The organism is Gilliamella apicola (assembly GCF_003202915.1).
GTDB classification, from domain to species: Bacteria; Pseudomonadota; Gammaproteobacteria; order Enterobacterales; family Orbaceae; genus Gilliamella; species Gilliamella apicola_Q.
The window spans coordinates 634,388-749,730 of the sequence record NZ_QGLP01000004.1 but is presented as its reverse complement, the minus strand read 5'-3'; the positions used below and the strand labels follow the sequence as shown (position 1 = coordinate 749,730).

General features: G+C 35.0%; 106 protein-coding genes (1 of these 106 cut by a window edge). 40 read left to right on the top strand and 66 right to left on the bottom strand.

Translation table 11 applies throughout. The annotated features are described in order from the left end of the window. Window positions 1–639: 639 nt before the first annotated feature. The 8 genes from DKK79_RS04990 to rnm all read right to left on the bottom strand — a co-directional run bounded on the left by DKK79_RS04990 (window position 640) and on the right by rnm (window position 8,854). Complete coding sequence (locus tag DKK79_RS04990; RefSeq protein ID WP_110423096.1) at window positions 640–1,350, bottom strand: hypothetical protein; 711 nt, start codon at window positions 1,348–1,350, stop codon at window positions 640–642. Between the two features lie 11 nt (window positions 1,351–1,361). Further along, window positions 1,362–2,756, bottom strand: coding sequence for a hypothetical protein (locus tag DKK79_RS04985; protein ID WP_146211983.1), 1,395 nt, complete (start codon window positions 2,754–2,756; stop codon window positions 1,362–1,364). 25 nt (window positions 2,757–2,781) lie between these two features. Next, window positions 2,782–3,948: a hypothetical protein gene (locus DKK79_RS04980; RefSeq protein WP_146211982.1), complete on the bottom strand. Its 1,167-nt coding sequence runs from the start codon at window positions 3,946–3,948 to the stop codon at window positions 2,782–2,784. Window positions 3,949–3,973: 25 nt separating this feature from the next. After that, window positions 3,974–5,359: a hypothetical protein gene (locus DKK79_RS04975; protein WP_110423093.1), complete on the bottom strand. Its 1,386-nt coding sequence runs from the start codon at window positions 5,357–5,359 to the stop codon at window positions 3,974–3,976. A gap of 294 nt (window positions 5,360–5,653) precedes the next feature. Further along, window positions 5,654–6,535: a 23S rRNA pseudouridine(2605) synthase RluB gene (gene rluB / locus DKK79_RS04970; protein WP_110423092.1), complete on the bottom strand. Its 882-nt coding sequence runs from the start codon at window positions 6,533–6,535 to the stop codon at window positions 5,654–5,656. 42 nt (window positions 6,536–6,577) lie between these two features. Further along, complete coding sequence (locus DKK79_RS04965) at window positions 6,578–7,282, bottom strand: DUF3592 domain-containing protein (RefSeq protein WP_110423091.1); 705 nt, start codon at window positions 7,280–7,282, stop codon at window positions 6,578–6,580. Window positions 7,283–7,315: 33 nt separating this feature from the next. Beyond that, a complete protein-coding gene (locus DKK79_RS04960; protein ID WP_110423090.1) occupies window positions 7,316–7,936 on the bottom strand; it encodes an L-threonylcarbamoyladenylate synthase in 621 nt (206 codons plus the stop codon). Window positions 7,937–8,023: 87 nt separating this feature from the next. Beyond that, window positions 8,024–8,854 carry an RNase RNM gene (gene rnm / locus DKK79_RS04955; protein WP_220019005.1) on the bottom strand — a complete coding sequence of 277 codons (831 nt, stop codon included), beginning with the start codon at window positions 8,852–8,854 and terminating at the stop codon, window positions 8,024–8,026. 70 nt (window positions 8,855–8,924) lie between these two features. Here rnm and rraB point away from each other — a divergent pair, with 70 nt between their 5' ends. Further along, complete coding sequence (gene rraB / locus DKK79_RS04950) at window positions 8,925–9,317, top strand: ribonuclease E inhibitor RraB (RefSeq protein ID WP_110423089.1); 393 nt, start codon at window positions 8,925–8,927, stop codon at window positions 9,315–9,317. Between the two features lie 67 nt (window positions 9,318–9,384). Here the strand turns inward: rraB and DKK79_RS04945 are convergent, their stop codons facing one another. The 5 genes from DKK79_RS04945 to prfA form a co-directional block, all read right to left on the bottom strand. Next, window positions 9,385–12,051, bottom strand: coding sequence for a beta-N-acetylhexosaminidase (locus DKK79_RS04945; RefSeq protein WP_110423088.1), 2,667 nt, complete (start codon window positions 12,049–12,051; stop codon window positions 9,385–9,387). A gap of 9 nt (window positions 12,052–12,060) precedes the next feature. Next, window positions 12,061–13,470: an OprD family outer membrane porin gene (locus DKK79_RS04940; protein ID WP_110423087.1), complete on the bottom strand. Its 1,410-nt coding sequence runs from the start codon at window positions 13,468–13,470 to the stop codon at window positions 12,061–12,063. A 447-nt stretch (window positions 13,471–13,917) separates the two neighbouring features. Next, entirely contained in the window at window positions 13,918–14,772 is an 855-nt protein-coding gene (kdsA, locus tag DKK79_RS04935) for a 3-deoxy-8-phosphooctulonate synthase (protein ID WP_110423308.1), read from the bottom strand. A gap of 17 nt (window positions 14,773–14,789) precedes the next feature. After that, window positions 14,790–15,626 (bottom strand): peptide chain release factor N(5)-glutamine methyltransferase, encoded by an 837-nt coding sequence (prmC, locus tag DKK79_RS04930; RefSeq protein WP_110423086.1) that lies wholly within the window; start codon window positions 15,624–15,626, stop codon window positions 14,790–14,792. Next, on the bottom strand, window positions 15,623–16,708 hold the full coding sequence (gene prfA, locus DKK79_RS04925) for a peptide chain release factor 1 (protein WP_110423085.1): 1,086 nt from the start codon (window positions 16,706–16,708) through the stop codon (window positions 15,623–15,625). The genes prmC and prfA overlap by 4 nt, the downstream gene beginning before the upstream one ends. A gap of 344 nt (window positions 16,709–17,052) precedes the next feature. Between prfA and DKK79_RS04920 the strand changes: the two genes are divergently transcribed. From DKK79_RS04920 to DKK79_RS04910, 3 genes are all read left to right on the top strand, one after another. Next, window positions 17,053–18,237 (top strand): carbohydrate porin, encoded by a 1,185-nt coding sequence (locus DKK79_RS04920; protein ID WP_110423084.1) that lies wholly within the window; start codon window positions 17,053–17,055, stop codon window positions 18,235–18,237. A 147-nt stretch (window positions 18,238–18,384) separates the two neighbouring features. Continuing rightward, window positions 18,385–19,572 carry a mannose-6-phosphate isomerase, class I gene (gene manA, locus DKK79_RS04915; RefSeq protein WP_110423083.1) on the top strand — a complete coding sequence of 396 codons (1,188 nt, stop codon included), beginning with the start codon at window positions 18,385–18,387 and terminating at the stop codon, window positions 19,570–19,572. A gap of 112 nt (window positions 19,573–19,684) precedes the next feature. Further along, window positions 19,685–20,413, top strand: a complete 729-nt coding sequence (locus DKK79_RS04910; protein ID WP_110423082.1) for a GntR family transcriptional regulator — start codon at window positions 19,685–19,687, stop codon at window positions 20,411–20,413. A 45-nt stretch (window positions 20,414–20,458) separates the two neighbouring features. Here DKK79_RS04910 and deoC read toward each other — a convergent pair whose 3' ends face one another. After that, entirely contained in the window at window positions 20,459–21,169 is a 711-nt protein-coding gene (gene deoC / locus DKK79_RS04905; protein WP_110423081.1) for a deoxyribose-phosphate aldolase, read from the bottom strand. Between the two features lie 182 nt (window positions 21,170–21,351). On the opposite strand from deoC, the gene DKK79_RS04900 reads away from it, so the two are divergent. Genes DKK79_RS04900 through DKK79_RS04885 form a run of 4 tightly spaced genes read left to right on the top strand, consistent with a single transcriptional unit; the run spans window position 21,352 to window position 23,980 of the window. Continuing rightward, window positions 21,352–21,771 (top strand): PTS sugar transporter subunit IIA, encoded by a 420-nt coding sequence (locus DKK79_RS04900; RefSeq protein ID WP_110423080.1) that lies wholly within the window; start codon window positions 21,352–21,354, stop codon window positions 21,769–21,771. 23 nt (window positions 21,772–21,794) lie between these two features. Next, window positions 21,795–22,286 (top strand): PTS system mannose/fructose/N-acetylgalactosamine-transporter subunit IIB, encoded by a 492-nt coding sequence (locus tag DKK79_RS04895; RefSeq protein WP_110423079.1) that lies wholly within the window; start codon window positions 21,795–21,797, stop codon window positions 22,284–22,286. Between the two features lie 24 nt (window positions 22,287–22,310). Next, window positions 22,311–23,141, top strand: a complete 831-nt coding sequence (locus DKK79_RS04890; RefSeq protein WP_110423078.1) for a PTS mannose/fructose/sorbose/N-acetylgalactosamine transporter subunit IIC — start codon at window positions 22,311–22,313, stop codon at window positions 23,139–23,141. A 14-nt stretch (window positions 23,142–23,155) separates the two neighbouring features. Next, complete coding sequence (locus tag DKK79_RS04885; protein ID WP_110423077.1) at window positions 23,156–23,980, top strand: PTS system mannose/fructose/sorbose family transporter subunit IID; 825 nt, start codon at window positions 23,156–23,158, stop codon at window positions 23,978–23,980. 250 nt (window positions 23,981–24,230) lie between these two features. On the opposite strand, the gene DKK79_RS04880 is transcribed toward DKK79_RS04885, so the two are convergent. From DKK79_RS04880 to DKK79_RS04865, 4 genes are all read right to left on the bottom strand, one after another. Beyond that, the gene (locus DKK79_RS04880; protein ID WP_110423076.1) at window positions 24,231–24,989 is read right to left on the bottom strand and encodes a GntR family transcriptional regulator; all 759 of its coding nucleotides are present in this window, start codon (window positions 24,987–24,989) and stop codon (window positions 24,231–24,233) included. 61 nt (window positions 24,990–25,050) lie between these two features. Beyond that, complete coding sequence (locus tag DKK79_RS04875; RefSeq protein ID WP_034885120.1) at window positions 25,051–25,371, bottom strand: PTS sugar transporter subunit IIB; 321 nt, start codon at window positions 25,369–25,371, stop codon at window positions 25,051–25,053. A 10-nt stretch (window positions 25,372–25,381) separates the two neighbouring features. Beyond that, a complete protein-coding gene (locus tag DKK79_RS04870) occupies window positions 25,382–26,809 on the bottom strand; it encodes a glycoside hydrolase family 1 protein (RefSeq protein WP_110423075.1) in 1,428 nt (475 codons plus the stop codon). A gap of 28 nt (window positions 26,810–26,837) precedes the next feature. Next, on the bottom strand, window positions 26,838–28,139 hold the full coding sequence (locus DKK79_RS04865; RefSeq protein ID WP_110423074.1) for a PTS sugar transporter subunit IIC: 1,302 nt from the start codon (window positions 28,137–28,139) through the stop codon (window positions 26,838–26,840). Between the two features lie 440 nt (window positions 28,140–28,579). Here DKK79_RS04865 and DKK79_RS04860 point away from each other — a divergent pair, with 440 nt between their 5' ends. Beyond that, on the top strand, window positions 28,580–28,813 hold the full coding sequence (locus DKK79_RS04860; RefSeq protein ID WP_110423073.1) for a hypothetical protein: 234 nt from the start codon (window positions 28,580–28,582) through the stop codon (window positions 28,811–28,813). Between the two features lie 104 nt (window positions 28,814–28,917). On the opposite strand, the gene lpdA is transcribed toward DKK79_RS04860, so the two are convergent. Genes lpdA through aceE form a run of 3 tightly spaced genes read right to left on the bottom strand, consistent with a single transcriptional unit; the run spans window position 28,918 to window position 34,649 of the window. Continuing rightward, window positions 28,918–30,342 carry a dihydrolipoyl dehydrogenase gene (lpdA, locus tag DKK79_RS04855; protein ID WP_110423072.1) on the bottom strand — a complete coding sequence of 475 codons (1,425 nt, stop codon included), beginning with the start codon at window positions 30,340–30,342 and terminating at the stop codon, window positions 28,918–28,920. Window positions 30,343–30,356: 14 nt separating this feature from the next. Beyond that, window positions 30,357–31,970 carry a pyruvate dehydrogenase complex dihydrolipoyllysine-residue acetyltransferase gene (gene aceF, locus DKK79_RS04850; protein WP_110423071.1) on the bottom strand — a complete coding sequence of 538 codons (1,614 nt, stop codon included), beginning with the start codon at window positions 31,968–31,970 and terminating at the stop codon, window positions 30,357–30,359. Window positions 31,971–31,982: 12 nt separating this feature from the next. Continuing rightward, window positions 31,983–34,649 carry a pyruvate dehydrogenase (acetyl-transferring), homodimeric type gene (gene aceE, locus DKK79_RS04845; protein ID WP_110423070.1) on the bottom strand — a complete coding sequence of 889 codons (2,667 nt, stop codon included), beginning with the start codon at window positions 34,647–34,649 and terminating at the stop codon, window positions 31,983–31,985. A 376-nt stretch (window positions 34,650–35,025) separates the two neighbouring features. Between aceE and lipB the strand changes: the two genes are divergently transcribed. Both lipB and lipA read left to right on the top strand, forming a co-directional pair. After that, complete coding sequence (gene lipB / locus DKK79_RS04840) at window positions 35,026–35,646, top strand: lipoyl(octanoyl) transferase LipB (RefSeq protein WP_110423069.1); 621 nt, start codon at window positions 35,026–35,028, stop codon at window positions 35,644–35,646. A gap of 10 nt (window positions 35,647–35,656) precedes the next feature. Then, a complete protein-coding gene (lipA, locus tag DKK79_RS04835) occupies window positions 35,657–36,616 on the top strand; it encodes a lipoyl synthase (RefSeq protein ID WP_110423068.1) in 960 nt (319 codons plus the stop codon). Between the two features lie 26 nt (window positions 36,617–36,642). Here lipA and DKK79_RS04830 read toward each other — a convergent pair whose 3' ends face one another. Beyond that, window positions 36,643–38,415: a DUF3413 domain-containing protein gene (locus DKK79_RS04830; RefSeq protein WP_110423067.1), complete on the bottom strand. Its 1,773-nt coding sequence runs from the start codon at window positions 38,413–38,415 to the stop codon at window positions 36,643–36,645. A 192-nt stretch (window positions 38,416–38,607) separates the two neighbouring features. Here DKK79_RS04830 and DKK79_RS04825 point away from each other — a divergent pair, with 192 nt between their 5' ends. From DKK79_RS04825 to DKK79_RS04815, 3 genes are all read left to right on the top strand, one after another. Further along, complete coding sequence (locus DKK79_RS04825) at window positions 38,608–40,383, top strand: AAA family ATPase (protein WP_220019003.1); 1,776 nt, start codon at window positions 38,608–38,610, stop codon at window positions 40,381–40,383. Window positions 40,384–40,521: 138 nt separating this feature from the next. Further along, window positions 40,522–41,046: a bifunctional 3-hydroxydecanoyl-ACP dehydratase/trans-2-decenoyl-ACP isomerase gene (fabA, locus tag DKK79_RS04820; protein WP_110423066.1), complete on the top strand. Its 525-nt coding sequence runs from the start codon at window positions 40,522–40,524 to the stop codon at window positions 41,044–41,046. Window positions 41,047–41,139: 93 nt separating this feature from the next. Then, window positions 41,140–41,625 carry a thermonuclease family protein gene (locus DKK79_RS04815; protein WP_110423065.1) on the top strand — a complete coding sequence of 162 codons (486 nt, stop codon included), beginning with the start codon at window positions 41,140–41,142 and terminating at the stop codon, window positions 41,623–41,625. Between the two features lie 28 nt (window positions 41,626–41,653). On the opposite strand, the gene DKK79_RS04810 is transcribed toward DKK79_RS04815, so the two are convergent. From DKK79_RS04810 to DKK79_RS04795, 4 genes are all read right to left on the bottom strand, one after another. Continuing rightward, entirely contained in the window at window positions 41,654–41,938 is a 285-nt protein-coding gene (locus DKK79_RS04810) for a DUF5339 domain-containing protein (RefSeq protein WP_110423064.1), read from the bottom strand. A 156-nt stretch (window positions 41,939–42,094) separates the two neighbouring features. After that, window positions 42,095–42,304, bottom strand: a complete 210-nt coding sequence (gene cspE, locus DKK79_RS04805) for a transcription antiterminator/RNA stability regulator CspE (RefSeq protein WP_110423063.1) — start codon at window positions 42,302–42,304, stop codon at window positions 42,095–42,097. Window positions 42,305–42,598: 294 nt separating this feature from the next. After that, window positions 42,599–43,408, bottom strand: a complete 810-nt coding sequence (gene proC / locus DKK79_RS04800; RefSeq protein WP_110423062.1) for a pyrroline-5-carboxylate reductase — start codon at window positions 43,406–43,408, stop codon at window positions 42,599–42,601. 106 nt (window positions 43,409–43,514) lie between these two features. After that, on the bottom strand, window positions 43,515–44,459 hold the full coding sequence (locus DKK79_RS04795; RefSeq protein WP_220019002.1) for a type IV pilus twitching motility protein PilT: 945 nt from the start codon (window positions 44,457–44,459) through the stop codon (window positions 43,515–43,517). Between the two features lie 36 nt (window positions 44,460–44,495). Here DKK79_RS04795 and DKK79_RS04790 point away from each other — a divergent pair, with 36 nt between their 5' ends. Both DKK79_RS04790 and DKK79_RS04785 read left to right on the top strand, forming a co-directional pair. Beyond that, window positions 44,496–45,197, top strand: coding sequence for a YggS family pyridoxal phosphate-dependent enzyme (locus tag DKK79_RS04790; protein ID WP_110423061.1), 702 nt, complete (start codon window positions 44,496–44,498; stop codon window positions 45,195–45,197). A 36-nt stretch (window positions 45,198–45,233) separates the two neighbouring features. Then, entirely contained in the window at window positions 45,234–45,791 is a 558-nt protein-coding gene (locus DKK79_RS04785; RefSeq protein WP_110423060.1) for a YggT family protein, read from the top strand. Window positions 45,792–45,818: 27 nt separating this feature from the next. Here the strand turns inward: DKK79_RS04785 and DKK79_RS04780 are convergent, their stop codons facing one another. The 4 genes from DKK79_RS04780 to corA form a co-directional block, all read right to left on the bottom strand. Continuing rightward, window positions 45,819–46,241 (bottom strand): YcgN family cysteine cluster protein, encoded by a 423-nt coding sequence (locus tag DKK79_RS04780; RefSeq protein ID WP_110423059.1) that lies wholly within the window; start codon window positions 46,239–46,241, stop codon window positions 45,819–45,821. Then, complete coding sequence (locus DKK79_RS04775; protein ID WP_110423058.1) at window positions 46,238–46,486, bottom strand: YcgL domain-containing protein; 249 nt, start codon at window positions 46,484–46,486, stop codon at window positions 46,238–46,240. Before DKK79_RS04775 ends, DKK79_RS04780 begins: the two co-directional genes overlap by 4 nt. 22 nt (window positions 46,487–46,508) lie before the next feature. Beyond that, window positions 46,509–47,468 carry a glucokinase gene (locus DKK79_RS04770; protein WP_110423057.1) on the bottom strand — a complete coding sequence of 320 codons (960 nt, stop codon included), beginning with the start codon at window positions 47,466–47,468 and terminating at the stop codon, window positions 46,509–46,511. 197 nt (window positions 47,469–47,665) lie between these two features. Next, on the bottom strand, window positions 47,666–48,607 hold the full coding sequence (gene corA, locus DKK79_RS04765) for a magnesium/cobalt transporter CorA (RefSeq protein WP_110423306.1): 942 nt from the start codon (window positions 48,605–48,607) through the stop codon (window positions 47,666–47,668). 215 nt (window positions 48,608–48,822) lie between these two features. Between corA and DKK79_RS04760 the strand changes: the two genes are divergently transcribed. Beyond that, entirely contained in the window at window positions 48,823–49,350 is a 528-nt protein-coding gene (locus DKK79_RS04760) for a single-stranded DNA-binding protein (protein WP_110423056.1), read from the top strand. 101 nt (window positions 49,351–49,451) lie between these two features. On the opposite strand, the gene DKK79_RS04755 is transcribed toward DKK79_RS04760, so the two are convergent. Beyond that, complete coding sequence (locus DKK79_RS04755) at window positions 49,452–50,237, bottom strand: helix-turn-helix domain-containing protein (protein WP_110423055.1); 786 nt, start codon at window positions 50,235–50,237, stop codon at window positions 49,452–49,454. 126 nt (window positions 50,238–50,363) lie between these two features. Here DKK79_RS04755 and DKK79_RS04750 point away from each other — a divergent pair, with 126 nt between their 5' ends. Beyond that, window positions 50,364–51,260 carry a DMT family transporter gene (locus DKK79_RS04750; RefSeq protein ID WP_110423054.1) on the top strand — a complete coding sequence of 299 codons (897 nt, stop codon included), beginning with the start codon at window positions 50,364–50,366 and terminating at the stop codon, window positions 51,258–51,260. Between the two features lie 113 nt (window positions 51,261–51,373). Further along, the gene (locus DKK79_RS04745; RefSeq protein WP_110433091.1) at window positions 51,374–52,036 is read left to right on the top strand and encodes a MarC family NAAT transporter; all 663 of its coding nucleotides are present in this window, start codon (window positions 51,374–51,376) and stop codon (window positions 52,034–52,036) included. 64 nt (window positions 52,037–52,100) lie between these two features. Here DKK79_RS04745 and DKK79_RS04740 read toward each other — a convergent pair whose 3' ends face one another. From DKK79_RS04740 to prfC, 12 genes are all read right to left on the bottom strand, one after another. Next, complete coding sequence (locus tag DKK79_RS04740; RefSeq protein ID WP_110423052.1) at window positions 52,101–52,796, bottom strand: DUF2461 domain-containing protein; 696 nt, start codon at window positions 52,794–52,796, stop codon at window positions 52,101–52,103. Next, window positions 52,797–53,561 (bottom strand): 3-deoxy-manno-octulosonate cytidylyltransferase, encoded by a 765-nt coding sequence (gene kdsB / locus DKK79_RS04735; protein ID WP_110423051.1) that lies wholly within the window; start codon window positions 53,559–53,561, stop codon window positions 52,797–52,799. A gap of 29 nt (window positions 53,562–53,590) precedes the next feature. Next, window positions 53,591–53,770, bottom strand: coding sequence for a Trm112 family protein (locus DKK79_RS04730; RefSeq protein ID WP_110423050.1), 180 nt, complete (start codon window positions 53,768–53,770; stop codon window positions 53,591–53,593). Further along, complete coding sequence (gene lpxK, locus DKK79_RS04725; RefSeq protein ID WP_110423049.1) at window positions 53,767–54,780, bottom strand: tetraacyldisaccharide 4'-kinase; 1,014 nt, start codon at window positions 54,778–54,780, stop codon at window positions 53,767–53,769. Before lpxK ends, DKK79_RS04730 begins: the two co-directional genes overlap by 4 nt. A gap of 63 nt (window positions 54,781–54,843) precedes the next feature. After that, window positions 54,844–57,126, bottom strand: coding sequence for a DNA internalization-related competence protein ComEC/Rec2 (locus tag DKK79_RS04720; RefSeq protein ID WP_181415229.1), 2,283 nt, complete (start codon window positions 57,124–57,126; stop codon window positions 54,844–54,846). 232 nt (window positions 57,127–57,358) lie between these two features. After that, window positions 57,359–57,649: an integration host factor subunit beta gene (gene ihfB, locus DKK79_RS04715; RefSeq protein WP_086359459.1), complete on the bottom strand. Its 291-nt coding sequence runs from the start codon at window positions 57,647–57,649 to the stop codon at window positions 57,359–57,361. A 99-nt stretch (window positions 57,650–57,748) separates the two neighbouring features. Next, the gene (rpsA, locus tag DKK79_RS04710; RefSeq protein WP_110423047.1) at window positions 57,749–59,431 is read right to left on the bottom strand and encodes a 30S ribosomal protein S1; all 1,683 of its coding nucleotides are present in this window, start codon (window positions 59,429–59,431) and stop codon (window positions 57,749–57,751) included. A gap of 121 nt (window positions 59,432–59,552) precedes the next feature. Then, a complete protein-coding gene (gene cmk / locus DKK79_RS04705; RefSeq protein WP_110423046.1) occupies window positions 59,553–60,233 on the bottom strand; it encodes a (d)CMP kinase in 681 nt (226 codons plus the stop codon). Between the two features lies 1 nt (window position 60,234). After that, the gene (gene aroA / locus DKK79_RS04700; RefSeq protein ID WP_110423045.1) at window positions 60,235–61,515 is read right to left on the bottom strand and encodes a 3-phosphoshikimate 1-carboxyvinyltransferase; all 1,281 of its coding nucleotides are present in this window, start codon (window positions 61,513–61,515) and stop codon (window positions 60,235–60,237) included. A 30-nt stretch (window positions 61,516–61,545) separates the two neighbouring features. After that, window positions 61,546–62,418, bottom strand: coding sequence for a helix-turn-helix domain-containing protein (locus DKK79_RS04695; protein ID WP_110423044.1), 873 nt, complete (start codon window positions 62,416–62,418; stop codon window positions 61,546–61,548). Between the two features lie 100 nt (window positions 62,419–62,518). Then, the gene (ptrA, locus tag DKK79_RS04690) at window positions 62,519–65,398 is read right to left on the bottom strand and encodes a pitrilysin (protein WP_110423043.1); all 2,880 of its coding nucleotides are present in this window, start codon (window positions 65,396–65,398) and stop codon (window positions 62,519–62,521) included. Window positions 65,399–65,738: 340 nt separating this feature from the next. After that, entirely contained in the window at window positions 65,739–67,331 is a 1,593-nt protein-coding gene (gene prfC, locus DKK79_RS04685; RefSeq protein WP_110423042.1) for a peptide chain release factor 3, read from the bottom strand. A gap of 187 nt (window positions 67,332–67,518) precedes the next feature. On the opposite strand from prfC, the gene ilvY reads away from it, so the two are divergent. Then, on the top strand, window positions 67,519–68,418 hold the full coding sequence (ilvY, locus tag DKK79_RS04680; RefSeq protein ID WP_034882992.1) for an HTH-type transcriptional activator IlvY: 900 nt from the start codon (window positions 67,519–67,521) through the stop codon (window positions 68,416–68,418). Window positions 68,419–68,488: 70 nt separating this feature from the next. Then, window positions 68,489–70,579: a 3-hydroxybutyrate oligomer hydrolase family protein gene (locus tag DKK79_RS04675; RefSeq protein WP_110423041.1), complete on the top strand. Its 2,091-nt coding sequence runs from the start codon at window positions 68,489–68,491 to the stop codon at window positions 70,577–70,579. A 67-nt stretch (window positions 70,580–70,646) separates the two neighbouring features. On the opposite strand, the gene DKK79_RS04670 is transcribed toward DKK79_RS04675, so the two are convergent. The 7 genes from DKK79_RS04670 to DKK79_RS04640 all read right to left on the bottom strand — a co-directional run bounded on the left by DKK79_RS04670 (window position 70,647) and on the right by DKK79_RS04640 (window position 77,599). Next, a complete protein-coding gene (locus DKK79_RS04670) occupies window positions 70,647–71,234 on the bottom strand; it encodes an acyl carrier protein phosphodiesterase (protein ID WP_034882990.1) in 588 nt (195 codons plus the stop codon). Between the two features lie 16 nt (window positions 71,235–71,250). Then, the gene (locus tag DKK79_RS04665; protein ID WP_110423040.1) at window positions 71,251–72,027 is read right to left on the bottom strand and encodes a siderophore-interacting protein; all 777 of its coding nucleotides are present in this window, start codon (window positions 72,025–72,027) and stop codon (window positions 71,251–71,253) included. 144 nt (window positions 72,028–72,171) lie between these two features. Then, a complete protein-coding gene (gene fsa / locus DKK79_RS04660) occupies window positions 72,172–72,834 on the bottom strand; it encodes a fructose-6-phosphate aldolase (protein ID WP_110423039.1) in 663 nt (220 codons plus the stop codon). A 66-nt stretch (window positions 72,835–72,900) separates the two neighbouring features. Beyond that, a complete protein-coding gene (locus tag DKK79_RS04655) occupies window positions 72,901–73,833 on the bottom strand; it encodes a [formate-C-acetyltransferase]-activating enzyme (protein ID WP_110423038.1) in 933 nt (310 codons plus the stop codon). Further along, window positions 73,799–76,096 carry a formate C-acetyltransferase gene (locus DKK79_RS04650; RefSeq protein ID WP_110423037.1) on the bottom strand — a complete coding sequence of 766 codons (2,298 nt, stop codon included), beginning with the start codon at window positions 76,094–76,096 and terminating at the stop codon, window positions 73,799–73,801. The genes DKK79_RS04655 and DKK79_RS04650 overlap by 35 nt, the downstream gene beginning before the upstream one ends. A gap of 75 nt (window positions 76,097–76,171) precedes the next feature. Beyond that, the gene (locus DKK79_RS04645; protein ID WP_110423036.1) at window positions 76,172–76,486 is read right to left on the bottom strand and encodes a PTS fructose-like transporter subunit IIB; all 315 of its coding nucleotides are present in this window, start codon (window positions 76,484–76,486) and stop codon (window positions 76,172–76,174) included. A gap of 27 nt (window positions 76,487–76,513) precedes the next feature. Next, window positions 76,514–77,599: a PTS fructose transporter subunit EIIC gene (locus DKK79_RS04640; RefSeq protein WP_110423035.1), complete on the bottom strand. Its 1,086-nt coding sequence runs from the start codon at window positions 77,597–77,599 to the stop codon at window positions 76,514–76,516. A 321-nt stretch (window positions 77,600–77,920) separates the two neighbouring features. Between DKK79_RS04640 and ptsP the strand changes: the two genes are divergently transcribed. After that, window positions 77,921–80,425, top strand: a complete 2,505-nt coding sequence (ptsP, locus tag DKK79_RS04635) for a phosphoenolpyruvate--protein phosphotransferase (RefSeq protein ID WP_110423034.1) — start codon at window positions 77,921–77,923, stop codon at window positions 80,423–80,425. 51 nt (window positions 80,426–80,476) lie between these two features. Here the strand turns inward: ptsP and DKK79_RS04630 are convergent, their stop codons facing one another. Beyond that, entirely contained in the window at window positions 80,477–80,821 is a 345-nt protein-coding gene (locus DKK79_RS04630; RefSeq protein WP_110423033.1) for a fructose PTS transporter subunit IIB, read from the bottom strand. Window positions 80,822–81,005: 184 nt separating this feature from the next. On the opposite strand from DKK79_RS04630, the gene DKK79_RS04625 reads away from it, so the two are divergent. Beyond that, a complete protein-coding gene (locus DKK79_RS04625; protein WP_110423032.1) occupies window positions 81,006–81,866 on the top strand; it encodes a helix-turn-helix domain-containing protein in 861 nt (286 codons plus the stop codon). 360 nt (window positions 81,867–82,226) lie between these two features. Here the strand turns inward: DKK79_RS04625 and rlmF are convergent, their stop codons facing one another. Further along, window positions 82,227–83,189, bottom strand: coding sequence for a 23S rRNA (adenine(1618)-N(6))-methyltransferase RlmF (gene rlmF, locus DKK79_RS04620; RefSeq protein ID WP_110423031.1), 963 nt, complete (start codon window positions 83,187–83,189; stop codon window positions 82,227–82,229). Between the two features lie 190 nt (window positions 83,190–83,379). Here rlmF and DKK79_RS04615 point away from each other — a divergent pair, with 190 nt between their 5' ends. After that, window positions 83,380–84,798 (top strand): sodium:proton antiporter, encoded by a 1,419-nt coding sequence (locus DKK79_RS04615; RefSeq protein WP_110423030.1) that lies wholly within the window; start codon window positions 83,380–83,382, stop codon window positions 84,796–84,798. A gap of 81 nt (window positions 84,799–84,879) precedes the next feature. On the opposite strand, the gene DKK79_RS14870 is transcribed toward DKK79_RS04615, so the two are convergent. Both DKK79_RS14870 and DKK79_RS14585 read right to left on the bottom strand, forming a co-directional pair. Beyond that, window positions 84,880–84,999, bottom strand: a complete 120-nt coding sequence (locus tag DKK79_RS14870) for a carbohydrate porin (protein ID WP_375537971.1) — start codon at window positions 84,997–84,999, stop codon at window positions 84,880–84,882. Next, window positions 84,992–85,213, bottom strand: a complete 222-nt coding sequence (locus DKK79_RS14585; RefSeq protein WP_220018999.1) for a carbohydrate porin — start codon at window positions 85,211–85,213, stop codon at window positions 84,992–84,994. The genes DKK79_RS14870 and DKK79_RS14585 overlap by 8 nt, the downstream gene beginning before the upstream one ends. A 31-nt stretch (window positions 85,214–85,244) precedes the next feature. Here DKK79_RS14585 and DKK79_RS04605 point away from each other — a divergent pair, with 31 nt between their 5' ends. The 9 genes from DKK79_RS04605 to DKK79_RS04565 all read left to right on the top strand — a co-directional run bounded on the left by DKK79_RS04605 (window position 85,245) and on the right by DKK79_RS04565 (window position 93,592). Next, the gene (locus DKK79_RS04605; RefSeq protein WP_110423029.1) at window positions 85,245–86,405 is read left to right on the top strand and encodes a hypothetical protein; all 1,161 of its coding nucleotides are present in this window, start codon (window positions 85,245–85,247) and stop codon (window positions 86,403–86,405) included. Between the two features lie 434 nt (window positions 86,406–86,839). Further along, on the top strand, window positions 86,840–87,721 hold the full coding sequence (locus tag DKK79_RS04600; protein ID WP_110423028.1) for a hypothetical protein: 882 nt from the start codon (window positions 86,840–86,842) through the stop codon (window positions 87,719–87,721). A 114-nt stretch (window positions 87,722–87,835) separates the two neighbouring features. Further along, window positions 87,836–88,945 carry a hypothetical protein gene (locus DKK79_RS04595; protein ID WP_110423027.1) on the top strand — a complete coding sequence of 370 codons (1,110 nt, stop codon included), beginning with the start codon at window positions 87,836–87,838 and terminating at the stop codon, window positions 88,943–88,945. 422 nt (window positions 88,946–89,367) lie between these two features. After that, window positions 89,368–89,673, top strand: a complete 306-nt coding sequence (locus DKK79_RS04590; protein WP_110423026.1) for a hypothetical protein — start codon at window positions 89,368–89,370, stop codon at window positions 89,671–89,673. Between the two features lie 3 nt (window positions 89,674–89,676). Further along, window positions 89,677–89,964: a hypothetical protein gene (locus DKK79_RS04585; RefSeq protein WP_110423025.1), complete on the top strand. Its 288-nt coding sequence runs from the start codon at window positions 89,677–89,679 to the stop codon at window positions 89,962–89,964. 134 nt (window positions 89,965–90,098) lie between these two features. Next, window positions 90,099–90,626, top strand: coding sequence for a hypothetical protein (locus DKK79_RS04580; protein ID WP_110423024.1), 528 nt, complete (start codon window positions 90,099–90,101; stop codon window positions 90,624–90,626). A gap of 595 nt (window positions 90,627–91,221) precedes the next feature. Continuing rightward, window positions 91,222–91,347 (top strand): integrase core domain-containing protein, encoded by a 126-nt coding sequence (locus tag DKK79_RS14865; protein ID WP_375537970.1) that lies wholly within the window; start codon window positions 91,222–91,224, stop codon window positions 91,345–91,347. Between the two features lie 560 nt (window positions 91,348–91,907). Then, on the top strand, window positions 91,908–92,726 hold the full coding sequence (gene rhaS, locus DKK79_RS04570) for an HTH-type transcriptional activator RhaS (RefSeq protein WP_110423022.1): 819 nt from the start codon (window positions 91,908–91,910) through the stop codon (window positions 92,724–92,726). Between the two features lie 17 nt (window positions 92,727–92,743). Beyond that, window positions 92,744–93,592: a helix-turn-helix domain-containing protein gene (locus DKK79_RS04565; RefSeq protein ID WP_110423021.1), complete on the top strand. Its 849-nt coding sequence runs from the start codon at window positions 92,744–92,746 to the stop codon at window positions 93,590–93,592. 68 nt (window positions 93,593–93,660) lie between these two features. Here the strand turns inward: DKK79_RS04565 and rhaM are convergent, their stop codons facing one another. From rhaM to rhaB, 6 genes are all read right to left on the bottom strand, one after another. Further along, entirely contained in the window at window positions 93,661–93,975 is a 315-nt protein-coding gene (rhaM, locus tag DKK79_RS04560) for an L-rhamnose mutarotase (protein WP_034882977.1), read from the bottom strand. Between the two features lie 65 nt (window positions 93,976–94,040). Further along, window positions 94,041–95,195, bottom strand: coding sequence for a lactaldehyde reductase (fucO, locus tag DKK79_RS04555; protein WP_034882976.1), 1,155 nt, complete (start codon window positions 95,193–95,195; stop codon window positions 94,041–94,043). 12 nt (window positions 95,196–95,207) lie between these two features. Next, window positions 95,208–96,242 (bottom strand): L-rhamnose/proton symporter RhaT, encoded by a 1,035-nt coding sequence (gene rhaT, locus DKK79_RS04550; RefSeq protein ID WP_110423020.1) that lies wholly within the window; start codon window positions 96,240–96,242, stop codon window positions 95,208–95,210. A gap of 54 nt (window positions 96,243–96,296) precedes the next feature. After that, a complete protein-coding gene (gene rhaD, locus DKK79_RS04545; RefSeq protein WP_110423019.1) occupies window positions 96,297–97,121 on the bottom strand; it encodes a rhamnulose-1-phosphate aldolase in 825 nt (274 codons plus the stop codon). A 10-nt stretch (window positions 97,122–97,131) separates the two neighbouring features. Beyond that, window positions 97,132–98,385 (bottom strand): L-rhamnose isomerase, encoded by a 1,254-nt coding sequence (locus DKK79_RS04540; protein WP_110423018.1) that lies wholly within the window; start codon window positions 98,383–98,385, stop codon window positions 97,132–97,134. A gap of 42 nt (window positions 98,386–98,427) precedes the next feature. Beyond that, entirely contained in the window at window positions 98,428–99,834 is a 1,407-nt protein-coding gene (gene rhaB, locus DKK79_RS04535; RefSeq protein ID WP_110423017.1) for a rhamnulokinase, read from the bottom strand. 210 nt (window positions 99,835–100,044) lie between these two features. Between rhaB and asd the strand changes: the two genes are divergently transcribed. Next, on the top strand, window positions 100,045–100,893 hold the full coding sequence (asd, locus tag DKK79_RS04530; protein WP_034882971.1) for an archaetidylserine decarboxylase: 849 nt from the start codon (window positions 100,045–100,047) through the stop codon (window positions 100,891–100,893). 4 nt (window positions 100,894–100,897) lie between these two features. Beyond that, a complete protein-coding gene (gene mscM / locus DKK79_RS04525) occupies window positions 100,898–103,516 on the top strand; it encodes a miniconductance mechanosensitive channel MscM (RefSeq protein ID WP_110423016.1) in 2,619 nt (872 codons plus the stop codon). On the opposite strand, the gene DKK79_RS04520 is transcribed toward mscM, so the two are convergent. Next, on the bottom strand, window positions 103,513–104,043 hold the full coding sequence (locus DKK79_RS04520; protein WP_034882970.1) for a DedA family protein: 531 nt from the start codon (window positions 104,041–104,043) through the stop codon (window positions 103,513–103,515). The two genes, mscM and DKK79_RS04520, sit on opposite strands and share 4 nt — an antisense overlap. A gap of 186 nt (window positions 104,044–104,229) precedes the next feature. On the opposite strand from DKK79_RS04520, the gene fdhD reads away from it, so the two are divergent. The 4 genes from fdhD to DKK79_RS04500 all read left to right on the top strand — a co-directional run bounded on the left by fdhD (window position 104,230) and on the right by DKK79_RS04500 (window position 108,461). Continuing rightward, complete coding sequence (gene fdhD / locus DKK79_RS04515) at window positions 104,230–105,039, top strand: formate dehydrogenase accessory sulfurtransferase FdhD (protein ID WP_110423015.1); 810 nt, start codon at window positions 104,230–104,232, stop codon at window positions 105,037–105,039. 252 nt (window positions 105,040–105,291) lie between these two features. Then, on the top strand, window positions 105,292–106,110 hold the full coding sequence (locus DKK79_RS04510; protein WP_110423014.1) for a purine-nucleoside phosphorylase: 819 nt from the start codon (window positions 105,292–105,294) through the stop codon (window positions 106,108–106,110). A gap of 54 nt (window positions 106,111–106,164) precedes the next feature. Continuing rightward, the gene (locus DKK79_RS04505; protein ID WP_034882968.1) at window positions 106,165–107,391 is read left to right on the top strand and encodes a nucleoside permease; all 1,227 of its coding nucleotides are present in this window, start codon (window positions 106,165–106,167) and stop codon (window positions 107,389–107,391) included. A 170-nt stretch (window positions 107,392–107,561) separates the two neighbouring features. Further along, on the top strand, window positions 107,562–108,461 hold the full coding sequence (locus tag DKK79_RS04500) for an EamA family transporter (protein ID WP_034882996.1): 900 nt from the start codon (window positions 107,562–107,564) through the stop codon (window positions 108,459–108,461). Between the two features lie 53 nt (window positions 108,462–108,514). On the opposite strand, the gene dsdC is transcribed toward DKK79_RS04500, so the two are convergent. Then, entirely contained in the window at window positions 108,515–109,459 is a 945-nt protein-coding gene (dsdC, locus tag DKK79_RS04495; RefSeq protein ID WP_110423013.1) for a DNA-binding transcriptional regulator DsdC, read from the bottom strand. 1,095 nt (window positions 109,460–110,554) lie between these two features. On the opposite strand from dsdC, the gene DKK79_RS04490 reads away from it, so the two are divergent. Further along, window positions 110,555–111,031 (top strand): hypothetical protein, encoded by a 477-nt coding sequence (locus DKK79_RS04490; RefSeq protein ID WP_034882966.1) that lies wholly within the window; start codon window positions 110,555–110,557, stop codon window positions 111,029–111,031. Between the two features lie 108 nt (window positions 111,032–111,139). Here the strand turns inward: DKK79_RS04490 and amtB are convergent, their stop codons facing one another. From amtB to purK, 4 genes are all read right to left on the bottom strand, one after another. After that, complete coding sequence (amtB, locus tag DKK79_RS04485) at window positions 111,140–112,420, bottom strand: ammonium transporter AmtB (RefSeq protein ID WP_110423012.1); 1,281 nt, start codon at window positions 112,418–112,420, stop codon at window positions 111,140–111,142. Window positions 112,421–112,440: 20 nt separating this feature from the next. Beyond that, on the bottom strand, window positions 112,441–112,779 hold the full coding sequence (gene glnK, locus DKK79_RS04480; RefSeq protein WP_034882964.1) for a P-II family nitrogen regulator: 339 nt from the start codon (window positions 112,777–112,779) through the stop codon (window positions 112,441–112,443). A 223-nt stretch (window positions 112,780–113,002) separates the two neighbouring features. After that, window positions 113,003–114,481 carry a dGTPase gene (gene dgt / locus DKK79_RS04475; RefSeq protein ID WP_110423011.1) on the bottom strand — a complete coding sequence of 493 codons (1,479 nt, stop codon included), beginning with the start codon at window positions 114,479–114,481 and terminating at the stop codon, window positions 113,003–113,005. Between the two features lie 24 nt (window positions 114,482–114,505). Continuing rightward, on the bottom strand, window positions 114,506–115,343 hold the 3' portion of the coding sequence (gene purK / locus DKK79_RS04470) for a 5-(carboxyamino)imidazole ribonucleotide synthase (protein ID WP_110423305.1). 221 nt of this gene lie beyond the right edge of the window; 838 of the gene's 1,059 nt are visible here — the last part of the coding sequence; the start codon falls outside the window, past its right edge; the stop codon is at window positions 114,506–114,508.

Here is a 115,343-nt window from a genome sequence, read left to right as displayed (position 1 = left end):
TATATTTATTGATTATTATCTATAATTGATGAATTGCTGAAGAAAGCCTAGAAAGGTAATTGCTAAAACTTGATTTTATATCATCTTCTGCTTTTTGTCTTAATTCACTACAAGAATAGTAATTACCGTCTGTACTATCAAATTCGTAACTAGGCTTATCTCCAGTGTATGTATACTTAACTTGTCTTGAACTTTTTTCAGCTGAAAACCTCTCAGAATAACCGTTTAATTCAAAAATATATACGCTAAGGTTTAAACTATAATTATTTACCAATGTTTCAGTTTGTAAATTATATTCTTTTTCACCATTCTTTTTAGTGTCATTTGTTACTCACCACCATCATCCGAATATCTCTCTTTTTCGCTAAGATTAATAGTAATGTCACTATTTCTGCTGTTGTTAACTAATATAATAGCATCATCATTTTTGAAATAATCTTCAACAAAATTAGAAAATTAATTTGTATTACCTGTCACCTATAGTCTTATTTTACCTTGGCCAGCATAGCTTATTGCTTTTTGTTGCGAATCTCGATAATTTCCATACTTTGCATAAATATTTGTTGCTGCCTGTCGATATTAATAATGTCGTATCGCATCTTTAGCTATATTTTCACCTTGTGAATATCAATTATAAGCTTAACGTTTGATCATTTTTTTTTCATAGTAATTAGTTAATTCTTTAGTGTCTTTGTAATGACCTAAAGGCTTATAAATATCGATAATCGTTCTAAAACAAGTTACCGCTGTACTATAATCTCCTAATTGTATTTGTTGTTTGGCAAGTTTGTATAATACTTCTGCCTCAAGTTGCCGGTATCTAGTATCAGAGTAAATATAAGCTTTTTCGATATCTTTATCATAATACCAATCTAATGATTTTTTATATAAAATTGCTCTTTTCTCATAATCTCCAGGATATATAGCGGGGATAGCGTTTGCTTGTTCAATATAAATATTAGCTAATTTTTGTTTTAAACCTTCACTTGAATATTTATCCAAAAAGAAGGCTAATTGCGGACTATAATAATGATTAGTCAAACGCAGGGACATCTCTAATAATTTTTGATAGATTTCAATGCGGTTTTCATAATCAGATTTAATGGCATTCGCTAATTCAGTCTCATATTTATTCATCATTTCAACCACTAACTCACGCAGTTTTTCTACATCAGTTTGCTTAAAATTTCCTTCACTCTTTTCTTCTATTGTTCCCGCTAATAGATTGATGCTTTGCACAAAGTTTCCTTCTTCATAAGCATCTTGATATGTGCGTTGGTGGGCACAAGCAACTAATAGAAATATTGATAAAGAGGCCAAAATAATTTTCATTAATTTTTTAATTTTCATAAAGTTGTCCTTTATAGGTATGAAAGATCTTTAACAATACTTTCAATTATTGATCTTAATTGACCGCTTTGTTCGCTTTTAGCTCTTTGTTCTAATTCATATGGAGATTCTAAAACACCTTCGTTATAGTCATGTACATGTGAAGGTACATCTCCACCCCAATAATAAACCTCATATTTTTCTGAAGATTTTTCTATAGTAAATGAGCTACTTGAACTAATAAGTCCTCTAACGCTTACTTCAGTCGATAATGTTAAGCTATTGCGATAAGTTCTGGTTGACTCGTTGTAAGACACTTCTTTAAAAGTTTCGACCTGAGTTGTATGCCCTTGATCATCGGTCTGTTCTACATATTTATCAAATACTTTTTCGCGTTTTATTTCCATGTTATACGATTGTTGAGGGGAGTAATAACGGCTATTACAAGTCACACTAATTATGACATCTGCACTAGATGAAGAACTGACAAAGGGGAGATAATCAGCAGAAAAAGCTGAGCCTACATCAGAACAGAGATCGTCAGAATGAAAATAAACCGATATTAAACCTTTATTATGATACTTTTCAGCTAAAGAAGCTGCATCTTTATAACGTCCAAAACGACTATATACGTCTGCGGCTTGCCTATAATATTCGCCAACTGAACGAAAAGTTGAGCGTCTGTCAGCGCCTTTTGCCAGTTTTTTACCTTTTTGATAAGCCTCTTCGGCCATTAAAGTAGCGTGTTTTTTAGCATTATCATAAGCGCGTTTATCACTGTCTTTATATTTACCTAGTGGTTGATATACTGATGATGCTTGACTAAATGCCTCAGACGCAGCGTTATAATCTTTCTGTTTTTCGAAATTTCTACCTTGATCATAGAAATCTTTAGCGGCAATCTGCATATATTTGGTATTAGCATTTTTATATAAAGTAGCAATATTTTTATAACTGTAGTAAGACAAACCACTTTTATATAACTCAGCTTTTGTATGATAACTGTCAGAATCAGTACCAGTGATTGAATTACCATAGTCATAGAAATCTTTAGCAATGATTTGCCTCAAGTCTTCATCAGAATATTTATCAAAAAAGAACACCAATTCAGCACTGTAAAAACGGTTACTTAAGCGTTGGTTAATCTCTAATAACTTTTCATAAACATCAATGCGTTTTTTATAATCAATCTTATTGGTTCTAGTTAATTCATCCTCATATTTGTTCATCACATCAGTTACTAACTTACTGAGTTTTTCGGCATCAGTTTGCTTAAAGTTTTCTTCACTTTTTTCCTCTATTTTTGCCGCTAGTAGATTGATGCTTTCAACATAGTTTCCCTCAGCATAAGCATCTTGAGATGTGCGTTCGTAAGTACAACTCACTAATAAAAACATTAATAAACCGGCAATAATAATTCTCATCATGTTTTTCCTTATTAAAAATTGTCCATTAAAGGGAAGAAAGTTTTTGAGCAATACTTTCTAGCAATGATCTTAATTTAGTGATCTGTTCTCTTTTTGCTACTGGTAGTAAATCATCATCATTTTCATAATAGCTTGAAGTTATTGCATACATAGTGTCAGAAAAGTCAATAAGTCCTTTCATCATTACTACAGTCTTTAGGCTTAAAATATTGTTAGTAGTATCCAATTTCGTATAGTAAGTTTCATCTTTTAACGTTGGGATTTGAATGCTATTGCCTTGAGCATCGATATGTTCTATGTATTTATCAAATACTTTTCGGGTGTTTGGCATGTCAATCTGTGTGTTTGTTACTTTATATTCTTTATCAGAAGTTATTTTAATTTTGAGATCAGCGTCAATAGGAGAAGTAACAAAAGTGATATAATCTTTATTTAGAGCCAATTTTATGTCAGAAAAGTATTCAGAACCATAGCCATAAACTTTTATTATTCCTTTGCGTTTATAAGTGTTAGCTAAAGAAGCCGCATCTTTATAATGTCCATAATGACGATAAGCATTTACGGCTTGCTCATAATATTTGGCGACTTGACGATATTCTAGGCGTAGGGTTGCGTTTTTCGAAAGCATTTTTGCTTGCTGATAAGCCTCTTCGGCCATTAAAGTAGCGTGTTTTTTAGCATTATCATAAGCGCGTTTATCACTGTCTTTATATTTACTTAGTGGTTGATATATTGATGATGCTTGACTAAATGCCTCAGCTGCAGCTTTATAGTCGTTTTGGGTTTCGAAATTTACCCCTTGGTCATAGAAATCTTTAGCAATGTTCTGTCGCAAATTTTCATCAGGATATTTATCGAAAAAGTTCACTAATTCCGCACTGTAAAAACGATTACTTAAACGCTTGTTCATCTCTAACAGTTTTTGATAGATTTCAATGCGCTTTTTATAATCTGTGTTATTGGTGCTGTCTAATTCATCTTCATATTTGTTCATTACATCAGTCACTAACTGACGCAGCTGTGCGGCATCAGTTTTATTAAAGTTTGCTTCACTTTTTCCTTCTATTGTAGTAGCTAACAAATTGATGCTTTCAAGATAATTTCTTTCCGCATAAACATCTCGATATGTCCGTTGATGTGTACAACCAATTAATAAAAACATCATTAAAAAAATGGTAATAATTCTCATCATATTTTTCCTTATTAAAAATTGTCCATTATAGATATGAAAGATCTTTGGCAATATCGTCTAATCTTGAGTTTAGCTCGGATAATAAATCTCTTTTGGCTTGAGTGTATAAATCATCTTTCGATTTTAAGTGACCATCACTGTGATTATGAAATTTGGCAGGTACATTACCACTATAAATATAGTCATGTTTAACTGAGGATTCTTGAATTTTAAATGATTTGCTATAACTATAGATACCGTGAACCTCAATGCTAGCCGTTAAGGTTAATTTGTTACTATGAGTTACTGTTTGTAAGTTATATCGTTGATCTTTGTAAGTTTTGATTTGAGTTGTATTACCGTTTTTATCTTTTGCTTCAATATATTTATCAAAGACTTGCTCAATCTTAGTTTCATTAGTTACTGATTTATCTAGATCGACAAAATCACTTTTAAAGTCAATTCGAATATCTATCTCTGCACTACTCGAGTAATTGGCAAATTGAATATAATTTGCACTTAATTTATCTCTTATTTCATCGGTGAAACTTGAACCATAGTAATAAACTTTAATTATGCCTTTTTTAGCATAAGTTTCAGCTAATGAACTGGCGTCAAAATATTGTCCATATGGCCGATATATGGATGCTGCTTGCGCATAATACTTGGCAACTTCTCGATATTCATAACGCTTTGTCGCATTCATTGCCAGTTGTTTAGCTTGTTGATAAGCCTCTTGAGCCTGCTGGGTAGCATATTTTTTGTCATTATCTTTCGCAAGTTTGTCACTATCTTTATATTTACCTAGTGGTTTGTATATCGATGAAGCCTGACTAAAAGCTTGAGCAGCAGCTTTATAATTTCCCTGTTGTTCGAATTGTTTACCTTGGTCATAGTAATTTTTGGCTGCCATCTGCATATATTTAGTATTGGCATTTTTATATAAAGTGGCGGCATTTTTATAATTGTCGTATGACAAACTATTTTTAAATAATTCGGCTTTTGTTCGATAACTTTCACTGTCAGTGCCAGTAATGTAATTACCATAATCATAATACTCTTTAGCAAGAGTTTGCTTTAATTGCCTAGTGTCATATTTATCATTGAAAAAACTGATGTGATCAGAATAAAAGCGATGACTTAATATCTCTTTCATAGTTAATAAATGCTTATATGCATCTATTTTTTGAGGATAATCATATTGATGGAAGTAATTAAGGTCTTTTTCGTAAAACTGCATTACATTACTAACAATAGTTTGTAGGCGCTGTGCATCTGCTTGATCAAACTTTGCTGGCCCTTTTTCATCCAAACTGGCAGCTAAAAGATTGATACTTTCTATATAGCGACCTTCCTTAAATGCATCTTCAGCGGTTCGCGTATGGCATGCCGTTAATAAAAATATACAAAAGATAGCAATAATCTTGCGCATAAACTTCCTTTATTTACTTCTTTTTTACTAATAGTTATTTCAAGTATTTCATATCCATTTTTGATATGTTTATATAAAAATGGAGATTTTTATCAGTTTATTAAAAAACTGTTGGTTGAGTTTATGCTAAACTTTTAGCTAATTATTAACTTTTATTGCTACTTTTTTTACATTTTGTTATTAATTATTAACAATAAATGCTATTAGTGGTTTTGGTAAATGTTTAAAATTAATTGGCGGGATGATGTTACCCTTAAATAAAATAGTCATTTTTATTTAAGGGTTAGCAAGATTTTACATTCGTGTCGGTTTTTTATTCACTTTTTGACGAGTAGATCTGCTTGTCTTATTAAGTTTCGGTCGTTTCGGTTTGGCTATGCGTTTGTCGGAAGATGACTTAGTGGTAAAGCTTTTGACTTCAGCAGGTAAGCCGACTAATTGGCGTAAATAATTAACTGAATCAATACCCAGTTCCATCCATGTACCTCGCGATAAACCTTTTGGTAACGTGATATTACCATAGCGAATACGAAGTAAGCGACTAACTTGAACATCAATGGCTTCCCACATGCGGCGAACTTCTCGATTACGACCTTCGGTAATAACCACATTAAACCACTGATTTAGTCCATCACCGCCTTGTGGTTTGATGGAGTTAAATGCAGCAGGACCATCTTCTAACTGAACGCCTTTGCGAAGTTGATTAAGTTGTTGGTCAGTAATATTACCAAATACGCGAACAGCGTATTCGCGTTCAATTTCATGCCTTGGATGCATAAGGCGATTAGCTAGTTCACCATCTGTTGTGAATAGCAATAAACCCGATGTATTTATATCAAGTCGACCAATATTGATCCAACGAGCATTTTTTAAGCGTGGTAATCGCTCAAATACGTTGGCACGACCTTGCGGATCATGGCGAGAGCAGATCTCGCCTTCTGGCTTGTAATAAGCGAGTACTCGACAGACCTCTTTTTCTTTACTTCTTAATTGCACCAAGTGGCCATTAATACGAATTTTAGGGTTGGCATTAACATCGACCCGGTCACCTAATGTTGCAATTTTACCGTCAACACTAATTTTGCCCGCAACGATCATCGCTTCAATTTCACGACGTGAGCCATTGCCTAAATTGGCTAACACTTTTTGTAATTTTTCAGAATTCAATTTTTTCATTTTGCCTCGCTACCTTCACAGGTATCTCTATTTAAGGATGATTTATTTTACCTTAGGTAAAAAACTAATATCGACATAATAGCGTTTTGCATTTGCTACATCAATATAGACGGTTATGGTCTCTCTATTAATGAAAGGAGTCGGATCAAACCAAATATTTTCACTTTTAAAAATATATATATCATCAGGGGTTAATTTATCTTGCCACTGACTGTAAATGACATAAGGGGAGCGACCTTGAATAACTATGCCAGTATTAAGTTCAATCGAAGTTATTTTTGCTTCAACTTGTTGACCATTGGTTAGCATTTTACGCTTAAGTCGGTTTTTTCTGACATTAAAATAAAAATAACTTCCACTAATTAAAAATAGGACAATTGCCAATATCCCAATAATAATTTCAGTAAACCACAAGGTGAAAAGGTTATTAATTTTTGCATGGTCAGGATTTTCAGGATTATAGATAATCTCAACCACCTCTCCTTTATGATAAATGGTCGGATTACTACCGACATCGGATTGAAGCTTTCTTACTCGTTGATGGTTATCTACAAATAAGAAGATAGGATGATAAGATAATGATCGTGTGCCATCAGAGTTTCTTATATAGGAGACTTCTAAGTCAACCACAGTGCCGGTAGTTATTAGTGATGAATTAATAAAATTTATCTGTTTGATAGAGAAAAATCCTAAAAATAACATTAATCCAATACTAAGCACTAAAATAACCGACATTATTTTCTTCATTTTATTTTTTCTTGTTAATTGCTTAATTTTATTTTATTCAAAAGGTGTTATATCACCGCTACCTTTTCGAATAATATCTGGATAATCATTGGTCAAATCAATAACCGTGGTTGGTTGTTCGCTAATGTAACCGCCATGAACGATAGCATCGAGTTGGTGACCGATTTTATCTTCGATTTCTTCAGGATCGGATTGGGCTTCATTTTCATCGGGTAAAATGAGAGTGGTGGTCATTAAAGGTTGCCCTAACAATTCAAGAAGCGCTAAATCGATCTTATTATCCGGAATACGCAATCCTATTGTTTTGCGTTTTTCGTTCATTAATCGTCGAGGTACTTCTTTGCTGGCTTGCAAAATAAAGACATATTTACCTGGCGTGTTATTTTTCAATAACCGAAAGGTGGTGTTATCGACATATGCATAAGATGAGAGTTCCGATAGATCGCGACACATTAATGTGAAGTTATGGTGCTTATCCAGATTTCGGATTTGACAAATACGATCTACGCCATATTTGTTATCGAGTAAACAGCCTAGTGAGTAACCTGAATCAGTAGGAAATGCTATAACTCCACCGTCATTTAATATTTTGACAACTTGATCCAATAATCTGGTTTGTGGATTATCCGGGTGTATATAAAAGGTCTGGCTCATAATAATCTTCTTTCATAATTGCTGATTAAAAAATGTAGGGAACGAGTTTTTTGTCATGGCTTAACAAATTAAATGCGTGATCTAACATCAGCGCCAATCAGACCAAATTGGCGTAACGCTACCCGGTAATGACGCTGTTTTACCTAAATCAAGATAATTTACCAAATCATGAAAATCCGAACCTTGTGAGGCCAACAATTCAAATTCATTAGCCAATTTGGCTAGTTGCTGTAGATCTTCTTGAGTTTGTCGACTTTGTGAAACTTCAATGGCATCACCACCATAGGTTTTAAATTCATTAATTAATAATTTTAATTTAGTCAAGGTTAAATCATAACGAGATGGGTGAGCTAAAACCGCTTGTCCACCAGCGGCATGGATCACTTTAACCGCATCGGCAATGCTACAACAGTTTGCCGGAACATATGCATAACCACTTTTGCCTAAATATTTTTTAAACGCTTGTTTGATATCTTTCACATAACCACTCGCCACTAAAAAACGTGCAAAATGGGAGCGCGAAACAATATCGCCTTTGGAGAATTGTTGAGCTTGCTCATAGGCATCATGGATGCTCACTTTAGCCAATTTTTCACTAATGCTAATTGCCCTATTAATTCTCCCTTGCTCTTGAGCTAATAACAGTTCAAGCAACTGCGAATTTTCAATATCGACATTCAAGCCAACAATATGAATTTCGTTATTTTTCCATATGGTTGAAACTTCTACGCCATAAATTAATTTTACTGCTAGGTTTTCACGCATGATGGTCTCTTTTGCTTCTGGCAAACCTTTGACCGTATCGTGATCAGTAATTGCTAACATGCTGATTTGATTATCAGCAGCTCTTCTAACTAGTTCACTTGGGGTTAAAATACCATCTGATGCAGTAGTGTGCGAATGTAAGTCGACGATCACTTTTTTCTCGAAAATTATTTTTAAAAGTGTAATATACCACACAATTTGCACGACCACTAAAAGGTATATTATGAAAGATCAAATTCAACTTGCTCAGCAAGACACGCTAGCTATTATTCAAGAACTTTTAGAAGACGGTAGTGATCCTCATGCGCTGTATATTATTGAACATCATATATCATCACAAAACTTTGATAAGTTAGAAAAAGTGGCGGTCGAGGCTTATAAATTAGGCTACGAGGCAACTGATCCGGATGAAGATGTTGATGATACAGGTAATTTTGTTATTGGTTTTGACATTATTACTGAAAGTCCATTAGATGCTGAGTTAATAAATGCGCAAATTGCCGAAATCATTACACTGGCAAACCAATTTAACGTTAATTATGACGGTTGGGGAACCTATTTCGAAGATGGTAATGATGACGAATTTGATGATGAAGCTAATGAAACCATTCATTAATGAATAATAGCTTTTTAATTAAGACTATTCCTATCCGCCAGTAAACGGATAGAAATAGTTAAAATGCTTATTTCAGTTGTTCAACACGACTTGTTCTTTTATTATCAGCCGAGACACTGCGGATCGAAACGGCGCCATTTACCGCTACCGGACCGTTGTAAGCCTGCCAATTTTCGCCTTTATCGGTTGAATATTCGATAGTTAAGCCAGGAAAAACAACATTAGCAACTAATTTGCCATCTTCAATCTTCGCTCCAGGAACAGGAAGACGATAGTTAATTGAAGCATGATCTAATTTAGCTAATTCTCGTTGACCAATTAAGTTAGCAAAATGATTCCAATCGTTGCTTAGTTGTTGCTGATCAACATATTGCGTTTTGCCTTGTTGGTATTCGCGATCTTTTTGATAGTCGGTTTCCCATTCAGCTTTATGCCATGCCCGCTCGGCAACACTCAATAGTCGAGGATAAGCCATGTAGGCCAATTTATCGTCGGTGCGAATGTTTTCCGTCCAGATTTGTGCTGATAAGCCATAGGCGCCTGGCCAATTCATGGTACCTTTAGCGGCAAATCCATCACCATTTCGATCGAATGAGGTTTCCGCATTTTGTGGTAAATTATCCGGTGCAAAACTAAAAATCTTACGTTCATCATTAAAGCGCGAAGCCCAATAGTAACCACTTTCTTTTGGATTAACTTCATAAGGCATATCTAAATAAACATAATCAGGGTTAGATACGATGACTTTATAGCCTTTATTGGCAAACTCATTGACTGAGTCATACCCGCCCCAGTATAAGTTATCCCAAAAATTGACCACCACTTCATCGGTAGCAAAAGCTTTGGCGTTAGTGGCAAATTTTACGCCATCTTGCCAAGCCTGCATGCGATTAATTCCATTATTTTTTATGATTTTACTCACTTCAACCGCAAAATAACTTGGTAAATGTTCAATATTTTTTACTATGCCTTGCTTGACGAAGGTTTGGCATGCTGGTGATTTTGCCCATGGATGATCTTCGACACTTTGATCGATTAAACCTTTACCAGCCTCTTTTTGCGCGGCATGAATATCTTGGTAACCGTTGCCGAAGTGAATGTTTTTAGCCTCATCACCACCAAAATGCCATGTTGAAATCGGTTGTCCAGCTTCAACGTGCATTTTGGCTATTTCGCTAATTACTTTATCAGCAAATTTTTTCGAAGAGTCTAAACATGGGTTTAGGTAACTCTGCCGATTATAGAATTGTACTGTGGTGGTATTGGAGGTATCACTTGGGTCAAGTAATCGATATTCATTAGCCTCATTTGGTTTTCCTTGATCCATAAGGCGTTGATATCTCACTTCCATTGACATGATAGCAGCTCTGGCATGAGCTGGCATGTCGATTTCTGGAATAACTTCAATAAATCGCGCATTGGCATATTTAACGATTTCGATATAATCTGCGCGAGTAAAGTAGCCACTGCCATTATTATCACTGTTTGGCCCAGATCCAAGTTGTGGTAATAAACATTGTTTTTCAGTTAAATCATGACAACGTTTACTACCAAAATCAGTGAGTTCTGGTAGGCCAGGAATCTCAATTCGCCACCCTTCATCATCACTTAAATGGAAGTGGAATTTATTCATCTTATATTTTGACATCATATCAAGTAACTGTAATACCGCTTTTTTACTTTTGAAATTTCGACCGGTATCAAGCATCATTCCACGATATTCAAAACGAGGCGCATCTTCAACTGAAAGTGTATTAATGATTGACGATTTGCCAATTGACGAGAGAATCGATTCTACAGCATAAAAAATACCACTTTCATCAAAGGCGACAATAGTAGCGCCCTCTGAGGTTATATCAAGCTTATAACTGCCATTAACACCTTTTTCAAAGGCAGTTTTGTCAATCGATGCTTTGACATTAAAACCTTGTTTTGTCACCGCAATATTTAATTGTTTAAAATGACTTTCTAACACTGATTGGCTAGATTGTGCTAAGCCATTAAGCATTAAATTAACACCGTTTTGATTGAGGGTAATGGTCTCTTTGCCAACCGTAAGTTTAACTGGGGTTGGTAAAATTTGGCCTTGCAATAAATCTGCTGCAATTTTTTTAATGTCACTATTACGTTGGTAACGGCTTTCAGGGGTCATTAAAATATTATGGTCATTAGGTGATATCTTCCATTGTTCACCTAGTGGTGCCACAAATGCCGACAAATTATCAGAATCAGTATTGGTGTTGGCAATTATTTTGGGGTTAGCATCCGTTGAAGTTACATACCAGCGAGGCATCACATCACTTTCACTTATTTGCCAATATTCACCAATAATTGGAATAGTTACCTGTGAGTTAGCAAGAATATTGGTAAATTTTTCTGTCGGTTCTAATTTATGTAAATCACCGGTTACGTGGGTAATTTTATACTGATCATTATTAACCGCTAAAATCATGCGAATATTATGGAAGTAGATAGCCCAATCTTTACTGGTTATTGCTGGCCCTGTATTTTTAAGCGTTAAGGTCACTTTGTTACAAGAAGCCCAATCTGCACCCAATGCAGCACAATCTACCCCTGCGTTTACGGCGTTGTTATCGACTATTTGATAATTTAAGCGGAGCTGTGAACTCATCGTATCAACTATTTGTTGTGACGCATTAACCGATTGACTGGCTCCTAGAGTTAATAATGATGTGATCAAAGTAGCAAGTATAGCTGATTTAAACTTTTTCATATCGGTTACCTATTTTTGTTTAGCATTGAAAATGGTGAAAGGGAAAGTAACAATAAATTTGATATCGCGTTCATCTTGGAAAATATTGCCATATCCATGATCCCAACTATTTATATGATTTTCATGGTTGTTATATTTGGTGTAGTGTAATTGGAATGAAGTATCTTTTGCCCAAGTATCTTGAATGGTATACCCCAAATCGAAATTATAAGCTGATTCTACTAAGCGATTCTTGCGTTTATCTGATGTCGAATTTGGTTTGGCATCCCAACCATAAGCATAAGATGCACCGGTTTTCCAACCCGTTAAGTAATGGTTTAAGTGACCTAAATCATAGGTGACTTCAAAAAATGCGGCTTTTTCGCCATTGGCATTAAAGTCAGAACGAGAATTCCACCAAACATCTAATCGTCCATTAGATGATGCATAATCAGGCGTCATACGTTGTAAGAAGAACCCTTGCTCCCCTTCTGCTTTTACCGAAACCCCTTCAAGTCGGAATCCAACTGGACCAACTTGATAACCTAAAGTCGCTGCTTGCAACCACGCTAGACCATCATAAACATTAGTACCTTTATGAGATTGATCTTTAGCGCCATAAAATTGGTAGCTCATGGTTAATGGATTATCTAACACATCTGTTTTATAAGAAGCTTTCGCAAAAAATTGATTCATGTAATTTTGTGCTTGGCCAAATGCGCTTTCGAGTACAAGATCATTCTTAAAATCATATTTCATGCCGACTGAGTGTAAAAAATCGATTTTTTTACCCTTTTGCCAACGTTTGAATTCATAGAGGCGTTTATACCAAGGCGCTTTGTATTTATCTGTCCACATATAGGACATGGATAAAGCACCAGCAGCATCAAAATCAAGTACGGTACCAACTTCTGCTCCACGATAAGTACCAGGTAATAAACTCCAATGCGGTGCAAATAAAGTTTGTCCAGAAGGTTGAATATAACCGGCCTTGATCCAAAACAGTTCATCAAGTTTAAAATTAAGTTGCGCTTTATAAAAACTTAAGCCACTAACATCTTTTTTCCAATCTTCATTCCAACGAGTATTAGCACCACTAAAACCAATCTCATTCGGATGCCCGTTACCACCATTACTGACTTCCCATGCGCCATAACCGCCCAATTCAATAGCTAGCCGATCAGCAATATAGCCTGACCTAAAATCTAAATTGGTATTAAATGATGAATGTCTAAGATTTTTTTGGTATTTATGTACATCAAGATTTTTTCTTTCCCGATCACGATTCCAGAAAAATACATTACCTGTTAGTGAAGCATCATCGACAAAATCGCTAGCATACTCAGCTTGCACTGGATATATACTGGTTAACACGGTGATAGATAAAATAAGTTTAGTAAAAAGATTTAAACGACACGGTAATAATTCATTGTTATTCATAGTTGCTTCCCTAAAATTAGGCTGAGTAAACGAGCATTAAAATTGCCAACTTTTAATTAGTTTTTTACAACTTAAACTAAATTTTCAACTACTTTGATTTGTTTTTTAGACAATATTTACTGAACATATTTAAAGTGGAGATAAGGTAAATATGCATTTTTATAATACATAAACATATTTTAGTCCGCGAATTAAATGATTCAAATTCGTGATCTAAATCACCAAAAAAATAGAAATTTGGCTTTTTTTTGTGAAATTATCCACACTTTTTTTACCAGATAAATTAATTGATTATTTTTTATAACTTTTGGGGTGAAGACATGGCGATGACATTAAGAAAGGAAATAGCAAAGAGTAATAATTAAAAACAAGTCGCTGATAAGAATAGGCAATAAAAAGGAGAAATGCATAGCATTTCTCTTAATAATTAATCATTTTAAACTTAAATTAGTTTTCAGTATCAAGCTCTGCAAAGCTTTTAACGAGTTCATCAATGGCTTTCATCTGTTGTAAGAATGGTTCAAGTTTGGCTAATGGCAATGCTGATGGACCATCACATTTTGCATGGCTTGGATCAGGATGTGATTCTAAAAATAATCCCGCAATCCCCACTGCCATACCGGAACGAGCTAATTCAGTAACTTGACCGCGACGACCGCCTGAAGCTGCCCCCATTGGATCCCTGCATTGTAATGCATGAGTTACATCAAAAATCACAGGTGATCCATGGCTGACTTTCTTCATGACATTAAAGCCAAGCATATCAACCACTAAGTTATCATAACCAAAGCAGCTACCACGATCACAAAGAATTACTTGATCATTACCAGCTTCTTCAAATTTTTCGACAATGTTGCCCATTTGACCTGGGCTAACAAACTGTGGTTTTTTAACATTAATTACGGCACCCGTTTTCGCCATTGCTACAACTAAATCGGTTTGTCTTGCTAAAAAGGCAGGTAATTGAATAACGTCAACCACATCAGCGACTGGTTGACACTGCTCTTCAGTGTGCACATCAGTAATAATTTTTACGCCGAATTGTTGTTTTAATTCCTGAAAGATTTTCATTCCTTCTTCTAACCCCGGTCCACGATAAGAGTGAACCGATGAGCGATTAGCTTTGTCAAAAGACGCTTTGAAAATATAAGGAATATTGAGTTTGTCGGTTACCGTGACATAATGTTCACAAATTTTCATTGCTAAATCACGTGATTCAAGCACATTCATGCCACCAAATAAGACAAATGGTAAATCATTGGCGACCGTGATATTACCGACTTTTACTTTTTTTTGTTTAATCATAAACTTATTCCTACTTAAGGTTTAAACCAACGACCAAGGGTAACTCTATCATTGCCACTGTAGTCAGTGATGGTTTCGACTAATTGAAATCCGTGTTGTTTAAAAATTGTTTGGACTGCTGAGCCTTGTTTCCAACCATGTTCGATAAGCAACCAACCATATTGGTTTAAATGTTTGGTTGCACCTTGGACAATAACTTTAATATCGGCAAGGCCATTATCTTCAGCCACTAAAGCGCTGCGCGGTTCATAGCGAACGTCGCCTTGTGATAGATGAATATCCGTTGGATCAATATAAGGCGGGTTACTGGTAATCATTGAAAATTTGCGATTTTTAATCGGTTTATACCAATCACCTTGTAAAAAGTAAACATTGTTGACACCAATTTGATTGGCATTTTGTTGAGCTAATATTAAAGCATCTTTATTTTTTTCAATTGCCGTAAATAAGCAGTCAGGACGTTCAGTAGCCATGGCAATCGCAATCGCCCCAGTACCAGTGCCCAAATCTAATACTTCACAAGGTACTTTGGGTAAATAATCTAAACCAAGCTCGACCAGCTTTTCGGTATCAGGTCGAGGTATTAAAGTCGAATTAGAAACATTAAATTTTAATGACCAAAATTCTTTTTCACCGGTGATATACGCTATTGGCTCACCGTCTTGACGCCGTTTTAAATTACCATCTAAAGCAATAAGTTCATCATCAGTTAATAAGGTTTCACCAAATGCCATTAAAAAGGTGCGCGTCCTATGCGTGACAAAACTTAATAAAATTTCAGCATCACGCTTTGGGCTCTCACTTTCGGTCAAGGTTTGCGATGCAAATTTAAGCCATTCTAAATAGGTCATTCATCCTGTTCCGATAACGCTGCAAGCTGATCTGCTTGGTATTCTTGAACAATTGGTTCGATTAACATATCCAATTTACCTTCCATTACTTCATCCAAACGATAAATGGTAAGGTTGATACGATGATCTGTCACGCGTCCTTGAGGATAGTTATAAGTTCGAATACGGTCTGAACGATCACCAGAACCTAATAAGTTACGTCGGGTTGATGCTTCCTCTTGTTGGCGTTTGCGCATTTCAGCATCTTGAATACGCGCGGCTAACACTGACATGGCTTTCGCTTTATTTTTGTGTTGAGAACGTTCGTCTTGACATTCAACCACAATCCCGGTTGGAAGATGGGTAATACGAATTGCCGAATCCGTGGTATTAACATGTTGACCACCTGCACCTGATGAACGATAGGTGTCAATTTTTAAATCAGCAGGATTAATCTCTGGCATTTCTGCTTCAGGAATCTCAGGTAAAACCGCCACAGTACAAGCTGAAGTATGAATACGCCCTTGTGATTCGGTTTCAGGTACGCGTTGAACACGATGTCCACCTGACTCAAATTTTAAGTGCCCATAAACACCATCTCCACTTACTAACAAGATCACTTCTTTATAACCGCCATGTTCACCATCATTAAAACTCATGATTTCAACACGCCAATTGCGAGATTCGGCATAGCGAGTGTACATTCTGGCTAAATCACCAGCAAAGATAGCCGCTTCATCGCCGCCAGTACCAGCTCGAACTTCGACAAAACAGTTATAGTCATCATTTGGATCTTTCGGTAATAAAAGTACTTGCAACTGCTTTTCTTGCTGTTCAACTTGACTTAATGCTTGGTTTAACTCTTCTTGAGCCATTTCACTCATTTCAGGATCGGCAAGCATCATTTTAGCTGTTTCAATATCTTCTTGTGTTTGCTGCCAATTAGCAAAACACTTAACCACATCGGTTAATTGTGCATATTCTTTCGAAAGGGTTCGAAATCGGTTTTGATCGGCAATAACCGTTGCATCGGATAGTAATGCTTGAACCTCTTCATAACGCTCTTGCAACGTTTCCAATTTACTGATAATTGAAGGTTTCATAACTCTATATAATTGATAATGATTAAATGAATTTGCTCGGCATTATATACTCAATTGCCTTTAAAATACAGTTTCTGCTTGCTTATAGTAAAGTTAAATAACATTGTTAATTACATCATATTAATAATAAATAATTAATCGATTCACCTAAAAATGTTACCTGTGTCACAAATTTTGATTTTGCTCATTTTAAAACATCGTCACTGGATATAACATTTTATGTAAACGATATCATCACGAATCCAAAAGCATTTCTATAAATTTTCACCACCATTATTTGTTAAATATTGTTATCGTATACATAAGTATTGTTAAATATTGTAACTATTCAAGGAGTTAATTTTATGAAGAAGATGTTTATATGTAGTCTAATTGGATTAAGTTCAATGGCAAATGCGACTATTGAGTGGGATACGCCACAAGGACAGTTAAAGTTATATGGAGACGTCGAATTTAATGTCGATGCCGCTAGTAGTAAACAGCAACTTAGTTCTTTAAAAGAGACTGCGGATAAAAAAAATAAACCGGCAGATAAGGATCGTTGGGATATCAATGGACGTATATTAATCGGTTTAGATGGCTATCGTGAAATTAACGACAAGAATTTTGCTGGTTTCGTAGTGCAGCCATTAGCGGATTTAAGTGGTGATATGAATCTAGATGATGCAGCATTTTATTTTGGTCAGAAACAAGAGTGGAATATTAAAATTGGACGTTATGAAGCTTATGATATGTTTCCTCTTGGACAAGACACCTTTATCGAATATTCAGGCAATACCGCCAATGATTTATATGAAGACGGCTTTGGTTATATTTATATGATGAAAGAAGGTCGTGGTCGGAGTAAAAATGGTGGTAGTATTCAATTAAATAAACCGCTATTTAATCATATGAATTTCGAATTAAATGCCTTAATCAATAATGGCGAAAAAATGTTTAATAAATCGACTTATCATGGTTATCAAATTGATAAAAAGAAAAATGTGGTCTATCTACGTCCGGTACTATCTTGGAAAAATGACAGTTTTTCAACTGCCATTGCAGCCGAAACCAATGTGGTTAAAAACGCTTACGGTTATTATGATGATAACGGTAAATTTCGCGATCAGTCAAAAAGAACTGGATATGGCGCAACTTTTTCATGGAATAGCGAAGATGATTGGGACGCTGCCAACAAAGGTTTTAAAATCAATACCAGCTTTGCCTATATGGATGCTAAAGATGAAAAAGATATGACTATTGGTACCGATATTGTGTGGGAAAAAATCGGTTTAGGATACTACTTTGCAAATAACGATATTAAAAAATTTAATCCAGATAATCGGATTAAAGATGGTCATATCAATAATAAAGGAAAATATAAAATTCATACAGTTAATACATCTTATTTAATTGATAATGTTTTAGATATGGATAATTTTAATATCTATTTAGGTGCTTATTGGTCGTTACTTGATAGAAATAAATCACACGGTGATAACACCGATGATCGTTATGGTGCTCGAGTAAGATTTAAATACTTTTATTAATTAACCTGACTAAATAGTCAACTAAGCCAGTTTAATCTCTAAGTTAAACTGGCTTTTTTATCATTTATTGCAGATAATTATGGTAGTAGTATATTTATCACATAACTTATCGATATTGATGAGTCAAATAGTTTAAAGGATGTAAATATGAGTCAAACTATATGGAAACTTGAAAATACCACCAAGCATTATGATTGGGGCAGTATTGATGGGATAACCAATTTCTTTGGTATTGCAAATCCAACGTCACAACCAATGGCGGAAATCTGGATGGGGGCTCATCCACTGGGGTGTTCTTTAGTTTTTGACGCTAAGCAAGGAAAAATCAGGCTAGATAAATTAATTCAAGAGAACCCAGAGCAAATGTTAGGCGCTAAAACTTATCAAAATTTTGCCTCACTTCCTTTCTTATTTAAAATTCTTTCCGCTAACAAAGCTTTATCTATTCAAGTTCATCCAACTCTTGAAAATGCAAAACTTGGTTTTGCTAAAGAGAACCAACTAGGTATTGCACTTGACGCAGCAAATCGAAATTATAAAGATCCTAATCATAAACCTGAACTTATATATGCATTAACACCATATAAAGCTATGCGTTCCTTCCGTCAAATTGAAGAGATTGTCTCGCTTTTTGAAACAGTAGCGATACCTGATTTAATTGAACCAATATCACAATTAGCAAGCAACCCGCATCCAGATCAATTAAAACATTTTTTTGCCTACCTATTAAACCTCTCTGAGTCGGTAAAAAACTCGTTGATTGAACAGCTATTATTGAAAATTAGCTCATTTGAAGAAGAACCATATTTGACCATTAAAACCTTAGCTAACGATTATCCTAACGATATTGGTTTATTTATGCCGTTGCTGTTAAATGTCATCGAACTTCAGCCGGGACAAGCAATGTTTTTATCTGCCAAAACCCCACATGCTTACCTGTCTGGTACTGGGCTGGAAATTATGGCTAATTCAGATAATGTACTTAGAGCAGGTTTAACACACAAATATATAGATAGTTCAGAGCTTATTAATAATACTGATTTTACTAGCCTAGCACTAAATCAATTGTTAACTAAACCTATCGTGAAGGACAATAAAATTGATTTCCCTGTACCTGTCAATGATTTTAAGTTTGAAATTATCCAAAGTGATGAAAACATACGTAATGAAAAAGTCGATAGTGCACAGATTTTGTTGTGTCTTGATGGTAAAGTCACATTATCGACCGACACTGAATCACTAACATTGCAGAAAGGTGAATCAGCGTTTATTGCTTATCAAACTGGTCTTTACAGTTATACCGGAGTAGGCGTTTTAGCTAAAGCGTTTGATTAATTTTTTGTAATAGGGTAAAAATTATTATTTTTTAATAGGTTAAATACGTCCGTTTTACACAATAAAACGAATATATTAATATGTTAAAACATAATAATTAACAATTGTCATCATGGTTTCAGATAATAAAATTCCACGTCATTTGTTTATTCAGCAAGATTTATTAAAAAAAATCCAATCGGGGGAGTATGCTCAAGGGCAACTAATCCCTAAAGAGTCTGAATTAACTGATATCTATCAAGTCAGTCGCCCTACCGTCCGTCAAGCTATTCAGTTTTTGGTTAATGATGGATTCCTTGAGCGTCGAAAACGTCGTGGAACGATAGTTAAACAACAAAAAATTAATCAAGAATTTACCCATATAATTGAAAGTTATGATTCAGAAATGAATCGTAAAGGACTTCATCCAACCACTAAAGTTTTAACTTTCAAAGTGGATAAAGCAACCAGTGAAATTGCAAACAACTTAGCTATTAATGAATTGGATGCTATATATAAATTAGTTCGACTACGTTATGCGGAAAACAAACCAATAGTGCTCGTGACCACTTATTTACCGGTAAAATTATTACCTAATTTTTTACATAATGATTTTAAACACCAAAAGCTTTATTCAGTTTTAGAAAAGATGAATTTGCCTATTGTCCAAATACGGCGAAAATTAGATGTTTTAAAAGCTGACGAAACCACCAGTGATTTATTAGATATTGAAGAAGGTGATCCTATTTTTTATTTCCACTCTGTTGGCTATAGTCACGATCGAACGCCAATTGAATATTCAATATCAAAATATCGTGGTGATATTAATTCATTTGTGTTTGAGCTAAATCATTCTAGCTAATTTTGAAAAAATATACCCACTCATAGTGGGTATATAATTAATTGCTTAAATTTCGATTGTCTGTTTTTGTTTTGCTTGTAAATCTTTTTTAAGTTCTTCAATAATTGCGATGCCGGCACTGGTTCCAATACGCTCTGCCCCTGCAGCAATCATCTTTATAAATGTATCAGCATTACGAATACCACCAGCTGCTTTAACTTTTACTGCATCGCCTACCTGTGCCTTCATTAATTTAACATCTTCAAGTGTTGCCCCTGATGGGCCAAAACCGGTCGAGGTTTTGATAAAGTCTGGCTTAACTTTAACTGCAATTTTGCAAAGTGCTATTTTTTCTTCATCAGTTAAATAACAATTTTCAAAAATCACCTTTGAAATAACATTATGTTGGCGGCAAATTTTAACAATTTCAGACATTTCCTGCTCAATATATTTTAAATTTCCCGCCTTTAATTCAGAAATGTTAATCACATAATCAATTTCCGTCGCACCAATTTCAATGGCATTTTTAGTTTCAAAGCATTTGGCTTCAATTGTTGTTTGACCTAAAGGAAATGCAATAGCTGCGCCGATATCGACATCGGTACCTTTTAATAGTTCAGCGCACAATTTTGATTGCACCTGATTGATTGCGACCATCTTGAATTGATAGTCACTCGCTTCCTTACATAGTTTTTCCATCATAGCAACGGTTGCATCTGGTTTTAAATTGGTGTGATCGATAAGTCGACTTAAATCACCTAAAGAATAGTTTTTCATGTTTCTTCCTTAATACAATATGTAAATACATATATTAAAAATAATTAACTTTTTGTCAATAAAAAGCCTGATAAAAATGTGATAAACCTCTCAGTTCATGAAAAATAACTCATAATATATTTTTTTAAAAAAATAAATATGTAAATATATATTTAAATAATGTTCAAAGGAGGTTGGTCGAAATGAAAATCGTGGTTACGTCACATGGTGATTTGTGCGAAGGCATTTTATCTAGTTACCAAATGATTGCCGGTGATATATCGCCATTTATCGCTGTCAAACTTGATGATAAAGGAATTAGTGACTTTTCATCACGCTTAACAGCAGTTTTAGATGAACAAATTATAAAAAATGGTGTGGTGATTGTCATAAGTGACATTACTGGAGGGACACCTTACAACGAAACTTTCCGTTATATGTTAGCTCATCCGAATAAGGTCTATTTATTAGCAGGGCTAAATTTACCTATGTTGATCCAAGCTGGAGCATTGATAGACCAAGATGATATTCATGAAACGCTTGATTCAATTTTAGAAGCAGGACAAACCTCGGTATCAATGGCACCAATTAGCGAAAATAACAATCAAGATATAGATTTTTAATTGAACGATAGGAGTGAACAATTATGGCAATTACATTAACCAGAGTCGACGACCGTGTGATTCATGGTCAAATCATGACTCGTTGGACCAAAGTCAGACCTGTCGATGGCATTCTAGTCGTGGGTGACAATATCGCGTCAGACGATTTGCGTAAACGGGTATTAAAAGCAGCAGCAGGAACATTAAAAATTGGCATTTACACCGTACAACAAGGGGTCGAAAAAATAAAACAAGGAATGGAATCAAGTAAAAATTTTTTCTTAATCAGTGATTCACCACAGACATTTGAAAAATTATTACAGGCAGGTGCTAAATTACCGCCAACATTAAATATCGGTTGTATGAATACTCGGGCAGGAGCAAAAGTATTAGGACGCACAGTTGCCATTGATGAAAACGATTATAAAGCATTTGATTACATTGAAAGCCAAGGAATCAAGATCGAATTTCAATTACTACCTGATGATGAAGCTAAAAGTTGGGATGTAATGAAAAAGAAATACGACACTTTATAACTTGCATATTTTGAGGGAAAAATTATGGAAACAACGCTTTTTATTCCCGCTCTATTAACAGGGATATTTTGTTATTTAGGCGCGATTGAATCACCATGGCTGTTTGGTATGTCAGGTGGATTTTATATAATGGGTAGGCCATTAGTTGCGGGTTTATTAGTTGGTTTAGCCTTTGGCGATGTACAAGCTGGGGTATTGTGCGGCTTAGCCGTTCAAGCAGTTTTTATTGCCAATTTATCAACTGGTGGAGCAACCAATAGTGAAATCACTTATGCAGATTATGGTGGCATTGGCTTAGCCCTTGCTACCACCAAAGAACCTGCGGTAGCCGTCACACTTTCCGTTTTATTAGGTCAGACTTTCGGCTTGATATTCTATAATACTCGAATGGCATTATACTCATTTTGGAATAATAAAGCACAGCATGCAGCTGAAACTAATAATACCCGGGGTATCGTGTTAAATCACCTATTTTATCCACAAATCACCACCTTTTTATTACGCGCCGTTCCAGTCTTTTTAGCTATCTATTATGGTTCTGGTTTGGTGGAGTGGTTATTAGCTAATGTCCCAGAAGTTATTACTAAAATCATCTCAGTATTAGGCGGTGTATTGCCGGCATTAGGTATCGCAATGCTTATGAATATTGTGATTAAATCAAAAATTCAGTTAATCTTTTTCTTCGCTGGTTTCGTGTTATTAGCTTTTGCTGGCTTAAGCATGATTGCTCTAGTATTCATCTCCGCTTTAGTTGCTTACTTATATTTTATTGCAAGCAATAAATCGGCAGCAACACCAATTAAAGAGACAAATTCATCAAATTCAGATGTGTTTGAAGATGAAGATTTGTTCTAAAAAGGAGAATAAAAATGGATAAATTAATTGAAGAACAACGTTTAACCAAACGAGAGCTACGTCAAATTTGGTATCGATGGGGTTTTACCCACCTATCCTCAATGAGTTACGAAAAATTACAAGCACATGCTTGGGCTTTTTCCTATATTCCTTTTGCAGAAAAGTATTATAAAAATGATCCCGAAGCAAAACGTCGTTTATTAGTCAGACACTCCATGTTTTATAATACCGAACCGCAAACTGGTCAAATCATCAACGGTATTGTTGCGTCAATGGAAGAGGAGATCGCTTTAGGTAAAAATGTACCGGAAGAATTACCAGTAAACATCAAAGCCACCTTAATGGGTCCTTTAGCTGGGATTGGAGACTCACTCATTCAAGGGATTATCGTACCAATTTTATTATCAATAGCCATGGGGATGGCTGCCGGTGGTAATGCTATCGGACCGATTTTCTATATTTTAGCTTATGGTATTTTAGGACCTTTGATCTCTTATCTCAGCTTCCATTATGGCTATAAATTGGGGGTTAATGCGATTGATAATATTATTGGTGATAACGTCAAACGTATTACTGATGCGTTTAACATACTTGGTATCATGGTAGTTGGTGGCTTAGCCGCAGGTAATATTGTGCTTAATTCAACTTTAGAAATTCCAATGGGCGAAAGCATCCGCTCATTACAAAGTGTACTTGATGGCATATTCCCAAAAATACTACCATTATCTATGGTGCTATTGGCGTGGTGGTTGGTCTCAGCAAAACAGATGACTGCAACCAAAGTTATATTAATTTTGACTGCTATTACAACGGTTGGTGTAGTGATCGGCGTATTTTAATTTAAGCAATTTTATGTATTAAAGGTTTAATAGCGATCTTAATTGAACTGACTAAGTATAAAGTTAAGGGAATTTTTATTAATTCCCTTAACCACTATTTGAATCCCTCCAGAATTGCCGCTTTTTAAGTTAGTTGCTAATCAACAATTAGAAAAGTCTTTAATATTTTCAAAGGAGAATGGCAATACCATAGGGGGTAATATAATTGGATTAGCAATTTTGCCGTACTAATAACGAGTTTAAATGTAGTTTAAGTAAAATTTTCTAATAAATTAATCGATGAAAAAATATAACCATCAAAATCAATGGAAGTTTTATCCGACAAGTTCATCAAAATATTTTTTTCGTTTTCAATATGTTGCCACATCGCTTTATAAGCCCCTACGCTGTCACGACGACATAAAGCGGCTAAAATTTGTTGATGGTCAGCATGCCACTGTAATCGATAACCTTTGGTATTGGTATGCTCTACCAGCTGCTGCCAATTAAATGACTTTTGTTTATGTTCCCATAAATTTTTTAATGAATTGACTAACATCTGATTTTGCGTTGCTTGGGCAATATTGAGATGAAAGTTAAAATCATTGTTGTTATCAAACTCATTATTCATGGTGGCATGCAATTCTTGTTCTAAGATTTTTTTTAAACTTTCAATATTAGCAATTGTTATCATTTGCGAAGCAAACGAAGCAATGTTAGTTTCAATAAGTTGACTGGCTTGTAATAGTTCAAATGGTCCAAGAATTCGACAATAATTTGCATCCGGTTTATTAATCACATAAATACCCGAACTTTGCTTAATTGAAACAAAACCTTTTACTTCCAAAGCGATTAACGCTTCACGTACAATCGTTCGACTAACACCATAGGCATCGGCAATAGTCCTTTCCGGCGGTAATTTAGAACCTAAGGGATATTCGTTCTGGTTAATTTTTTCCAGCAAAATTTCGGCAATTTCTTGATATTGTTTTTTAGAATATTGAGTTGATAAATTATTGTCAGTTAACATTCACCGGTTCCTGCTAAAATACCAACCTTAGCATTAACTTTGCTAAGATTGGTATTAATTATTATGCTTTGATCATTTGCAAAATTTGATCTAATACTTTACTTGCGTTCATTGTACCATAAGCAACAGGATCAATAATGTCAATCGGTATACCAAATTTTTCCGTTTGCTTTTTACTTTCATCGAGAGCAAATCTCATCTGAGGACCTAACAATACCGCGACAATATTATCACTATCACTATTAAGATGCTGATACAACAGTTGCTCGCTTATAGCGATAAAATCAAAGTCTAGCGATCGTTCGAGTGCTTCTTTTCTAATTTTATTGACTAATAATGAGGTTGACATGCCACCTGCACAGGCAAAAATAACTTGTTTCATCTTTTGCTCCTTATTTGTCTTCGTCATCTAAATTTACCGTTAGTTGACGTGTTTTAATTAAATTTTCAAACCATAATGCAGATTTTTTCAATCTTCTGTTGCGGTTTTGCTCAAGATCTATTTCTATCAATCCATAACGATTTTTAAATGCATTCATTGGTGAAACATTATCAGTAAATGCCCATAACATATAACCACCACAATTAGCGCCATCCTCAATGGCTTTAAGAGTCCAATAAAGATGCTGCGAAATAAAATCAATTCGATAATCGTCTTGAATCATTCCTTGATTATTTTTAAATCGTTTTTCATCTTCAATTCCCATGCCATTTTCACAGATAAACCACGATTGATTGTTATATTCTTGTTTCACTCGCATGGCAAAATCGTAAACAATTTTAGGGTAAATTTCCCAACCTCTCGATTTGTTCATTTTTCTTCCAGGCAACTCGAAGGATTCATAATAAAAAGCCGGATGAAATGCGGCATCCTTGTGCCATTGTTTGGTTGGTGCTTTAACTCGATGAGGAAAATATAAATTAATTGCGACTTCATCGACACGAAATTGTTTAATGATTTCAAGTTCTTGTTCATTATAGTCCCACTGAACTTGGTGTTTAGCCAATAAATCAATAAGTTCTTGAGGATATTCACCGTTAAATGCGGGATCAAGAAACACTCGATTATAAAAAAGATCATACATTTTAGCGGCTTGTAGATCGTCTTTAGATGAAGAGCGAGGATAGGTAACCTCCGGATTTAATATTGTGCCAACACTACCTTCATAATTTTTTTGACGAAATAGCTGAACAACTTTGGCAGTAGCTAAATTTTTATGGTGATTCCACTGCATCCACTTATTGGTATTTTGTTCATAAGGCCAACGTTCAGCATCTAAATACACTCTGGTTTGAATGACGATGGGTTCATTGAAAACAAACCACCGTTTTACCACATGGTGGTAACGTTCAAAGACTTTTTCGGCAAATTTAACAAAAAGTTCGACGACATGTTTCGAATTCCAGCCACCATATTGATTAAATAATTCAGCAGGAACTTCATAATGTTCTAAACAGAGCATTGGAACAATGCCATTTTCAACAATTTGGTTGAGGAAATTATCATAGTATTTGGCATAGTCTTCATCGACAATGGCATTCTCATAGTCAGTCAAGAAACGCGACCAGTTGATTGAAGTTCGATAGTGAGTGATCCCTATTTGCTTCATTAATTCAACTTCTTCTTGATAACGATTGATTAAATCGGTGGCAACGGCAGGACCATACCCATCATGCCAAACGTTACGATCATTTTTATACCAAATATCTAAATATGAATCCTGATTCTCTCTCTTTCCACACCAGCCTTCAGTTTGCCATGCAGAAGTTGAAGCACCTAAAATAAAATTTTTCGGGATATCCATCGTTAATTTACTCATGATTGTACTCCTTGAATATTTATCCTAATTAGGATTGAAGTTTAGACCGTTTTGCCGCTATTTTTAGGAAAGGTAGATAGATCAAAATAGCGATAAGAATGCAGAATAATTGTGTCACCACCGCACCTAGCGATCCAGCGGTTGACAGATAAGCACTGATAATTGGCGGTGTAGTCCAAGGAACCATCACCACAGCTTTACCTGCAAAACCGATACTGGTTGCGATATAGCCAATTGTGCCGGTAACTAGTGGAGTAATAATAAAAGGAATGGCCAAAATCGGATTTAACATTATTGGTAAACCAAAAATAACGGGCTCATTAATATTAAAAATGCCAGGGCCAAGCGATAATTTAGCGATTTCTCTCATCTCTTTGCGTTTTATAGCAATAAAAATAGCGATAAGTAACCCAAAGGTACAACCTGATCCACCAATGCTCATATAAACATCCCAAAACGGCATGGTAATAATATTCGTGGGTTCAATTCCCTGTTCAAAATCGCTCATGTTAACCATAATTGCACCGAGTAATAACGGTTCTCGAATCGGTTTTATCATTTGATTACCATGAATCCCTATCACCCAAAATATTTGTGCTACAAACATTAATAACAATAGTCCCGGCAAACTTTGCATGACTGACTCTAGCGGTTGTTGAACAACTTTATAAATGGCGTCATATAGGAACATGCCAGTTAATTTGTAAAAAACAAAACCGAAAGCAGCGACCAATGAAGTCGTCAATATTGCGGGAATGAGTGCAGAAAATGAAGCTGAAACATTAGATGGCACACTATCGGGCATTTTTACTCTTAATTTATCTACTTTTAATAATTTCGAGTATATTTCTACAGAGATAATAGCGATAAACATACCAAGAAAAAGACTTTTGGTATCGGTAAACTGCCGAGCTAACACATTAGTGACTTGAAATTTTTGCCCTTCAACAACTACTTCTGTGAATGTTGGTTGCACAGAAATAAAACAAATTATTGCCAGCAACCCAGGAAATAAAGTTTTATTACCATTTATCCGCCCTAATTCGATGGCTATCAAAAATACTGCCCCAATGGTTAGAAAATTTAACGTTGCATAATTTAAATTACTAGCTATAGGTTTGAGTATCGCTAAAAAAGATAAGCAGTCAAAATAAGCTAATCCGTTTTGTCTATCAAATACAATATTGGACATCAATACTGCAAATGCACCAACAATAATCACTGGCATTAAGGTAATAAATGCAGCTTTAATTGCCATTATATATCTTAAACTATTAAATTTATTAGCAAATTTCCCTAGCTTATCAATAACTTCATTTACTCTAGACATATTTACAATCTCCAATTTGAGGGATGGATGAGATTCACTGACAAGCAAAAAATAATACTTATAAGTGAGTGAATCTGTGATCACTCTCACAACACATCAAATTGGAATCCCACTAATTTTTAAAAATGTGACAAATATCATTTATTGGCATACCAAATTTAAAAAATAAATGGCTAAAACGACGATTAATTATTTTTAATAGAGGGAAATTATTAAATTTTGGTATGACAATATATTCAATCTTTTGAATTTGATAGCTTAATAGCGGAATAATCGTTAATATAAGGTTATTTTTTTATATTTATCTTAAAATTAGTCGATTATTTTTATTTAAAAACTCCCCTTTCTCACATTTTTCTATTAAGATTAAATGAGTTTTTGAATCAACCATAAACGATAATTTTATGAATAATTAAAGAATAAGTTAGCGCTTTAGCAAGATGATTATTGAAATTGAAAGTTATTACGGTAATACACTTATTTCTGTTAAAGTTAGAAATATTGGCCAACTAAAAAATCGCATGATGAAGATTATTAATGAGTTTGGTGCCGATAATTTCGTAGATTTCTTTTGTATTCAATTTGGCTTCAATGTTTATCCCTATGATGAACATATTATAGTTGATTATGTTATTGATTTAGACACCTATCAAGTTTATAAACCAATATATTAATTTCAATGAACATTTTAAATTGTTGAATATTTTGATTAGCAAAATAAAATGCCGTTAGCAAAATAACGGCATTATTGCATTAAAAACAATAAAATAAATAGTCTCTATTTTTTAACTGCTTTCGCATTCGGCAAATCAGTTACCGATCCTTCATAAATTTCTGACGCGAGGCCAATTGATTCATGTAAGGTTGGATGTGCATGAATGGTGAGTGCAATATCTTCTGCATCACAACCCATTTCAACGGCCAGAGTAATTTCCCCAAGTAGTTCTCCACCATTGGCTCCCACTACTGCCCCACCTAGAAGACGATTATCCGCTTTATTGAAAATTAGTTTAGTCATCCCCTGTGAACAATCAGATGCAATCGCTCGCCCTGATGCCGCCCATGGAAATATAGCTACCTCATAATCGATACCTTTTGCCTTGGCTTCTTTTTCGGTTAACCCTACCCATGCAACTTCTGGTTCGGTATAAGCAATTGATGGTATGGTTTTCGGATCGAAGAAATGGTTTTTACCCGCTATGACTTCGGCTGCAACATGACCTTCATGAACACCTTTATGAGCCAGCATTGGTTGCCCGACAATATCGCCAATGGCGTAAATATGAGGTACATTAGTTCGCATTTGCTTATCTACTTCAATAAAACCGCGGTCGGTCACATTAACCCCCGCTTTTTCAGCGCTGATAAGTTTGCCATTTGGCGCACGACCTATTGCCACCAGTACTGCATCGTAAGTATGCGTTTCGATGGTTCCATCTTTCTTCTCCATGGTGACGTAGATAGCATCATGTTTAGCTTCAACAGTACTTACTTTAGTTTCTAAACGTAAAGTGAACTTTTGTTGGATTTGTTTGCTAAAGACTTTCACCACATCTTTATCCGCAGCGGGGATCACTTGATCTAGCATTTCAACAACATCTACTTCTGAACCCAATGCATGATAAACCGTTCCCATTTCGAGACCGATAATCCCACCACCCATTAAGAGTAATTTTTTAGGGATGGTGGTTAATGCTAGCGCATCTGTTGAATCCCATATACGCGGATCGTCATGAGGAATAAATGGTAAGGTTATTGGCCTTGAACCAGCAGCAATAATCGCATTGTCAAAGGTAATTTTGGTGATGCCTTTTGCCGATGTCACCTCCATTGTGTGACTATCAGTAAATTGTGCTTCACCCTGTATAACATTGACTTTACGCATTTTGGCCATGCCAGCAAGTCCGTTGGTCAGCTGGTTGATAACCTTTTCTTTCCAATCACGAACTTTGTCGAGTTCCAGTTTTGGTGTACCAAAATGAATTCCATGCTCAGTGAGAGATTTTGCTTCATCCATCACTTTAGCAACATGAAGTAATGCTTTAGAGGGAATGCACCCCACATTGAGACAAACACCACCTAAAGTAGAATAACGTTCGACCAATGTTACTTCCAATCCAAGATCAGCAGCACGGAAGGCAGCGGAGTAACCGGCTGGCCCGGCACCTAATACAACGAGTTGTGTTTTAACGTCTTGACTCATATCGATTTCCTCCACTACATCACTAGTCGACGTAAGTCGGATAAAACATTAACAATATGGCTTAAGAAGCGAGCACCATCTGCCCCATCAATCACACGATGATCAAAGGATAATGATAAAGGTAACATTAGGCGTGCTGTAAATTCTTTACCATTCCAAACAGGTTTCATAGTTGAACGAGATACACCGAGAATACCCACTTCTGGCGCATTAACAATTGGGGTAAATGCGGTCGTTCCGATGCCACCAAGGCTGGAAATAGTGAAACAGCCACCTTGCATATCACTACCGGTGAGTTTACCGTCACGTGCTTTCTTGGAGATTTCCGCAAGCTCTTTCGAGAGTTCCACAATACCTTTTTTGTTCACATCTTTAAATACTGGCACAACTAAGCCATTTGGCGTGTCAACTGCTACGCCAATGTTGATATATTTTTTGACGATAAGGGTTTGTGTATCTTCTGATAGCGAGCTATTAAAACGCGGATAAGCAGTTAACGCACTGGCTACAGCTTTCATGATAAACACTAATGGGGTAATTTTGAGATCGAGTTTTTTCTTTTCTGCCTCAGCATTTTGCTGCTTACGGAAAGCTTCTAGTTCAGTGATGTCAGTTTCATCAAACTCAGTAACATGTGGAATCATTACCCAGTTACGATGTAAGTTGGCACCTGATACTTTTTGGATCTTGGTTAATGGTAAGGATTCAACTTCACCAAACTTACTAAAATCAACTTTCGGCCAAGGTAATAAACCTGGTAATGCTCCACCAGTTCCGCCATTTTCGGATTGTTTTACCGCATTTTTTACGTAATTTTGAATATCTTCACGTAATACACGATGTTTAGGGCCAGTTGGTTGTACTTTGGCAAGATTAATACCAAACTCGCGCGCTAATCGGCGGATTGAAGGTGTGGCATGGGCATAAGCATCATTTTCTACAAATTCATTGCTAGCTGACACGGGTGCCGAAGCATTATTGCTACTGTTGTTACTACTGTTATTATTGGCTATCGAAGCTGAAGCAACCGGTTTTTCAGCCACTACAGGAGCTGAATCGGCTTTCGCCGGCGCACTACTAGCCGCTGTTTCAAACTCCATTATTTTAGATCCAGTTTTGACTTTGTCGCCAATTTTTACAACGATATTTTTTACCGTACCCGCTATTGTTGCCGGTACTTCCATCGAGGCTTTGTCACCTTCCACCGTAATTAGTGAATCATCAACCGAAACTGAATCACCAACTTTAACTAAAATTTCGGTCACTTCGACTTCATCACCACCTATGTCTGGGACATTAACATCAACAATTTGTCCACTGCTCGACGCGGATGCTAGAGCTGTCGTTGAAGTAGCTGTTGAAACAGTTGGTGTTGGATCTGTTGACGCACTCGAACCGATTTCGTCAAATTGCATAATACTCACACCGGTTGTCACTTTGTCGCCAACTTTTACGATGATCGACTTTACAATCCCGGCTTGTGGTGCCGGTATTTCCATCGATGCTTTATCACCTTCGACGGTCAATAACGATTGATCTACATCCACTTTGTCGCCGACTTTAACCAGAATTTCAGTTACTTCAACTTCATCACTTCCGATATCGGGTAATTTTATTTCAATACTCATTATTTTTACCTCTTATGCAATACGTGGATTGAGTTTGTCTGCATTGATTTCGAACTTTTTAATCGCGTCTTCAACAATACTTGCTTGAATATCACCACGTTTAGCTAGTTCTCCTAATGCGGCAATCACCACATAAGATGCATCGACTTCAAAATGATGACGTAAATTTTCCCGACTATCACTACGACCGAATCCATCGGTGCCTAGTACCCGGTAGCTTTCTGCTGGTACAAATCCACGAATTTGTTCGGCATAAAGTTTCATATAATCAGTTGAAACAACAGCAGGGTTGTTATTCATTATTTGAGCAACATAAGGCACTTTGGCTGGTTCGCTTGGATGTAACATGTTGTAACGCTCACAATCTTGACCATCACGAGCCAGTAGCGTAAATGAAGTGACACTGTAAACGTCTGAGCTAACACCATAGTTTTTAGCCAAAATATCCGCCGCTTCACGAACATGTCGCAGCATTGACCCCGAGCCTAATAATTGTACAGTTGGTTTCCCTTGTTGCCCTTCTACGGTATCGAGTTTGTAGATACCACGACAAATCCCCTCTTGCGCACCTTCAGGCATTGCCGGTTGGACATAGTTTTCATTAAGGGTGGTAATGTAATAGTAAACATTTTCCTGTTCACCATACATACGACGTAAGCCATCTTGCATAATAACTGCCACTTCATAAGCATAGGCTGGATCGTATGATAAACAGTTCGGAATGGTTAATGCTTGGATATGACTATGACCATCTTGGTGTTGTAAACCTTCACCGTTTAATGTTGTCCGACCTGAAGTCCCACCAATCATAAAGCCACGCGCTTGTTGATCGCCTGCTGCCCACATTAAGTCACCAACACGTTGGAAACCAAACATCGAGTAATAAATGTAGAAAGGAATCATCGGGAAATCATTATTACTGTAGGATGTCGCCGCCGCTAGCCATGATGCTGTTGCACCACACTCATTGATACCTTCTTGCAGAATTTGTCCCTTCTCGTCTTCACGATAGTAAGCAACCTGCTCTTTATCTTGTGGGGTATACTGTTGACCATGTGGGTTATAAATACCAATTTGGCGGAATAGACCTTCCATACCAAAAGTACGTGCTTCATCAGCCAGAATTGGCACTAATCGCGGTGCTAAATCCTTATCTTTTAGCATGATGTTAAGCGCCCGCACAAAAGCGATAGTGGTTGAAATTTCTTTGGATTGAGCTTCAAGTAACGGAGCAAATTCGCTTAATGGAGGAATCGAAACTGTTCCTGAGAATTTAGTTAATCTTGAAGGTACATAACCATGTAATGCTTGACGACGTTCATGAATATATTTGTATTCTGGAGTATGTTCTTCAAATTTGATGTAAGGTAATTTTTCAAGTGCTTCATCAGTTACCGGAATATTAAAGAAGTCACGAACATGACGAACACCATCCATATTCATTTTTTTGACTTGGTGGGCAATGTTTTTCGCTTCTGCGGCTTCGCCCATACCATATCCTTTAATAGTGTGAGCTAAAATTACAGTTGGTCGACCTTTAGTCTCTTTTGCTCTGGCAAAGGCGGCAAACATTTTTTCTGGATCTTGACCACCACGGTTAAGTCTAAAGATTTCGGCGTCAGACATATCTTTGACTAATTCAGCGGTTTCCGGATATTTACCAAAGAAATGTTCACGCACATAAGCACCATCTTTGGATTTGAAAGTTTGATAATCGCCATCGAGGGTTTCATTCATTAAACGAATTAATTTACCTGATTTATCTTTTTGCAATAATTTATCCCAGCGATCACCCCAAAGTACTTTAATCACGTTCCAACCTGCACCGGCAAATACCCCTTCAAGTTCATTAACTATTTTGCCATTACCGGTTACTGGGCCATCAAGGCGTTGTAAATTACAGTTGATAACAAAGACTAAATTATCGAGTTTTTCACGTGTTGCAACGGTAATGGCACCTTTTGCTTCTGGCTCATCCATTTCACCATCACCTAAGAAGGCATAAACGGTTTGTTCGGTGGTATCTTTTAAACCACGATGGTTTAAATATTTTAAAAAGCGAGCTTGGAAGATAGCGCTGATAGGACCTAATCCCATTGAAACGGTTGGGAATTGCCAGAACTCCGGCATTAATTTTGGATGAGGATAAGATGATAAGCCTTTTCCATGAACTTCCTGTCTGAAATTATCAAGTTGCTCTTCTGTTAAACGACCTTCAATAAAAGCACGCGAGTAGATACCCGGTGAAATATGACCTTGGAAGTAGATTAAATCACCGCCGTCTTTTGCATTACGCGCACGAAAAAAATGGTTAAAACAGACTTCATAAAATGTCGCTGCCGATTGGAATGATGCCATATGACCGCCAAGCTCTAAATCTTTTTTAGAAGCGCGTAGCACCATCATAATAGCGTTCCAACGAACAATAGAACGGATGCGTCTTTCAATCTCCCAGTCACCGGGATAAGCCGGCTGATCTTCTACCGGGATAGTGTTTATATAATTACTGGTTGAAGAACCAAAGAGTAAAGGAACGCCTCCATCTCTAGCTTTATTGACAATTTGCTCAATAATATATTGGGCTCGTTCGACGCCTTCTTCACGAATAATAGAATCTAAACTTTCCAGCCAATCTTTTGTTTCAACTGGATCGATATCATTCATTTGCATGTCCGACATATAAAAACCTCTTTTTTGTTTTAAAAAATGCAGTTTTTGCTATCCTTAGCTATAACAGACGCCATAACTAAAATTACAAGCTCCAACTTTCGCATTACGGATGCTTTAATGATATCAGTCTGCCATTTTCCATTAAAAAGTAAAGCAAACCACCGTCTAGAAAAGAATGTTAATTCCTATTAAAACAATCAACTATTTCAATCATTAATTTAGATAAATAGATAATTATTTGATATAAGTCAATTTAAATCATGAGATTGGAAAGAATATTACCCTGTGAGTTATACCTTGAATACTTAGCGGTTGTCAAGTTATAGTAAAATCTGTTATATAGTTGTTAATTTATTGATAAATGAAGACTGAATAAACGTAAACTATGCCAAATAACAACGTGATAATTAAACAGTTGGGTACAGTGCCCTATTTGTCAACTTATCAAGCTATGCATGATTTTACCCAGCAGCGTGATAAACAAACGCTAGACGAAATTTGGCTAGTTGAACACCCAGCCGTTTTTACCCAAGGAAAAGTTGGTAAACCTGAACATCTGCTCACCCTAACGCCTATCCCCGTTGTGCAAACTGATCGAGGTGGACAAATTACTTATCATGGTCCCGGACAGCAAATTATGTATATCTTACTTGATTTAAAAAGGCGTAAAATAGGTATTCGTGATGTCGTCAATTATCTAGAAAATAGTGTTATTCAAACATTAAAACACTATGGCATTACCGCCTATTCAAAGCAGGACGCCCCTGGCGTTTATATCAATCAACAGAAGATCTGTTCTCTTGGATTACATATACAGCATGGCTGCACGCTACATGGATTAGCGCTTAATATCGATATGGATCTGACACCGTTTAATTATATTAATCCATGTGGCTATGCTGGATTAGAAATGACACAAATGAAGCAGCATATTGCTGAGATAGACCGCCATGAAATTAATCATTTATTAACTGAACATTTTATTGAGCAGTTACCAAACTGTTAAGAAGTGAATTATGCAAACTAATGAAAACTTAATCCGCAGTTCAAAATATCGTGATGCCGATAAAACTCGTCTTATTCCCTCTATCACTTTAGAGGAGGTTGCCCCTTTAAAAAAACCAGAGTGGATGAGAATTAAATTATCGGCAAATACTGATAATATTGCACATATCAAAAATACTATGCGTAAACATGGTTTACATTCGGTTTGTGAGGAAGCATCGTGCCCTAACTTGGCGGAGTGTTTTAATCATGGTACCGCTACTTTTATGATCTTAGGTGATATTTGTACACGTCGATGTCCTTTCTGTGATGTGGCCCATGGTCGTCCTTTACCACCCGACCGAGAAGAGCCAAGTAAACTCGCACAAACCATTCAAGAGATGAAATTACGTTATGTGGTGATCACCTCTGTTGATCGTGATGATTTGAAAGATGGTGGAGCCAGTCATTTTGCCTCTTGTACCCAAGAGATTCGTTCTTTAAGTCCAACTATCAAAGTTGAAACTTTAACCCCCGATTTTCGTGGGTGCATTGATGAAGCCGTTGCAGTTTTAAGTGAAAATCCACCAGATGTATTTAATCACAATCTGGAAAATATTCCTCGTTTGTATAAAAAGATACGCCCTGGTGCGAATTATGAAGGGTCATTGAAATTACTTGAAGCATTTAAACACCAGCATCCAGAAATTCCAACAAAGTCGGGACTAATGGTGGGATTAGGTGAAACCAATGAAGAACTTATTCAGGTTTTGAAAGATTTACGTAGCCATGGTGTAACCATGTTAACTTTAGGTCAATATTTACAGCCAAGTAAGTATCATTTGCCGGTAGAACGATATGTTTCACCAGAAGAATTTAATGAGTTAAAACAGACAGCTCTGGCAATGGGCTTTACCCACGCAGCTTGTGGGCCATTTGTGCGTTCGTCTTACCATGCTGATCTGCAAGCTATGGGAAAAGAGGTGAAATAAATTTCACCTCTTTATGCTGTCATTTCTTAATTATCCACCACAATAAAACGACGATTTTCGGTAACAATTTGTAAAAACGTCGGTAAGCTAATTTTTTCATTTTTCAATAGTTTGCCGTTTAGATCGTAAATTTTGGAACGTCCATATGCATCAATCACCACGGTTTTATCATCATAAAGCGCGGCAACTTGATTTTCACTACCCGCTACAATCCATTGACGAGCTCGTTGGTCAAATAAATTTTGTCCTTGGCTATATTGTTGTGCTGGAGTAGTAACATTGAATGCATCTTGCATTAATGTTCTTAAAATATCTGTTTCTGAAGTTATATTACTAACTTCTTTTGCTTCTTTTCCTGGCCATGAAATTATTAATGGTACTTTTAAGGCGTCTCGCTTAAAGCTTATTTCACCACTACGTAAGGCAACTTTTTTGGCTTCATCAATTTTTAGGTTATTAGAACCAGTAATAATGATTATGCTATTTTCATAAGCATTAGATAATCTTAAATAAGCAATTAATGACTCTAAATATTGGTCAAGTTTTTTCGCTTCTGTCTCTAATTCGGCTATTGGGATTTTTTTGCTTTTTACTCCAAGTGAATATTGAACAACCGAAAATAATGGGGCATGGTTTTCCAATTTATTTTGTTCATCATGCCACACCATCCAATTATCTGTTGTTTGCTTATTGGAGATTTTTTTACCATCAGGGGTGGTGAAATTAGACAATAACGCATAACGATAAAGTGGTTCAGAAAAACCATTAGCTGAAAATAGACCAACGTTATAATGTTGTTTAGTAACAGTTTCCAATAATACTGATGGTTTATGACCTGCGAGAATACTATTGTAATAATTAGGATCGAGCCCATAAAATAATGAAAAATTGTTTAAATAGGCTTGATTACTCGAACCATAATGATTGGTAAACTGTATATTTTGACCAGCAAATTCTTTAAGCCAAGGCATGTTGTTAGCTAATAGTTGGTTATTCCAACCATTAATGTCAATTATCAAAATATTAGGTTTATCTTGTTTTTCATTAAAAGTAATTCGATCGAGTGGATATTCAATGGCAATCGCAAATGGGTTACCTTCTTGAATTGCTCGATTACGGTAACCATTCTCTTCAATAAATCCATAACGTTCAAGAAAATGACGCGCTGTTAGTGGATACGAAAGCGGTAAACTTGAGCGTTGCATAGTGATTGGACGATAAAAATTAGCATCCGCCCATATATGAATTAAGTGAGATGAAATAAAACATAGGATAAAACCAATTACTACCGGTCTTGCAAAACGTTTACGTTTACTTAAGCTACGTAATTTTTTCCAACTCCAAATAGAGAATAATATCTCAATCAAAAGGATAAATGGAATTGAGATAAACGCCCTATTTAGAAAAGACGTTTTATCTGAGGTAAAGAGTTGCCAGATAGATAAATTGAGATGCATTCTGAAATGCGAAAAAACCTCAACATCAATCAGCAATAAGCTGATTCCTAGTGTTGCAATAATCGTTGCTATAGTTCGTTGCCAGCGCGAAGAGTGAATAAAAAAACTTAGCGGAAATAGCAGTATTAAATAAACAATGAATGCAAGAAAGCTAAAATGACCTATCGCACTAATGATTGCGTAAAAGCGCCCCATAAACGTTCGAGGCCAATCGGCAATAAGTAAATATTGGCCACCGAGTACAATAACGACTAAAATATTAAATAGTGTAAACCAATGCCCCCAACTGACTATCTGCGAGGTTTTATCGTCTTTAATATGATTATTTTTGAGTTTGAGCATATTTAATTGTTGTTAGTCGTAATAACCTAAGAAAATTAACTAGAATTTACCTTACAGTTTAACTGATTTTTAAAAATCTTTCTGTAATTTTTTTATTTGTTAGCACTCAGATCTAGGTTATTTGTTGGCGTTGTAATCGATACTTGTTATAATTTGAGTCAATAATATAGCTAATAAAAAAAGACATTAACTTTGGCAATCAAACAACTCAACTCTCAACAAGTCCAACCTGACGTAAATTACATTATTAATAATAGTGATATTCAAACAAATTTATACAGTGATGGATTAACCAATTTACTATCGTGGCAACCTCGTGTTGCTGCTGCTGTGTCATTATTATGCAAAAATAGTAATGCACATTATCGTTCTCGCTTTATGCTGTTAAAAGCATCAGAAAGTGAGCTTTTTTTTGATTTATTGAAGCAATCTGTAAAGACCAATCTCGCAATTTCCGATTTAGGTTATAGCTACCATTTTAGTGATAATAAAATCATCTTAACCAAAGCTAAAAGTAAACAAGATAATTTTGCTGTTCAAGATAGTTGTTTATCGGCAACCATAGTTGATATGGAAAAACTTTTTGGTTGTGTAAGGCAACCTGAAAATAACCCGATTAAATTACAAGCCGGCTTAGTTCATCATGCTAATGGTGGAGTTTTAATTTTAGGTTTACGTTCACTGCTTGCTCAACCTGTTGTTTGGACCAAATTAAAGCAGATGGTGGTATCGCAAATCTTTGAATGGTTTTCAGCTGATGATTCACATCCTTTACCATTATCCATTCCGACTATGCCATTAGATTTGCGCATTATTTTAGTTGGTGACAGGTTATCTTTAGCTGAATTACAGGAATTTGAACCTGAATTTTATTCATCATCTATTTATGCTGAATTTGAAAGTGAACTGTCTATAACTGATTCTCAGCAATTTAATGCTTGGATGAATTATTTACAATTTATCAGTCACCAACTAGCCTTACCGAAAATTGCAAAATCTGCTTTTGCTACAATTTATAAGCAGGCAACAAGATATACCGGTGATCAATATTATTTACCACTTAGCATAGAGTGGATTCAATCGTTACTGTTAAATTCCTCTTATTTTATCGAAAATGGGGAAATTGACGCATCAGCTGTCTGCAAAGCGTTTGAACAAAAAACATGGCGTGAAAATTATTTAACTGAACGTTTTCATGATGAATTTTTCACTAATCAAATTGTGATTGATACTAAGACACAAGTAGTTGGCCAGATCAATGGATTGTCGGTTATTGAATACCCTGGTTATCCAAAGGCAATTGGCGAGCCAACACGCTTAAGCTGTCTGGTCCATTTTGGTGATGGTGAATTGATTGATATTGAACGAAAAACCGACCTTGCTGGTAATATTCATTCGAAAGGAATGATGATTATGCAAGCATTTATTATGTCGGAATTTGCGATTAATCATCAATTACCATTTTCCACCTCTTTAGTATTTGAACAATCTTATAATGAAATTGATGGCGATAGTGCGTCACTGGCCGGTATGTGTGCACTCATTAGTGCTTTATCCAATCAACCTATCGATCAACAATTAGCTGTCACAGGTTCGGTTGACCAATTTGGTCATGTTCAATCTATTGGTGGCGTTAATGAGAAAATTGAAGGATTTTTTGCGGTTTGCCAGCACCAAGGTTTAACCGGTCAGCAAGGTGTCATTATTCCTGCTAGCAATCAACGCCATTTGAGTTTGAGCGATGAGGTTATTGATGCAATTAGTAGTTATAAATTTTCAATTTGGACCGTTGAACATGTCGCTGACGCACTCTATTTATTAACCGGCATTCCTTATAAAGATGAAAACAATATCAGTCTTTATAAATTGATTCATGCCCGTATGCAATCAATATTAATGCAAGATAGAAAGCATGAAGGTTGGCTCAGTCGCTGGAAAAAAATTGCAAAAAGTACAAATACACAATAAACTTGAGGCTAACATTTCATTGAGATGATTGATGAAATAATTTGGCAATATTTTATAGTTTAGAATGATTGGTTGTTTTGTATTAAATAGTGATTTTATAAGCAATCAAATAATGACAACGAAATAAAAGGTTTTTTTATGACATTTGAACGTAAATCTTCGTATGATAAAGCAGATCTAATTAAATCTGGTAATAGTGAATTATTTGGTCATGATGGACCACCGTTACCGTCAGATTTGATGCTAATGATGGATCGCGTTATCGAAATGAATGAAGACGGTGGTAGTTTCGGTAAAGGCTATGTTGAAGCCGAGTTAGATATTAATCCTGATTTATGGTTTTTTAAATGTCATTTCAAAAATGATCCAGTAATGCCTGGTTGCCTTGGTCTTGATGCGTTATGGCAATTAGTCGGTTTTTATTTAGGTTGGATTGGCGGCAAAGGTAAAGGTCGTGCGCTGGGTGTTGGTGAGTTAAAATTAAAAGGCCAAATATTACCAAATAATAAAAAAGTTACTTATAAAATTAATTTCAAACGCGTTATTAATCGTAAGTTAATCATGGGAATTGGCGACGGTGAAGTTTACGTAGATGGTAAATTAATTTATGAAGCAACTGATCTTAAAGTTGGTTTATTCAAAGACACTTCACAATTTAATTAATATAGCTTGATACTCCTTGCCCACTATTAGTTGATCACTGATAATTAGCAAGGAGTTTTTATATTCACCCTACTATCTTAAGAATTATCTACAATGCATTTTTTTAGAACATTTTTCCTTTCAATTGCCCTCTTCTTTATTGTAATTAACCAAGTACACGCTGACTTTAATGGTAAGGTTGTCAAAGTCATTGATGGCGATACTGTTGATATTTTAACGCCGAAAAAACAAAAAATTCGGGTTCGTTTGTTAGATATTGATGCTCCAGAAAGTCGACAAGCATATGGTAATGCTTCAAAAAAATACTTAGCGTCATTAATCGCCGGTAAAAGTGTTTTTGTCAAAGAAAATAAAAAAGATATCTATCAACGTACATTAGGCACAATTTTTCTAAATAAAATCAATGTTAATGCTAAAATGGTGGAGAGTGGCTATGCTTGGGCCTACCGCGTTAAAGGTGTTGCAAATAATAAAAACATGGTCAAGCTTGAATCAAAAGCTAAACAGAAGCAAAAAGGGCTATGGAAAGATAAACATCCTATAGCCCCTTGGGATTTTCGCAATCGTAACAAAAAATAACGATTAAACTAATCGTTATTTTTAGTCGTTATTTTTTATTAGATGGTAGGATAGATTCGAATTGCTTTAAACCTATAGTTGCTTGTTTACAGCCTTCTTCTTGGCTCTCTTTAGACATGGCAGATATTTGTTTTTTAGTTAATTCTAAATTTTGTTTGATCATTTCTGCTTGTTGTTTAGTCGCAACATCGTCAGGAATGTTTCTAACAAAACTATCAACTTGTTCAAAATAAATTTTACAAGATGCCGATAAATCCGCCATCGCGACAGAAGATAAACCCAATAGAATGACAGACAAGGCCAATTTTTTCATTATTGCTTTCCTTAAAATTATAAATTTTGGTAATTTAATAACAGTCTATAACTTAGACATTAAAAGAAATGATATAAAATTGGAAGTGAAAAGTCTATAAATAAGGGGGGAAAAATCTTATCAGCAATTAAATACTGATAAGATAATAGTAATCATTTAGATGATTGCAACTTCAACCGCAGCTGGACCACGAGGACTATCTTGAATAGAGAATTCAACTTGTTGACCTTCGCCTAGAGTTTTAAAGCCATTGCCAGTGATTGCTGAGAAATGAACAAACACATCTTTACTTCCATCAGCTGGTGAAATAAAACCAAAACCTTTGCTCTCATTGAACCATTTAACTTGACCAGTTTTTTTAGACATAATAATCTTCCTATAAATAAATTAATCTTCGCCAGCAAGGGCGATACTATAGAACATAAAACCTAGACTACTTATTAACAAAGAGAAGAGAAGACTGAAGAAAACTAATACAAATGTGAAAAAAGTAAACTACAAACTGCATGAATCTAAATGTTACAAAATATATCTGCATGTAATATGCTGGCGACTATTAACTCATAAATGGCTGATAAACACAAGCAATGTTTTTACTTAATTTTGAAATTAAATTCAGATGAACAATAACTAATTGTTATTGTTCATATTTAATAATCATTATTTTTCTGATAAATCTTTAGATTTTTTTATTGCCGCCTCTACCGCATCAAGAATAGCGGCCCGAAATCCTTTTTCCTCAAGCATTTGCACACCTTCAATTGTTGTACCTGCCGGTGAACAGACCATATCTTTTAATTCAGCTGGGTGTTTACCTGTCTCCAGCAATAATTTAGCTGACCCTAACACGGCTTGAGCAGCAAATTTGTAAGCTTGTTTTCTAGCTAAACCACCTTTTACTGCACCATCAGCCAGTGCTTCAATAAACATAAATACAAATGCAGGAGAAGAACCACTTGCACCAACTACAGCATCAATTAAATACTCTGGTACAATCTCTGTTGCACCAATACAATTTAATAAGCTTTCAACAATAGTTAACTCTTCGTCAGTAACTTCAGTATTAGGTGTTATTGAGCACATAGCGGCATTAACTAATGCGGGGGTATTTGGCATGACTCTGACTATCTTTTGTTCATAACCTACACATTTAGCAATAGTTTTAATGGTTACACCTGCCGCAATCGAGATAACTATTGTATTCTTTTTTAACTCTTTTTGAATATCGTTTAATACATCTACAATAATGTTTGGCTTAACAGCGATAAAAACAATATCTGATTCTCGAGCAACATCTCTTGCCGAGTCTAGATTATTTATGGAATAAGATTGATTGAGTGCTTGGCCTTTGTCAAGTTGAGGATCATAAACGTAAATTTGCGTTCCAGGCACAATATTACTTGCCAAAATACCTTGTAATATGGCATTTCCCATATTACCTATACCGATAAAACCTATACGCTGTTCCATTTGTTTATCCCTTTATAAATAAAATTCTATAAAGATTATAGAATAAATTTTAAAATAAAACTTAAAAATTTATTTAGGATAGCAAGAACCTTTTTTCACAATAACTTTATAAATTTCTAGTCATCAATTGCATTCCATATTGTTGTCCTGTCTGCATTAAGGATAATATTTGCTTGGTTTTGCCTTCATTAATTAAATTACTGACTGCAGGAGTATTGATAAGAACTTCATATATCGCTTTACGACTTTCATTATAAGGAACCAATTTTTGACAGATGATGGCTTTTAAACTATTTGATAGTTGGCTACGAATTAAGCCGCGCGATCCGTCATCAAATACATCAACAATACGATTAATAGTTTGTATGGCTGAACTGGTATGCAATGTAGCAAGAACTAAATGCCCAGTTTCAGCAATCGTTAATGCAGCTTGGATGGTATGTCGGTTACGTAATTCACCAAGTAGAATGATATCTGGATCTTGTCTTAATATGCTGTCAATTGCATTACCAAAGTAGTTAAGTTCTCGTTGTTGGATAAGTGATTTATCGTTCTGATAAATGAACTCTATAGGGTCTTCTAAGGTGATAATGTGTTTAGCCTGAGTCTGATTGATATATTGAATTAAAGCAGCTAAAGTTGTCGATTTGCCGCTACCTGTTGCACCAGTCACTAAAATCATGCCTGATTCTGCTTTTGCTAGTTCATTTATTACTTTGGGTGCATCAATCTCACTCAAACTTGGTATTTGTTGTTTAATAATTCTAAATACTGCTGAGATACCGCGTTGTTGATAAAAAATATTTACTCGAAAACGACCAACATCCTCAACATGATAAACAAAATCAATATGTTGATGTTGTTGCAGAATTGCTTTTTGCTCAACATTTAATATATTAAGTAAATCAATTTTAAGTTTCTGTGGTAATAATTTATCCTCGGAAAGGCGTTTTAGGTCACCATTAACGCGAATACAAGGTTTTTCACCACTAGAAAGATGCAAATCAGAAGCTTTTTGCGTTACACTAAAAGCCAACAATGAATTTAACATTTTAGGTCACTATCCATTTTTTTATTGGGAATTAATATGAATACAGTACAAGACAATTTAATTACGATTAAAAATGAAATACACAAAATTGCTTTAGATTGCGATCGGGATCCCAATACAATTGAACTTATTGCAGTTAGTAAAACCAAACCAGTAACCTCAATCGCTCAGGCAATTGAAGCTGGTCAATTATCTTTTGGTGAAAATTATGTTCAAGAAGGTGTTGAGAAGATTACCTACTTTAAACAAAATATGCCTGACACCCTGATTACTTGGCATTTTATCGGCCCATTACAGTCAAACAAAAGCAGATTAGTGGCAGAAAATTTTGATTGGATGCATACCATTGACCGTTTTAAAATTGCCCAACGTCTGAATGCACAGCGCCCAGCGAATATGGGTAAATTAAATGTGCTTATTCAGGTAAATATTAGCAATGAAGAAAGTAAATCGGGAGTTCAGGCAGATGAAGTCGCTGATTTGATAAATCAGATTATTACATTACCCAATTTACGACTACGCGGCTTAATGGCTATCCCTGAGATAGAAAATGATTTTGCCAAACAGCTTGAAGTATTTAAGCAGATGTCTCAACTATTAGCATCGTTGAAAACAGATTATCCTTTTTTAGATACACTTTCAATGGGCATGTCAGGCGATATGCCAGCAGCTATTGTTGCAGGTAGTACAATGGTTCGTATTGGTAGCGCGATCTTTGGTGCTCGGCAATATGTGTGATATATTGCCAAGCATATTATATTTTAGGAGTATTAAATGATTTCGTTAATCTTCTTAGGAAGAGCTATTTTTACTATTAGCTTGTACGTACTGATTCTACGTTTATGGATGCAGCTTGCGAGAGTAAATTTTCATAATCCTTTTACCCAATTTATTGTACGTATTACCCAACCGATTATTGGTCCAATGCGAAGAGCAATTCCGTCTATTAGGCGTATCGATACCGCAACTTGGCTCCTTTTTTATGGGGTTGCTTTACTTAAAATTATTTTTATTTTCCGTTTTCAGCTACTTGATGCCCCCCTGTTTACTCCTTATTACCTGCTATTCGCTTTAGCTGCAATGGTGCATGCCTTTGGGCATTTAATATTTTGGTTATTATTATTTAGAGCGATTTTAAGTTGGGTTAGCCGTGGTCAATCAATTACTGATGAATTACTTGCTCAATTAACTGAGCCGCTTATTGCGCCGATTCGTCGTATCATACCGCCAATAGGTGTGATTGATATTTCATTTATGATTTTTGTTTTTATATTGATGTTTCTAAATTTATTAGCTATCGATTTGCTTGGCAATTTGTGGTTAATGCTATAAGACATAAAAGAGAGTCTAGGCTCTCTTTTAAATAATATGATCTTCCCAACAAATGACATCTTTTTCATAAACAATTCGATTTTTAACCGATATTTTTAATTTATGCATTAATTTTTTATTACCCACAATTAATGGGTGCCATTCTGGTAATTGTCCTGTATCTGAAAAATAACGATAAGTACAAGTCAATGGTAACCATTCAATTGTCAGTAAATTTTCACGGGTTAACTTGATACAGTCAGGCTCATAATCAAAGCGATTATGGTAATGTCGGCATTGGCAGGTATTTGAATCAAGTAAATTACATGCCACGTTGGTATAGAGGATTTCGTCAGTATCTTCATCCATTAATTTATTTAAGCAACATTGACCGCAACCATCACAGAGTTGTTCCCACTCGTCATCGCTCATTTGATCTAAAGATTTATATTCCCAAAATGGTTCAATCATACTTTAAAATCATCTTCTTTTAACATTTGTAAGAAAAATCCATCCGTTTTTATCTTCTCTTCTATTTCCTGTGAGGTTCCGACAACAATACGCCGTTTACCGTCAAGTAATACTTTCATCACAAAAGCTGGTGTACCAAAAATTGCCATGATTTTTTCCGGAATATGAGAGAAATCATTCTCCTGCTCCATGTAAAGATAACAATTTTCTTTTTTGGTACTTCTATAAATATAACACCACATCATAAAATTAAATTTTACTCCTCAATTATTTCAGGCTATTTTGTAAATAAACACCCGCACCAAATAACCCCGGATCTTTATGAATAATCACATAAACAGGAATTTTTTTAACTAAAAATGACATACGACCTTTATATTCAAATGCTTCTCTAAATGGTGATGATTTAAAGAATTCAATAAATCTAGGTACAATGCCACCAGCAATATACACACCACCTTGAGTATTAAGCGTCAACGCTAAATTGCCACCAAATCGCCCCATAAAAGTACAAAAATGCGTTAAAGTTGCTAAACAGATCGGACAGCTATTTGATAATGCTTTATTGACAATAATATCTGGCGTGATCTCTTCAATTGGTTGATTATTGATCTGTAATAATGCTTGATAGATATTAACAATACCATTACCCGATAAAAAACGTTCGCAAGAGACTCGACCAAATTTTTTTCGTAATTGGGCTAAAATTCGATCTTCTTCTTCATTAACCATAGGCAATTCGGTATGGCCGCCTTCACCGGATAAGCTGATCCAATTTTTGTTGACTTTAACTAAATGAGAAACCCCTAAACCGGTTCCGGCACCATAAATTGCAATTGGATAATTGAGATTAGGTTCTTCACCACCAATTTTAATGACATCGTTCGCTGATAGTCGAGGGATAGATGTTGAAACTGCCGTAAAGTCATTAATGACTTCTAATTTTGTTAACTTGAGTTCTTTAATAAGTTCTGAGCGAGAAAATGATAAATTATTATTGGTCATTTCAATCAGATCACCCTCATCGATTGGGCAAGCTATAGCAATGCAAGCCATATCAACAGTTACTGATTGTGAGTTTAAATAGGATTTAATTAATTCAAGCAATACATCATCTTTTGATATGAGAATTTTAGTTATTGCAGATAATTCATTAGTAGATAAATCATAAAGAGCAAAACGGGCATTGGTTCCACCAATGTCGGTAACTAGTGCATATTGACTCATGTTATTCCCTTTTTTAAAAGTAAAATCTTTCTATATGAACTTTAGTTCAATAAATATTAAAAAACATTAGTAATATTATGGACTATTTGAAATGATTTAACTAGGTTGCTTTAAATGAATTTACTCGCCGAATTACCGCTAACTAAAAGTTAGCGGATAATAGATAATATTTGAAGTGTTAAACGGCAAACAATCAACTATAACCATTTTTTAAGTTTAAAGTAAATATAAGGAGCAACACCAGCTAGTAACATCAACAATAAAGATAAAGGATAACCATATTCCCATTTCAACTCAGGCATGTGTTCAAAGTTCATACCATACGCAGATGCCACCACAGTCGGCGGTAAAAATACCACTGAAACAACCGAGAAAATCTTAATGATTCTGCTTTGCTCTATATTGATAAAACTAGTAGCCGCTTGCATTAAAAAGTTAACTTTTTGGAATAGTGACTCATTGTGTGGCACCAATGACTCAATATCTCGAATAACTTCACGCGCCTGTTCTAATTGTTCAACCGGCATCTTAGCACGACGAACTAAATAGTTGACCGCACGTTGACTATCCATTAAACAAAGACGCACTTTCCAAGCCGTATCTTCAAGTTCAGCTAAAGAAGTAATCGCTTCATCATAATGTTCTTGAGCAGAGCGATCCATAATTATCAAACTTAATTCTTCAAGCTCACTATAAATATTTTCGATTTGATCAGCTAACTGTTCGACTTTGACTTCAAATAAATCTAATAAAACTTCATAGGGATTTCCATCGTTCATCCCCTGATAACGAGAGCGCATTCTGTATAGACGAAATGCCGGTAAATCGCGTTCACGCAGAGTAAATAAACGCCCATTGTGCACAGTAAAAGCGACAGTTGAGTTACCTGCTCTGTCTTCAGCATCTTCATAAAAAAAGAAGGAGTGAACGTGTAGTCCTTCATTATCTTCAAAAAAACGAGCGGATGCCTCAATATCATCTAATTCAATACTTGTTGCTAAATTTTGACCCAAATTTGTCAGAATGAATTCACGATCCGCTTCTTCTGGTTCAATCAAGTCAATCCAGGTCGCATTCTTAATATCGCCTTCATTAATTTTCACTAATTGTTTGTTCTTCAGTCCAAACGCATTAATCATAAGGCCTCCAGCAGGAAAAATGTTTAAGATGTAACATCTACAAATGGCTGGCATTATACTCGTTATAGGCAAAAATTCCTATGTCTAAGCCAATCTTTCTCTATTTTAAAAATTTGGATACAAAGTTCCAATTTTGGATTAAATTCGATGATGTTATTGCTGTCTCATGTTACAATGGCGCAATTATATATCTATGCAATTATTAGGAGTCTATAATGGCAAACCGAGGAATTAATAAAGTCATTTTAGTTGGTAATTTAGGTCAAGATCCAGAAATACGTTACATGCCAAATGGTAACGCTGTTGCAAATTTTAGTGTTGCAACATCAGAAAGTTGGAAAGATAAACAAACTGGAGAAAACCGCGATAAAACAGAATGGCATCGAATTGTCGCATTTGGTAAATTAGCTGAAATTACAGGTGAATACATTAAAAAAGGAACGCTTGTTTACATCGAAGGACAATTACAAACTCGTAAATGGCAAGATCAATCAGGCCAAGATCGTTATACGACTGAAGTTGTTATCAACCCTATTGGTGGTGTATTACAAATTTTAGGAAGCCGCTCAGGTGGTGACGCTTATAATGAAGATTCAAAAGGTTGGGGACAAAGTGCGAATAATACCTCCTCTGCACCTGCTATGCCGGCGGCTCCACGTGCTTCATCACCTAATAAAACACCAGCAAGTCAACCAACTATGTCAGAACCACCTATGGATTTCGATGACGATATTCCATTTTAATGGTTATTTATTCAATTCTATATTATATAGGCGTATAAATTACGCCTTTCCTCAATGTATATCCTACAAGACTTTTCTCAAATAATGACAACTTATTATGTTTAACTTTTCTTAGAGCTAGTGTTAGAACGGTAAAGATCTGGTGTAACCCCTGAGATATTTTTAAACATAGTAATAAAAGCGGATACTGAACTATAACCAACCGAAAATGCGATATCTTGAATCGATTTATCTTGTTCTAAAAGCGAGATGCTATATAAAAATCGTAACCGCTGGCGCCACATTCTAAATGACATGCCTAATTCTTGTTGGCAACGTCGTGCAAGAGTTCGTTCAGTGGTAAATACTGTTTGAGCCCACTGTTCTAAGGTCCTATTATTAGCCGGGTTTAATTCTAACTCTTTTAAAATAGGGGCTAAATATTTATCGTTAGAACTTGGCAAATAGAGTGTGAGGTTAGATTCCATTAGGAGCTGATCGATTAACACTTGTCCTAAACGAAGATATTGTTCACTCTCTGGCTCCAGAATATTTCGCTCAAAGAAAGAATCAATAATAGCATGACTTATTTTATTTAAACCAAACAAACAGATGTAATTAGGCATAACTTGACAATCAGTAATATTAATTGTCCGAAACCTAGTTAATTGTTGGTTGTAACATGCGTGTTCGGTATATGGCGGGATCCATAATGCAAATCCTGAAGGAGCCAAATATCTTTGTCCTTGAACGTTTAAGACAAAAATACCTGATTTGACGCAGATAATTTGCCCCCAATTATGCTGATGAGAAGAATATTCAGTATCTGCATTAAATGCTTCATCATGAAGGAACATAAATCTTTTAGATTGCTTATCATTTAAATTCGTTTGAAATTTTAAATTCATGGTAATTAGATAGTATTAAGATTGTCTTATAATAGCTCTTTTTGTCTGATTCTAGTGATGTTTATAAATTAAGACAAGTTAAACTACAGCGAATTATTTATTACTATTGTTTACATAAGAAAATATATGGCTTATTTATACCCATTGATGGCAGTATTAATTTGGGCTGGCAATCAAGTTGTCAATAAATTATCGGTCGGTGCAATTGAACCTGAGGTTATCTCTTTTTACCGTTGGCTTTTGGCACTTATTTTATTAACCCCATTTTTTTTAAAAGGAATTATTAAGGATTTACAGCAAATCTATCCTCAAGTTCTAAAATTGATGGTGCTTAGCTTACTTGGTATGGCTTTATATCAATGCCTTGCTTATTATGCCGCAGCAACAATTAGTGTGTTAACGATGGGGATTATTATGTCTTTTATTCCTTTGTTAACTATCCTATTAAGTATATTCATTTTAAAAACACCACCCACTCAAGGAGTGCTAATTGGCAGTATTTTATCTTTTATTGGTTTAATCTGGCTGATAAGTGGTGGTGAGCCAACTAGACTGCTCGAACTTGGAATTGGTAAAGGTGAGATTTTAATGTTACTGGCAGCCTTGTCTTATGCGCTTTATGGGGTATTAACCAAAAAATGGACAATGAAAATCACAAATTGGCACTCAGTCTATGTTCAAATTTTATTTGGTACATTAATGTTATTGCCCGGCTTTTTAATGAGTAATGATTTAACTATAAATTCTGACAATGTTTGGCAGGTACTTTATGCGGGTATTCCGGCTTCAATCATTGCGCCATTTGTTTGGATAATAGCGATAAAAAAATTGGGTGCCAATAAAACCGCCCTTTTCTTAAATTTAACCCCGGTTATCACTGCTATAATCTCAATACTATTTTTGCATGAAACATTGTGTAGTTACCATTTAATTGGCGGTGGAATGTCATTTATCGGCGTAATATTGGCACAAAACTTAAAAACACCGTTGTTTAAAATGAAAGCTTCAGATAAAGATGCATAACTAACCACTATTGCGCTAATATTTATTTAGTTTTAACCTAACAGTTAATGTATCTTTTTTATATATTTCATATATACTTAATTAAAACTACTGTGATAATTTAGATTCGATATATGTTAGAACTTATACAAACTGTCGGGTTTGGTTTAATCTTGTTTATACCATTAACTAATCCTTTGACTACGGTTGTACTGTTATTAGGTCTATCAGGCGATATGACCAATGAAGAACGTAATTACCAGTCAAAAATGACCTGTATTTATGTTTTTATCATTATGATTGTCTCATTTTATTGCGGACAGTTAGTCATGAGTACCTTCGGTATTTCGATTCCTGGATTACGTATCGCTGGCGGAATGATTGTCGGCACTATCGGTTTTAGAATGCTATTTCCACAACAACCTTCACACAAAACCTTAGAAGCGGATGAGAAAAAGAAAGAAATATCAAATAATATCGCGTTTGTGCCACTCGCTATGCCAAGCACTGCCGGCCCCGGTACCATTGCGATGATTATCAGTATGGCTTCAACAGTAAAAAGTGGTGGATATAACGTATCAACTTGGGTGGTTTATACTTCATCAATTCTTGTCCCATTATTATTATGTATTATTTTATGGTTCTGTATGCGTAGTGCTGGTAGTATTATGCGGTTTATGGGAAAAAGTGGCATTGAAGCCACTTCTAGAATTATGGGTTTTTTATTGGTTTGCGTAGGCACTCAGTTTGTGATAAATGGCGTTAAAGAGTTAGTTTTAAACTTTCCAAATATTTAAGAAAACTTTTTTAAACTAAGCTTTTTAATATATCTTTTACCCATGATTTTTAACTCTATTATCGTTACAATTTGGGAATATTTTTTATCATTTCGACCCGCATTAAATAATCATATAGTGGTACCAATTGTTTAAAACCTTTAGCAAGTATATCCGGTAAATCACCGGTTAAGACATCTTCAATATGCTGATTGGTTACCATAACAGCAAGATTTTTTCGATTGTACCATGTCGATATTTTTTCATCTTGTTCTTTGATTAATGGTCTTTTATAACTCTCGCCAACTAATTCAAATGGTTTTTTCACACAACGAATTACTTTCAGGAATTTCTCGCTATCGTTTAATATTTCTTCTCGAAAGATATCCATAGTCTGTTTAGAGGCACAATAATACCCCAATCCATAGCAATAGCTGTCAGGACTAATTTCAAAAAAATAAGCTGGTGCTTCTTGCCAATCACGATTAGGACGTTTGAAAGTTAACCACAAGCGACTACGATACAATGATTTATCTTTCGAAAATCGGGTGTCACGATGAATGCGCGATATAGTTTTACCAATTGCTGGACGTGTCTCTAACCACTCATCAATTTTAAGCATAGCTGGTGTTAACTGCTCGACTAACAACCTAAAAGGTTTGATCAAATCATTATCATAAATAGCTCGATGTTCATCAAACCAAACTTTACTATTATTAATCCAGGCATCTTGTAAAAAATTTAAGCCTGCTTGGGTAAAACCAGTAAAATTTGCCATCATCTACTCCTTAAATAATGCTCTTACTTTTTGTAAATCTTCTTGGGTATCAACACCAATTGCTGGAGGTTCTTTGGCCACCGCGACATGAATTTTTTCGCCATACCATAGCACACGCAATTGTTCTAACATCTCAATTTGCTCTAAAGCTGAAGGTTTCCATTGTATATATTGACGAATGAAACCAGCTCGATATGCATAAATCCCTATATGACGTAAATAGAATTCACCAATTTCATCTATTTTGCCCTGATCATTTAATTTCGCAAAACGATCACGTTCCCAAGGAATAGTCGCCCTTGAAAAGTATAGTGCATACCCATCTTTATCCATTACTACTTTTACAGCTCCGGTGTTAAACGCCTCTTCAATGCTATTAATTGGTACCGCTAAAGTTGCCATGCCTGTTTTATAATTTACTAAATTCTCAGCAACTTGATCGATGATAATTGGCGGAATTAATGGCTCATCACCTTGAACATTAACGATCACTTCATCATCTGCAAATTTATAAGTATTAATGACTTCTGCCAATCGTTCTGTACCTGAATTATGCTTATCGCTAGTGAGTATTACCTCTCCACCGTAGCTTTTCACGATATCAAAAACTTGTTGATGATCGGTTGCAATAATTACTCGATTAGCCGACGACTTTTGTGCTTGTTCCATAACCCGAATTATCATTGGTTTTCCGTGAATATCAGCAAGTGGTTTTCCTGGTAAACGACTTGAAGCATATCTTGCAGGAATAATTACCGTAAAACTCATAAAATTACCTCTAAACTTTGTTTATTCTTTTAATCACTATGAGATTGATTTAATGGCTTTGCCTCACTGGCTAATAACACCGGAATACAATCTTTAATCGGGTAAGCCAACTGATCTTTTTGGCAATATAATTGTTGATATTGATTATCATATTCCAATTGACCATGACATTTAGGACAGGCAATAGCAGTTAATATAAGCTGTTTCATTTTTTATCTCTTTGTGATTTTTTTTCTTTTAATAGGGAGTAAATCTTCTCAATGGCTTGATCTGGTATTGTCGCATCAATTGGTAAATACCACCAGTTAGCTAACGCAAATTCCCGACATTTTACTGCATCTTTTTCAGTCATTAAGAGAGTTTGATTATTGCCAACCACTTTCTCTAATAATAGCAAACTAAAATTTTGATGATCAGCAAAAGATTCGGTATGCAGCAAATCTGCTTTCATTGCAATTAACATATCGAAGAAACGCTTTGGATTACTGATACCAGCAATAGCACAAATATGATGTAAGGCCGATAATTCACATTGCTGATTGGTAGTAAGGTTGACTACATGACCTGGGGTTAATTGCATGGTGTAAGTTTTATCTGGATATTGATTGACTAAATCCCGCGAACTGTCACCATTGATAATAATTAAATCAACCGATTTTAAACGACTACTTCTTTCTCGCATTGGTCCAGCGGGTATCCACCAACCATTGCCAAATTGGCGCTTACCATCGACTACCACAATTTCAATATCACGCGCCAAAGCATAATGTTGCAGACCATCATCGGTTAAGATTACATCTAATTGATGTGACTCTAATAATGCTTTAACTGCATCAACACGTTTTGGTGCAACAGCAACCGGGACATGTGTTCGTTGATAAATTAACACGGGTTCATCACCGGCTTGCTTGGTGCTAGTATTTTCATCTAAGAGCAACGGATAATGATCAGCCTTTCCGCCATAACCGCGTGAAACAAGTCCGACTCTTAACCCTTTAGCCTTTAACGCTTCAATTAGGCTAATCGCCAGTGGTGTTTTACCATTACCACCTGCCGATAAATTTCCAATGACAATAATCGGTACTGGAGATTGCCATGATTTAAAAATACCTAATTTATATAGCAGACGACGGAAAAATGTAATCAATCCATATAACAATGAAAATGGTAACAGCAACCAAAATGATCTATTCTTACCATACCATAGTTTTTCAATCATAATCTCGCTCGTTAATCTCTATCATTTTATACCTATGTATAATCGCACTGTTGTTGGGGTATTTTACTCATAAAACGGTAAACTACCAAACCAATCATGATACCATCTTGGATAAAGATCGTAGCGCATGGTTTTTTGTTGCCATGATGTAGGGTAAAAAAATAGACTTATCTGCCCTTCTTTTGCCGTAACATAGTAATTAATATCTAGCTCTTTATAGCGATCAGTGATTTTATTGGCAGGAAGGTGCCACGGGTTATAGCGTGAAGTTGAAGTCAAGGTATTAACTGGATTAACGTAGGTTAAAAATGGATAACTCGATGAAGTATTACTACCATGATGCGGAGTCTGTAATATAGTTGAGGATAGTGCTTGCTTATGTTGTAACACTAAATCATACTCTTGTTTGCGTTCCAAATCGCCAGTTAACAATACAGAAAATCGACCATCAGTAATCTGAATTACACATGAATCGGCATTATCGGGGTTATTAACTAATTTTGTCGGCCATAACACTTTAAATTGCAAATTTTTCCAATAATAATGACGATTGGCTAGACAATCATAATTATTCTGCAAATTTGAAGATGAGCTCATAAGCCAAGCATTGGGATAACGTTGTTGTAAATAGGATAATCCACCAATATGATCATTGTGGCTATGGCTGATAATAATGCCTTCAACTTGCAGATTATGCCATAGCAGGTAAGGTATAATCACTTGTTCTGCCGCTGAGCTATTTACCCATTTAGCCCCGGTATCGTATAAAACAGCTGATTCGCCATTGTGAATCACAATGGCCAGACCATGCCCCACATCCAACATATCCATACGCCATAAATATTCAGATTGTTTATAAAATGGTGAAAGAGCAATAACAAAAATAATCAGAAGAGTAAAACTAAAGCGGCGCCAAACAGCTGTTCTTATTACTATTAAGGTTAACCAGCCAAATAAACTGAGAAAGTAAAAATCCATTGAGATATTTAGCCACATAAGATTTAAATAATCTAAGCAATAAAACAACCATTCAAGTGAAGTTTGAGCAATGAACCACAACCACAAGGCAATATAAAAACAGTCGATTAAACTAAATAGTAGAGCTAATAAAATTGATGGAAAAGTAATTAAACAGATAATGGGAATAGCAATTAAGTTACTAACTAATGAAACAGCACTGAAGCCATGAAAGACATATAATTGGATAGGTAGTAATAATAGCGTCAAACCAAATTGTAAATGTAATAACCGAAATAGATACCAACGTTTTTTACTTTTTATTGTCTTGGGTAGTGGTAGCCAATCAAACAAAAAAATTAAACTAATAACCGCATAACAAGACAACCAAAAGCTTTCTGACAATATCATTAACGGATCAACAATTAACAATAAAGCGATGATACGATTGATTTTTTGCCAAGCACTTATCTGATTATTTTTATAACGTAAATATATCCACATTGATAAAGCCAAAATGGCTCGAAGCGCTGGTGGATTAAATCCGGTTAACCAAGTGTAACTTAGACTAACTAACCATCCTATAATAATGGGTAGAAAAAAGTAGTTAAAGCGCTGCGGTAAGAAAAAAACAAACCATTTGGTTAATATATAGCTAATAGAGAAGACTAATAAAATATGCATTCCGGAAATCGCCATTAAATGAGCAACCCCTGTTTGCATCATGGTTATTCGATGGTGAATTTCCATTTGCGAACGATCACCAAAACCTAGCGCTAATAAAATATCGCGATAACTGAATAAATCTATATAAAATAGACATTTATCGACTATAATTTGTCGAAGATCTGGCTTATCAGTGAGTAGAACTGATTTGCTGACTTTAGCTTTTAATATTGATTTATTTGCTATGGCAAAACGTTGATTATCAAATCCGCCTTCATTTAAATAACTATGCACAGCTTTAGTTTTTATGGTTAATTGCCAAATTTGGCCGGCTTTAATTAAATTCGGTTGTTCCCAATAGATAGCCACCGATATTGGTGATGACAAAGGTTGATCTGCAATACTGATAATTGAAAATTTGACATAATGGGGATTGATGAGTTTGGTTTGGAATTGCGAAGAAATTTGCGTATTAATACTTTCAACTTTCGCGGTTACCTCTAATGTTTGATCAATATAAGGCTCAATTGAGCTAAGATAATGCTTTGCTGCCGCTGTCGACCAAAGAAAGCTTAGTCCAAACACAGCAACCACAGTAAAATACCGCTTAAGTTTTACGGCGAAAATAATTGCAATCGACGCTAAAATAAACCAACATATATCACTCGGTAACCATGGCAAAAACATTAATGGCAAACATCCTAATGAAACTGCTATTGCCATTAAATCTATTGAACAACCGTGCCGCATAAACGTCTGCATCTACCATGGACTATATGGTCAATTTAGCATATCTTGACTTTCCACAAGTTAATTTAGCGCTAACTTTAGATCTCTATTCCAATTTATAAAATATCCTTTCATTTTTATTTGAAAAAATTGATTTATAAAATCATCACCAACAAAAAAGCCTTTGAATTTACTCAAAGGCTTTTTTAGGTTAACTAAATTTAAATTAAGCTTTAGCCGCATTATTTACGCGCTCACGTAGCTCTTTCCCTGGTTTGAAGTGAGGAATATATTTGTGTTTAACTTCAACATTCCCACCTGTTCTAGGGTTTCTTGCTTTACGTGGCGCACGATAATTTAAGCTGAAACTACCAAATCCGCGAATTTCAACACGATCGTTACTTTCCATCGCTAACGCGATTTGCTCAATAATATCTCTAACAGCATCATCTACTAGTTGCACCGGAAGGTGTGCCCGCCAGTTGACTATTTTTTCTGCTAAATCGGATCTGTTCATGGTCACTCCTAATTTAATTTACGTAGTATATAATTTATTCATTTTATACCACAAAAGAAAAAGAGGGCAAGCCCTCTTTACTCTTTCAATAAATATTTTTTACTCAGTTTTTGATGCAGCTTTGAATGCTTCTGCCATTGCGTTAGTAAATGATGCATCTTCTGGAGTTGCAGTGTTATTTACAGCAGCAAGTGCTTCTTTCTCATCAGCTTCATCTTTAGCACGTACAGATAAAGAAATTGCACGAGTTTTACGATCGATATTAACAATCTTCGCTTCTACTTCATCACCAACGTTTAATGCTGTAGTTGCATCTTCAATACGTTCACGAGCAATATCTTGTGCTTTTAAGTAACCTTCGATACCTTCAGCAATTTCGATTGTTGCACCTTTAGCATCAACGGCAGTAACTTTACCTTTAACAATTGAGCCTTTTTTGAAGTTAGATGCAAAGCTGCTAAATGGATCATCTTCAAGTTGTTTGATACCTAATGAGATACGCTCACGTTCTGCATCAACTTGTAAAACAACAGCTTCGATATCATCACCTTTCTTATAAGCTTTAACAGCTTCTTCGCCTGGCATATTCCAAGAGATATCAGAAAGATGAACTAATCCATCAATACCACCATCTAAGCCAATGAAGATACCAAAGTCAGTGATTGATTTGATCTTACCGCTAACTTTATCACCTTTATTGTGTGATTCAGCAAATTGTAACCATGGATTAGGTTTACATTGTTTAAGACCTAGAGAGATACGACGACGTTCTTCATCAATTTCAAGAACAACAACTTCAACTTCATCACCTAAGCTAACCACTTTAGATGGGTGAATATTTTTGTTAGTCCAATCCATTTCAGAAACGTGAACTAAACCTTCAACGCCAGTTTCGATTTCAACGAAACAACCGTAATCAGTTAAGTTAGTTACTTTACCAGTTACTTTAGTACCTTCTGGGTAACGTTTAGCGATTGAAACCCATGGATCTTCGCCTAATTGTTTTAAGCCAAGAGAAACACGTGAACGGTCTTTATCGAATTTAAGTACTTTAACAAGTAATTCTTGACCAACTTCAACCACTTCGCTTGGGTGTTTAACACGTTTCCAAGCCATATCAGTGATATGTAGTAAACCATCAACCCCACCAAGATCAACGAATGCACCGTAATCAGTAAGATTTTTGATAATACCTTTAACTTCAGAACCTTCTTGTAGATTTTCAAGAAGTTGTTCTCTTTCTGCGCTATTTTCAGATTCAATTACTGCACGACGTGAAACCACTACGTTGTTACGTTTTTGATCTAATTTAATAACTTTTAATTCGATTTCTCTATTTTCAATATGAGAAGTATCGCGTAATGGACGAACATCAACAAGCGAACCTGGTAGGAACGCACGAACGCCATTAAGATCAACCGTAAAGCCACCTTTAACTTTACCATTGATTACACCTAAAACTGTTGCAGCATCTTCAACTGCTTTTTCTAATGTTAGCCACGCTTCATGACGTTTAGCTTTTTCACGAGATAAGATTGTTTCACCAAAGCCATCTTCAATTGAGTCAAGCACAACGTCAACAACGTCGCCAACTTGAACTTCTAATTCGCCTTGGGCATTTTTAAACTGCTCTACTGGAATTGCTGATTCAGATTTCAAACCAGCATCAACTAAAACAACATCTTTGTCGATTGCAACGACAGTACCATGGATCATATTACCAGAACGAGTGTCTAGTTGATTTAAAGACTCTTCAAAGAGTTGAGCAAAAGATTCAGTCATATTTTTATTTACTTAAGTTAAATTTAACGTCCACATTACATCCTGTCCTGTGGGGTTGTTTATAATACTCCACTCATCCTTGCAATGGAGCTTGGTTCACGTAGCAAGTTTTAATAGAAACTTACAACGCAAGTTTTTCTTTTATATGCATAATAGATTGATTAAAAACATCTTGAATTGAAAGTGATGTGGTATCAATTATTAGTGCATCAGCCGCAGGTTTTAATGGCGCAACGGCACGATTACGATCGCGTTCATCACGGGCAGTTATCTCCTGCAAAATTTCGCCGAATTTAGCATGAATTTGCTTATCTTGCAACTGTTTCATTCTTCTTTCTGCTCTAGATTGGGCACTGGCATCAAGAAATATTTTAACGGGGGCGTCAGTAAACACCACTGTACCCATATCTCGACCATCAGCAACCAGTCCCGGCAACTGTCTAAAGTCGCGTTGTCGCTGCAACAAAGCTACTCTTACTTCATTGATTGACGCAACTTTTGAAGCGGCTCCTCCAGCCTCCTCGGTACGTATTTCACGTGATACATCCACACCATCTAATAATACTTTCACATCATCACTATTGCTATCAAACATAAGTGGCAGGCTTAGCGCCAATGTTGCTAACTGTTTTGTATCATCTAAAGCAATATTTTTTTGCAAAGCAGAAAGTGCCAGTACACGATAAATCGCACCTGAATCCAGAAGGTGCCAATTAAAATGATTAGCTAACGCTTGACACAAAGTACCCTTACCAACACCACTTGGTCCATCAACAGCAATAACTGGAATATTATTTGTCATGTTATATTTCGCTTAATCGTTTAAATTGTTCAAAATAGTCAGGGAATGTTTTCATCGTACATTTCGGATCCAAAATGGAAACTGGCGTATCAGAAAGCGCAACTAATGAAAAACACATTGCCATACGATGATCATTATAAGTTTTAATATCAGCATGGTCGAGTATAGCAGGAGGAATAATGGTGATATAGTCCTCACCTTCATCAACTGTGGCCCCAACTTTACGTAACTCAGTTGCCATAGCTGATAAGCGATCAGTCTCTTTAACTCGCCAATTGTAAATATTGCGAATAGTGGTAGAGCCTTTAGCAAATAACGCTGTAGTTGCAATTGTCATTGCCGCATCAGGAATATGATTCATATCCATATCAATGCCATTCAATTCGCCACGCGTACATTCAATATAATCATCGGCCCAAGTAATTTTGGCTCCCATTTTTTCCAGCACATGAGCAAATTGAGTATCGCCTTGCAGACTCTTTTTACCTATTCCGGTAACACGCACTGTTCCGCCTTTAATTGCCGCTGCCGCTAAAAAATACGAGGCAGAAGAGGCGTCACCTTCAACCAAATAGTGCCCCGGAGATTGATAAGTTTGATTAGCTTTGATGATAAATTTTTGATACTGATCATTGGTAACTGACACACCAAACATTGCCATCATCTTAATTGTGATATCAATATAAGGTTTAGACACCAGATCACCAATAATGGTAATTTCAGTATCATTAACAGCTAACGGGGCTGCCATTAAAAGTGCGGTTAAGAATTGGCTTGATACTGAACCATTAACTGCAATCTTACCACCAGTAAAACCACCATGAATATGCAATGGGGGGTAGCCGTCATTTTCAAGATAATCAATCTTAGCGCCCCCTTGACGCAACGCATCGACCAAATGACCAATTGGGCGCTCTTTCATACGAGGTTCGCCAGTTAACACAATATTGTTATCAGCTAAACAGAGTGCAGCAGCTAACGGACGCATCGCCGTTCCTGCATTACCTAAAAATAGCTCCAACGGATGAGCAAAATGTAATTTGCCACCTACTCCTTCAATGTCACAAATTGTTCGATCGCTTGATAGTTGATATTTGACATCCAACGCTTTCAAAGCATCGAGCATATAGCGCACATCGTCACTATCAAGTAAATTAGTTAATCGAGTTTTACCCTGACTAAGTGCAGACAAAAGTAATGCACGATTTGAAACACTTTTCGAACCAGGTAAATTAATCGTACCAGAAAATTTTTTTATCGGTTGTAATGTTAAAGATAACATAGTGACTCTCTTTAGTAATTTCAATATTCTTTAGAGTTTATCTAAGGTGGCTTTTAATAAATCTATCGCTTGCTGATCTTTAGCACTATCTTGCCACAACTTATCAAATAAGTGACGATAACGCTTAATCGCATCTTCTGATGATGTAATTGAAGCGATACCCGTGGTCACATTAGGTAATTCACCTAATCTAAACGGACTCATAGCCAATGCTAACCCATTATCATGTTGGTAAAATATTTGGAAAGCAATAGATGGAATAGCTTGTTGCGTTATTGCAATTGTTGGCGCATAGGCTTGATCTTCAATTAATTTGATTAAATGATAGACCTCTTTTCGAGCCAGCACCATTCTTTCTGACTTTCTGCCCGGCGAAATAGTTAGATTACCTACCAAACCGATGTGCAAAAAACGTTCAACATTACGTAAGCTAATTAAATTGATAACTTTGGGGATAGATTGATAAAATTGGGTTTTACGTTCATTTAAAATAGATAAAGAAGTCGCATATTTGTGAGCTTCAATGTTTTCGCTCGATTCGTTTAACATCATCCCCAAATGAGACAAATAATCGGGGGAAGTTAACAAAAAAGAAAAAGGATCAAAATGCGAATAAATATGGGTGGACTGTTCTTCCAGTTGACGCATTCGCTCAAAAAAACCATCACCACTTGAATAATATTCCGTATCAATGCCAAGTAAACTAGCAAATGATGTATCCAATAAAGAAGCTAATCGTTCAAGCGTTTCAATTTTGACGATCTCGCCTTTTTCTAAACGGTAAACCGCAGCTCTTGAGATCCTAAGACTTTCAGCAACTTCTTCAGCTCTAAGAGAGGCAGCGATGCGATAAGCTCGCAATCGCTGTCCGATAGCACAATAATCAATCGATCCAGTAATCATAATATACTCAAACTAATGGGATTTTGGCAGTGTACCATATGGTGAGTACAATGCCAATTTAATGTAATGATATTTCAGGTTGAATCTATGTTTGAGTATCTTATTTCAACAATTCATCTTGTAATGATGAGGCATTATTGAATTCATTAAAATCAGTAATCGCTTCAGGCTGTTTTTTACCTTCCTCAGGTTGGCCTAAAACTTGCGATGCGATTACCAAACCTTTTTGATCAATAACCGAACTTTTATAAAAATCGACTAAATCCTCTTTAGTAAGCTGCTTAAGTTGCGCTATTTTCTTATCACGCGAATCGAATTGGAAACGGGATAAACGATAGTCTGATATTAAACGTTCAAACTCTTCATCTAACGATTGTGGCGGCATAGTCTGCTCTTCGATAATGCTTCTTTTATACTGCTCAATATCATCATTAGATAGTGCTTCTAATTTAGTTAACATCGTTGGAAAATATGCTTGATAACGTTTTAATAGATAGTCTGGATCATACTGATTGCTCTGAACGGCAAAGCCTAATCCTACTGATTCACTGATATAAAATGGAAAAACACCAACGATATAACCTAATTGCTCATTACTACGCAGTTGATCAAAAAACCAAGGTGACATAATGTTAGCTAAAGTATAGCCAACCATTTGACCTTTAATTGGATCATAATTAGTTGGAAAATAGCTCATCAATAAGGCATTATCGGTACTTTTTGCTTGTTGGGTTATTCTCGCACTAAATGTAGTTTTAAGTTTGATATCATCAAACGGCGTAAACTCGACATCACGTCTTAAGGTCTTTTGAACCGCATGGTAAAGATCCAATGAATCTTCATTTGAAATATTACCCAAACTAATCATATAAGGAATTGATTGAGTCATCAAATTATCGCGATAAGCTTGAACATCACTTACCGTGATATTATGAGTAATTTGTCGTCTGTCATCCCGTTCGAAATAATGTGGCATCTTGGATAATGCAAGCACTGGTTCTGTTGCTAAACGTATACTTTCAAAATGGTCTGCCCCATCAAGTCGTTGCAAATACCATGATTTAGCTAATTCTAAATTTTGTTCATCGATAGTCACTTGGCGATAACTATTAAGTATGGCTAAAACCATTTCAGGTAAATGTTGATTAAAACCATTTGCGGTAATCATCAAACCATTATCACGACCGGTTGATAACGACATTCCCGCATTACCCGCTTGGAATTGTAACTGGGTTAAATCACGACTTACAATATAATCAAGTAACTCAAAAGCCACTGATGTTTTTGCATCTTTAAACGCCTGATTATTACGTAACGAAACAGCAATCACTGCCTTAGGGTCATGACTAAAATGACGACTAACAAAATGAATATGATTACCTCGTTTACTAAATGTCGCAGGTTGAGTCTGATCATTGTTTTGTTTAACAATATTAAAATTATCAGGTATATACGGATTCAACTCTGGCAAACTAAATGAAAAGGTTTTACCTAAATCTGTCCAAGTTGTTTTTAATTCATCGGTGATATTAGCAACTTTATAAGGTGCATTAAGAAAATAAGCAATTTTATCAGTGGTTTGATTTGGTGCAATCAACCAAATTCGAGCATTTTCCGGAGTAAAACTCTGAATACGCTTGATAATAGCTTCTTTATTCAAATGATCAGCAACATAATCTGCATCTAAAACATTTTTAACTGGATAAAGTAACATCTGATCAGATAACCACTCTACATAAGACATATCACGATTAACGTCTTTATACTTAAAGGATAAAGCAAAAATTTTCTTTATTTCGTCATAATAGGCATCTGAAACACCCTGTTTTTCAATTAATTGTAAATAATTAAATATAGCGGCTATCACCATATCTTTTTTCGCTAAGCCATCATCAGTTAAAATGACATTAATATTAAATGTGCCGCTATTACCATAATATTGACTATCACTCGTTGCTTGGATAGCTTCAACCAAACCTTGTTTTTGTAACTGATCAGCTAACGTATTTTTACTATTATTACTAAGTAAATAGATCAAGTACTCATTGGTCTTATCTGAAAATTTATTGATATCATTTTCGATCGGAAATTTTAAAGACAACATCTTCCTCGGTTGGGCTGGTACTATCGTAATTTCTTTTCCAGTATATTCCTGAGTAATAGCCGGTTGAGTAATTGGCGTAACAACTATATTTTTATTCGGAATTTTACCATAAGTAGCTTCCGCCAACTTTTGTAAATTCTTCATAGATTGATTACTATAAATAACTCCAACCATTATGTTAGCTGAATAATATTTATCATGAAAATTGACTAGTTCATCTTGCAGTTTACTATTATCTTTATCACGTAATGTTTCTAAATTGCCACCAGAAAATTGTGATGAAGGGTGGTTAGGATTAATCGTTTCAGAATCAATTTGTTGAATTCGAAAACCATCACTAGAGCGATACAACGTCATCTCTGCATTAACCGCATTACGCTCTTTATCAGCAAATTGAGGGTCAAAAATTGGCTCGGCAATCGCATCTGCTAAATAATCTAACGCAGTATTAATTACCCCATTTTCAACTTCAAAGAAAAATGCGGTGCGATTCCCGCTAGTAGACGCGTTATAGTTACCAGCATGTCGAGCTAGAAATTCAGTGAAACTTGATGGTTGAGGATACTTTTTCGATCCCATAAGCACCATATGTTCAGTATAATGTGCTAAGCCTTGCTGCAGAGCAGGATCATATAACGAACCAATTGGCAAGGCGATAGAACCGAGTGATTTAGTTGCTTTGGGATCAGAAACCAATAAAACGCGCATTTTGTTATCAAGTTCAATCACTTCATATTGACGATCATCTCGTTCGCTTTGGTGAACTTTATCCAATAAAACGGCATGTTCATTATTGTTTTCAATAGCTAATGAAGTATTGATAGTAAAAAAGGTTAATGCGGTAAAAAATAGTGTTCTTGTTTTCATATTATTCATAGAATTCTCGCCTAATTTGAAAGACAGTATAATATAAATATGATGTAAAAAGAATAAGTTATTATTTTGAATACAAAATTATAGTCAAAATCTAAGAATATAAAGGTATGTTGAAGAATGATTATTAACTGCTTTATTAATTGAAGAGATTATTACTGCAAGAACCGATTTTAAGTTAAAATCAGCCATCAAAAAGATACGATTAAACTAACATTATCGGATCAAAAATACAACTATTTAATAAAATAAAAAAAGAGCTATTAAAATAACTCTTTTTTATAATCACTTAGTTGATAGTGCTTAGATTGTTAAAGATGAATATTGATTAACCAACGATTAATTAATGCTCACGTGTCTTTCTAAACTCAATATCAGGATAACGTTCTTGGGTTAAATTAAGATTAACCATACTCGGTGCGATATAAGATAGATTATCACCTCCATCTAAAGCCAAGTTTTGTTCACATTTTCGCTTAAAGTCTTCAAGTTTCTTAGCGTCACTACATTCGACCCAACGCGCAGTGGTTACATTTACCGGCTCATAAATGGCTTCAACGTTGTATTCTGATTTCAAGCGAGCAACGACCACGTCAAACTGTAATACCCCTACTGCACCAACGATTAAATCATTATTGGCAATAGGACGAAATACTTGTACCGCCCCCTCTTCTGAAAGCTGAACTAACCCTTTTAATAATTGCTTCTGTTTAAGTGGATCTTTTAAACGAATACGACGAAAGAGTTCTGGCGCAAAATTAGGAATACCGGTAAATTTAAGCTCTTCACCTTGGGTAAAAGTATCACCAATTTGAATAGTACCATGATTGTGTAAGCCAATAATATCGCCGGCATAAGCTTGCTCAACATGATCCCGATCGCCGGCCATAAAGGTTAACGCATCGGAAATATTCACATCTTTAGCTATACGAACATGACGCAATTTCATGCTTTTTTCGTATTTACCCGAAACAATACGCATAAATGCAACTCGGTCACGATGTTTAGGATCCATGTTGGCTTGGATCTTAAATACAAAACCAGAGAATTTTTCTTCGTTTGCTTCAACTTCACGTTTATCAGTTTGTCTAGGTTGAGGAGGCGGTGCCCAAGCAGTTAAACCATCAAGCATATGATCAACACCAAAGTTACCAAGAGCTGTACCAAAAAATACTGGCGTTAAATCACCGGCTAAAAACGCCTCTAAGTCAAACTCATTTGAGGCACCTTGGACTAATTCAAGTTCATCACGAAGTTGCTGAGCTAAATCATCACCTATGGTGCTATCTAACTCTGGATTATCTAAACCTTTGATGATACGAACTTCTTGAATGGTATGCCCTTTACCTGTTTGATATAGATAGGTTTCATCTTTGGCTAAATGATAGACGCCTTTAAATAACTTACCGCAACCAATTGGCCAAGTAATAGGAGCGCACATAATATTGAGTTCGTTTTCAACTTCATCAAGCAACTCTAGCGGATCTCGGATGTCACGATCAAGTTTATTCATAAAAGTTAAAATTGGTGTATTACGTAAACGTGTGACTTCCATCAATTTACGGGTTCTATCTTCAACACCTTTTGCCGCATCAATTACCATCAAACAGCTATCAACAGCCGTTAATGTTCGATAAGTATCTTCCGAAAAATCTTCATGGCCTGGGGTGTCGAGTAAGTTGACTAAGCAATCATTATAAGGAAATTGCATAACCGACGTCGTAATCGAAATACCTCGTTGCTTTTCCATCTCCATCCAGTCTGATTTAGCATGTTGCGCATTGGCACCTCGCCCTTTCACGGTTCCAGCGGTTTGAATAGCTTGTCCAAATAACAATACCTTTTCGGTAATCGTTGTTTTACCCGCATCGGGGTGAGAGATGATTGCAAAAGTACGACGAGCATTCACTTCGTCTAAATAAGCTTGTTGTGTCATAAAATTAATTAATTTAGCTGAGCCAAAAATGATGGCGTATTCTAGCAGGTCTATTGTTATATTGCCATTGATGAACGTTATTTTGCTATTTGTCTGATATCTATACATAATAGCGGAAAATTATATCGAAGATGATATAATCAACCCTTGATAAGGGGAGCAAAGTAAAATATCTCAAGAAATAAATATGAATATTCGTGACTTAAAATTATTTTTACATCTATGTGATACCTGTCATTTTGGAATGAGTGCAGATGCTATGCATGTAAGCCCTTCCACGCTATCAAGACAGATACAACGTCTTGAAGAACAATTTGGTCACCCGTTATTTATTCGAGACAATCGGCAAGTGCAAATTACCTATGAAGGTGAAAAAGTAAAACGCTTTGCTCAACAAGTGGTCAATTTACATCAACAATTAAAACATGAACTAGACCAAGCTGATCAACAATTAGTGGGTGAATTAACCTTATTTTGCTCAGTCACGGCAGCTTATAGCCATTTACCAGAAATACTCGATCGCTTCCGCATCCACTATCCGCTAGTAGAAATTAAACTTTCGACCGGAGATGCCGCCGATGCAGTTGAAAAAATTCAATCACATCAAGCTGATCTAGCGATTGCCGGTAAACCCAAACAACTACCATCTGGGGTTGAATTTATTAAGTTAGGTGAGATTGAAATGGTATTACTCATACCTAAACTCAATAGTTCATTCAGTGACAAATTGCATCAAAAAACACCAGATTGGCATAATATTCCGTTTATCTTGCCTGAACACGGTCCTAGCCGACAACGAATAGATTTATGGTTTAAACAACAAAAAATTACTAATCCGAAAATTTATGCAACCGTTGCCGGACACGAAGCAATAGTGTCCATGGTTGCTTTAGGTTGTGGGGTGGCTTTGTTACCTAAAGTAGTTATGGAAAACAGCCCTGAAAGAGTAAGAGAACGTATCACCGAATGGTCAACAAACTTGATGGAACCTTTTGATATTGGTATATGCGTGCAAAAAAGACGATTATCCGAAAAAATTATTTCGGCATTTTGGGCACTGGGTAACCAAAATTTACCTATTGAATAATATATTATATAATTAATTTATTGATAATAATTCGAAAGTATTAGCTAACTGAATGTAGGGAATAATTGTAATGTCCATAAAAATGAAAAATATCAGCCGATCAGTATCTTTACTCCTTTTAACACTACTTGCAACCCCTACCATTAGTCACGCCGAATTAGATGAGCAGGCAAAAACCAATCCATTAAATTATAAACCACATTGGTTAGCTATTCACAGTATCAACTATTATGATGGTGACAGTGATGATCTGGTTACTGCGGGTGTTGGGTTTACTCCATTATCCAAAGAGATCCAAAAAATTGAATATGCCAATCGCGCTAATCCAACCACACAAGAATTGCGCCGTGCAAAACTGAGTCGATTTATCGACACTAAAACCGGTGAAGGAGAGCTCTTTGGATTTAAAAAGAAGGATTTGACCCCTTTATTTGATGGCAAAATAGCTGGCACAGAAATTCTAGCCACCATTAAAGATGAAGGTGTAGGTTTGTTATTACAAATACCTATAGATTTTGACAAAAAAAAACCTTGTATTGTTGTAGTACCCGCTTCGGGTTCGGATGGATTGTATAATGCCAAAGATGTGCAGATCCGTGGACTATGGGGGCTGAAACATAATTGCGCGGTAGTTTATAATGATAAAGGTTTAGGTAATGGTATTTATGACATCACTAATGAACAAGGCTTTACTATCGATGGTAAAGTAGCAAAAGATAATCTATTGTTTAAACCATCAATTGCCGACAAAAAAAGGTTTATTCTAAGAACCCCTCATCGCTTTGCGGTAAAACAGCTCCATTCAAAGCAAAATCCAGAGAGACAATGGTCTACTTACGTCCATTATTCAATTAATTTTGCTTTATATGAATTGAATGAGCTATTTCCAAGAAAAGATAGACTTGATTTCATTGATTCAAATACATTGATATTAATTTATGGTGCAGAAGAAGGCGCGACAGCTGCACTTAAAACTGCTGAAGCAGATGTGATAGGCAGAATTAACGGTGTTGTTGCAGTTAACCCACAAATTCAACCAAATCCACAAGATATCCCATTAACCGTGGAAACAAAAAAATCTATTGATAGCCTGTCATACCATTCCCTACCTGATTACAGTACTTATGCCGCACTTTATATACCTTGTGCTATACCGGCAATTGAACCAGATCAAGATCTAGATGATGATGAAGATAAAAGAAATGATTCAGTTCCTTATGCTTCTAATTTCCTCTTTTCAGAAGAGCGTTGTAGAGCCTTAAGACGAGCCAAATTATTAACTAAGGCTTCACCTGAGGAGGCATTAAATAAGCTTCATGATTATGGTTGGAAACCTGAAATGGACATCCAATTACCCTATTTTTATATCAATGAATCAATCGCTTTCCCATATAAATTTATAAGTGCCTATGGTCGATTTGACGTAACAGAAAACATGTGTGATTTTTCCGTGGCGAGCACCCAACAAGACCCATTATACAATAATGGTGAAGTAAAACCTTTAAAAGAGGTTAATTTCGCCGAAATTTGGGCATTGTCAAAAGGCAATTTACCAATTTGGGCTAACAATGATGCGACAGCTATTGATCTTGTGGAAAATAAAGATTTAATATCGCCAAGACGTGAGTGGTATTCAAGTTCAATTGCCAAAAATCAAATTGATTATGGTACTAAAGGCGCTATTTGTTTAAGAGAAAAAATAAACGAAGAACGTGTAATTGAAGGTTTAAAAGAAGTACAAGCCACCGGTAAGTTAAATAAAATTAAAACGTTTATTATTCACGGCAGAAACAATGTTAAACAACTTATCGATCATACTTCCCGACCTTATGTTGCGTTAAATAGTGCGGTTGAAGGTCAAGAATCTCAACTCCGTTATATCGAAGTTGAAAATGCAAGTTATCTTGATGGTAAGGCACCTTTCGATAATACTTTATTGCCAATTGACTATTATGGTGAGGATGCAATGGAGTGGTTATGGGCTAATCTAACTAACAATACAACCTTGCCAAATAGCCAAGTCATTCGAACTAAAGCTAGAGGTGGTAATAGTGGACGAGCACCGCAGGCGACGACAGCAAACCTTGTTCCTATTTCACAGGTTCCCAATAAAGACAACCTAATCGAGGTTGATAATGGCAAAATTATACTACCTGATTAAATCTAAGTTGTAGTTTAAATGACTATCGATTAAATAGTCTATGTGATAATTAAAATTCGATAGTCATTCAATCATCGATTGATGATAATTTAATGAGTGAGCACATTTTTGGATAGAGCTGAAAAAACAATGTAGTTAATGTTGTATAATTTTGCTCAAAATCTACCAAGGTTTCGCTTAATAAATAGAGTTTGGGTCTTCGTTTTGCCATGCCATTTAACACTTTACCAACAAAATCTAGCGACGCATAATTTTCTAGCCATTTGCCATGCCACAATGCAGACATAAAATCCTGATAATCAATCGGATAATCGGCGATATAAGGTTGAATTTGTTGCTTGGTCGATGCATTAAATAATGCAAGAGATTGGTAGGAATTAAATTCCGTCCAATATTTGGACAAAAAATGATCCCAAACTATATCAAGCGTAATGGAAGCAACACGTTGATGGGATTGTCGAAAAAGCGATTTAGCTTGCTTTACTTCAGCAAAGCCATCAATCAAACGATCAATCTTACGATGCAACATAATCCCATCAGCTATCTCGCTCGGATATTGCCGATAAGGATCGCCTTTGACAAAATCAGCAACCGTATTACCAATCAAGGAACTATTAGCAATCGTGGCCAGATGTAAATGCGCAAGAATATTCATGATCGTCTACCATCGGCTAATCGCGATGTTTAAACTCACCTTCCGCCAAACCTTCTCGCCAATAGCTAGTAATTTGGATGGCGTTCGGCGCCAGATTGACATATTTATCTTTAAGGGCATGACGTAATTGCTGAGCTAGCGAACCCTCTAATCCCCCCCAAAACAGTAGATTATCGTGTTGACTAAAATCCCAATTCATTAGGGTATCAACCAATTGATTAGGATAGTTAGCATCTTTAGTCATCCATTTAACCAATAAATGTTTTGGAAGATCTACAATATCAGTCTCATGATTAACCTCAATAAAGGCAATTGCTTGGTGATCGGCTGGTAAATGTTCAAGGGTATAACAAATGGCGGGAAGAGCTGAAACATCCCCCATTAAAATCAAATGTTGATTAGCAAATTCTAGTTTACCTGCAGGTCCAACGAAACCAACTTGATCGCCAACTTTAGCCTGCTGAGACCAAACTGTCGCTAAACCGCTGGCATGAATAGCAAAATCAATCACAATGTGATTGTTCCGCTCATCATAATCGCGAATACTATAACTACGGGCAAATTGACGAACCCTATCACTCACCGAAATTTTATTATTTTCATCTAAAATCGGAAAAGCGATTTCTCCGGTTAAAGGATCAGCAAATAACAATTTCAAATGTGGGCATATCCAACGCGGATTTACCACCAAAGGTTTATCACAACTAAAATGTAGTCGCCAATAACTCTCTGAAGGCCTTTCGATCTTAATAACAGTTAGTAAAGCATTGATAATGTTTTTTTTCTCGTGCATTTGCTGATCCCTTATATTACCTCAATATTGCTTCCCTATCATACAGCATAAAATGGTACAAAAAAGGATATTTTTTCAATTGACGATAGATAAAAAAAACCACCCAAAATGGGTGGAATAGAAATTAATAAAAAGTTGAATAGATTAATAACGTAAAGCCCCGAATGCCCCACACCAATCTTGGTCAAATTTAGCCACCGCAGCATCAACAGCTGGATCGGCAATAAACAATTCAGCCACATCTACCGGCAAGGTAATTGACTGGCAACCGGCAAGCATACAATCTAATGCTTGTCTTGGCGTTCTGAAACTTGCGGCCAATACCATCGATTCAGGACAATGCAAATCTAACAGAGTTTGAAGCTCATAAACTGTCTCTTTACTATTACCACCTTGGGCATCAATACGATTTACATAAGGGGCGATATATTTTGCTCCTGCAAGCGCTGCCAAAAAACCCTGACCAGCACCATAAACAGCTGTACCTAAAGTCGGAATACCTTGCTTGGTCAACTCTTTAATCGCTATCAAACCTTCGGCATTAACTGGGATTTTAGTCACAATCGACGGCACAACTTTACGAAGTTGCTCAGCTTCCTTAATCATCTCTTTAGCGGTATGTGAAAGTACTTGTGCAAACAATAATTTATCGGTACCAAGCAGATCTTGTAATTCAGCCAACAAATCAAAAATCGGCTTAGCAGATTTTGCCACAATACTCGGGTTTGTGGTCACTCCTTTTATCGGTAAAATTTCTGCTAAACGCTTAATCGCTGCCACATCAGCTGTATCTAAATATAATTCCATATTAATCTCCTATTCAAAATGATCTGTACAAATTTTTAAAAGTAATACTACATATTTCAAACTTTACTACCCACCGTTAACTACTCTATAACCATGATTTTCAATCAATTTTTTAATTTCATCAATTTCTTTAGGCGATGGTTCGGCAATATCTTTCATTTCATAATTTTGGTGAATTAATTCATATTTGGATTCGCCAAACTTATGAAATGGTAAAATATGAATAACTTTGATTCGATTAAACTCTTTTAAAAAAGAGAGTATTTTCATCACATTATTCTCAAATAATGTATACTGAGGAATTAAAGGTAATCGAGGAATCAAATTAATATTGTGATGATAAAGTTGCCTAAAATTATTTAATACTCGATCTAAATGAAGATTTATCGTTTTCATCGCTTTTTCTTGATCCATAATTTTAAAATCAAACAATACTTCGTCACACTGAGAAGCCACGCTTAAAAAGTCGGAAAACCTTATATCACCAGCAGTTTCAATCGCAGTATTAATGCCTAACTGTTTTAACCTTTTTAGCAATTGATATGCAAATTTTGCTTGTAGCAGAACTTCTCCTCCAGATAAGGTGACTCCGCCGCCAGAAGTTCTAAAAAAAATTTCATCTTTTAAAATTTGGTTAATTAACTCATCTATTTGAATATCATATCCTATTTTTTCTAAAGCTTTACTTGGACATTCATCAGCATCATTACAGCAAAATTTACATTTAATACATTTAGATTTACGTTTTACTACTACGCTTTGACGAGAAATAGATTCAGGGTTGGCACACCAAGGACAATGATGAGGACAACCTTTAAAAAATACGACGGTACGAATACCATTACCATCATTCAAAGAATATCGTTGAATATTGAAAATTCTCGCCACACTACTTTCACTCATCTGAATAATTTCAGATGAATGATTTTGATGAAGTTCGATGTTAAAACAACTCGCTTGATCATTACAATTGATGAGCTGTTCGTCGGATGATATCATCCTGAATCTCCTTAGATAACTCAACAAAAAATGCGCTATAACCTGCAACTCTTACAACTAGCCCAGCATAATCTTGGGGCCTTTGTTGGGCTGCTTTTAAAGTTTCAGCGTTAACAACATTAAACTGAATATGTTGTAATTTTAATTTACTGAAAGCCTGTAAAAAATTAGCTAATTTATGTAAACCACTGTCATTTTCAAGAGTACTTGGCGTGAATTTCACATTTAATAATGTTCCATTTGATAATAGATAATTATCTAATTTACTGACTGATTTTAATACAGCTGTTGGTCCTTTCATATCTTGACCTAACATAGGTGATAAACCACCATCAGCTAGCTGTTCCCCCGAATAACGCCCATCTGGTGTTGCTCCAACAACAGCACCTAAAGGAACATGAGCAGAAACAGTATAGGAACCTGGAACAAAATGACCATTTCTTGGATTAGAATATTTTTCAACTTCTTTACAATACTCCCGAAGCAGCTCCACACTAATGTTATCAACTTCATCAATATCATTACCGTATTTACTAAAACGATTTATCAAACGAGCTCGAATTTTCTGGCCTTCATCGCCATTGAAATTATTTTTTAATACCTGCAATAGCTCTTTAAATGACACTCGTTTTTCATCAAAGACAACACCTTTCAGGGCAAATAAGGAATCACTCAAATTAGCTATACCTATACCTTGAACACCGGAAAAATTATAGCGAGCACCACCTTCGGTAATATCTTTTCCATTTTCAATACAGTCAAGAACAAAAGAAGATAAGAAAGGAACAGGAGCCCAATTTCGATGACCTAAATCACAGATATTACTACCGTCAATCATCAATTTAACGTAATAACGAATATTTGCTTTAATTTGTTCAAACAGACTCTCATAAGTTACATTTGAATTGTGTTCATTTTCATATAAAGTCATTTCCATTACCTTAAGAAGATTAAACATCGCTATATCATGTAAGCCATAGGTTCGTCCTGGAATTGAAAGCTCGACACACCCAACAACTGAATAATCTCTTGCATCTTCTAAAGATACACCTCGATTTAAAAATGCAGGAACAATAACCTCATCATTAAAGATTTGAGGAATACCCGTTCCCAGACGAATAGTTTCAGCCGTTTTTTGTAAGAATTGCGGATCAATTAATTCATTCACTCTAACACCTAGATTGGGTTGAGGAAGACAAACTTCTTGATAAGCATTTAAACACAATGTTGAAAGATTATTAACCGCGCTATGCCCAATGGTATTTAAGCCACCTAACAAAATGGTATACCCTGAAGGAAATCCAGCAAAATATCTTGCACTTGATGTTGAACGTAATAAAACAATATCATTACATTTAATCCAGAGCGATGCTAAAAGCGTTTTCAAAAATGCCGGATCTTCGTCTTTCGCTAATGACAATTGATAAAATGGCCACATATATTGATCAAAACGGCCTAATGAGATTGAGCTAGCATTTGATTCATATTGTAAAATAATATTTATATACCAAAACAATTGACAAGCTTCATAAAAATCTGTTGGTTTGTGGTAAGCAATATTTCGGGATATTTTTGAGATTTTTTCTAATTCTTTTTTACGTTCTACATTTTGGCAATTCTTAGCCATCTCATCGGCCAAATCAGCATAGCGTAAAATATGTAATTGTGAAGCTTCTAACACAATTTTAGCTGCCAGGTAAAAATGATTATCGGGATGTTCTTTAACTAAATTGCTTAACTGGATAATTAAATTATCTATACCATTTTCTAATAATCTCGGGTAGTCAATAATGATATGACCTTGCCCTTTATCTGTTTGGTTGATACTAAAAATTGCTTTACTTTCGGCATCTTTGACTATTGAAGGGATCTCTTTGTTAATAAAATCCTTCATTGAACGTTTTTCCCAATATGGGTAAAGTTCATTAAGATAAATTTGTTTGTCTTCTTCAGAAATATTAAAACGGTCTTGAGGTCGAGTAGGAAAATCATCTAATTCTTTCAAAATCCAATAGGGATCCATTTCTGGTGAGATAATCCCTGAACGAGGTTTTATGGTTCGATTTCCAGCAATTAATTCGCCATCTCGTATAGAAATGTTAACTTTATTTAGGATATTTGCGGTAGCTTTTGCTCGCCTTATAATTATAGGCTCACCTTCGGTTAGCATATGACTCTCGGTATAAAGTAAAGCTCTTTCTAACGAAATTTCTCTTGTTTTTGCAAACAAATCTCTTTTTAATTGTTCAATTCGAGTAACCATAACATAACCTCTTTATAAATAGGTTATAGCATTTACCGCTATAACCTTTTTGATTAAATCACTACTAATAAAAATTTATTTATTTAAATTTTCTTCAATTTTTTTCAAAATCAAATCTGCTTTCTTCACCGCATCACTAATTGCAATTCGAGCAATGGGTTTATTTTTGAAGCGTTCCTGATTTTTTATACCTATGTCATTTGTTAATATAATGAAATCAGCATTAGCGACATCTTCCGCCGTAAGCTCATTTTCAATGCCTATTGAACCTTGAGTCTCAACTTTACATTGCCATCCTTTCTCTTTAGCTGCTTTTTCTAAAGATTCCGCTGCCATGTAAGTATGGGCAACACCTGAAGGGCAAGCAGTTACTGCGATAATATTAACCATTTTTTTCTCCTTTAATTCTCAATATGCTTAACCAATGTCAAAAGAAATATCAATGTCTTCGTCATTAGATTCTTCCTTATTAATTTTAACTTTTGAAGTGATAAACTTTTTCAGAAAAACAATTGCTAATGCACAAGTTAGCGAGCCGACCGCAATAGCAAATATGAAACTTAGCTTTCCAGTTACAACAGGTAATACAATTAAACCACCCCATCCTGCATAACACTCAGCCCCTAAAAGCGCGGCAACCGCCCCCCCAACAGCAGAACCTAACATAGTAGAAGGTATTATTTTTAAAGGATCGGCTGCCGCAAAAGGAATTGCGCCTTCAGTTACACCCACCAATCCCATAACAATTGCTGCTTTACCTGTCTCTTTTTCTTCTTTACTAAATACATTTTTACCAATTAGTGTTGCTAAACCAGTACCAATTGAAGGCACTGCAATACCAACTGCCGCGATGGCAACAATAGTGTAAATACCTTCGCCTACACAAATTAGCATAAAGGCATAAGCTACTTTATTTACCGGTCCACCCAAATCGAAGCCCAACATTGCTCCCATAATTAAAGCAAGAATAACAATGCTGCCATCTTGCATACTACGTAACCATGATGTTAATGATGTTGTTAATAAACCAACCGGTTCTCCAAGTACCCACATCATGATGCCTGCGGTCAAAAAAGTTCCGACTATAGGAATAATAAATATAGGCATAACAGATCTAAGGATAGGTGGAACCTTAATTCGTTTAAGATAAAAAACGATAATTCCGCCAATGAGTCCAGCGATTAAAGCGCCAAAAAAACCGGCACCAAAAGTTGTTCCAACCCAAGCTCCAATTGCACAAGGTGCCAATGCAGCTCTCTCAGAAATTGAATAGCCAACATATGCAGCCAAAAAAGGAATCATTAAAGCTAAACCAGCTGCACCTATTTGAAACAGTTTATTTAAAAAGGGGTCATTGACTGGATCCGGTACACCACCCTGTCCTAATAGCATCACAGAGACAGCCAATAAAATACCACCGGATACCACAAATGGAATCATATGAGAAACGCCGGTCATCAAATGCTGACGCGTGTTTTTCAAAATTAATACTAAATCGCTCATACTTAATACCTCATTTTTTTAATTTTCTTACTACATTTTTATAGTAGAAAATGTTTAGTAATAACCACAGAGTAAATAAATCATATTTACTGGATTTTTGTACTGTCTATTTGAAAATGAGATATAGCTCAAAAAAATGAAATATTTTCATGTGTTTCGATAAGAATTAAAACGTGATAAAGATCACAAATTTATTTACATATTACTTTTGTCCAGTTATTCATGGATTTTTCGCATAGTTTAATTTTAATAGTTATTTATTCTTTTAATTATTGATGATTACTAAAGTTATAAAACACCAAATTGATTGGGAGAATAAATATGTCGAAAAAAATTGAGTTTATTTGTACGCTACCTAATGGCATACACGCTCGACCGGCTAGCACGATTAAAACCATCTGTGACGAATTTAGTAGCAATTTTGAATGGCATAATTTGCGCACAAATACTAAAGGTGATGCTAAAAGCACCTTATCATTAATAAGCACCAATACTTTATTAAATGATGCCTGTCATTTATTCATATCGGGAGATGATGAAGAGCAGGCTTATCAACGATTGGTTACATTTATTGACAAAGAGCTACCGTTTTGTGATGAAGAGTTAGTAAATAATGCTACTGAAGAAATAATACCGTTACCACGCTCCTTAAAAAATTTAAATCCTAATATTATTACCGCTAAAACTGTATGTAATGGAGTGGCAAATGGCAAGTTGCAAAAAATTGATTATATTGATTTAACTAAATTTAATGATTTCCATTCTGCCAACTCAATTAAATCTGAAAAAGAGCTAGTTATACAAGCAATCACTAAGTTAAGAAAATTAATATCATTACAAATTGATTGTTCAGCAGATACCTCTAAAGACATTCTTAGTGCACATTTGGCAATACTAGAAGATCCATCCTTTTATGAACAAATCGAATTAAATATAGAACAAAATTTGTCGGCTGGTTCAGCAATAATAAATACGGCTAAATTTTTTAGTGAGCAATTAATTCAATCAGGAAGTGACTATTTAAAAGAACGAGAACTCGACATTCGTGATGTGTGCTATCAATTATTACAACAAACATATGGCGATAAAAATTTTCAATTTAGCAATAAATTAACCGAACCTACAATTTGTATTGCTGATGAACTTACTCCAAGTCAATTTTTAGAATTAGATAAAAAATATTTAAAAGGTTTACTGTTAGCCAAAGGGGGAACTACATCTCACACAGTCATATTAGCGAGATCTTTTAATATTCCAACATTAGTTAGTGTTAACATGGAGATATTAGAAAATTATCTTAATCAACAAGTCCAAATTGATGGAGATTTAGGTCTTATTGTCTATGATTTATCTCCAGAAGTTATTCGTTATTACCAATCTGAATCGGCTCTCAATAACCGTTTAAAAGATAAAGAAAAAATCTTTATTGATATTCCTGGTTCGACTGATGATGGAATAAAACTTGAAATAGCAGCCAATATTGCTCACCCATTAGAAGCGCAAACTGCTTTTGATCATGGAGCTGAATCAATTGGTCTATTTCGTACCGAGATGCTGTATATGGATCGCCACTGTGAACCATCCGAAGACGAACTCTATAATACTTTTTGCCAAGCAATCGAAGCAGCAAAGCAACGTACAATCATTATTAGAACATTTGATATTGGTGGCGATAAACCAGTAAATTATTTAAATATTCCTAGTGAAAATAATCCATTCTTAGGTTATCGAGCTGTTCGCATCTATCAAGAGTTTTTAACTTTATTTCGAACTCAATTAAGAGCGATATTACGAGCTTCAGCGCATGGAAAATTAAAAATCATGATTCCGATGATCTCATCAATGGAAGAAATATTATGGATCAAGGAAGAATTAACCATCATAAAACAATCTTTACGTAATGAGAAAATCCCTTTTGATGAAAAAATCCCACTCGGTATCATGCTAGAAGTTCCTTCCATCATGTTTATCATTGATCAATGTTGTGAAGAAATTGATTTTTTCAGTATTGGTAGTAACGATTTAACTCAATATTTATTAGCTGTAGATCGAGATAATGAAAAAGTCACCAAGAACTATAACAGTTTAAATCCAGCTTTTTTAAGAGGATTAGATCACATCGTAAAAGAAGTACATCATTATGGTAAATGGATAGGTATATGTGGCGAACTTGCCAGCAAAGGTTCTGTTTTACCTTTATTAGTTGGATTAGGGTTTGATGAATTGAGCATGAGTTCACCTAACTTGCTTTCAACCAAAGCTCGTCTTAAAAAATTAAACCGTTCAGATTGTAGGATATTACTCAATAAAGCGATGAATTGCCGAACATCACTTGAAGTCGAGCATTTACTTGCTCAATTCCGTATGGAACAAGCAGATATACCTTTAATCACTCAAGAAACCATCACAATAAATCCAAATTGGATAAGTAAAGAGGAAGTCATCAAAGGAATGACTGATAATTTATTGATTGCAGAAAGGTGTCGTTATCCTAAAAAATTAGAGGAAGACATCTGGTTGCGTGAAGATGTATTTTCTACAACCTTAGGTTTTGGGTTTGCTATTCCTCATACAAAATCTGAGCATATAGAACAATCAACTATTAGTGTAACTAAACTTGCAAATCCCATATTATGGGCAGATGAACAGGTAAATATCGTAATTATGTTAACCCTAAACAAACACACAGCTGGCGATCAACATATGAGAATATTTTCAAAATTAGCTCGCCGTATAATGCATGAGGAGTTTAGAACATCGCTACTAAATAGTAAAACCGCACAAGAAATTGAAGAGATTCTAAAAAAAGAATTAGAAATAGCCTAAACTTTCTTAAAACTACATTCCGTTAATACCAATCATTGACGGAATGAAACTTTATAGTTTTATACAAGCTCCATAAGGTGATTTAGACGCTCGATTTACAACATTCAATAATTTACTACTATCCAATAAAAATTGGCTAATATCCATTTCAATACAACGTGACTTATTGAAACGATCTCTATTTTTGATATTGACATTACTAATAATAATTACCACATCAGCAACCTCAATGTCATGAGGTTCAATAATACTATCAATTCCTAATGCACCTTGTGTTTCTATTTTAATTAGCCAATTTTCCTGCTTAGCTAATTTAGCTAAACGTTCGGCAGCCATGTAAGTATGAGCAACCCCGCCAACACATGAAGTAATAGCTAATACATTTAATTTTGTCATTTAACAACACTCTTTATTCAACATAATGGTTATTATTGTGCATTAAAAATGTTAAATCAATAATCAAATTATATACATACAGATAATTATTATTTGAATAGGTTAGCTATCTTAAACTCATGACAGAAAATTAGACTCGATATATAATCTATCGGTTATTTGTAAGCTTAAAGGATGTAACTAGATGGAACTATCAATTGAACAAACCATCAAAAATTATTTAGACAAAGCTAACAATTTCAAAAATATTTTTTTCTCTAATAGTCGTACCTCAGCCCCTTCTCTCGCTTATCAAGTTGACTTTCCTAGATTAGAAATCATTCTAGAGGGAAACTTAAAGATGCAATGGGGCAATGACGAAACTCATTTAGTGGAAAAAGAATTAGCTACAGATGATTTACTTTACATCACTGCCAACAGTTGGAATAAACCTATTTGGACAACGCCTTCAACATCGTTAAGTATTTTATTTGGTAAACAACAAATTGGCATTAGCGTTTTACATTGGGATGGTTCACAATTAATTCCTAAAGGGCAAATTAGCACCCCAAGACGAGGTCCGCGTGTTGGAACCTTTATTATTCAAGCATTATCCGAGTTAACTTGGCAAAACCAATCCCAAAACCAAACCGGCTATTATTTGATACAGAGCCTGCTTAGTAACACTCTTGATTTACTCAATACCGACATAAAAACTGCATCCAAAACCACCAGCTTATTCGAAGCAATACGTCAATATATTGACACCCATTTTCGAGAAGATATCAGTCGCGAATTTTTAGCTAAAATGTTCTATATCTCACCCAATTATTTATCCTATCTATTCCAGAATGAAGGCAAAATTGGCTTAAACGAATACCTCAATCACATTCGCCTAGAGTATGCCAAATCACTACTTAAAGGTTACGAGTTAAACGTCAAAGAAATCGCCCTTGATGCAGGCTTTAAAGATAGTAACTACTTTTGCCGTATCTTTAGAAAAAAAACCGAACGAACTCCAACAGAGTATCGGCGGCAATATCATAGTAAATTAATGGAAAAGTAAACCAATTGAATTGAGTGTAACAACGGGTTTTTATTTGTTGGGGAATTAAGGGGTCTCCCCCCTGTTCCTCAATTTTTTTTGGAAAATAGGATACGGCCTACACGGCTGTGAACGATGATTTGGGTTGAAATGACAAACGACGACTTTTCTAAACTGCCTACACGGCATTAAACTAGAACAAAACATACTATAAACATTGTTGGCCAAAAGGCAAAGGGCAATTTTGATTTTAAAAACCCTTTTTTTAAGCTGATTTTTAATGTCATGATTTTTATTGATTTTATTTTAGGCTAAAAAAAAGGGTTAGCGATGATAGATTTTGATTTTTTAAAAAACTACTTCTCACTAATTTTTTGGACTTCACGAAGTGCGTTGCTCAACTCTTTGAATCTGCATTTCTCGCTCTTTGGGATTGAAAAACGTCCAAGCGACAAAACGACTGATTTTTTGGCCTTGTGCCATCGCGACAATTTTGTATTCAGTTACCGCTACATTTTTCAGTTGTTTTTTTATAATACTCAGCGACTCTTTTTTTGATACTAATGAGGTAAACCATAGGCACTGCGTTTTATATTTAACGCTCTCTGTTATCATTCGGGCAATAAATGCACTTTCACCCCCTTTGCACCAAAGTTCAGCATGTTGCCCACCAAAATTAAGGATAACTTTATCCTTAGTAGAGTTCACTTTACCTAACTTTTGTAGCTTGGTGTAAGCCGTTGCATGGGCTTCTTGTTCAGAGCGATGGAAAGGTGGATTGCATACGCTAGCTAGATAAAACTCATTGGGTTGAATGATATTTTCAAAAATAGCTTCGCTGTTAAGTTGTAAGCGACATTGGAGGGTATTTTTTAATAGATCATTGGATTTTGTTATTAACGAGGCAACTTTGATGGATGTAGGATTAATATCACTACCCACAAAAGACCAACCATACTCGGCACAACCAATAATCGGATAAATTATATTTGCACCAACGCCAATATCTAATATGCGAACTTGCTTACCGATAGGCGTCTGATTTTGATTATCCTGAGCCAATAGATCGGCCAAATAGTGAATATAATCTGCTCGTCCCGGAATTGGCGGGCAGAGATAATTGTCGGGAATATCCCAATAAGAGAGTTGATAATAGTGCAATAACAGTGCTTTATTGAGCGTTTTGACCGCAATAGGATCGGCAAAATCAATCGTCACCCGATCAAATTGGTTAGGTTTAACAAAATTTGCTAGTTCGGGTAATGTTTTAATAAGTAAATCGAATGGATAACCATTAATATGTTTATTGCGGTGATGTAAAACGTTTTTTTTGACTGATTGCATGTATGATCCCAAATAAAGAATTGCTAGCTATTATAGCGTTTTTCAATAAATTTGTGAAAAAAGCTCGCAGTTTATCCGTCAAAAAATCAGTTGTTCAACTTGTTTTATAACCTTTATCGCCAGATGAATTATTCGAAAATTAAATTGGGATTTGCTATAATCTGCCACTTTCAATTCATACAGTAACCTAATGAAACGTCTAAAAATTTTTTCGATATTACCGTTTTTTAGTTTAATGCTAATGTCTTTTGATTCACATGCCAGCGAGTTTAATGGACAAGCGTTATCATTGTATTGGGCAATTCCGTTTGTTGGAATTTTATTATCCATCGCCTTATGCCCACTGTTTTTAGCCCGATTATGGCATCATCATTATGGCAAAATCGTTGCTATTTGGACGTTTTTATTTTTAGGCTCTGTATTATTCTCTTTTGGATTAACTACCACAATCGAGTTAACGGTACATGCCATTATTGAGGAGTATATTCCTTTTATATTGCTACTTTTGACGCTGTTTACGGTTTCTGGTGGCATTCTTATTAAGAGTGATAAGATCAGTACCCCAAAATCAAATGTTATTTTATTGGCAGTCGGCGTGGTTTTTGCCTCTATTATGGGAACGACTGGCGCTGCGATGTTGATGATTCGTCCATTACTGCGAGCTAATCGCCAGCGACAATATGCAGTGCATACCGTGATCTTCTTTATCTTTTTAGTTGCCAATATTGGTGGCGGATTAACCCCTTTAGGGGATCCACCGTTATTTATTGGTTTTTTAAAAGGCGTCGATTTTTTCTGGACCGTTAAACATATGATATTACCAGTAGTGCTGACATCAGGTCTACTGCTAATCATCTATTATTTTATCGATAGGTATTATTACGTTAAGCAATATGGTGTCATTAACAACACAATCAGCGCGGAACCCGTTAAGCTATATGGCCTAAAAAATCTTGTGCTATTAGTCGCTATTATTGCTAGTGTGCTGTTGTCTGGCGTATGGCATTCGTCGCTATATTTTACGCTGTTAGGCTCACAAATAGCATTACAAAATCTTGTTCGTGATGGTCTTTTTATTGCAATTACGCTTATCTCTATTGTGATAACACCGAAACAAGTCCGAGCTGGTAATGAATTTAATTGGGATCCGATAAAAGAGGTGGCTAAATTATTTATCGGTATTTTTATTACTATTGTGCCTGTGTTAGCGATTTTACGTGCAGGTGATCAGGGTGCTTTGGCTTCAGTGGTTTCGATGGTCACAAGTGAACACGGTACACCAATAAATAGCATGTATTTTTGGTTATCTGGATTACTATCCGGATTTTTAGATAATGCCCCAACTTATCTGGTCTTTTTTAATTTAGCATCCGGTAATGCCACCAGCTTAATGACCGCCTTTGAAAACACGCTACTGGCCATTTCAATGGGCTCGGTATTTATGGGCGCTCTAAGTTATATTGGTAATGCACCTAACTTTATGGTGAAAACCATCGCTTGCCAACATAAAATCACTATGCCTAGTTTTTTTGGTTATATGAAATGGTCAATTGCTATTTTGATCCCAGTTTTTATTATTGATAATTTGGTGTTTTTTGTCTTCTTTTAAGACGTGACTCTGTTTAGCATACCCCAAGTAAAGTGAGTTTGCTTTTTACTTGGGGTGGAATTTTAATATAATTAGTATTAATTAGAAGAAATATTTAAAGCGAACCCTTACCCCATAACGATTGTCATTACCACCGCCTTGTTTTTCATCACGTTCCAGTCTAGATAAATACGTACCTAAGTAGATATTAAAGTTATCCATATCCATCCACATTCGGAATTAAGTATGAAGCATTGATAGTATGTAATTTATATTTACCTTTAGCGTAAATTTCACCATCGCCTTGGTAATTAGTATTAAAGGCTTTAATATCATTGGCAGCATAAATATAACCAAGACCAAGCCTTTGCCAAATACCGTTTGTTCTGTTCAGGGAAAAAAAAAGACTACCGCCTTTTACTATTGAATTTCTCAAAGACGGCCTACGCAAAAGTTGGACCGCCGAAATGATAGGCCACTTAATAATAAATTATGAGAGTGAATGGTATGCAGACGAAGCGCTAACCAAATGGAATGAAATAGATGATTTACTTGAGGAAGAAAAACAAAAACAAAAAAATTTAATTGAAAAACAGTTAGATGAAAATAACATAACGATTCCTTATAAGCGCGATCATGCCTTAAGCATGGTGGATGACGTGCATGAAAAAACTAAATCAATTTGGCAGTTAGAAAAAGAGCAACGTATTAAACCATCCCTTTGGTGGCTAGAAGTAGCACTATCTCAAGCAACCCTATCATCGAACAACCAAACACCACAAACACCCGCACTAAGCAATCTTTCTGCTGATGGCAAAGCATGGTTTATTCATCCAGTATCAGTGATGGGTAGATTTATAAGCCCAGGTATAGTGACATATCATATTTACCACGATGGAAAAATTGAAAAACATATACCACAGGAAATATCGAAAGACTACAAGCAAAAATATAAGTATGTTTATCATGATGAAAAGAATAATGAACATGAAATATGCATTTGTGATTGGCATACTACTAAGGAAAAAGCAAATGGTGTAGTAATAAGCGCGCCGAATAGAAAAGATCCAAATATTATTGAATATAAAGAAAATTTAAAGGAAGGAAATACCCAAAAAAGAGTTAAATTTAAAAATGGAGATATTGCAGAATATGGTAACCATCCAAAAAAAGGCTTAATTTGGCGACGATATAAAGCATTGAATAAAAGTGTTGAAATAGTTAGGATGCCAGATGAAATCAATTACAGTAAAGGTAATGTTAAAGTTAGATATAGTTTTTCAAATACGAAAAGACGTTATACAGGACCAAGTGCTTTAGCCGGTTTTATTGGTGCTTTAGCTGAAACAGGTTTGCATTTAACAACTACTGGTAGTTGTTTTGCTGAGGGGTCCTGTTTTCCTAGTGCTGAACATGTAAATGGAAAAAGCGTTGATACTCTTTATTCAAATGATAACGATGAACAAAAATTTATTAATTCCATGCATAAATTTAATTTTAATAAACAAAGAACGGGGAAAAATAAGAAAAAATTTGATAATGCAATACAAGATTTAGATGGAACTCTTCATGATGACCATTTACATTCAGAATTTAAAGCAGGTTCGATAAAGGAAATAATATTATGAAAAATTTCAATTAAATACCAATTATTCTATTAGTTACAATACTCACTGGTTATAACATAAAACAGTCGATCCTCAGACTAATGATAAAGAAATTTTAATAACCAATTTATATTCTGGAAAAAAATTAATAACAAGTAAAAATTGTGTATTATCCGTAAATAGAATTTGTAAAAAAAATAATGGCAATATATAACTCTCTTCCGAGCAAGTAAGTCGGATTTGCAAGAATGAAAATCATTAAAAAACTTTAAATATCATAGAGAAAATTTGCAATCTATTCAAACGCCACTTATTCAAAATAAGAAAAGGATTAAAAAATGAAATACTCACATTATCTAGTACCACTTTGTTTACTATTCAGCACCTACTGTTACAGTCAGCACTATCAAATAGAAGACAAGTATCGTGGCGACCCCTTTTTTAGGAAAATCGACATGAATAAATTAGAAAAAGATTGTACTTATCCACAAAATTATTGGCAATTAAACGAATTAGAACAAAAAGAAATATATAAGTTTTGTCCTTTTAATAAAAATAATCTTAAATTTGATTTAAAAGAGTTATATAAATTTATTTATAAAGATCCAGTAATCATCTATAACGGACAAGATTTTCAACTGACATTAAGTATGTCAAAAAGTAATGATATTGAATCTGATAGTACTATTTTTGGAGGTGATATATTTTTATCAATAGTTAAAGATAATATTGTAAAAGATAGGATTTATTTGGCTAATAATCATATTTCTTTTCCTGATTATGATTTTCTTGCAGTAGGTTACCAACATTATTTTATATCCCCAGAGGGAGAGGTAACTACATTATATTTGATAGAGGATGAAGAAGGTATTTCTCCAATGTTTTGGAAACACTATAAAATTGATAATCAAAAAATGAAGTTTGTACTTCAAGATATGTTAGTCAATGTTACAGATGGTGTACAATATCAAATCATTTATCCAAATCAATTTAATATTATTTCGAATAAACCAGTCACAAAAATCGATTCACAAGAACTTAAATCATGTGAAGATGAATATGACAAAGAAGAATATCATAGTTGCTATATAGATGTTTATAACCATTACAATAGTAGATTAAAACAAAAAATTAACTTATTGAATAAAAATAACAATACAATAAAAAAATCTTATTTAAAATTACAGCAAAACATGGCTTCAAGTTGTTTAGAATTACCACCTCCAGTTTCTGGTAATAGAGGAGAGACCGATCCTTATTTATCTAACGTTATGTTTTGTTTAATTCAAAATTATAAACAAGAAATAACCAATATTGAAAAACAACTTGCTCACTAGCTAAGAAGTTGGATTTGGAAGAATAAAAAATTGTCGTCAACTTGAGTTAAAAAGAGAATAGGCATAAATGAAACTTAATATACCTAATCAATGATTACCAATGAAAGAAACATTATGAAGTTAGAAAAAATTTTTTTTAAAATTATTGCGATGTTATTTTTATCAATCAACATCGCCTATGCAACCGAACCACCCGAAACATGGTATTTTTATAAAGTTTCAAAAAGTACAGTCTATGGAGAGACAGAAGAAACTAGAGATAAATTATTGCAAAAGAGAGAAGATATAATTGAACAGTTTGCCGATACGATAATAGAGCTGACAGATAGTCATTTAAAAATTAATAATCAATGTTTATCAGAATATTCTATTCATTCAACTAGTTCAAAAAATCATTGGGGATCAAGTCAAAATAAAAATTTATATAAAAATCTTTTCATTAAAGAAAGCATACCATTGAAGGAAAAAATAGATGTTATTAACTTTTCTGAATCGAATAAATCATGTTCCGGAATTTTAAACAAATTAATAAAAATTGATGATTATTTAGTGAGCATAACAAACGAAGGATATTTAATATTTTTTTCAAAACAAGCCGATAAAAAGCAGTTGTCAAGTAAATATAAAGGACGCCATCGACCGTTCAGTTTATTTGGACATCCAATGATTAAGGATAAAAGTATTATCAATCAGATAAATAAAAACTGTAATTTTTTTGCTGATGAAGATAAATCTTTAAAATATGGAGAATGTGCCTTCGATGAGTTGTATGTTTATTATCCTTATATTTTTTCGAAAGTTAAAACGCCATTATATAAATCTTCTCTAAATAAAGTTAATGATTATGAATATTATTTATTATCAAAATTTCCAGCAGATTCAAATAACCTTGATCACCTTGAAATAACTTTAAATATAGAAAAAAAATGGGAAGTTATAGATAGCATTATTATATACAAGGAAAGTGGATCTACATTGATACCTAAATTTCAATATTATTATATTGATAATCAGTTGCAAAATTTATGGCTTTTACAAATTGTAATGTATGAAAATAGTTCTCTAACAAATGAAATCTCTTTTTATGAAGTTAAACAAATTGATTATTGGAAACATTATCAAATTGATGAAAATAAACATTTTAAATTAATTGAATCTATAGAATGCAATTATAAATATGATAGCCCTAGTAGTGATTCTCCAACAAGTTGGGAATGTAAATAAAATTTAATCATTGAGAACTATAGACTTTATAAAAATCTAGATTTTGTAATCTAACTTTGGTTACCATGAAAACCATTTGCGATTATTTAGAGTAACTACCAATGATGCTGGATTAATTAAAATGCTCGATTCTTTAGATAAACAATTTGATAATTTTAATATTAAATATAGAGTTAATGTTTAGGTAGACCACTCCCATTTGATGATGAGCTTGATCTTTAACTTAATAATCTATATCCATGCGAAATAAAAGGCTTTAAAGAAGAGTTATCACGTGTTGAAAAACAACTTGCTCACTAATCTGAAAGTTGGATTTTATTATTTTTTTTATAAGTTATTTATCTGTAAATTATGCATTTTCAATAAATGTAAATAGTGAATTAAATTATTATAAAAATATTTTATATAAAGGTATTATACAGATGGCGATAGGTGAAAATGATGAAAAAATCTTTACTTTTCTATTACATAGCTATGATAATCAAGGAGAATTTGTTGATGCAATATTGCTTTATAAAATACAGGGAGGTGAAATATCATACTGGAATGACTTTATCATCAATCCAAATGGAAAAATTTTGATAACCCAATATCAGCAAGACAACCTTATTGAATCCGATGAAAATCCAAATGAATTTATAATAAATCCAGAAAATAATCAAATCGATACCAAAATTGTAGAATTTCAAATGACTCCTTCTGGTATTTTTAATCCAACAAAAGAGTAGTTTATGAAAAAATCAATATATATAGCAGTGATAATAAATTTGCTTATTTTCAATAGCTATGCTGAGCAATTTAATGTGGCGGATGATTACAAAGGTAAATCTAATATTCCCTCAATGGATATAATTCAATTAGAAAAAGATTGCCGTAAAATAATTGATTTTTGGCAGATGACAAATTCTGAACGAGAAAGGATAAGAGAAAATTGTCCAATTAATCAAATTGCTTTCTATTTTGAAAATTTATATGAAACAATTAACAATAAAAAAATATTTATAGTTCTGAGAAGCTAGATCTTATTATTGAGAAAACTACCTCTGCAAAAATAATTAACAATATAAAATACCCCATTAAAGCGCTCAATTTATCCATTTTTAATAAAACAAATTTTATAGATAAAATTACTTTAGCGAAGAGTTATTATGATGTGGAAGGTTATTATTGGTTAATCAATCAGTATTATTATATTAGTGATAGCGGGGATATTTATACATTATCAGTCAAGGATATAGATGGTAATGTGGAGCCTATATTTTGGAAACACTATCAAATAGACAAAGAAAATTTACATTTTAAACTTTCAGAACTGTTGATCGATAATGGATATAAATATGAAATCATTTATCCAGATCATTTTAAAATTCTGGAAGGTTCATTAAAAGAATCAAATTATGAAATCGATAAATTAAAAACATGCTATCAAAAAAAATATTCGACACGTTGTAGTATTGATTCCTATCGTTTTTACCATAATCTTTTGTCTCAAAAAATTGAGACGTTAAAAGAAAAAAATATAAATAATAAACAATCGATAGAAATAATCGATAAGCAAATTAATAAAATGTGTTTATCAATATCAGAGCCAAATGATCATTTTGAAGCAGAGAATTTTACCTTTACCATCACTAAATGTTTAACCGAGCAATTGAACAAAAGGATTGAAAAAATCGGTTAAATATTAGAAAGTCGATGATCTAAGTTTTATATATGCATTTAGTTAATTATTAGCAACTTAATATTTGGTTATTAGATCATGACATTGCCGAGAAGGGTGTTGGATAAATTTATGGGGCATTAAAAGTTAATAACCTTAATGTACAAATAAATTTTCCTGATAATTTGATTGTATTTTTCAATTCAGATTACGATAAAAACTCAGTTCAACAATATTTAGAAAAATTTGACATTAAATTTAATAGCCAAAAAACTTACACATATTTTCTTAACCAAACAAAAAAACACAGCATTACTAGTCAAAAATCCAAAGCACAAAAAGCACTTTCTCATTATTTAATATAAAGTTAGATGATTACCGAGAAAAAGTTGTGATTTTTAAACGCAACTTTTTCAAAAATAAAAAAAGGATTAACAGTTAACAGATGAAATACTCATATTATATAGCAACATTATGTTTATTATTAAGTTAATAATGGCGAAAAATTTACCTCAAACAGATTCACAAACTGAGCAAAATCACATGGAATAACCCTAGATTACAATTCATCAGGTAATCTTTAACAAAACAGCTATAAAGAACGATTTAGCCACACATATCGAACAAAGGTGTTAGATTTGTATTTATGGAACAAGTAAGAAAAATAATCGTAGAGTGGTTAGAGATGTATAACACAGAAAGACTGCATGAAGAGTTAAATAATATGCCACCAATTGAATAAAAAAACATGAAACAAATAGTAATATTTTCTACTTGGTTTGGAGACTAACAATGGGGTATTTACATAAGTATTAGCAATTGTTAGCTGTATGTTAAAACTTCTTATCGTAAATCTGCTTGAATTTGATGATTAATGCCATTTTGCCAATTTTCCTTAGGCACGTTAAAATAAATTTCAATTACTACATCATATAATTTGTATGATGTATCAAAGGCAGAAATTTTCTCAATAGTAGTTTGAGCAGAATAAATCCCCAAGTAGTACCCAAGCGATATTTTTGTTCTCTTTTATCTGAGAATTTAGTATCACTGTCTAAACTATTCCAACAAAACATATTTTGTTCAGCAATAATAAGTCCGGCAGAAAGTGCATTTTGCTGGTCTACAGTGAGTTTTTCGGTAGCTTTAAAAATGTGAAGCTTCGCACACTTTTAATAAAAAGTCCCATATAGCTATAATTTATAGCCAAAATATTATGTTAGCTGTCCAAATATTAAAGGTAAGATTTTGATTTACTTTTTAGAATGTAGTTGTAGGTTTTAAAAAGAAGTGAGGTTCAAAATGATTGAAATGTTACTTGATAAAGATTTTTTTTCGTCTAGCGATCAAAATATCACCGTTGAACCTCGAGCACCACAACCTGTCTACCCAGAACATACTCATAATTTTAATGAGATCGTTATTGTGACCAGCGGATATGGTAAACACATTTTAAATGGACGACTGTTTGATTTGTATCCAGGTATGATGTTTTATATTAAGGCTTCCGACTGTCATTTATACGAGAACGTTCATGATTTGCATTTAACCAATATTTTGTTTAGAGATCCTGATAAATTTCATTTTATTAATGGGATAAACCAGTTAATACCAAATCCTGATCCAACTCAGTCCCATTACTTTTTTGATAAAAAAACTGATGAAAATATTCAATCGATTATTAAGCAATTGACACAAAATCAATCCAATGCAATTCAAGAGAGTCTATTTTTGCAGTTATTGTTGATTTTTAAAAATAATCTTTATGTTAATTATGGCTCTGGTTCATGTGATAATCGCGTTAAACAACTGCTAAGTTGGTTACAAATCAATTTTAAAGAGCAAATTGATTGGCAACAGTTAACCACACAGTTTTCATTGTCGTTACGTTCTTTTCATCGTCATATGAAGAATGAAATTGGTATTACACCACAAAAATATCTAATAAAGCTACGGTTAGCTTATGCTTACACACAGTTAATTTATAGCAATAAATCCATTACCACCATCGCACAAGAATGTGGTTTTAATGATAGTGCTTATTTTTCCACCTGTTTTAAACAAGAATTTACGTTTTCGCCACAAATACTACGTAATAATCCTGATAAACGTTATCATTAGCTAATGAGGAACAGTTTATGGAGAGATGTTTGCGTTTATTTAAACAAGATTATTTTATTTCGGAGATGAATACCGTTACTGTCGAAAAACGTGATCATCAACAACCATTTCCTTTGCATGATCACGATTTTAATGAAATTGTAATTGTTTGTTCTGGTAATGGTCTGTATCATTGGAATGATTATGTTTATCCGATTACTAGTGGTGATATTTTATATATTAATCAGAAAGATGTGCACGGCTATGAATCAGTTAATAACCTTAAATTGGATAATATCTTATATTTACGAGAGTCACTTTTTCTATCTTCTACGATTGAATCTTATTTACCTAAAGTGACGGCAAAACATAACGAACGTTTTTGGCGAATTCAACCTTCTTATCTTAAACTTTTATCACCGCTTATTGAACAATTAGCGGTTGAATCAAAGAAAAATAATTTAGCTTCCGTGCATCTATCCGAGGCTCTGTTTTTGCAGTTGGTTATTTTGTTAGATCGAATTAAGCAAGCACCAAAGTTAGCTCTGCCTACCGCGACTCATCAGTTAGATCTATTATTTACCGCGTTGCATAACAGTATTGCAACGCCATTTAATATTGATGTGTTTTGCAAAGAAAATCATATTGCGAGCCGTTCACTTAGTCGCTTATTTAAAAGTCAAACAGGGATGACTATTACCGGCTATTTACAAAAAAGACGTTTATGTGATGCGATGTCTTTACTTCGAACGACTAATTATTCGATTAGTAAGATTGCCGCTGAATGTGGCTATGATGATAGTAACTATTTTTCAGCTGTGTTTAAAAAGCTGACTAATCAAACTCCTTCCGAATACCGAGCTAAATTTAACGATAAAAAGGAGTAATTAAGGTCGTCTAAACAATCGGTATATTGAATTTACTCTCTTTTAAATTGTCAAAAGAGAGTAATGTTTTATGCTAAATAAAAGACTTCGATTAATGGCTCACTAATCGGACTATTATCAGGATTGCTTGGCATAATGTCTTGCATAAAGGCCCACCATTTTTGGCAAGCAGCTGTTTTAGCAACGGCATCCCAGCGCTCTTCTGATTCAATTTCAACATAAGCAAACAGTAGATTTCTTTTACTGTCTAAAAAAATTGAATAATTATGAGCACCATGAGCTTTAAGTTCTTTAACTAGGTCAGGAAAGATTTCGTCATGTCGTTTTTTATATTCAGCATGTTTGTCAGGATGTACCTGCATAATACTCGCTTTTCTTATCATAATGATTCCTTTTTTATGTAATAGGTCAACTTGTAATTAACCTATTACATTTCATAGTGCGATTTTTATTGGTAAATAGCGTGATATAGTTGCTCAATTTCTTGTACGTTGGTGTCACGTGGATTGCCGCCGGTACAAACATCGTCAAAAGCAGCTTGAGCGAGCGCAGGAATATCTTCCAATTTTACCCCAATCTCTTTTAATGTAGGTGGAATACCGACATCAATATTAAGTTGTTTAACAGCATCAACGGCGGCTTTTCTTGCCTGTTCGATAGTCATGTTTTCGGTCGCAATTACTCCCATCGCTTTGGCGATATCACGGTATTTGTCGCCGGTAAATTCGGCATTGTAAGCCATGATATGCGGTAAAAGCACCGCATTAGCCACACCGTGAGGTGTACCATAAAATGCACCGAGTGGATGAGCCATACCATGAACTAATCCTAGCCCCACATTTGAAAAACCCATACCTGCAATATATTGCCCTAACGCCATATCTTCACAACCTTTGGCAATTCCTTTTACCGAGTCACGTAATGAACGAGAGATAACTTCGATTGCTTTGAGATGAAACATGTCTGATAGTTCCCAAGCACCTTTGGTTATATAACCTTCAATCGCATGAGTTAAAGCATCAACACCCGTTGCAGCTTTTAAACTAGCCGGCATACTGGTCATCATGTCTGAATCAATAATCGCAACGGCAGGAATATCATGTGGGTCAACACAGACAAATTTGCGTTTTTTCTCCTCGTCTGTGATTACGTAGTTAATCGTCACTTCAGCAGCCGTACCTGCTGTGGTCGGTATTGCAATCGTTGGTACCGCTGGTTTTTTAGTTGGCGCTACGCCTTCAAGACTACGTACATCAGCAAATTCTGGATTGTTAATGATAATCCCGATAGCTTTTGCGGTATCTTGAGGCGAACCACCACCAATCGCAATCAGGTAGTCCGCACCAGATTGTTTGAATACTTCAACCCCTTTTTGCACAATACCAATGGTTGGATTTGGCATAACTTCATCAAATACTTGATAAACTAAGCCATTGCTATCGAGTAACTGCGTTACTTTAGTGGCGACTTTGAATTTGATTAGATCTTTATCAGTAACCACTAACGCTTTTTTAAAACCACGTTTTTTTACTTCATCTACGATTTGACTGATTGAACCAGCCCCGAAGTAAGATGTTTCATTTAGAATCATTCTATAAGCCATAATATTTTCCTTTTAATTAGTCATACCTAAACCGACAATGTTGGTAGCGACAATGATTACTAAGCAACCAATACAAAGTATACGTACTGGTTTTTTGCCGGTACCAAACCACTCTTTGAGTGCTAAACCAACAATACCACCACAAAGTACATAGAAACTCATATGTAGCATCCAACTCATAAAGCCATATTCAGTTGGGATATTTGCGTGCCCCCAAGCATAGAAGAAGAATTGAAAATACCACATTGCGCCACCTAAAATAGCAAAGAGGATATTGCTAATCAGTAGGGATTTGGCAACTGAGATATCTTTTTTAAATGATAATTCTTTTTTAGCGCAGAGTCGACTAATGCAGAAACTGAGATTAATAATTGCCCCACCGCCCATAATAATGACATAACTTGGAAGTGCTACATATAGATGGTCTACGCCAAGCTCAGCGGCTTTTTCGTGCATAGGTACTGCGACGCTCATGGCAAATGACATACCTGCTGAGAATATACCACACATGATGGCAAGAAGAAGGCCTCTCTTTAAATTGAAGTCTTCAACTTGCACACCTAATGTTTTTTCTTTTAATAAACCGGCATAAGTTACAATAGCAACACCAATAACCGCAATGATTACGCCCAATAATGTCATTTTACCGCCAGTCGATGCCAGTAATTCACCAAATTTACCTTGTAGTATTGGTGTCATAAGGGTACCGACAATTAAGGTTATTCCAATAGCAATACCAATGCCCATTGACATACCTAAATAACGCATTGTTAGTCCATAACCAATATTACCAACTCCCCACATTGCACCAAATAAGAAGACCGGAATTAAGATGTCTGAACTAAACGAAGCGTAATAAGCACAAAAATCGGGTAATAAGAAATAACTGATTGACCAAGGTAATATGATCCATGAAAACAGTCCGGCGATTGACCACATGGTTTCCCATGACCAATTTTTTACTTTTTTTAGTGGTGCATAAAAACAAGCGGCAGAAGCAGCTCCAACAAAGTGCCAAAATATGCCTAAAATAATTGAACTACCCATATACTTATCCTTATATTTTTAAAATATAATTTGCTGTATTGTTATTAGTTACTTTTACTGTTTAAGTGCCTCCTCCATTGGAGTAACAGCAAAACGCTCAGCTAATAATCTAAACTCGTCAGTAGTGATGGTTTGACGTTTTCCGCCCATTGATAAGACTTTGACTAAAACTTCTGCTGATTTTTCTGCTGTATCAATTAAACCAAAAGCTTCATCTAAGGTTGGACCAGTCCCAAATACACCATGAAAAGCCCATAACACTAGACTATGTTTTGCCATTTGTTTGGCTGTGGCATAACCAATTTCATCTTTGCCAGGCACCATCCAAGGCACTACTCCAACACCGTCAGGGAACACGACTAAACACTCGGTACTCATCTCCCATAACCATCTGGTTATTACCGCGGTATCGAGTTCTAAGACATAAGTTAACGCAATTAGATTAGTCGCATGACAATGCATGATGACTCGGTCTTTACCTTGACTTTGCTCAATTCTTACAATATGTGATTGTAGATGGGCAGCGAGTTCGGAAGTTGGTAAACCACCATTTATCAATCCCCACATAATGTAATAACCTTTGCCTTCTTGGTCGATTTTGACAACGGCTAACGTGTCAGCAGGATCTAAAATAACATTGCGAAAAAACTTGCCTGAACCTGTAACAATAAAGTACTGGTTAGCGAGTTTTGTGACATCTTGAGTCAACGATACGTGGCGTGGGTTTTCATAAAATTCATTTTGAAAAGCGAGAACATCGCTTTCGAGTAATCTTAAACTAACATTACCCCCATTACGCTCATCCCAGCCTTTTAACCACATGTCGTAAGTGGCTTTGATCATCCCTTTTACAAACCAAGAAGAAAGAATCTGTTGCATTTTGTGTTCCTTATGATCGTTTAGTTAAAACTGTTGTTTCATATTGACGAACTTCATCTAACCATCGGCTGCCAACAGGGACTTCATTCAATAAACAATACTGATCCCAAACTGCTTGCCAAGGTAGTGATTTTTGTTCTTCTAGTAATGCTAATCGTGAGGTAAAGTCACGATCATGTTCATATTTTTTTAATTTTTCGGTTGGTTCTAATAATGCTTTTAATAGGCATTTTTTCATATTGCGAGTACCAATTACCCATGCCGCAATTCGGTTAATGGAAGCATCAAAGAAATCTAAACCAATATGCACGCGATCAAATAATTTGTTTCGAATGATTTCACTGGCAATATTTTGCGTTTCATCATCAAAAAGAACCACGTGATCGCTATCCCAACGTACTGGGCGGCTTACATGAAGTAATAGATGTTCAACAAATGGCATAACGGCAGAAATTTTGTCAGAAATCACTTCAGTTGGATGGAAATGCCCAGCATCTAAACATAGTGCTGTTTTACGTGAGGTCGCATAGGCGAGATAAAATTCATTTGAACCAGCAGTATAAGATTCCAGACCGATACCAAATAACTTGCTTTCAACTGCATCAATGTGATATCTAGGATCGATTTTTTCGTGGATAATTTGGTCCAATGATTCAACCAAATGTTGTCTTGGACTAAATTTGTCTACAGTAATATCTTTCATGCCATCTGGTAACCAGATATTCATGACCGACGGTGTCCCTAATTCTTTACCAAAATATTCCGATACTTTGCGACACGCTTTGCCATGATCTATCCAAAATTGACGAATTTCTGGATTAATATGCGTTAGCGTCCCTTCATTACTTAAAGGATGTGAAAAGTAAGTTGGATTGAAATCTAAACCAATTTGGTGTTGTTTAGCCCATTTTACCCAATTGGCAAAATGTTCAGGTTTAACTTCGTTACGATCAACTTTTTGGTCGGATTCTAAATATGAAGCATGTAGATTTAGTCTTTTAGGGCCAGGAATAAGACTAAAGGCTTTATCTAAATCGGCTCTTAATTCATCGGCACTGCGAGCTTTACCCGGATAATTACCGGTTGCTTGGATCCCCCCTGTTAATTCACCTTCTTGCATTTCAAAACCGGCAACATCATCTCCTTGCCAACAGTGTACCGAGATCGGTAATTTTGCCATTGCGGTTATTGCAGCATCGGTATCTACCCCGATTTCAGCAAATCTTGCTTTGGCGATCTGATAGGCATTTTCAATTGTGCTCATGGAATACTCCTTACTAAATATAGATTTTTTAAAATTAATTGGTTAATTATTTGTTGGTTGATAATATTTGCAGTCAAAATTCTGGGAAATTAGCTGTCTTAAAGCATTAACATCAGCAACTTCACCTAAGGAAATTAACTGATAACCGACATTACCTAATGCTGATGATTCAATCGGACCTGAGCTAACGTTGACATGACATAAGTCAGCACATAACTGGTTTAAAAAAGCATTTTGACAACCACCACCAACAATGTGTAATGTGTTGATTGATTTACCACTGAGTGTCGATAACTCGTGTAGTACGTCTCGATATAAGTGAGCTAGACTGTCGAAAATACATCTGACTAACTGGGATAAGTTTTTAGGAACTTGACCACTGTTTTCTAAACAGACCTGTTGAATGGTTTCTGTCATGACTTCTGGATTTAAAAACCTTGGATCATTGGGATTAATCAAAAAAACAAAAGGTTGTTCTTGTTTTGCTGATGCGATTAAATCAGTAATATCTTTGATGTTATTTTCAGCACAGACACGTTGAAATAGCCACAGCCCCATGATGTTTTTTAAAATTCGATAATTACCTTCTACCCCACCTTCATTAGTAATATTGGCTTTTAACGCCTGTTCACCTGTCAGTGGTTGTTTCGCTTCCAATCCCATTAATGACCAAGTACCTGAACATAAATAAGCACTATGTTCGTCCATCATTGGTGCAGCAATAACTGCACTAGCAGTATCATGGCTGGCAACAGCAATTACCGGTATACGATCGCCCGTGGTACTTTGCCAATAACCAACTTTGTTTCCTGGCATGTTGATATCACCAAACCATTTTCGCGGTACACCAAGATAATCAAGCAGATCTTTGTCCCAATTTTGAGTGGCAACATTGACCAGTTGAGTGGTGGTTGCATTGGTGTATTCGCGATTTAATACACCAGTTAAGCGATAAATTAAATAATCGGGAATCATGACAAAATCGGTCACTTGTGATAACCATTTCGGTGATTCAAGCATCATGGCTTTGAGTTGATAAAGTGTATTGAAGGTTAAAAATTGGATGCCAGTTTTTTGATAAATATTTTCTAGGCCAATTTCATCTTGTACTTTTGACATTATATTGTCAGTACGATGATCACGATAAGAGTATGTAGGACCAACGATTTGGCCTTGCTTATCAAGCAACACATAATCAACGCCCCAGGTATCAATACCAATACTGTCGAGCTTGATACCTTGTTGGCAAATTTTGTTTAATCCAGTTAAGATTTCTTGTTCTAAATAGTCCAAATCCCAACAATAGTTTTTATCATTAGTTTTGAATCCATTACTAAACCGATGTATCTCAGTTAATGTTATTTTTGCCGTTTGAGATTGATAACTCGACAACATGACTCGGCCACTCGATGCACCTAAATCGATTGCAGCAATATATCTATCTGCCATTATAATTATCCTCACTTTTGCTAATGAGGACAGTCTAGTCAATTAACCAGATAGATACTTTTAATTGACTGCCATTGTTAAATAAGTTTGGCAAAATTTTTAAAATGCTTGTGATCTTTACCACAAAATGAGAATAAGGTTGGGTTGTTTATACATTCAGATTAAATATTGATATAATGCCTTATTTAGAAAATAAATTGAGAGCTATCTATGTTAAATCAGCTAAAAGCAATTATTCAGTATCTTCTTCCAAAACAGTTATTAACTAACCTATTCGGTTGGTTAGCTAACCGACGTTTGGGCAGTTTCACAACTTGGATGATTATCGGTTTTTGTAAATTGTATAAAATTGATTTGAACGAAGCTAAGTTGACCGATGCTAAAGAGTATAAGACGTTTAATGACTTTTTTGCTCGTGAGCTAAAAGCTAATGCGCGTCCAATTGATGACGCGGCAAATAGTATCGTAATGCCAGCCGATGGCGTAATTAGTCAATTTGGTAAAATTCAGGATAATTTACTTTTACAAGCTAAGGGGCATTTTTACTCACTTGATGCGCTGCTTGCTTGCCATCCAGATATGATTAAATTTTTTAAAAATGGATCTTTCGCGACTACCTATTTATCGCCGAAAAATTATCATCGTTTTCATATGCCTTGCGATGGTACATTGCGTGAAATGATTTATGTCCCTGGTTCGCTATTTTCCGTTAATAAAGCAACTACCGAAAGTATACCTAATATTTTTGCCAGAAATGAACGGGTAATTTGTTTATTCGAAACTGAATTTGGTCCAATGGTGCAAATCATGGTTGGGGCAACTATTGTAGGGAGCATAGAATTAAAATGGGAAGGTGTTATTACTCCACCTCGTGACGGCGTGATGAAACGTTGGACTTATGCTGGTAATGTTAAATTAGCTAAGGGTGAAGATATGGGTTGCTTTAAATTAGGGTCAACCGTTATTACGTTATTCGCTTCAAATACTGTTGAATTTGATACCCATCTTAAACTTGGTGATGTTACTCGTGTAGGTCAAAAATTAGCTGAAAGGATCTAACTTTATGTTGTTGCGCGGTTGTTTGGCTGGGATATTTCTACTCCTGTCTTGCTTTACTTTTGCTGAAGAATCAATTCTCAACATTGATAATGAAGACCAGCTTACCGAAGTCATTACTAAGCTGAATGAGAAAAATGAAGATCTTCGTCAAAATATGGAGTATCAAAAAGCTCATTTAACCAGCATCCTTAATGAACAAAATAATATTAATACGCAAATTTCACATGTTCAAAATACACTCGCAACACTTGCTGAGCAAGGCGAGTGGTTGAGTTTTTCAACTGCCTTAGGCGAAACCCTCCGCCAACAGTTATTACGCTTACCAGAAAAACCCAAATCCCAACCACTCGATGCTGAAATTGCCGAGGCTAAAGTCCAACAACTTAATTACTCCAATACTTTAGCAAGCTTAGACAATTACCCCGTATTATCAGGTAATTTGAATAATTTAAAAACAGCTAGCCAATATCGACGTTTAATAAGAGAACAAAGTGAGCTTCTCAAAACATTGATTTCAGGTATTGATACCACCATTCTTGAGCTAACTAAATTAAAAATTTCTAATAAGCAATTAACCAATGCAATTGATGAGGTTAATGATGCTGCACATCGTTACTTTTTCTGGGTAGCGGATGTTAATCCAATTTCACTAAGCTTCCTGTTAGATTTGGTCAAAGATGTAGTTTACGTCACTTTTTCAATCGATACGCTATCGCAACTTTATAATGCTGGCGTTGAAGTGCTTAGTGCACCAAAGCCCCTATTTTTTTTAGTACTCTCACTATTGTTTGTCTTTGTGCATTTCAAAATGCGTGGCAAATATAATGCTTTCTTAAATAAATCCGCTACTCGAGTTGGTAAAGTCACCCAAGATAGTTATGCACTTACCTTGAAAGTAATTATTTTTTCATTAATTATGGCATTACCCGTTCCTATTTTATGGGCAGCGTTAGGATTTGCGCTGCAAATAAATTGGGATTATCCCGTCGCAGTGGCTTTAGGCTACGGTGTTAATGCCGCAGCACCAGTTTTATGGGTCTTCATTATCACGGCACATTTTGCTTCACAAAACGGTTTATTTATCACTCATTTTGGTTGGTCAAAGCAAAACGTTCGCCAAGCCATGAAATATTATCAACTGTCCGTTTGGGTAGTGATTCCCTTAGTAATGGTGGTGATGAGCTTTGATCAGTTCAATAATCGTCAATTTGCCGCCACTATTGGCAGAACAGCATTTATTGTCCTCTGTTTTGCGTTGGTATTTATGACTAACTCAATTCATCGTGCCGGTGTGCCGCTATATATTGATAAAAAGGGATCAGGTGATAATTTATTAAGTCATATTCTCTGGTTTGCATTGCTAAGTGCCCCTTGGTTAGCGATTATTGCTGCTTGTTTAGGTTATTTGTCGACAGCAGAAGTATTATTAGGAAGATTAGAGGCTTCGGTCATTATATGGTTTGGTTTATTAGTCATTTATTTTATGATTCGCCGTTGGATGTGGATACAAAAACGACGAATTGAATTTGAACGAACTAAACAACGCCGATTAGAACGTATGCAGCGAGCTAAAGGAATCGAAGAAGATGTAACATCCTTGAATGATAATGTCGATGAACCCGTTATCGATTTAGATGTCATTAGTGCTCAGTCATTACAACTAGTCCGATCGATTATTATGCTAATTGCTTTAATTAGTATGATTTTGCTTTGGTCTGAACTCCATTCCGCTTTTGCCTTTATGAATAACATTAAGCTGTGGGGAACAAGTACAATCATCAATGGTAATGAAATCGAACAACATATTACGCTTGGATCTGTCTGTATTGCTATTTTAGTTATGACCATCACTGTTCAGTTAGTAAAAAACTTGCCGGCGCTACTGGAGTTAGGCATTTTACAACATTTGGACTTAGCACATGGTACTGGCTATGCCATTTCAACGGTTTCTAAATACATTGTATTAATGATTGGTTGTATGATTGCTTTTTCGTTCATTGGTATTGATTGGGCAAAAATTCAATGGTTAATCGCAGCATTAGGTGTTGGTTTAGGGTTTGGTTTACAAGAGATTTTTGCTAATTTTATTTCTGGTTTAATTATCTTGTTTGAAAAACCGGTTAGGATTGGTGATACCGTCACCATTCGCGACTTAACGGGTAATATTACCAAAATTAATACTCGGGCAATAACTATTGTTGATTGGGACAGAAAAGAAATTGTCATGCCCAATAAAGCGTTTATTACTGAACAACTAGTAAACTGGTCTTTATCTGACTCAATCACGCGTATTGTGCTAACCATACCTGCTACGATTGATGCTGATAGTGAACTGGTTATGAAACTATTACAACAAGTGTCTCAGGAGTGTGAATATGTTCTTAGCGATCCTGAACCGCAAGTCTATTTAGTTGATATTCAAGAAGGTATCCAATTATTTGAACTGCGGTTATTTGCAGCCGAAATGGGACATCGTATGAAGCTACGCAGTGCAATACATAAATTAATTATTGAAGCCTATCGTCAACATGATTTAACGTTGCCATTCCCACCTTTACAAACTAACTTAGAAGCACTGGGCCGTAAAAGTGGGCGGCGTAATTATACCATTGGTACCATTTAACCAAATAAAGTTTCTAACCATGGCACCCCAAATGCGCCGGGAGCCAATAAAACAAATGCCCAGATTGGTGCCGAAGCAATATTAGCAATATTGAATTTTGTTGCCGGCATATGCATCGTACCAGCAATTAGTGGAACGACTGCTCGCAAAGGACCAAAAAATCGCCCTATAAACACGCCGAACGTACCATATCGCTGAAAGAATTGCTCTGCACGAAATATCATTTTAGGATATTTTTTTAATGGCCACGAAGAGATTACCTGTTGGTGATAATGTTTACCTAACCAATATGAGAGAAAATCACCGATTATTGCACCCAATGATGCGGCAATCAAAACTGGAATAAACGAGATCACCCCTGTTCCCACTAATGCACCAGCTCCCAATAAAATTGCTGTTGCAGGAACCAATAATGAGATGATCGCTAATGATTCGCCAAATGCTAATAAAAAAATAATTGGCAATGCCCACACTTGATGATGTTCAATAAATTGCATAATAGTATGCGTGATTTCATTTAATGACATAAATTTGCTTGCTGTTATCTTTTTAGAATACCTTATTCTAACACAATAACTGTTGTATAGTTCTAACCTACCTAATCATTGGTAGAAACTAATAAAAGTAATAAGCCTGCATGTCAGGCTTTTTATTGATACCAACCTCAGTTAATATAATGAAAATTAGGTCTGCTTATAACTGAGAAATAAATCATGACATTAGGTATTAAAAAATTCAATGTGCATAAATTTAAATATGGTCAATTACAACCATCAAAAGAAGATACTGTCGCAATTGAAAAACCGATTGCACTAATTTATAACGGTATTTCCCACGTTGTGATGATGGCAACCCCTAAAGATCTAAATTATTTCGCTATTGGTTTTTCGTTAACAGAAAATATTATCGAGTCGGTTGATGAAATTTATGGCATTGATATTATCAGTGGTGAACAAGGCATTGAAGTTCATATTGAACTCTCTTCGCGACGTTTTATGCAATTAAAAGAAAAACGCCGAAGTTTGACCGGTAGAACTGGCTGTGGAATTTGTGGTGCCCAACAGATAGATCAAGTTTGTCAGTTTATTTCTCCGCTTACATTAAGTGATAAAATTCACCTATCTGATTTTCATCAATCTCTTGATTATTTAACCAAAGTCCAGATCGTAGGCGGCCAAACTGGTTGTATGCATGCTGCGGTATGGTTGGATTTAAACGGCAATTTTATTGCCGGATTTGAAGATGTTGGTAGACATGTCGCTTTAGATAAATTATTAGGTTATCGCGCCGAGTTACAACAAAAACTTAATCAAAATATAAAAGGTATCATTCTGGTTTCAAGTAGAGCTAGCTATGAAATGGTGCAAAAAACGGCTCGTTGCGGTATCGAAATTCTCTTTGCCGTTTCAGCTGCTACTTCAATGGCGATTGAGCAAGCTAAACAAAGCCAATTAACATTAGTGGGATTTTTTAGAGGTACTCAAGGTGTTATTTATTCGAATAGTGAACGTATTGTTGAATAAAAAGCGATTTTTCAGTTAAATTAGTTGAAAAATGACTAAAATAATTTGTTTAATATTGCAATAAAAACAATATATTAACTTATTTCCACTAAGATATCTCATATCACGTCTTTCTTTATTGGTCGAAGATCATCATAATATACGCCCAAAATAAGAACAACTTTGTTTTTATTATATATTATGTGCTCTTTTTCTAATTATGATTTTAATCATGATAATTAAGTTTTTACTAAAATTTGAAAGGATAGCGTCATGCATCAAACAGCCGATATACAACAAGCAGTGAACTATATTCAACAACAAACCGACAAAAAACCGACAATCGGGATCATACTTGGATCTGGATTAGGGCCTTTTGCTGATACTCTTGAAGATGCAGTTCATATTCCTTATGACAATATTCCTCACTTTGCCAAATCCGCTGCGGTTGGTCATGCTAATGAATTAGTGATCGGTCAATCTGGTGATAAAACAGTTGTCGCGATGAAAGGTCGTTTCCATTATTATGAAGGTTTTTCATTAGATGAAGTTACCTTCCCGGTGCGAGTGATGAAAATGCTTGGTGTTGAAAAACTCATCATTACCAATGCCTGTGGTGCAGTAAACACCAGCTTTAAACCAGGTGATTTAATGATTATTACCGATCATATTAACTTAACCGCTAATAACCCATTAATGGGACCGAATAATCCAGAATTAGGTGTACGCTTTTTGGACGTAAGTGAAGTTTATAACAAATCATTAAGAGCAATTGTTAGCGAAGTGGCTAAAAAGCTGAACATCACTTTACAACAGGGTGTCTATGCTTGGTGGACTGGTCCAACTTATGAAACTCCAGCAGAAATTAGAATGATCCGAACCTTAGGTGCTGATGCGGTTGGCATGTCAACTGTTCCTGAAGCGATTATTGCTCATCATTCTGGCATTAAAACTATTGGTATCTCTTGTTTGACTAATATGGCTTGTGGCATTTTAGATCAACCATTAGGACATGAAGAAGTGATCGAAACAGCTGAGCGCGTTAAATCAACCTTCTTAAAATTGATTACTAAAACAATTGCACGTTTTTAATTGGTAATTTTTTTAAATTTTATCTAAGCAGTTCCTTAATTTTGGATATAAATAATGAACATGAAACATAGATTACAAGTCATGATGTTTTTCCAATATTTTATATGGGGAAGCTGGCTGACGACGTTTGGTATTTATTTAATCAATACGTTGCATTTTTCGGGTGCAGAAGTCGGATTAGTTTATAGTACAAAAGGTTTTGCGGCATTAGTCATGCCGTTTATTATTGGCATTATTGCGGATAAATTTATTCCACCTAAATATCTATTTATGCTTTGTCATGCTGTTTGTGCTATTGCACTGTTTTATGCAGCCTCCGCAACCACACCTAATCATTTATATTGGTTGATGCTTATCAATGCGATGGCATTTATGCCAACCATTGCTTTATCTAATTCAATAAGCTATCACTGTCTAGATAACAGTCATTTAGACTCTGTTAGCGTTTTTCCAAAAATTCGGGTGTTTGGAACAGTCGGCTTTATTATCGCCATGTGGACGATCAGCTTACTTAAAATCGATATAAGCAATGCTCAACTCTATATTGCTTGTGGTGCATCGGTAATTTTGGTTATCTACAGTGCAACCTTACCTGACATTAAAATAAACCGTAATCAACAGCAATCATGGATCTCACGTTTAGGCTTAGATGCACTTGTATTATTTAAAAAACCGGTAATGTCGATATTTTTTCTCTTTTCAATGTTACTTGGAGCCATATTACAAATCACCAACACCTTCGGTGGTGCATTTTTAAAAGATTTTGGTAAGATTCCCGAATTTCAAGATAGCATCATTGTGCAACATCCAGCGATATTATTATCAGTCTCACAAATGGCTGAAGTTGCCTTCATTTTGACAATCCCATTTTTTCTCAAAAAATTTGGCATTAAAAAGGTCATAATGATAAGCTTAATAGCATGGACACTGAGATTCGGCTTTTTTGCCTATGGTGATCCAACTCCATTTGGTTTTGTATTATTGATGTTATCAATGATTGTTTATGGTTGTGCTTTTGACTTCTTTAATATATCAGGTTCTATTTTTATTGAAAAAGAAGTAAACGCGAATATTCGTGCCAGTGCCCAAGGGCTATTTATGACCATGGTTAATGGCATTGGAGCAATAATTGGTTCATTTATTAGTGGTTTTGTAGTTGATTTCAATACCCATGAAGGCTTAAAAGATTGGCACTCAATTTGGTTAATTTTTGCAGCTTACGCGTTAATTTTAGGTTTTGTTTTTTATTTTACCTTTAATTATAAACAATCTACAAAGTAACAACTCATCAATATAATTAAGGGATAAATTATCCCTTAATTATCCTCTGTTTTTTTGAGTATTACCATACCGTAAAAATAGTGACATAAAGCCACAAATTATTGGTTATGATTTTTTATGCGCCATTATTTGGTGACAAATGTAGTTTTAAACGTAATGAGATTTTAAGTATGAAAGAAAAATTTTTCGGTGGTTTATTAGTTTTTTTAGGCGCGTGTAGTTTTGGTGTGCTCTCATCAATTGTAAAAACTGCTTATAAATCTGGTTATACCCTTGGTCAAGTCACTGGCATTCAGTGTTTTTTAGGCATGATAATATTATGGGGAATCCATTTTCTGGTAAAAACGTTTAATAAAAGCAAGGTAACTATTGCAAGTAAAACGCCATTAACCAAAAAGTGGCAGGTATGTGCAGTAGGTATATTTCCTGGGTTAGTCGGCATTTGCTATTATCAATGTGTGCAGTTAGTGCCGGCATCAATCGCCATTATTTTACTAATGCAATATCTGTGGATTAGTGTGATTATTGATTTTGTTATTTTTAAAAATAAACCAACTCCGATGCAATTAGTCACAGTAGTAACGATTATTGTTGGAAGCTCTTTAGCTGCAGGTATTTTTAATCAAGCTATCGAATTAAACTTAACGGGTTGTTTCTTTGGCTTTTTAGCGGCATTAATGTATTCACTTTTTATTACCACCAGTAGCAATATTGGAAATGAATTACCAAAATTAGAAAAGAGTGCCTTGATGATAACCGGTGCCTGCATTGTAACTTTTGGTATTTTTCCGCCGTTGTTCTTTTTTGAACTCAGTATTGACGATAAAATCTATCAACTAGGTTTTTTATTAGCCTTATTGGGTACGGTTTTACCACCTTTTTTATTTTCTGTCGGTATGCCTAAAATTGGTATTTCACTAAGTGCAATTTTATCGGCTGCAGAACTGCCTGTTGCGGTAACCTGTTCTTATTTTTATTTAAGAGAATCAGTCTATTTGAATCAATGGATTGGTGTCGTCATTATTTTGTTTGCTATTGCCTTACCGAATCTAAAACATTTAAAAAAATAATCATCAATAAATTAAGTGTGGAGATCCACACTCAATTATGGTTAATTTCATTATCAAACATGTTGGACATAACTTTTTAACCACTGAATAAAAATATCCGTTTTTGGATTATATTTTTCTTGTGATTTACAAATATAATAACGTTGAGTACATGGTGCTTCAAGATCGGCAAAAGGAGTAACCAGTTTTCCGGAGTTCAAATATTTAGCAATAATTTGCTTTCTACCCATAGCAACGCCTGCATTATTGATTGCAGCAGCAACCGAATGATCAGAGCGATCAAATAGCATATTTTGCATTTTGTTAAAATCGAAAGACAAAGAAAAATGATTGGCCCATGACTGCCATTCATCAAAACCAAAATCTAAAATTTTATTAGGATTATAGTGCAATAAGACACAGTTTTTTAAGTTTTCCGTATTGTTATAAAGATTATACTGGTGGGCATAATCTGGTGTACAAACAGGTATAATTGTTTCACTAATTAAATGTTCACAGGCTAATTCATCATAATGTAATGAATCATAATAAATTGCTAAATCAATAGGATATTGACTAAAATTGATAGCTTTATTACCCGAAATAATATTTAAAGTGATATAGGGATAATAATCAGTAAATTGTGATAATTTTGGAATTAAAAACTCTTGAATAAATGATGGGCAAGAATAAATAGTAAGTGCACCAGTAACATCTTTATTTTTAATATCTAAAATTTCTTGATTCAAGATATTAAGTGATTTTTTAACTACTGTGAATAAATTTTTGCCATCATGCGTCAACGTAATACGTCGATGAAAGCGTTTAAATAATTTAAAATTAAGTTCTTCTTCAAGTTTATTGATTTGATGGCTTACTGCACTTGGACTTATACAGAGTTCTTCTGCTGCTAATGCAAAGGATAGATGGCGTGCAGCTGACTCAAAGGTATGCAATTTTGATAACTGGTAACGATTTATAAAATGATTTTTATTTGATAGAGTATCTTCACTGTTCATTTATTATTTCCTATAAACCATCTTATAAAATGGTAAGTATATAATCTAATCTATTCCTATTGATAATGCCAATAGATATTTTGCCAACAACCTATTTAAAAATTCACTAAAATGATGCATATAACAGTCTTGCAATAATCTAGCTCACCTAAAGTTAACAATAGATCATTTATCAAATAGTAGACAAAAATAATAAAAATCACTAGTATTTAATAACCCAGAACTTGCAATATTATTTGTAAAGTTAAGTAAAATAAATTATATTCTTTAAAGTTTTTTTGCATCTATAAAGTAATGTCTTTACCGTGGTTGATACATTTTGTTATTCGTTTTAGTTAGTAAAATAAAAAAAGATGAAGTAATGTTATCTGTGGGTATTGAAATATCAATTAATCGTACCAATATATAAAATTATTTTCTAATTTTTAGAATTAATATTACTTCACCAAAAATTAACAGTTTTCTGAAAAATATTTTTAGTAAAGTAATAACAAAAGAGTTAAGTCCGATATAAGATAAATTAGAAGTAGAGTTTATCCCTTTTATTACCAACATTTTCAAGAAGATTTGATACTTCTTAAATGGACTTACATCAACCAATGATTGGATTTAGGTATCAAAATATCTCTAATCTGAATCAGGTTTCTAAGACAACTATTTTATCAAGATAGAAAACTTAACGGCATGATAAATGTTTAGTTGTAAGAAATCTAACTTACCTTTATCCAAATAAGAACTAGTTTATTTATTCGGTTAATCTTTGAATGATAAACTCAAATTAAAATTAAAATATTTTAACTTTATATAACTTGTATTTTAATAACATTATGAGGAGGGCACTTAAAAGATAGTCGGTTTAAAGCATGCTATTAATTAGCATGTTAGTCTTATTGTAATGGTAACAAAATGGTCTTTTTTTTAAAAACCATTAGTTTTAATAGTCAGTAGTAAATAGCAAAATATTAAAAATCTTATTTGATTTTTATGGGTAAACATTAAGTTATACAGACATACCTTGACAATATAGATTGCCGTTTTTGTTTATTGTCAAATTTATTGTTCTATTTTATCCTGAATTAAAAAGGAAGTTACAGAATGAAGACATATAAAAAGCCATTATTCACCTTAGTGCACAGTAATGATGCAATTCCTGAACACAAAACCTTAGCTTATCTTGATTCAACATTAAATGATTATACCGATCACATTGATGAGATTATTGGTTTACGTATCAAGGAGTTAAAACTTCACCATTCTGAATATAGGGAACATCATGATGATAACTATACCAATAATAAATCAGGTTTTTCATTTGTTTTTCCAGAAATATATGAGTCAGAGCATCATAAGAAACAGATTGGCATGTTAAAAGAGGAAATGTTAATTGCTAAAGAATCACACAAGGTAATGGAGTTACTTAATGTTCGTTTAAAGGAATTTGCCAAGTTTTATCCTGAAATACAGTTTAATTTAAACAATGTACAATTATTACCAACGAAATTTAAAGAGTACCTTTTTGCTCCACCTTTAGTCCTAACCCATGATAATGCAATTATGCTATGGGATGACTAGAAAAAAACTTAACAATAATTAATAAGCCAAAAATCTACAGTACTCACCTACTGTAGATTTTTTATGTATAATTTTTAACAATGATATATCTAAATTAACAGTTCTTACTTAATTATTGAAAGCACTTTCACCATGGCTGTTAATGTCAAGACCTTCACGTTCATACTCTTCAGATACTCGCAATCCAACACTTAGATCGGCGATTTTATACGCAATATAAGCAATAATAGCTGTCCAAATTACACAAGTGATGACACTCATTAATTGTATTCCCACTTGACTCGCCATTGTGATGCCATCGGCATAACCGGTTCCCCCTAATGACTCTGATGTAAACACTCCAGTTAATAGACAACCTACAATACCACACACACCATGAACGCCAAATACATCACAAGTATCATCGACTTTTAAAATCCTTTTTAAAGATGAAACTCCCCAAACACCGGCAAATCCACAAATAAGACCAATTAACATCGCTCCGCCGACACCGACAAAACCTGCTGCCGGGGTAATACCAACTAATCCAGCAATCACACCAGATGCCGCGCCTAAACATGATGGTTTACCGCGTAAAAACCATTCAGCTATAGTCCAAGAGAGTACCGCTGCTGCTGTTGCTGCCACTGTATTAATAAATGCTAGGCCAGCGATTTCGTCCGCATGTGTTGACGATCCGGCATTGAAGCCAAACCAACCAATGTATAATATTGCTGCACCAAGATAAACATACGGTAAGTTGAATGGTTTTAACGGCTCACGGTTATAACCAATACGGCTTTTAAGCAAGTAAGCACCTAATAGACCAGCAACAGCGGCATTAATATGCACCACAGTACCACCAGCAAAATCCAATGCACCTTCATCACCAAGAATTCCGCCACCCCAGACCATATGCGCCATTGGAATATAGGAGAAAGTAAACCATAAAACCATAAAGATCAGCACAGCTGAAAAACGAATTCTTTCGGCAAAAGCCCCTAAAATCAAACAACATGTGATACAAGCAAATGAACCTTGAAAAGCAATCCAAATCATTTCATAAATCGACCCTGAAATATCAGTAATGCCAACATTGACTAACAAAAAATGGTCAAAATTACCGAAAAACCAATTACCCTCACCAAATGCTAATGAATAACCATAAACAATCCATAATACGGCTATTAATGAAAAAGTAACTAATACTTGTGATAACATGGAGAGAACATTTTTAGATCTTAATAAACCACCATAAAAAAATGCGATACCCGGTACAGACATAAATAGCACTAATGCAGTACAAATCATCATAAAACCGTTATCGGCTTTATCAACAATCACTACTTCTTCGGCAAAAACCGGACCGGTTAGAAGCAAGCCAAAAGAGAAAATAATTTTTTTCAACATAATGATATCCTTATTGATAGTTATAGTGCTGACTCATCAGTCTCGCCGGTACGAATTCGCACGACATGTTCTAACGACGTAACAAATATTTTGCCATCACCTATTTTTCCGGTATAAGCGGCTTTAGTAATAGTACTAATCACTTCATCAAGCAATTCATCACTGATTGCTAACTCTATTTTTACTTTTGGCAAAAAGTTAACATTGTATTCTGCACCTCGATACAATTCAGCATGACCTTTTTGCCGACCAAAACCTTTAACTTCAGTAACAGTTAAACCCGTAACACCTATATTGGATAGTGACTCTCTGACCTCTTCTAATTTAAAAGGTTTGATAACTACTGTGACAAATTTCATCCATTACTCCTTATAACTATTAATGTTATTAAAGGTAATGCAAAGCGCGTGCCAAAAATTAATACTTGGCTAAGTAATATTGAAATACTTTAAATTTTTAAGGATTATTGATTGTTACTTTTTATAAAAAAAGTTGAGGAACGAGTTTTTTAAAGTAAAAATAACCGTATTATCGCACCATTATGGTGCCTATGCTTATTTTTGGTGCTAGTGGCATGAAAAATCAAAATGTTACCATTAATTTGCGATACTCATCATAAGCAAAATGGTCAGTCATGCCACTAATGTAATCTTGAATCAAACGACAACGATAATAAAATTCCCAACAATTGAATTGTTGATCATCCAATTGAGCAAGTGCTTGTTGATAAGCCACACAATGTTTTGCTGATAATTTATGGTACAGTCGAGTTTCGATAGGATATTTTTTGTGATTATCGGTTTTGACTAATTTTATGAAATCGTCAGTAGGCATATTTAAAAGTGGGCTATAAATATCCAATAATCCAGTAATAATTCGGTAACCTTGAAGTTCTACATTTTCAACAGTCTCATGGTTAAAAATATGTTCAAATCCAACTGTTTTGAAGATGTTAAGTAATTTATATTCCGCATCATGATCTTCAAGTAGCGCGTGATTAAAAGAACCATGATAGATTGCTTCAATATTTTCAATAAATCGTTCTGCGGCATGAGGTACCAGATGACTTATAGTATTTACACGCAAATACATAAAAAATTGGTCGATACCTATTGCTTCAAATTCATTTTTTTTCAAATTATCATAAGGTCGATTGACTACTTCATCAAATAGATCACCTTTTTTAACTGGTCCCCATGCTTCTTTTAGATAATGATAAAGCTGCTGCACCGTTAAAATTTTCTTTTCAACTGCATCTTCAAGATCGGCAATACAATAAGAAATATCATCGGCAGCTTCCATAATATAAGTAAGCGGATAGCGGTGGAAAGGTTGAATATCTAATTGCTCTGACATCGTTTTAACAAAAGATTCCTCGGATAGATAATATCCAGGCTTTTTCATTAAATATTTAAATTCATCAGGTATAGGATCCGACCAATAAGCTGGTTTAGAATATTTAAAAATTGATGCAATCTGCGAGTAGGTTAAATTGAGTCGTAAGATAGTATGGACTAAACGAATCGCTTGTGCATTACCTTCAAAATTAGCCAGATCTTGACGTATTTTTAATTTCAAAGATTTAGTCGAATCATCATCAGCATCATTAATATTCAGCACCGGGTAAATTGATGTGGTGTCAATGCCTAAACGCAGAGCAAACCAATGATTGATTGCCGCTTCACCAAAATGACCAAATGGTGGATTACCAATGTCGTGCATTAGACAAGCCATTTCGACGAGGCTTTCAATTGACATGACTGAATTTTCCAAGCCAAATGTTTTTAATTTTCCTGATTTATTCAGTCGATTGACAATCTCTTTTACAATATAGCGACCAACTTGTTGTACTTCCATCGAGTGAGTAAGTCGGGTTCGAACGACGGAATTGCGTTCTAAAGGAAATACTTGGGTTTTTTGCTGTAAGCGCCTGATAGCAGCAGAATTAAGAATGCGTCCACGATCACTTTCAAAAAAACGTAAAATAGAATATTCATCAAATGCTTCACGTTGTTTACTCGCGTAGCGCTGATAATTAATTTTTTTACTAAAATCGATCATATCGCAATCTCTTGATTTAATCAGCTATAACTTCTGCATTGCCCACGTTATTGGTTGACTATATTCAGTCGGTAACAAAGCAGATAATTTACCTAATGCTTCAATCAATTCTGGTCGATGTTGATGAGTTAAGTTGATATGACCAACTTTACGCCCTATTCTAACTTCTTTTTCATACCAGTGTACATGGGCTAAATTAACTGATAGCCAATTAAGATTGAAATCTGTACCAATTAAATTAACCATTACCGATGGACAAAAGACATCCGGTTTAGGTAGCGGTAAACCTAAGATAGCGCGTAAATGCAATTCAAATTGGCTGATAGAGGCACCATTTTGCGTCCAATGTCCACTATTATGAACTCTTGGTGCTAATTCATTAATGAGTAAGTTATCACCAACAACAAAACATTCCATCGCCATGACGCCTATATAATTAAGCTTATGCATTATGCTTGAAAGCATCTGCTCCGCCTTCGTCTGTAATCTATTATTTTCACATGGAATGGCAACACTCATTTTTAAGATACCATCTTGGTGCAAATTATTTGTCAAAGGATAAAAGACTGTCTCACCATTGGCATTCCTAGCGCCAATCAGTGATAGCTCTTTTTCAAAAGGAATAGCTTGTTCAACAATAGTATTTTGACAAGCCTCGTCTGGAATCTGATCATCAACAGTAAGGCGCCATTGACCTCGTCCATCATAACCACCGATGCGACGTTTAACGATTAACAGATCACCTAACTTTTCAAAAAAACTTGACCACTCATGCTCATCATTAACCGAATACCATTTAGCCGTAGGTAAATTAAGTTGATCAAGAAGCTGTTTTTGGCTTAAACGATCGGCAATGATCGGA

Coding starts and splice junctions, on each gene's coding strand:
- DKK79_RS04990 (WP_110423096.1), bottom strand. CDS start 1,350: ATGAAAATTAAAAAATTAATGAAAATTATTTTGGCCTCTTTATCAATA.
- DKK79_RS04985 (WP_146211983.1), bottom strand. CDS start 2,756: ATGATGAGAATTATTATTGCCGGTTTATTAATGTTTTTATTAGTGAGT.
- DKK79_RS04980 (WP_146211982.1), bottom strand. CDS start 3,948: ATGATGAGAATTATTACCATTTTTTTAATGATGTTTTTATTAATTGGT.
- DKK79_RS04975 (WP_110423093.1), bottom strand. CDS start 5,359: ATGCGCAAGATTATTGCTATCTTTTGTATATTTTTATTAACGGCATGC.
- rluB (WP_110423092.1), bottom strand. CDS start 6,535: ATGAAAAAATTGAATTCTGAAAAATTACAAAAAGTGTTAGCCAATTTA.
- DKK79_RS04965 (WP_110423091.1), bottom strand. CDS start 7,282: ATGAAGAAAATAATGTCGGTTATTTTAGTGCTTAGTATTGGATTAATG.
- DKK79_RS04960 (WP_110423090.1), bottom strand. CDS start 7,936: ATGAGCCAGACCTTTTATATACACCCGGATAATCCACAAACCAGATTA.
- rraB (WP_110423089.1), top strand. CDS start 8,925: ATGAAAGATCAAATTCAACTTGCTCAGCAAGACACGCTAGCTATTATT.
- DKK79_RS04945 (WP_110423088.1), bottom strand. CDS start 12,051: ATGAAAAAGTTTAAATCAGCTATACTTGCTACTTTGATCACATCATTA.
- DKK79_RS04940 (WP_110423087.1), bottom strand. CDS start 13,470: ATGAATAACAATGAATTATTACCGTGTCGTTTAAATCTTTTTACTAAA.
- prmC (WP_110423086.1), bottom strand. CDS start 15,626: ATGACCTATTTAGAATGGCTTAAATTTGCATCGCAAACCTTGACCGAA.
- prfA (WP_110423085.1), bottom strand. CDS start 16,708: ATGAAACCTTCAATTATCAGTAAATTGGAAACGTTGCAAGAGCGTTAT.
- DKK79_RS04920 (WP_110423084.1), top strand. CDS start 17,053: ATGAAGAAGATGTTTATATGTAGTCTAATTGGATTAAGTTCAATGGCA.
- manA (WP_110423083.1), top strand. CDS start 18,385: ATGAGTCAAACTATATGGAAACTTGAAAATACCACCAAGCATTATGAT.
- DKK79_RS04910 (WP_110423082.1), top strand. CDS start 19,685: ATGGTTTCAGATAATAAAATTCCACGTCATTTGTTTATTCAGCAAGAT.
- deoC (WP_110423081.1), bottom strand. CDS start 21,169: ATGAAAAACTATTCTTTAGGTGATTTAAGTCGACTTATCGATCACACC.
- DKK79_RS04900 (WP_110423080.1), top strand. CDS start 21,352: ATGAAAATCGTGGTTACGTCACATGGTGATTTGTGCGAAGGCATTTTA.
- DKK79_RS04895 (WP_110423079.1), top strand. CDS start 21,795: ATGGCAATTACATTAACCAGAGTCGACGACCGTGTGATTCATGGTCAA.
- DKK79_RS04890 (WP_110423078.1), top strand. CDS start 22,311: ATGGAAACAACGCTTTTTATTCCCGCTCTATTAACAGGGATATTTTGT.
- DKK79_RS04885 (WP_110423077.1), top strand. CDS start 23,156: ATGGATAAATTAATTGAAGAACAACGTTTAACCAAACGAGAGCTACGT.
- DKK79_RS04880 (WP_110423076.1), bottom strand. CDS start 24,989: ATGTTAACTGACAATAATTTATCAACTCAATATTCTAAAAAACAATAT.
- DKK79_RS04875 (WP_034885120.1), bottom strand. CDS start 25,371: ATGAAACAAGTTATTTTTGCCTGTGCAGGTGGCATGTCAACCTCATTA.
- DKK79_RS04870 (WP_110423075.1), bottom strand. CDS start 26,809: ATGAGTAAATTAACGATGGATATCCCGAAAAATTTTATTTTAGGTGCT.
- DKK79_RS04865 (WP_110423074.1), bottom strand. CDS start 28,139: ATGTCTAGAGTAAATGAAGTTATTGATAAGCTAGGGAAATTTGCTAAT.
- DKK79_RS04860 (WP_110423073.1), top strand. CDS start 28,580: ATGATTATTGAAATTGAAAGTTATTACGGTAATACACTTATTTCTGTT.
- lpdA (WP_110423072.1), bottom strand. CDS start 30,342: ATGAGTCAAGACGTTAAAACACAACTCGTTGTATTAGGTGCCGGGCCA.
- aceF (WP_110423071.1), bottom strand. CDS start 31,970: ATGAGTATTGAAATAAAATTACCCGATATCGGAAGTGATGAAGTTGAA.
- aceE (WP_110423070.1), bottom strand. CDS start 34,649: ATGTCGGACATGCAAATGAATGATATCGATCCAGTTGAAACAAAAGAT.
- lipB (WP_110423069.1), top strand. CDS start 35,026: ATGCCAAATAACAACGTGATAATTAAACAGTTGGGTACAGTGCCCTAT.
- lipA (WP_110423068.1), top strand. CDS start 35,657: ATGCAAACTAATGAAAACTTAATCCGCAGTTCAAAATATCGTGATGCC.
- DKK79_RS04830 (WP_110423067.1), bottom strand. CDS start 38,415: ATGCTCAAACTCAAAAATAATCATATTAAAGACGATAAAACCTCGCAG.
- fabA (WP_110423066.1), top strand. CDS start 40,522: ATGACATTTGAACGTAAATCTTCGTATGATAAAGCAGATCTAATTAAA.
- DKK79_RS04815 (WP_110423065.1), top strand. CDS start 41,140: ATGCATTTTTTTAGAACATTTTTCCTTTCAATTGCCCTCTTCTTTATT.
- DKK79_RS04810 (WP_110423064.1), bottom strand. CDS start 41,938: ATGAAAAAATTGGCCTTGTCTGTCATTCTATTGGGTTTATCTTCTGTC.
- cspE (WP_110423063.1), bottom strand. CDS start 42,304: ATGTCTAAAAAAACTGGTCAAGTTAAATGGTTCAATGAGAGCAAAGGT.
- proC (WP_110423062.1), bottom strand. CDS start 43,408: ATGGAACAGCGTATAGGTTTTATCGGTATAGGTAATATGGGAAATGCC.
- DKK79_RS04795 (WP_220019002.1), bottom strand. CDS start 44,459: ATGTTAAATTCATTGTTGGCTTTTAGTGTAACGCAAAAAGCTTCTGAT.
- DKK79_RS04790 (WP_110423061.1), top strand. CDS start 44,496: ATGAATACAGTACAAGACAATTTAATTACGATTAAAAATGAAATACAC.
- DKK79_RS04785 (WP_110423060.1), top strand. CDS start 45,234: ATGATTTCGTTAATCTTCTTAGGAAGAGCTATTTTTACTATTAGCTTG.
- DKK79_RS04780 (WP_110423059.1), bottom strand. CDS start 46,241: ATGATTGAACCATTTTGGGAATATAAATCTTTAGATCAAATGAGCGAT.
- DKK79_RS04775 (WP_110423058.1), bottom strand. CDS start 46,486: ATGATGTGGTGTTATATTTATAGAAGTACCAAAAAAGAAAATTGTTAT.
- DKK79_RS04770 (WP_110423057.1), bottom strand. CDS start 47,468: ATGAGTCAATATGCACTAGTTACCGACATTGGTGGAACCAATGCCCGT.
- corA (WP_110423306.1), bottom strand. CDS start 48,607: ATGATTAATGCGTTTGGACTGAAGAACAAACAATTAGTGAAAATTAAT.
- DKK79_RS04760 (WP_110423056.1), top strand. CDS start 48,823: ATGGCAAACCGAGGAATTAATAAAGTCATTTTAGTTGGTAATTTAGGT.
- DKK79_RS04755 (WP_110423055.1), bottom strand. CDS start 50,237: ATGAATTTAAAATTTCAAACGAATTTAAATGATAAGCAATCTAAAAGA.
- DKK79_RS04750 (WP_110423054.1), top strand. CDS start 50,364: ATGGCTTATTTATACCCATTGATGGCAGTATTAATTTGGGCTGGCAAT.
- DKK79_RS04745 (WP_110433091.1), top strand. CDS start 51,374: ATGTTAGAACTTATACAAACTGTCGGGTTTGGTTTAATCTTGTTTATA.
- DKK79_RS04740 (WP_110423052.1), bottom strand. CDS start 52,796: ATGATGGCAAATTTTACTGGTTTTACCCAAGCAGGCTTAAATTTTTTA.
- kdsB (WP_110423051.1), bottom strand. CDS start 53,561: ATGAGTTTTACGGTAATTATTCCTGCAAGATATGCTTCAAGTCGTTTA.
- DKK79_RS04730 (WP_110423050.1), bottom strand. CDS start 53,770: ATGAAACAGCTTATATTAACTGCTATTGCCTGTCCTAAATGTCATGGT.
- lpxK (WP_110423049.1), bottom strand. CDS start 54,780: ATGATTGAAAAACTATGGTATGGTAAGAATAGATCATTTTGGTTGCTG.
- DKK79_RS04720 (WP_181415229.1), bottom strand. CDS start 57,126: ATGGCAATAGCAGTTTCATTAGGATGTTTGCCATTAATGTTTTTGCCA.
- ihfB (WP_086359459.1), bottom strand. CDS start 57,649: ATGAACAGATCCGATTTAGCAGAAAAAATAGTCAACTGGCGGGCACAC.
- rpsA (WP_110423047.1), bottom strand. CDS start 59,431: ATGACTGAATCTTTTGCTCAACTCTTTGAAGAGTCTTTAAATCAACTA.
- cmk (WP_110423046.1), bottom strand. CDS start 60,233: ATGACAAATAATATTCCAGTTATTGCTGTTGATGGACCAAGTGGTGTT.
- aroA (WP_110423045.1), bottom strand. CDS start 61,515: ATGTTATCTTTAACATTACAACCGATAAAAAAATTTTCTGGTACGATT.
- DKK79_RS04695 (WP_110423044.1), bottom strand. CDS start 62,418: ATGATTACTGGATCGATTGATTATTGTGCTATCGGACAGCGATTGCGA.
- ptrA (WP_110423043.1), bottom strand. CDS start 65,398: ATGAATAATATGAAAACAAGAACACTATTTTTTACCGCATTAACCTTT.
- prfC (WP_110423042.1), bottom strand. CDS start 67,331: ATGACACAACAAGCTTATTTAGACGAAGTGAATGCTCGTCGTACTTTT.
- ilvY (WP_034882992.1), top strand. CDS start 67,519: ATGAATATTCGTGACTTAAAATTATTTTTACATCTATGTGATACCTGT.
- DKK79_RS04675 (WP_110423041.1), top strand. CDS start 68,489: ATGTCCATAAAAATGAAAAATATCAGCCGATCAGTATCTTTACTCCTT.
- DKK79_RS04670 (WP_034882990.1), bottom strand. CDS start 71,234: ATGAATATTCTTGCGCATTTACATCTGGCCACGATTGCTAATAGTTCC.
- DKK79_RS04665 (WP_110423040.1), bottom strand. CDS start 72,027: ATGCACGAGAAAAAAAACATTATCAATGCTTTACTAACTGTTATTAAG.
- fsa (WP_110423039.1), bottom strand. CDS start 72,834: ATGGAATTATATTTAGATACAGCTGATGTGGCAGCGATTAAGCGTTTA.
- DKK79_RS04655 (WP_110423038.1), bottom strand. CDS start 73,833: ATGATATCATCCGACGAACAGCTCATCAATTGTAATGATCAAGCGAGT.
- DKK79_RS04650 (WP_110423037.1), bottom strand. CDS start 76,096: ATGGTTACTCGAATTGAACAATTAAAAAGAGATTTGTTTGCAAAAACA.
- DKK79_RS04645 (WP_110423036.1), bottom strand. CDS start 76,486: ATGGTTAATATTATCGCAGTAACTGCTTGCCCTTCAGGTGTTGCCCAT.
- DKK79_RS04640 (WP_110423035.1), bottom strand. CDS start 77,599: ATGAGCGATTTAGTATTAATTTTGAAAAACACGCGTCAGCATTTGATG.
- ptsP (WP_110423034.1), top strand. CDS start 77,921: ATGTCGAAAAAAATTGAGTTTATTTGTACGCTACCTAATGGCATACAC.
- DKK79_RS04630 (WP_110423033.1), bottom strand. CDS start 80,821: ATGACAAAATTAAATGTATTAGCTATTACTTCATGTGTTGGCGGGGTT.
- DKK79_RS04625 (WP_110423032.1), top strand. CDS start 81,006: ATGGAACTATCAATTGAACAAACCATCAAAAATTATTTAGACAAAGCT.
- rlmF (WP_110423031.1), bottom strand. CDS start 83,189: ATGCAATCAGTCAAAAAAAACGTTTTACATCACCGCAATAAACATATT.
- DKK79_RS04615 (WP_110423030.1), top strand. CDS start 83,380: ATGAAACGTCTAAAAATTTTTTCGATATTACCGTTTTTTAGTTTAATG.
- DKK79_RS14870 (WP_375537971.1), bottom strand. CDS start 84,999: ATGGATAACTTTAATATCTACTTAGGTACGTATTTATCTAGACTGGAA.
- DKK79_RS04605 (WP_110423029.1), top strand. CDS start 85,245: ATGATAGGCCACTTAATAATAAATTATGAGAGTGAATGGTATGCAGAC.
- DKK79_RS04600 (WP_110423028.1), top strand. CDS start 86,840: ATGAATAAATTAGAAAAAGATTGTACTTATCCACAAAATTATTGGCAA.
- DKK79_RS04595 (WP_110423027.1), top strand. CDS start 87,836: ATGAAGTTAGAAAAAATTTTTTTTAAAATTATTGCGATGTTATTTTTA.
- DKK79_RS04590 (WP_110423026.1), top strand. CDS start 89,368: ATGGCGATAGGTGAAAATGATGAAAAAATCTTTACTTTTCTATTACAT.
- DKK79_RS04585 (WP_110423025.1), top strand. CDS start 89,677: ATGAAAAAATCAATATATATAGCAGTGATAATAAATTTGCTTATTTTC.
- rhaS (WP_110423022.1), top strand. CDS start 91,908: ATGATTGAAATGTTACTTGATAAAGATTTTTTTTCGTCTAGCGATCAA.
- DKK79_RS04565 (WP_110423021.1), top strand. CDS start 92,744: ATGGAGAGATGTTTGCGTTTATTTAAACAAGATTATTTTATTTCGGAG.
- rhaM (WP_034882977.1), bottom strand. CDS start 93,975: ATGATAAGAAAAGCGAGTATTATGCAGGTACATCCTGACAAACATGCT.
- fucO (WP_034882976.1), bottom strand. CDS start 95,195: ATGGCTTATAGAATGATTCTAAATGAAACATCTTACTTCGGGGCTGGT.
- rhaT (WP_110423020.1), bottom strand. CDS start 96,242: ATGGGTAGTTCAATTATTTTAGGCATATTTTGGCACTTTGTTGGAGCT.
- rhaD (WP_110423019.1), bottom strand. CDS start 97,121: ATGCAACAGATTCTTTCTTCTTGGTTTGTAAAAGGGATGATCAAAGCC.
- DKK79_RS04540 (WP_110423018.1), bottom strand. CDS start 98,385: ATGAGCACAATTGAAAATGCCTATCAGATCGCCAAAGCAAGATTTGCT.
- rhaB (WP_110423017.1), bottom strand. CDS start 99,834: ATGGCAGATAGATATATTGCTGCAATCGATTTAGGTGCATCGAGTGGC.
- asd (WP_034882971.1), top strand. CDS start 100,045: ATGTTAAATCAGCTAAAAGCAATTATTCAGTATCTTCTTCCAAAACAG.
- mscM (WP_110423016.1), top strand. CDS start 100,898: ATGTTGTTGCGCGGTTGTTTGGCTGGGATATTTCTACTCCTGTCTTGC.
- DKK79_RS04520 (WP_034882970.1), bottom strand. CDS start 104,043: ATGTCATTAAATGAAATCACGCATACTATTATGCAATTTATTGAACAT.
- fdhD (WP_110423015.1), top strand. CDS start 104,230: ATGACATTAGGTATTAAAAAATTCAATGTGCATAAATTTAAATATGGT.
- DKK79_RS04510 (WP_110423014.1), top strand. CDS start 105,292: ATGCATCAAACAGCCGATATACAACAAGCAGTGAACTATATTCAACAA.
- DKK79_RS04505 (WP_034882968.1), top strand. CDS start 106,165: ATGAACATGAAACATAGATTACAAGTCATGATGTTTTTCCAATATTTT.
- DKK79_RS04500 (WP_034882996.1), top strand. CDS start 107,562: ATGAAAGAAAAATTTTTCGGTGGTTTATTAGTTTTTTTAGGCGCGTGT.
- dsdC (WP_110423013.1), bottom strand. CDS start 109,459: ATGAACAGTGAAGATACTCTATCAAATAAAAATCATTTTATAAATCGT.
- DKK79_RS04490 (WP_034882966.1), top strand. CDS start 110,555: ATGAAGACATATAAAAAGCCATTATTCACCTTAGTGCACAGTAATGAT.
- amtB (WP_110423012.1), bottom strand. CDS start 112,420: ATGTTGAAAAAAATTATTTTCTCTTTTGGCTTGCTTCTAACCGGTCCG.
- glnK (WP_034882964.1), bottom strand. CDS start 112,779: ATGAAATTTGTCACAGTAGTTATCAAACCTTTTAAATTAGAAGAGGTC.
- dgt (WP_110423011.1), bottom strand. CDS start 114,481: ATGATCGATTTTAGTAAAAAAATTAATTATCAGCGCTACGCGAGTAAA.